The sequence below is a fragment of the Massilia sp. genome (assembly GCF_032106685.1).
Classification (GTDB): domain Bacteria; phylum Pseudomonadota; class Gammaproteobacteria; order Burkholderiales; family Burkholderiaceae_D; genus Telluria.
Genome location: NZ_DAMCPG010000002.1, coordinates 1 through 113,049, shown reverse-complemented (window position 1 = coordinate 113,049; position 113,049 = coordinate 1). Strand labels below are relative to the sequence as shown.

107 protein-coding genes, 4 tRNA genes and 1 pseudogene (1 of these 112 only partly in view) are annotated in these 113,049 nt (G+C 65.9%); 87 read left to right on the top strand and 25 right to left on the bottom strand.

All coding sequences use genetic code 11. The features are described from left to right. On the bottom strand, positions 1–221 hold the 5' portion of the coding sequence (locus RT688_RS02380; RefSeq protein ID WP_313703244.1) for an ATP-binding protein. The gene continues 2,434 nt to the left of window position 1, outside the view; only the first 221 of its 2,655 coding nucleotides appear in the window; the start codon lies at positions 219–221; its stop codon lies beyond the left edge, outside the window. 127 nt (positions 222–348) lie between these two features. Then, on the bottom strand, positions 349–1,038 hold the full coding sequence (locus tag RT688_RS02375) for a Bax inhibitor-1/YccA family protein (RefSeq protein WP_313703243.1): 690 nt from the start codon (positions 1,036–1,038) through the stop codon (positions 349–351). A gap of 308 nt (positions 1,039–1,346) precedes the next feature. Here RT688_RS02375 and ndk point away from each other — a divergent pair, with 308 nt between their 5' ends. The 21 genes from ndk to RT688_RS02270 all read left to right on the top strand — a co-directional run bounded on the left by ndk (position 1,347) and on the right by RT688_RS02270 (position 23,468). Next, complete coding sequence (ndk, locus tag RT688_RS02370; RefSeq protein ID WP_224942622.1) at positions 1,347–1,772, top strand: nucleoside-diphosphate kinase; 426 nt, start codon at positions 1,347–1,349, stop codon at positions 1,770–1,772. Positions 1,773–1,901: 129 nt separating this feature from the next. Then, on the top strand, positions 1,902–3,071 hold the full coding sequence (gene rlmN / locus RT688_RS02365; protein WP_313703242.1) for a 23S rRNA (adenine(2503)-C(2))-methyltransferase RlmN: 1,170 nt from the start codon (positions 1,902–1,904) through the stop codon (positions 3,069–3,071). After that, positions 3,068–3,877, top strand: a complete 810-nt coding sequence (pilW, locus tag RT688_RS02360) for a type IV pilus biogenesis/stability protein PilW (protein WP_313703241.1) — start codon at positions 3,068–3,070, stop codon at positions 3,875–3,877. The genes rlmN and pilW overlap by 4 nt, the downstream gene beginning before the upstream one ends. A 7-nt stretch (positions 3,878–3,884) precedes the next feature. Continuing rightward, positions 3,885–4,880 (top strand): RodZ domain-containing protein, encoded by a 996-nt coding sequence (locus tag RT688_RS02355; RefSeq protein ID WP_313703240.1) that lies wholly within the window; start codon positions 3,885–3,887, stop codon positions 4,878–4,880. A 53-nt stretch (positions 4,881–4,933) separates the two neighbouring features. Then, on the top strand, positions 4,934–6,196 hold the full coding sequence (gene ispG, locus RT688_RS02350) for a flavodoxin-dependent (E)-4-hydroxy-3-methylbut-2-enyl-diphosphate synthase (RefSeq protein WP_313703239.1): 1,263 nt from the start codon (positions 4,934–4,936) through the stop codon (positions 6,194–6,196). Between the two features lie 157 nt (positions 6,197–6,353). After that, positions 6,354–7,664 (top strand): histidine--tRNA ligase, encoded by a 1,311-nt coding sequence (gene hisS / locus RT688_RS02345; protein ID WP_313703238.1) that lies wholly within the window; start codon positions 6,354–6,356, stop codon positions 7,662–7,664. 51 nt (positions 7,665–7,715) lie between these two features. Beyond that, positions 7,716–8,372 (top strand): tetratricopeptide repeat protein, encoded by a 657-nt coding sequence (locus tag RT688_RS02340; protein ID WP_313703237.1) that lies wholly within the window; start codon positions 7,716–7,718, stop codon positions 8,370–8,372. 85 nt (positions 8,373–8,457) lie between these two features. After that, entirely contained in the window at positions 8,458–9,612 is a 1,155-nt protein-coding gene (gene bamB / locus RT688_RS02335; protein WP_313703236.1) for an outer membrane protein assembly factor BamB, read from the top strand. 9 nt (positions 9,613–9,621) lie between these two features. Further along, the gene (gene der / locus RT688_RS02330) at positions 9,622–10,965 is read left to right on the top strand and encodes a ribosome biogenesis GTPase Der (protein ID WP_313703235.1); all 1,344 of its coding nucleotides are present in this window, start codon (positions 9,622–9,624) and stop codon (positions 10,963–10,965) included. 189 nt (positions 10,966–11,154) lie between these two features. Beyond that, positions 11,155–11,391 (top strand): RNA chaperone Hfq, encoded by a 237-nt coding sequence (gene hfq, locus RT688_RS02325; protein WP_026354376.1) that lies wholly within the window; start codon positions 11,155–11,157, stop codon positions 11,389–11,391. 29 nt (positions 11,392–11,420) lie between these two features. Beyond that, complete coding sequence (hflX, locus tag RT688_RS02320; RefSeq protein ID WP_313703355.1) at positions 11,421–12,635, top strand: GTPase HflX; 1,215 nt, start codon at positions 11,421–11,423, stop codon at positions 12,633–12,635. Positions 12,636–12,641: 6 nt separating this feature from the next. Continuing rightward, on the top strand, positions 12,642–13,934 hold the full coding sequence (hflK, locus tag RT688_RS02315) for an FtsH protease activity modulator HflK (protein ID WP_313703234.1): 1,293 nt from the start codon (positions 12,642–12,644) through the stop codon (positions 13,932–13,934). Next, complete coding sequence (hflC, locus tag RT688_RS02310) at positions 13,934–14,803, top strand: protease modulator HflC (protein ID WP_313703233.1); 870 nt, start codon at positions 13,934–13,936, stop codon at positions 14,801–14,803. Before hflK ends, hflC begins: the two co-directional genes overlap by 1 nt. A gap of 349 nt (positions 14,804–15,152) precedes the next feature. Continuing rightward, positions 15,153–16,307: an ATP phosphoribosyltransferase regulatory subunit gene (locus RT688_RS02305; protein ID WP_313703232.1), complete on the top strand. Its 1,155-nt coding sequence runs from the start codon at positions 15,153–15,155 to the stop codon at positions 16,305–16,307. Positions 16,308–16,310: 3 nt separating this feature from the next. Next, on the top strand, positions 16,311–17,627 hold the full coding sequence (locus RT688_RS02300) for an adenylosuccinate synthase (RefSeq protein WP_313703231.1): 1,317 nt from the start codon (positions 16,311–16,313) through the stop codon (positions 17,625–17,627). Positions 17,628–17,660: 33 nt separating this feature from the next. Continuing rightward, positions 17,661–18,200 carry a phosphoribosyltransferase gene (locus RT688_RS02295; protein ID WP_312549750.1) on the top strand — a complete coding sequence of 180 codons (540 nt, stop codon included), beginning with the start codon at positions 17,661–17,663 and terminating at the stop codon, positions 18,198–18,200. A 171-nt stretch (positions 18,201–18,371) separates the two neighbouring features. Next, positions 18,372–18,968: a MarC family protein gene (locus tag RT688_RS02290; RefSeq protein WP_313703230.1), complete on the top strand. Its 597-nt coding sequence runs from the start codon at positions 18,372–18,374 to the stop codon at positions 18,966–18,968. A 1-nt stretch (position 18,969) separates the two neighbouring features. Continuing rightward, positions 18,970–21,021 (top strand): ATP-binding protein, encoded by a 2,052-nt coding sequence (locus RT688_RS02285; protein WP_313703229.1) that lies wholly within the window; start codon positions 18,970–18,972, stop codon positions 21,019–21,021. A gap of 120 nt (positions 21,022–21,141) precedes the next feature. Beyond that, positions 21,142–21,585, top strand: a complete 444-nt coding sequence (locus RT688_RS02280; RefSeq protein ID WP_313703228.1) for an FKBP-type peptidyl-prolyl cis-trans isomerase — start codon at positions 21,142–21,144, stop codon at positions 21,583–21,585. 194 nt (positions 21,586–21,779) lie between these two features. Further along, positions 21,780–22,865 (top strand): trypsin-like serine protease, encoded by a 1,086-nt coding sequence (locus RT688_RS02275; RefSeq protein ID WP_313703227.1) that lies wholly within the window; start codon positions 21,780–21,782, stop codon positions 22,863–22,865. 141 nt (positions 22,866–23,006) lie between these two features. After that, a complete protein-coding gene (locus RT688_RS02270) occupies positions 23,007–23,468 on the top strand; it encodes an RES family NAD+ phosphorylase (RefSeq protein ID WP_313703226.1) in 462 nt (153 codons plus the stop codon). 181 nt (positions 23,469–23,649) lie between these two features. Here the strand turns inward: RT688_RS02270 and uvrB are convergent, their stop codons facing one another. Then, positions 23,650–25,755 carry an excinuclease ABC subunit UvrB gene (gene uvrB / locus RT688_RS02265; RefSeq protein ID WP_313703225.1) on the bottom strand — a complete coding sequence of 702 codons (2,106 nt, stop codon included), beginning with the start codon at positions 25,753–25,755 and terminating at the stop codon, positions 23,650–23,652. 115 nt (positions 25,756–25,870) lie between these two features. On the opposite strand from uvrB, the gene RT688_RS02260 reads away from it, so the two are divergent. From RT688_RS02260 to RT688_RS02245, 4 genes and pseudogenes are all read left to right on the top strand, one after another. Further along, a complete protein-coding gene (locus RT688_RS02260; RefSeq protein WP_313703224.1) occupies positions 25,871–27,082 on the top strand; it encodes an amino acid aminotransferase in 1,212 nt (403 codons plus the stop codon). Positions 27,083–27,133: 51 nt separating this feature from the next. Next, positions 27,134–27,209 (top strand) — tRNA-Asn (locus RT688_RS02255). Positions 27,210–27,427: 218 nt separating this feature from the next. After that, positions 27,428–27,503 (top strand) — tRNA-Asn (locus tag RT688_RS02250). A gap of 157 nt (positions 27,504–27,660) precedes the next feature. Beyond that, positions 27,661–27,756: pseudogene (locus RT688_RS02245) on the top strand (NAD(+)--rifampin ADP-ribosyltransferase); the annotation flags it as partial. Here the strand turns inward: RT688_RS02245 and RT688_RS02240 are convergent. From RT688_RS02240 to purT, 5 genes are all read right to left on the bottom strand, one after another. After that, positions 27,747–28,337, bottom strand: coding sequence for a TetR family transcriptional regulator (locus tag RT688_RS02240; RefSeq protein ID WP_313703223.1), 591 nt, complete (start codon positions 28,335–28,337; stop codon positions 27,747–27,749). The pseudogene RT688_RS02245 and the gene RT688_RS02240 sit on opposite strands and share 10 nt — an antisense overlap. Beyond that, a complete protein-coding gene (locus RT688_RS02235; protein ID WP_313703222.1) occupies positions 28,334–28,870 on the bottom strand; it encodes a dihydrofolate reductase family protein in 537 nt (178 codons plus the stop codon). Before RT688_RS02235 ends, RT688_RS02240 begins: the two co-directional genes overlap by 4 nt. 110 nt (positions 28,871–28,980) lie before the next feature. Continuing rightward, entirely contained in the window at positions 28,981–30,123 is a 1,143-nt protein-coding gene (locus tag RT688_RS02230) for a PepSY-associated TM helix domain-containing protein (RefSeq protein WP_313703221.1), read from the bottom strand. A 24-nt stretch (positions 30,124–30,147) separates the two neighbouring features. Further along, positions 30,148–32,271: a TonB-dependent siderophore receptor gene (locus RT688_RS02225; protein ID WP_313703220.1), complete on the bottom strand. Its 2,124-nt coding sequence runs from the start codon at positions 32,269–32,271 to the stop codon at positions 30,148–30,150. A gap of 145 nt (positions 32,272–32,416) precedes the next feature. Then, positions 32,417–33,631, bottom strand: coding sequence for a formate-dependent phosphoribosylglycinamide formyltransferase (gene purT / locus RT688_RS02220; RefSeq protein ID WP_313703219.1), 1,215 nt, complete (start codon positions 33,629–33,631; stop codon positions 32,417–32,419). A 139-nt stretch (positions 33,632–33,770) separates the two neighbouring features. Between purT and RT688_RS02215 the strand changes: the two genes are divergently transcribed. Both RT688_RS02215 and RT688_RS02210 read left to right on the top strand, forming a co-directional pair. Then, a tRNA-Asn gene (locus tag RT688_RS02215) sits at positions 33,771–33,846 on the top strand. Positions 33,847–33,990: 144 nt separating this feature from the next. Beyond that, entirely contained in the window at positions 33,991–35,085 is a 1,095-nt protein-coding gene (locus tag RT688_RS02210; protein ID WP_313703218.1) for a tartrate dehydrogenase, read from the top strand. A 328-nt stretch (positions 35,086–35,413) separates the two neighbouring features. On the opposite strand, the gene RT688_RS02205 is transcribed toward RT688_RS02210, so the two are convergent. Both RT688_RS02205 and RT688_RS02200 read right to left on the bottom strand, forming a co-directional pair. Beyond that, positions 35,414–36,952: an amidase gene (locus RT688_RS02205; RefSeq protein WP_313703217.1), complete on the bottom strand. Its 1,539-nt coding sequence runs from the start codon at positions 36,950–36,952 to the stop codon at positions 35,414–35,416. Positions 36,953–37,032: 80 nt separating this feature from the next. Further along, positions 37,033–37,323 (bottom strand): hypothetical protein, encoded by a 291-nt coding sequence (locus tag RT688_RS02200; RefSeq protein WP_313703216.1) that lies wholly within the window; start codon positions 37,321–37,323, stop codon positions 37,033–37,035. 183 nt (positions 37,324–37,506) lie between these two features. Between RT688_RS02200 and RT688_RS02195 the strand changes: the two genes are divergently transcribed. Beyond that, positions 37,507–39,141 carry a response regulator gene (locus tag RT688_RS02195; RefSeq protein ID WP_313703215.1) on the top strand — a complete coding sequence of 545 codons (1,635 nt, stop codon included), beginning with the start codon at positions 37,507–37,509 and terminating at the stop codon, positions 39,139–39,141. A gap of 120 nt (positions 39,142–39,261) precedes the next feature. Here the strand turns inward: RT688_RS02195 and RT688_RS02190 are convergent, their stop codons facing one another. Together RT688_RS02190 and RT688_RS02185 are read right to left on the bottom strand one after the other, a co-directional pair. Next, on the bottom strand, positions 39,262–39,717 hold the full coding sequence (locus tag RT688_RS02190; protein ID WP_313703214.1) for a response regulator: 456 nt from the start codon (positions 39,715–39,717) through the stop codon (positions 39,262–39,264). Positions 39,718–39,732: 15 nt separating this feature from the next. Then, complete coding sequence (locus tag RT688_RS02185) at positions 39,733–41,979, bottom strand: ATP-binding protein (protein WP_313703213.1); 2,247 nt, start codon at positions 41,977–41,979, stop codon at positions 39,733–39,735. A gap of 250 nt (positions 41,980–42,229) precedes the next feature. On the opposite strand from RT688_RS02185, the gene RT688_RS02180 reads away from it, so the two are divergent. Beyond that, complete coding sequence (locus RT688_RS02180) at positions 42,230–44,134, top strand: PAS domain S-box protein (protein WP_313703212.1); 1,905 nt, start codon at positions 42,230–42,232, stop codon at positions 44,132–44,134. 206 nt (positions 44,135–44,340) lie between these two features. Here the strand turns inward: RT688_RS02180 and RT688_RS02175 are convergent, their stop codons facing one another. After that, entirely contained in the window at positions 44,341–45,525 is a 1,185-nt protein-coding gene (locus RT688_RS02175; RefSeq protein WP_313703211.1) for a hypothetical protein, read from the bottom strand. Between the two features lie 155 nt (positions 45,526–45,680). Next, on the bottom strand, positions 45,681–46,964 hold the full coding sequence (locus RT688_RS02170; protein WP_313703210.1) for a prolyl oligopeptidase family serine peptidase: 1,284 nt from the start codon (positions 46,962–46,964) through the stop codon (positions 45,681–45,683). Positions 46,965–47,290: 326 nt separating this feature from the next. Between RT688_RS02170 and RT688_RS02165 the strand changes: the two genes are divergently transcribed. The 5 genes from RT688_RS02165 to lpxD all read left to right on the top strand — a co-directional run bounded on the left by RT688_RS02165 (position 47,291) and on the right by lpxD (position 53,302). After that, positions 47,291–49,573: an ATP-binding protein gene (locus RT688_RS02165; RefSeq protein ID WP_313703209.1), complete on the top strand. Its 2,283-nt coding sequence runs from the start codon at positions 47,291–47,293 to the stop codon at positions 49,571–49,573. A 95-nt stretch (positions 49,574–49,668) separates the two neighbouring features. Continuing rightward, entirely contained in the window at positions 49,669–50,244 is a 576-nt protein-coding gene (locus RT688_RS02160) for an NAD(P)H-dependent oxidoreductase (RefSeq protein ID WP_313703208.1), read from the top strand. 53 nt (positions 50,245–50,297) lie between these two features. Beyond that, positions 50,298–50,906, top strand: a complete 609-nt coding sequence (locus tag RT688_RS02155) for a tRNA-uridine aminocarboxypropyltransferase (RefSeq protein ID WP_313703207.1) — start codon at positions 50,298–50,300, stop codon at positions 50,904–50,906. Positions 50,907–50,946: 40 nt separating this feature from the next. Beyond that, positions 50,947–52,122, top strand: a complete 1,176-nt coding sequence (locus RT688_RS02150) for a PA0069 family radical SAM protein (protein ID WP_313703206.1) — start codon at positions 50,947–50,949, stop codon at positions 52,120–52,122. 130 nt (positions 52,123–52,252) lie between these two features. Further along, a complete protein-coding gene (gene lpxD / locus RT688_RS02145; protein WP_313703205.1) occupies positions 52,253–53,302 on the top strand; it encodes a UDP-3-O-(3-hydroxymyristoyl)glucosamine N-acyltransferase in 1,050 nt (349 codons plus the stop codon). Positions 53,303–53,461: 159 nt separating this feature from the next. Here the strand turns inward: lpxD and RT688_RS02140 are convergent, their stop codons facing one another. Next, positions 53,462–54,031, bottom strand: a complete 570-nt coding sequence (locus RT688_RS02140; RefSeq protein ID WP_313703204.1) for a gamma-glutamylcyclotransferase — start codon at positions 54,029–54,031, stop codon at positions 53,462–53,464. Between the two features lie 73 nt (positions 54,032–54,104). Further along, complete coding sequence (locus RT688_RS02135; protein ID WP_313703203.1) at positions 54,105–55,019, bottom strand: LysR family transcriptional regulator; 915 nt, start codon at positions 55,017–55,019, stop codon at positions 54,105–54,107. A 104-nt stretch (positions 55,020–55,123) separates the two neighbouring features. Here RT688_RS02135 and RT688_RS02130 point away from each other — a divergent pair, with 104 nt between their 5' ends. Together RT688_RS02130 and maiA are read left to right on the top strand one after the other, a co-directional pair. Further along, a complete protein-coding gene (locus RT688_RS02130) occupies positions 55,124–56,149 on the top strand; it encodes a fumarylacetoacetate hydrolase family protein (protein ID WP_313703202.1) in 1,026 nt (341 codons plus the stop codon). Further along, positions 56,146–56,790: a maleylacetoacetate isomerase gene (gene maiA, locus RT688_RS02125; protein WP_313703201.1), complete on the top strand. Its 645-nt coding sequence runs from the start codon at positions 56,146–56,148 to the stop codon at positions 56,788–56,790. Before RT688_RS02130 ends, maiA begins: the two co-directional genes overlap by 4 nt. A gap of 183 nt (positions 56,791–56,973) precedes the next feature. On the opposite strand, the gene RT688_RS02120 is transcribed toward maiA, so the two are convergent. Beyond that, entirely contained in the window at positions 56,974–57,417 is a 444-nt protein-coding gene (locus RT688_RS02120) for a CBS domain-containing protein (RefSeq protein WP_313703200.1), read from the bottom strand. Between the two features lie 166 nt (positions 57,418–57,583). On the opposite strand from RT688_RS02120, the gene RT688_RS02115 reads away from it, so the two are divergent. The 14 genes from RT688_RS02115 to RT688_RS02050 all read left to right on the top strand — a co-directional run bounded on the left by RT688_RS02115 (position 57,584) and on the right by RT688_RS02050 (position 68,920). Continuing rightward, positions 57,584–58,354 carry a uracil-DNA glycosylase gene (locus RT688_RS02115; RefSeq protein ID WP_313703199.1) on the top strand — a complete coding sequence of 257 codons (771 nt, stop codon included), beginning with the start codon at positions 57,584–57,586 and terminating at the stop codon, positions 58,352–58,354. 373 nt (positions 58,355–58,727) lie between these two features. After that, positions 58,728–59,207, top strand: coding sequence for a Fe-S cluster assembly transcriptional regulator IscR (gene iscR, locus RT688_RS02110; RefSeq protein ID WP_312550526.1), 480 nt, complete (start codon positions 58,728–58,730; stop codon positions 59,205–59,207). Positions 59,208–59,231: 24 nt separating this feature from the next. Then, the gene (locus RT688_RS02105) at positions 59,232–60,488 is read left to right on the top strand and encodes an IscS subfamily cysteine desulfurase (RefSeq protein ID WP_313703198.1); all 1,257 of its coding nucleotides are present in this window, start codon (positions 59,232–59,234) and stop codon (positions 60,486–60,488) included. Between the two features lie 24 nt (positions 60,489–60,512). Beyond that, on the top strand, positions 60,513–60,899 hold the full coding sequence (gene iscU, locus RT688_RS02100) for a Fe-S cluster assembly scaffold IscU (RefSeq protein ID WP_313703197.1): 387 nt from the start codon (positions 60,513–60,515) through the stop codon (positions 60,897–60,899). Positions 60,900–60,924: 25 nt separating this feature from the next. Further along, on the top strand, positions 60,925–61,248 hold the full coding sequence (gene iscA, locus RT688_RS02095; RefSeq protein WP_313703196.1) for an iron-sulfur cluster assembly protein IscA: 324 nt from the start codon (positions 60,925–60,927) through the stop codon (positions 61,246–61,248). Positions 61,249–61,269: 21 nt separating this feature from the next. Further along, the gene (gene hscB / locus RT688_RS02090) at positions 61,270–61,785 is read left to right on the top strand and encodes a Fe-S protein assembly co-chaperone HscB (RefSeq protein ID WP_313703195.1); all 516 of its coding nucleotides are present in this window, start codon (positions 61,270–61,272) and stop codon (positions 61,783–61,785) included. A gap of 272 nt (positions 61,786–62,057) precedes the next feature. Beyond that, a complete protein-coding gene (gene hscA, locus RT688_RS02085; protein ID WP_313703194.1) occupies positions 62,058–63,947 on the top strand; it encodes a Fe-S protein assembly chaperone HscA in 1,890 nt (629 codons plus the stop codon). A 158-nt stretch (positions 63,948–64,105) separates the two neighbouring features. Then, the gene (fdx, locus tag RT688_RS02080; RefSeq protein WP_313703193.1) at positions 64,106–64,447 is read left to right on the top strand and encodes an ISC system 2Fe-2S type ferredoxin; all 342 of its coding nucleotides are present in this window, start codon (positions 64,106–64,108) and stop codon (positions 64,445–64,447) included. 10 nt (positions 64,448–64,457) lie between these two features. Further along, the gene (iscX, locus tag RT688_RS02075; RefSeq protein ID WP_313703192.1) at positions 64,458–64,652 is read left to right on the top strand and encodes a Fe-S cluster assembly protein IscX; all 195 of its coding nucleotides are present in this window, start codon (positions 64,458–64,460) and stop codon (positions 64,650–64,652) included. Further along, positions 64,639–65,553: an SAM-dependent methyltransferase gene (locus RT688_RS02070; RefSeq protein ID WP_313703191.1), complete on the top strand. Its 915-nt coding sequence runs from the start codon at positions 64,639–64,641 to the stop codon at positions 65,551–65,553. Before iscX ends, RT688_RS02070 begins: the two co-directional genes overlap by 14 nt. Positions 65,554–65,558: 5 nt before the next feature. After that, positions 65,559–66,587 (top strand): low-specificity L-threonine aldolase, encoded by a 1,029-nt coding sequence (gene ltaE / locus RT688_RS02065; protein ID WP_313703190.1) that lies wholly within the window; start codon positions 65,559–65,561, stop codon positions 66,585–66,587. Next, entirely contained in the window at positions 66,587–67,318 is a 732-nt protein-coding gene (locus RT688_RS02060; protein WP_313703189.1) for a S4 domain-containing protein, read from the top strand. Before ltaE ends, RT688_RS02060 begins: the two co-directional genes overlap by 1 nt. Before the next feature lie 115 nt (positions 67,319–67,433). Continuing rightward, positions 67,434–68,315, top strand: coding sequence for a YdcF family protein (locus tag RT688_RS02055; protein WP_313703188.1), 882 nt, complete (start codon positions 67,434–67,436; stop codon positions 68,313–68,315). A gap of 338 nt (positions 68,316–68,653) precedes the next feature. Next, positions 68,654–68,920: a hypothetical protein gene (locus RT688_RS02050; protein WP_313703187.1), complete on the top strand. Its 267-nt coding sequence runs from the start codon at positions 68,654–68,656 to the stop codon at positions 68,918–68,920. 6 nt (positions 68,921–68,926) lie between these two features. On the opposite strand, the gene RT688_RS02045 is transcribed toward RT688_RS02050, so the two are convergent. Genes RT688_RS02045 through RT688_RS02030 form a run of 4 tightly spaced genes read right to left on the bottom strand, consistent with a single transcriptional unit; the run spans position 68,927 to position 71,247 of the window. Next, a complete protein-coding gene (locus RT688_RS02045) occupies positions 68,927–69,469 on the bottom strand; it encodes an RDD family protein (RefSeq protein WP_313703186.1) in 543 nt (180 codons plus the stop codon). Further along, positions 69,456–70,274 (bottom strand): DUF3106 domain-containing protein, encoded by an 819-nt coding sequence (locus RT688_RS02040; RefSeq protein ID WP_313703185.1) that lies wholly within the window; start codon positions 70,272–70,274, stop codon positions 69,456–69,458. The genes RT688_RS02045 and RT688_RS02040 overlap by 14 nt, the downstream gene beginning before the upstream one ends. Next, a complete protein-coding gene (locus tag RT688_RS02035; RefSeq protein WP_313703184.1) occupies positions 70,271–70,681 on the bottom strand; it encodes a DUF3619 family protein in 411 nt (136 codons plus the stop codon). The genes RT688_RS02040 and RT688_RS02035 overlap by 4 nt, the downstream gene beginning before the upstream one ends. Further along, positions 70,678–71,247 carry an RNA polymerase sigma factor gene (locus RT688_RS02030; protein WP_313703354.1) on the bottom strand — a complete coding sequence of 190 codons (570 nt, stop codon included), beginning with the start codon at positions 71,245–71,247 and terminating at the stop codon, positions 70,678–70,680. Before RT688_RS02030 ends, RT688_RS02035 begins: the two co-directional genes overlap by 4 nt. Positions 71,248–71,472: 225 nt before the next feature. On the opposite strand from RT688_RS02030, the gene RT688_RS02025 reads away from it, so the two are divergent. The 10 genes from RT688_RS02025 to pssA all read left to right on the top strand — a co-directional run bounded on the left by RT688_RS02025 (position 71,473) and on the right by pssA (position 82,283). Beyond that, the gene (locus tag RT688_RS02025) at positions 71,473–72,348 is read left to right on the top strand and encodes a TauD/TfdA family dioxygenase (protein ID WP_313703183.1); all 876 of its coding nucleotides are present in this window, start codon (positions 71,473–71,475) and stop codon (positions 72,346–72,348) included. 27 nt (positions 72,349–72,375) lie between these two features. Beyond that, a complete protein-coding gene (locus RT688_RS02020) occupies positions 72,376–73,380 on the top strand; it encodes an ABC transporter substrate-binding protein (RefSeq protein WP_313703182.1) in 1,005 nt (334 codons plus the stop codon). 1 nt (position 73,381) lies between these two features. Then, positions 73,382–74,236 (top strand): ABC transporter ATP-binding protein, encoded by an 855-nt coding sequence (locus RT688_RS02015; RefSeq protein ID WP_313703181.1) that lies wholly within the window; start codon positions 73,382–73,384, stop codon positions 74,234–74,236. After that, positions 74,233–75,126 (top strand): ABC transporter permease, encoded by an 894-nt coding sequence (locus tag RT688_RS02010; protein WP_313703180.1) that lies wholly within the window; start codon positions 74,233–74,235, stop codon positions 75,124–75,126. The genes RT688_RS02015 and RT688_RS02010 overlap by 4 nt, the downstream gene beginning before the upstream one ends. Before the next feature lie 590 nt (positions 75,127–75,716). Next, entirely contained in the window at positions 75,717–77,450 is a 1,734-nt protein-coding gene (locus tag RT688_RS02005) for an acetolactate synthase 3 catalytic subunit (RefSeq protein WP_313703179.1), read from the top strand. Beyond that, positions 77,451–77,942, top strand: a complete 492-nt coding sequence (ilvN, locus tag RT688_RS02000; RefSeq protein ID WP_312550821.1) for an acetolactate synthase small subunit — start codon at positions 77,451–77,453, stop codon at positions 77,940–77,942. Between the two features lie 144 nt (positions 77,943–78,086). Continuing rightward, positions 78,087–79,103 (top strand): ketol-acid reductoisomerase, encoded by a 1,017-nt coding sequence (ilvC, locus tag RT688_RS01995; RefSeq protein ID WP_313703178.1) that lies wholly within the window; start codon positions 78,087–78,089, stop codon positions 79,101–79,103. A gap of 410 nt (positions 79,104–79,513) precedes the next feature. Then, positions 79,514–80,233, top strand: a complete 720-nt coding sequence (locus RT688_RS01990; protein ID WP_313703177.1) for an SIMPL domain-containing protein — start codon at positions 79,514–79,516, stop codon at positions 80,231–80,233. Positions 80,234–80,523: 290 nt separating this feature from the next. Continuing rightward, positions 80,524–81,306: an SIMPL domain-containing protein gene (locus tag RT688_RS01985; protein WP_313703176.1), complete on the top strand. Its 783-nt coding sequence runs from the start codon at positions 80,524–80,526 to the stop codon at positions 81,304–81,306. Positions 81,307–81,422: 116 nt separating this feature from the next. After that, positions 81,423–82,283: a CDP-diacylglycerol--serine O-phosphatidyltransferase gene (gene pssA / locus RT688_RS01980; protein ID WP_313703175.1), complete on the top strand. Its 861-nt coding sequence runs from the start codon at positions 81,423–81,425 to the stop codon at positions 82,281–82,283. A 48-nt stretch (positions 82,284–82,331) separates the two neighbouring features. On the opposite strand, the gene RT688_RS01975 is transcribed toward pssA, so the two are convergent. Beyond that, on the bottom strand, positions 82,332–82,799 hold the full coding sequence (locus RT688_RS01975; RefSeq protein WP_409521868.1) for a hypothetical protein: 468 nt from the start codon (positions 82,797–82,799) through the stop codon (positions 82,332–82,334). A 222-nt stretch (positions 82,800–83,021) separates the two neighbouring features. Between RT688_RS01975 and rpsO the strand changes: the two genes are divergently transcribed. From rpsO to RT688_RS01935, 8 genes are all read left to right on the top strand, one after another. After that, positions 83,022–83,291, top strand: coding sequence for a 30S ribosomal protein S15 (gene rpsO / locus RT688_RS01970; protein ID WP_313703174.1), 270 nt, complete (start codon positions 83,022–83,024; stop codon positions 83,289–83,291). Between the two features lie 197 nt (positions 83,292–83,488). Beyond that, positions 83,489–85,591: a polyribonucleotide nucleotidyltransferase gene (pnp, locus tag RT688_RS01965; protein WP_313703173.1), complete on the top strand. Its 2,103-nt coding sequence runs from the start codon at positions 83,489–83,491 to the stop codon at positions 85,589–85,591. 486 nt (positions 85,592–86,077) lie between these two features. Continuing rightward, entirely contained in the window at positions 86,078–86,941 is an 864-nt protein-coding gene (locus tag RT688_RS01960; protein ID WP_313703172.1) for an STAS domain-containing protein, read from the top strand. Between the two features lie 4 nt (positions 86,942–86,945). Next, a complete protein-coding gene (locus RT688_RS01955) occupies positions 86,946–87,305 on the top strand; it encodes an STAS domain-containing protein (protein ID WP_305823080.1) in 360 nt (119 codons plus the stop codon). Further along, complete coding sequence (locus RT688_RS01950; protein ID WP_313703171.1) at positions 87,302–87,763, top strand: anti-sigma regulatory factor; 462 nt, start codon at positions 87,302–87,304, stop codon at positions 87,761–87,763. The genes RT688_RS01955 and RT688_RS01950 overlap by 4 nt, the downstream gene beginning before the upstream one ends. After that, a complete protein-coding gene (locus RT688_RS01945) occupies positions 87,751–88,782 on the top strand; it encodes an ATP-binding protein/SpoIIE family protein phosphatase (protein WP_313703170.1) in 1,032 nt (343 codons plus the stop codon). Before RT688_RS01950 ends, RT688_RS01945 begins: the two co-directional genes overlap by 13 nt. Then, positions 88,779–90,110: an ATP-binding protein gene (locus RT688_RS01940; protein WP_313703169.1), complete on the top strand. Its 1,332-nt coding sequence runs from the start codon at positions 88,779–88,781 to the stop codon at positions 90,108–90,110. Before RT688_RS01945 ends, RT688_RS01940 begins: the two co-directional genes overlap by 4 nt. Next, on the top strand, positions 90,107–91,996 hold the full coding sequence (locus RT688_RS01935) for a response regulator (RefSeq protein WP_313703168.1): 1,890 nt from the start codon (positions 90,107–90,109) through the stop codon (positions 91,994–91,996). Before RT688_RS01940 ends, RT688_RS01935 begins: the two co-directional genes overlap by 4 nt. 166 nt (positions 91,997–92,162) lie before the next feature. Here the strand turns inward: RT688_RS01935 and RT688_RS01930 are convergent, their stop codons facing one another. Together RT688_RS01930 and RT688_RS01925 are read right to left on the bottom strand one after the other, a co-directional pair. Further along, positions 92,163–93,581, bottom strand: coding sequence for a pitrilysin family protein (locus RT688_RS01930; protein WP_313703167.1), 1,419 nt, complete (start codon positions 93,579–93,581; stop codon positions 92,163–92,165). Positions 93,582–93,592: 11 nt separating this feature from the next. Then, complete coding sequence (locus RT688_RS01925) at positions 93,593–94,984, bottom strand: pitrilysin family protein (protein WP_313703166.1); 1,392 nt, start codon at positions 94,982–94,984, stop codon at positions 93,593–93,595. Between the two features lie 354 nt (positions 94,985–95,338). On the opposite strand from RT688_RS01925, the gene RT688_RS01920 reads away from it, so the two are divergent. The 3 genes from RT688_RS01920 to RT688_RS01910 all read left to right on the top strand — a co-directional run bounded on the left by RT688_RS01920 (position 95,339) and on the right by RT688_RS01910 (position 97,173). Continuing rightward, on the top strand, positions 95,339–96,106 hold the full coding sequence (locus RT688_RS01920; RefSeq protein WP_313703165.1) for a GIN domain-containing protein: 768 nt from the start codon (positions 95,339–95,341) through the stop codon (positions 96,104–96,106). A 175-nt stretch (positions 96,107–96,281) separates the two neighbouring features. Beyond that, a complete protein-coding gene (locus RT688_RS01915; protein ID WP_313703164.1) occupies positions 96,282–96,890 on the top strand; it encodes a tetratricopeptide repeat protein in 609 nt (202 codons plus the stop codon). A gap of 16 nt (positions 96,891–96,906) precedes the next feature. Beyond that, positions 96,907–97,173, top strand: coding sequence for a hypothetical protein (locus tag RT688_RS01910; RefSeq protein WP_313703163.1), 267 nt, complete (start codon positions 96,907–96,909; stop codon positions 97,171–97,173). Between the two features lie 11 nt (positions 97,174–97,184). Here the strand turns inward: RT688_RS01910 and RT688_RS01905 are convergent, their stop codons facing one another. After that, positions 97,185–98,546 (bottom strand): SGNH/GDSL hydrolase family protein, encoded by a 1,362-nt coding sequence (locus tag RT688_RS01905; RefSeq protein WP_313703162.1) that lies wholly within the window; start codon positions 98,544–98,546, stop codon positions 97,185–97,187. A 268-nt stretch (positions 98,547–98,814) separates the two neighbouring features. Here RT688_RS01905 and RT688_RS01900 point away from each other — a divergent pair, with 268 nt between their 5' ends. From RT688_RS01900 to nuoL, 16 genes are all read left to right on the top strand, one after another. After that, positions 98,815–99,795 (top strand): NAD(P)H-quinone oxidoreductase, encoded by a 981-nt coding sequence (locus RT688_RS01900; protein WP_313703161.1) that lies wholly within the window; start codon positions 98,815–98,817, stop codon positions 99,793–99,795. 287 nt (positions 99,796–100,082) lie between these two features. Further along, the gene (gene tpiA, locus RT688_RS01895) at positions 100,083–100,832 is read left to right on the top strand and encodes a triose-phosphate isomerase (protein ID WP_313703160.1); all 750 of its coding nucleotides are present in this window, start codon (positions 100,083–100,085) and stop codon (positions 100,830–100,832) included. A gap of 39 nt (positions 100,833–100,871) precedes the next feature. After that, on the top strand, positions 100,872–101,333 hold the full coding sequence (secG, locus tag RT688_RS01890) for a preprotein translocase subunit SecG (RefSeq protein ID WP_313703159.1): 462 nt from the start codon (positions 100,872–100,874) through the stop codon (positions 101,331–101,333). Between the two features lie 288 nt (positions 101,334–101,621). Next, positions 101,622–101,706 (top strand) — tRNA-Leu (locus RT688_RS01885). A 193-nt stretch (positions 101,707–101,899) separates the two neighbouring features. Continuing rightward, on the top strand, positions 101,900–102,259 hold the full coding sequence (locus tag RT688_RS01880; protein WP_312549978.1) for an NADH-quinone oxidoreductase subunit A: 360 nt from the start codon (positions 101,900–101,902) through the stop codon (positions 102,257–102,259). A gap of 3 nt (positions 102,260–102,262) precedes the next feature. Beyond that, positions 102,263–102,739, top strand: coding sequence for a NuoB/complex I 20 kDa subunit family protein (locus RT688_RS01875; protein ID WP_020654624.1), 477 nt, complete (start codon positions 102,263–102,265; stop codon positions 102,737–102,739). Positions 102,740–102,755: 16 nt separating this feature from the next. Further along, positions 102,756–103,349: an NADH-quinone oxidoreductase subunit C gene (locus RT688_RS01870; RefSeq protein ID WP_313703158.1), complete on the top strand. Its 594-nt coding sequence runs from the start codon at positions 102,756–102,758 to the stop codon at positions 103,347–103,349. Continuing rightward, positions 103,349–104,602 carry an NADH-quinone oxidoreductase subunit D gene (locus RT688_RS01865; RefSeq protein ID WP_313703157.1) on the top strand — a complete coding sequence of 418 codons (1,254 nt, stop codon included), beginning with the start codon at positions 103,349–103,351 and terminating at the stop codon, positions 104,600–104,602. The genes RT688_RS01870 and RT688_RS01865 overlap by 1 nt, the downstream gene beginning before the upstream one ends. Positions 104,603–104,623: 21 nt before the next feature. Next, complete coding sequence (nuoE, locus tag RT688_RS01860) at positions 104,624–105,103, top strand: NADH-quinone oxidoreductase subunit NuoE (protein ID WP_313703156.1); 480 nt, start codon at positions 104,624–104,626, stop codon at positions 105,101–105,103. After that, positions 105,100–106,395 (top strand): NADH-quinone oxidoreductase subunit NuoF, encoded by a 1,296-nt coding sequence (gene nuoF, locus RT688_RS01855; protein ID WP_313703155.1) that lies wholly within the window; start codon positions 105,100–105,102, stop codon positions 106,393–106,395. The genes nuoE and nuoF overlap by 4 nt, the downstream gene beginning before the upstream one ends. Positions 106,396–106,415: 20 nt before the next feature. After that, the gene (nuoG, locus tag RT688_RS01850) at positions 106,416–108,758 is read left to right on the top strand and encodes an NADH-quinone oxidoreductase subunit NuoG (RefSeq protein ID WP_313703154.1); all 2,343 of its coding nucleotides are present in this window, start codon (positions 106,416–106,418) and stop codon (positions 108,756–108,758) included. After that, positions 108,758–109,843, top strand: coding sequence for an NADH-quinone oxidoreductase subunit NuoH (gene nuoH / locus RT688_RS01845; protein ID WP_313703153.1), 1,086 nt, complete (start codon positions 108,758–108,760; stop codon positions 109,841–109,843). Before nuoG ends, nuoH begins: the two co-directional genes overlap by 1 nt. 14 nt (positions 109,844–109,857) lie before the next feature. Beyond that, positions 109,858–110,346, top strand: a complete 489-nt coding sequence (gene nuoI / locus RT688_RS01840) for an NADH-quinone oxidoreductase subunit NuoI (protein WP_313703152.1) — start codon at positions 109,858–109,860, stop codon at positions 110,344–110,346. A 21-nt stretch (positions 110,347–110,367) separates the two neighbouring features. Then, on the top strand, positions 110,368–111,033 hold the full coding sequence (locus tag RT688_RS01835; protein WP_313703151.1) for an NADH-quinone oxidoreductase subunit J: 666 nt from the start codon (positions 110,368–110,370) through the stop codon (positions 111,031–111,033). After that, on the top strand, positions 111,030–111,338 hold the full coding sequence (nuoK, locus tag RT688_RS01830; RefSeq protein ID WP_312549994.1) for an NADH-quinone oxidoreductase subunit NuoK: 309 nt from the start codon (positions 111,030–111,032) through the stop codon (positions 111,336–111,338). Before RT688_RS01835 ends, nuoK begins: the two co-directional genes overlap by 4 nt. Positions 111,339–111,373: 35 nt before the next feature. Continuing rightward, positions 111,374–113,049, top strand: a 1,676-nt coding sequence (nuoL, locus tag RT688_RS01825) for an NADH-quinone oxidoreductase subunit L (protein ID WP_313703150.1), incomplete at its 3' end; no start/stop codon positions are given.

Below are 113,049 nucleotides of genomic sequence, written 5' to 3'. Positions count from 1 at the left end.
AGTTCGACGTAGGCGTGGTTGTAGAGCAGCGCCAGTTCCGGTCCCCAGGCGATGAACATCGGGAAGCGCGAGTCGAGGATCATGCCGACCGAGCTGCGCAGCACCGGACCCCAGGTGTCGGGGTGGCCGGCGGAGCTGCGCGACCAGTCGCGCGAGGCGTAACCGACGCGAATGGCGCTAGCGCTGGCGAGCAGGTCGAAGGGGCGAGGTGCTGCTTGCATGCATTGTTACGCGAGAAGAAAACCCGATGATACGTTGAATCTGCTGCGCATAACCATGCGGAAGTATTTTTATCCGCCAGGCATAAAAAAGCCGACCCGCAGGTCGGCTTTCGTGATGCTGTTGCGCTTAGTCGCGGTCGCCGCCGGCGAAGCCCAGCAGGGCCAGCAGGTTGCTGAAGATGTTGTAGACGTCGAGGTAGATCGCGAGGGCGGCGCTGACGTAGTTGGTTTCGCCGCCGTTCACGATGCGCTGCACGTCGTACAGGATGAAGGCCGAGAAGATACCGATCGCCAGGACCGAGAACACGATGGTCAGCGCCGGGATCTGCAGGAAGATGTTGGCCACGCCGGCCAGCAGCAGCACGATCACGCCGGCGAACAGCCAGCTGCCCATGGCCGAGAAGTCGCGCTTGCTGGTGGTGGCGATGCTTGCCATCACGGCCAGCACGACGGCGGTGCCGCCGAAGGCGGTCATGATCAGCTGGCCGCCGTTGCTGTAGCCCAGGGTGTGGCGCAGCAGCGGGGTGAGCATCAGGCCCATGAAGAAGGTGAAGCCCAGCAGCACGGCCACGCCGACGGCGGAGTGCTTGGTCTTCTCGATGGCGAACATGAAGCCGAAGGCAACCGCCAGGAAGATGACGAAGCCCATGCCGCCGCTGAGCATCGGCAGCTGCATCGACACGCCGATGAAGGCGCCCAGCACGGTCGGGACCATGGACAGCGCAAGCAGCCAGAAGGTGTTGCGCAGGACCTTATTGCGCGCGACCTGGCCTACGGCCACGTCGTAAGCGGGTTGCTTTTGCAGGATGGGGTTCATGTTGCCTCCGGTTGGATGATTAATATTCCACTCAAGCATAGCATGGCGTACGTACCGCAAGTTCCAGTCTTAAGCCAAGCATAAGTCAGGACCCGCAAGATGACGCCGCAATTTCATGCCTAGAGTCAATGTCTGTCGCCCTGCTTGCGAATCGATGCTGCATTGACAAGGCGGATTTCGGGCGCCACTGTAACACTTTGCGGCTTGCGGTCGCAATATCGGCTATATGGGGCGAGGTATGGTAAAATCGAGGGTTGATTGAGTTCTCAACTTCTCGATTTAAACCTTTCTTTTTATTGGAGTTTTACATGGCAATCGAACGCACCCTGTCGATCATCAAACCAGATGCAGTTGCAAAAAACGTGATCGGCCAAATCTACAGCCGCTTCGAAGGCGCTGGCCTGAAGATCGTTGCCGCTCGCATGACCCAGCTGTCGCAAGCTGAAGCCGAAGGCTTCTACGCCGTGCACGCTGCCCGTCCTTTCTTCAAGGACCTGGTCAACTTCATGATCTCGGGCCCGGTCATGATCCAGGTGCTCGAAGGCGAAGGCGCCATCCTGAAGAACCGCGACCTGATGGGTGCAACCGATCCGAAGAAAGCTGACGCCGGCACCATCCGCGCCGATTTCGCCGATTCGATCGACGCCAACGCCGTGCACGGTTCGGACGCCGCCGAAACCGCCGCCGTGGAAATCGCTTACTTCTTCCCGGCACTGAACGTCTACTCGCGTTAATTGGTCAGGGGGAGCGCAGTCCGGGCGCGCCCCGGTCGACTTTCCCCGGACTAATTCAAATGAGTAAACCGCTTGACTTCGGCCGATGGTCGCAGGCAAGCGGGCTCTGTAATACATAGGAATATTGCCATGACGACTCTCACCAACCTGCTGGACTTTGATCCCGCGCAACTTGTCGCTTACTGCGCCGAATTGGGTGAGAAACCGTTCCGCGCCAAGCAACTGCAACGCTGGATCCACCAGTTCGGTGCGTCGGACTTCGACGACATGACGGATCTCGCCAAGTCGCTGCGCGAAAAACTGAAAACCCGCGCCGAGATCCGCGCGCCGGGCATCATCAGCGACCATACCTCCAGCGACGGCACCCGCAAGTGGCTGGTCGACGTCGGCAACGGCAACGCCGTGGAAACCGTGTTCATCCCGGAAGAAAACCGCGGCACGCTGTGCATCTCGACCCAGGCCGGCTGCGCCGTCAACTGCCGCTTCTGCTCGACCGGCAAGCAGGGCTTCAACCGCAACCTGACGGTCGCCGAGATCATCGGCCAGCTGTGGATGGCCGAGTTCGAGCTGCGCCGCACGAAGGGCATCGAGCCCGGCCCGAAGGGCGAACGCCAGATCACCAACGTGGTCATGATGGGCATGGGTGAGCCGCTGCTGAACTACGAGCCGACCGTCACCGCGCTCAAGCTCATGCTCGACGATAACGCCTACGGCCTGTCGCGCCGCCGCGTGACCCTGTCGACCTCGGGCGTGGTGCCGAACATCGACAAGCTGTCGCAGGACGTGCCGGTGGCGCTGGCCGTGTCGCTGCACGCGTCGAACGACGCCCTGCGCGACATCCTGGTCCCGTTGAACAAAAAATATCCGCTGCGCGAGCTGATGGCCGCCTGCAAGCGCTACCTCGAGTTCGCGCCGCGCGACTTCATCACCTTCGAATACTGCATGCTCGACGGCTTCAACGACAGCGACGAGCACGCGCGCGAACTGATCGCGCTGGTGAACGACCCGACCGTCGGCGTGAACTGCAAGTTCAACCTGATCCCGTTCAACCCGTTCCCGGAATCGGGCCTGACCCGTTCGAAGAACCCGCGCATCAAGGCCTTCGCCGAAGTGCTCATGAACGCTGGCATCGTGACCACCGTGCGCAAGACGCGCGGCGACGACATCGACGCCGCCTGCGGCCAATTGGCGGGCGAGGTCAAGGACCGCACCCGTGTCGCCGAGCGCATGGAAAAGATGGCCGAGTACCAGAAGAAGTTCGGCGCCGACTTCGGCCGCATCGTGGAGATCCCTTCTTGAACGCGGCGGGTCGGACACTGGCAAACCGTCTTGCGGCCGCGCTTGCGCTGGCCGTGCTGGCCGCCTGCGCCAGCCCCGGCAACGCGCCGGCCGAGCTGAAGACCGTGTCCGACCAGACCGCGGCCGAGAAGCGCGCCGCGATCCGCCTGCAACTGGCGGTCGAGTACTACCAGCAGGGCAAGTACGACATTGCCCTCGACGAAATCAAGAAGGCCATCGCCGCCGACCCCGGCTACGCCGACGCCTACGGCGTGCGCGCGCTGATCTATACCGCGATGGGGCAGCTGCCGCTGGCCGAAGAGAACTACCAGCATGCGCTGCGCCTGGCGCCGCGCAATCCCGAGCTGGCCAACAACTACGGGTCCTTCCTGTGCCAGAGCGTGAATCGCCCAGGCGAGGCATTGCGCCAGTTCGAGTCGGCGCTGAAGAATCCGGCCTACCGGACGCCGGTGAGCGCCCTGGCGAATGCCGGGCTGTGCAGCCTGAAGATCCGCCAATTCGACGCGGCCGAGCGCTATCTGCTCGACGCTTTGCGTTACAACCCCGACCTGCCGGCCACGAGCGCCGGCCTGGCACGGGTGTACTACGAGCGGCGCGACTACCAGCGCGCCGGATTTTTCATACACCGCCTGACGGAGGTGTCGAAGCTCGACACCCTGTCCGCCGACGCCTTGTGGCTGGCCATCCGGGTCCAGCGCAAGCTGGGCGACCGCTCGATGGAGGCCAGCCTGTTGGCGCAGCTGCGGCGGCGCTTCCCCGGCTCGCCCGAATTCGCGGCGTACGAGCGCGGGGCATTCGATGAGTGAGACGACAATGACTTCAGAGCGCGCAGACCAAAGCGCCACGCCCGACAACCACCCCCAGCACGGCCATCCCGGCGCGACCCTGGCGGCCCAGCGCGAAGCGCTGGGCTGGTCGGTCGAGCAGGTGGCCGAGCAGCTCAAGCTGGCGGTGCGCCAGGTGGTGGCGATCGAGGCGGGCGACTATGCCTCGCTGCCCAGTCCCGCGGTGACGCGCGGCTTCGTGCGCGCTTACGCCAAGATCCTCAAGCTCGACGCCGCCCCGCTGGTGGCAATGATCAAGATGGACGAGCCGGCCCCGGTGGAAAGCGGCCCGGCCGTGCGCCGCGAACGCCCGACCTCGTTCTCGCACTCGCGCTTCCCGACCCACGGCAAGCGGTCAAGCCTGCCGCTGCGCTGGATCGCGGCCGCCGTGGTGGTGGCCGCCGCAGCCGGCGCCGCCTGGCATTTCGGCCTGATCGCGCTGCCGGGCGGCGACGCGCCGGAGGGCAACGACGTCATCACCACCGTGCCTGCCGACAGCGTCGGCGCCGGCGCGACGGACGGCGCCACCACCACCCATAATCCGACCGTGCCGCTGATCTCGGTGCCGGCGCCGGGCGGTGCAGCCGCGCCGGCCGCGCCGGCCGGGCAGGGCCCGGCGGTCACGCCGGGCGCCGTCGCGCCCAACGCGGCGCCGAACACCGCGCCAGGCGCCACCCCGGCCGCCAACGCGCCCGTCGCGAATGCGCCGGCCGCGGTCGTCACCGCCACCCCGGCCGCGCCGGCCGGCGCCAACACCCTGGTGCTGAACGTGCGCGAGGATTCGTGGATCGAAGTGCGTCCGCAGGGCGGCAAGGCCCTGATCTCGCGCCTGGTCAAAGCCGGCAGCACCGAGACCTTCGACGTGCCGGGCACGGCGACCCTGGTAGTCGGCAACCCGAAAGGCGTCACGGCCACGCTGCGCGGCGCCGCCGTCGAGCTGCCGCAACTGCCGGGCAAGACGATCTCGCGCGTGACGATCAAGTAACGAACAGACAAGCGATCAAACCAGCCGCACCTGCAAAGAATCGAAAGCCTAGAATGACTTCAACGAACCTGCCCATTCCATTCGGTCCGATGGCGCGCCGCGCCAGCCGCCGCGTGCTGGTCCAGCACGGCGCGCGCAAGGTCTGGATCGGCGGCGACGCCCCGGTCGTCGTGCAGTCGATGACCAACACCGACACCGCCGACGTGATCGGCACCGCGATCCAGATCAAGGAGCTGGCCCGCGCCGGCTCCGAGATGGTGCGCCTGACCGTCAACAACCCGGAAGCCGCGGCGGCCGTGCCGCTCATCCGCGAGCAGCTCGACCGCATGGAAATCGATGTGCCGCTGGTCGGCGACTTCCATTACAACGGCCACCTGCTGCTGCGCGACTTTCCCGAGTGCGCGCAGGCGCTGTCGAAGTACCGCATCAATCCCGGCAACGTGGGGCAGGGCGCCAAGCGCGACTCCCAGTTCGCCCAGATGATCGAAGTGGCGATGAAGTACGACAAGCCGGTGCGCATCGGCGTCAACTGGGGCAGCCTGGACCAGTCGCTGCTGGCGCGCATCATGGACGAGAACGCCGCGCGCGCGAATCCGTACAGCGCCCAGGCCGTGATGTACGAGGCGCTGATCACCTCGGCGATCGAGAACGCGGTCAAGGCCGAGGAGATCGGCCTGGCCAGGGACAAGATCATCCTGTCGTGCAAGGTGTCGGCGGTGCAGGACCTGATCGCGGTCTACCGCGAACTGGCGCGCCGCTGCGACTATCCGCTGCACCTGGGCCTGACCGAGGCCGGCATGGGCAGCAAGGGCATCGTCGCCTCCACCGCGGCCTTGTCGGTGCTGCTGCAGGAAGGCATCGGCGACACCATCCGCGTCTCGCTGACGCCGGAACCGGGCGGCGACCGCACCAAGGAGGTCGTGGTGTCGCAGGAAATCCTGCAGACCATGGGCCTGCGCAAGTTCACCCCGATGGTGATCGCCTGCCCGGGCTGCGGCCGTACCACTTCGACCGTGTTCCAGGAACTGGCGGACAATATCCAGACCTTCCTGCGCGAGCAGATGCCGGAGTGGAAGAAGCTGTATCCGGGCGTGGAAGCGATGAACGTGGCCGTGATGGGCTGCATCGTCAACGGTCCGGGCGAGTCGAAGCACGCCAACATCGGCATCAGCCTGCCCGGCACCGGCGAATCGCCGGCCGCGCCGGTGTTCGTCGATGGGCAGAAGTTCGCCACGCTGCGCGGCGAGCGGATCGTCGAGGAGTTCCAGAGCATTGTTCTGGAATACGTGAAGAAGAATTACAGTAAGGCGGCGTAGGGTGGGTTCTCGAACCCACCGCTCGTACCGTTGCGTACCGTAGCGCGGAACGACGCCCGATTGACCGAATGCCGTACCGGTGGGTTCAAGAACCCACCCTACAGAACCGAAGAACGCAAACATGTCCAAGCCAGAAAAAATCAATGCCATAAAAGGCATGAACGACATCCTCCCGGCCGATGCGCCGCTGTGGGAGCTGTTCGAGAACACCGCCGAAACGATCCTCAAAAGCTACGGCTACCAGAAGATCGTCACCCCCATCGTCGAGGAAACCCGCCTGTTCGCGCGCGCGATCGGCGCCGTGACCGACATCGTCGAGAAGGAAATGTATTCCTTCGAGGATTCGATGAACGGCGACCAGCTGACCCTGCGCCCGGAAGGCACGGCCGGCGTGGTGCGCGCGGTGATCGAGCATAACCTCGTCTACGAAGGCCCGAAGCGCCTGTGGTACAAGGGCCCGATGTTCCGCCACGAGCGTCCGCAGCGCGGCCGTTACCGCCAGTTCTTCCAGTTCGGCGCCGAAGCCGTGGGCTTTGCCGGTCCGGACATCGACGCCGAACTGATCATGCTGTGCCGCCGCCTGTGGGACGACCTGGGCCTTTCGAACGTGCGCCTGGAACTGAACTCGATCGGCAACGCCGAGGAGCGCAACCGCCACCGCGCCGACCTGATCGCCTACTTCGAGCAGCACATGGACGTGCTCGACGCCGAAGCCAAGCGCCGCCTGCACAGCAACCCGCTGCGCATCCTGGACACCAAGAACCCGGCCATGCAGGAGATGGTGAACGGCGCGCCGCAGCTGTTGTCGTATCTGGGCGAGGAATCGCTGGCCCACTTCAACGGCCTCAAGAAGCTGCTCGACCGTAACAACGTCCAGTACACCGTCAACCCGCGCCTGGTGCGCGGCCTCGATTACTACAACCGCACCGTGTTCGAGTGGGTCACCGACGAGCTGGGCTCGCAGGGCACGATCTGCGCCGGCGGCCGCTACGACCCGCTGATCGAGACTTTCGGCGGCAAGAACACGCCGGGCGTCGGTTTCGCGATGGGCATCGAGCGCATCGTCGAGCTGATGAAAGGCCTGGGCGAGCCGGCGCAACCGAGCCAGTGCGACGTCTACATGGTGCACCAGGGCGAGGAAGCCCAGATGCAGGCTTTCATCCTGGCCGAGCGTTTCCGCGATGCCGGCCTGGATGTTGTGCTACATTGCGCAACGCCGAGCGGCGCGGGCAGCTTCAAGAGCCAGATGAAGAAGGCCGACGCCAGCGGCGCCGCGTTCGCGGTCATCCTCGGCGACGACGAGGTCGCCAACAGCGTGGCGGCGGTGAAGTCGCTCCGCGCAGTTGAGGGCCAGTCCGGCGAGCAGCAGCAGGCCAGCGTGCCCTTCGACGCGGTGGTCGACCACGTGGTCGACGCCATCATCGGCGCGCACGACCATGACCACGACCACGTGCATTACCATCCGTAAAAGAAGCAGAAGCACTGAAGTCCCGACCCATCGATAACTATTAGACGAACCATGGCATACGACCTCGAAGAACAAGAACAGATTGCCTCCTTCAAGGCTTTCTGGTCCAAGTACGGCAACCTGATCACCTGGGTGCTGATCATTGCGCTCGGCTCCTTCGCCGCCTATAACTTCTGGAACCAGCACGTGCGCAAGCAGTCGGTGGAAGCGTCGGCGCTGTACGACGAACTGACCGACGCCGTGACCGCGAACGACAACGCCAAGGCCCAGCGCATCGCGTCCGACATCCAGGACAAGTTCAAGCGCACCGCCTATGCCCAGATGAGCGCCCTGGGCGCGGCCAAGACCGCCTTCGAGGCGAACGACCTGAAGACCGCCAAGACCCAGCTGCAGTACGTGATCGACAACGGCGACGACGAATACCAGTCGGTCGCCAAGCTGCGCCTGGCCGGCGTGCTGCTGGACGAGAAGAACTATGACGGCGCCATGAAGCTGCTGGACGGTAAGTTCCTGCCGCAGTTCGCCGCCGAAGTGCAGGACCGCAAGGGCGACGTGCTGGTCGCGCAGAACAAGATTGCCGACGCCCGCAACGCCTACGTGGCCGCGCTGGCCGCCATGGGTCCGAAGCATCCGGGCAGCCAGCTGGTGCGCATCAAGCTCGAAGCGATCGGCGGCAGCGCCCCGGCCGAGACCAAGGCTGCTGCGTAATTTGCTTTCAAAGTAGCCCGCGCACCGCCGCCGAGGCGGGCGCGGGCTTTGCGTCCTCTACAGACTAAGAACAAGGCTAAAGAAAATGCGTATTACCCGTAAGCTGGTTGGTGTCGGTGTCCTGGCCCTGATGACGGGCTGCTCGACCTTGAGTTCGCTCAACCCGTTCTCCTCGAAGGACAAGACCAACGAGCCGGCCAAGCTGGAAGAATTGAAGGCGACCATGGCCGTGCGTACCGCGTGGAAGCTCGATATCGGCAAGGCCCGGGGCTACCAGTTCTCGCCTGCGCTGGCCGGCAACACCCTGGTCGTGGCCAGCGCCGACGGCGAGATCGCCCGCGTCGAAGCGCTCGACGGCCGTCCGATGTGGCGCATCAAGGCCGGTTCGAACCTGACCGCCGGCGTCGGCACCGACGGCAACGTGATCGTCGTCGGCGGCGCCAAGGGCGTCCTGATGGCCTTCGACATGGATGGCAAGGCGCTGTGGAAATCGCAGCTGTCGAGCGAAATCCTGTCCAGCCCGGCCGTGGGCGAAGGCGTCGTCGTGGCGCGCTCGATCGACAACCGCATCGTCGGCTTCGACGCCAAAACCGGCGAGAAGAAGTGGACCGTGCAGCGCCAGTCGCCGCCGCTGACCCTGCGCAGCGCGCCGGGCATGGTGGTGCACGACCGCGACGTGATCGTCGCCCAGCCCGCCGGCAAGCTGACCTCCTTCCTGCTCGCCACCGGCGCGCCGCGCTGGGAAGTCGAAGTGGGCGTGGCGCGCGGCGCCACCGAACTGGAACGCGTCACCGACATCGGCGGCGCGCCCGCGATCTTCGAATCCGACGTCTGCGCCGTGTCCTTCCAGGGACGCGTCGCCTGCTACGAGCTGGCATCGGGCTCGCCGCGCTGGCACCGCGACCTGTCCTCGGAAGTGGGCGTGGCCGTCGACCAGCGCTTCGTTTTCGCCGCCGACGACAAGGGCGCGCTGCACGCGTTCGCCCGCGACACCGGCACCAGCGTCTGGAAGAACGACAAGCTGGCCTTCCGCGGCCTGTCGACCCCGCTGTCCTACGGCCGCGCGGTCGCGGTCGGCGACTACCAGGGTTACATCCACTTCCTGTCGCGCGAAGACGGCGTCTTCCTGGCGCGCGCGTCGCTCGACGGCAGCGCCATCAGCGGCACGCCGCTGGTGGCCGGATCGAACCTGATTTTTCAAACACAAAATGGAACTGTGGCCGCCATCGCGGTCGAATAGAATAAATACATGAAGCCGGTAATTGCACTCGTTGGTCGCCCGAACGTCGGAAAGTCGACCCTATTCAACCGCCTGACCCGTTCGCGCGACGCGCTGGTGGCCGACCTCCCTGGCCTGACGCGCGACCGCCACTACGGCGAAGGGCGCATCGGCGAGCGTCCGTTCCTGGTCATCGATACCGGCGGTTTCGAGCCGGTCGCGAAGGACGGGATCATGCACGAGATGGCGCTGCAGACGAAGCAGGCGGTGGCGGAAGCCGACATCGTCGTCTTCATCGTCGACGGCCGCCAGGGCCTGACCCCGCACGACAAGACCATTACCGACTTCCTGCGCAAGTCCGGCCGCAAGGTCATGCTCGTCATTAACAAGTCCGAGGGCATGAAGTACACCTCGGTCACCGCCGAGTTCTACGAGCTGGGCATGGGCGATCCCTACGTCATCTCGGCCGCCCACGGCGACGGCGTGCACGACCTGGTCAACGAGGCGCTCGACCTGGCTTTTGCCCAGCGTCCGGAAGACGAAGAGGAGCTCGAGCCGGCCGACCGCGGCGTGAAGATCGCCCTGGTCGGCCGTCCGAACGTCGGCAAGTCGACCCTGATCAACACCCTGGTCGGCGAGCAGCGCGTGATCGCCTTCGACATGCCGGGCACCACCCGCGACTCGATCGAGGTCCCGTTCGAGCGCGACGGCAAGCACTACACCCTGATCGACACGGCCGGTATCCGCCGCCGCGGCAAGGTGTTCGAGGCGATCGAGAAGTTTTCGGTCGTCAAGACCCTGCAATCGGTGTCGGAAGCGAACGTGGTCGTGCTGATGCTCGACGCCCAGCAGGACATCTCGGAGCAGGACGCCCACATCGCCGGCTTCATCCTGGAGTCGGGCAGGGCGCTGGTGGTGGCGGTCAACAAGTGGGACGGCCTCACTTCCGACCAGCGCGACCAGGTCAAGATGGACATCGACCGCAAGCTCGACTTCCTCGGCTTCGCCGAACTGAAGTTCATCTCGGCGCTGAAGGGCACCGGCATCAAGCAGCTGATGACCGCGGTCGACGCGGCCTATGCGGCGGCCACGGCCAACCTGTCGACGCCGCGCCTGACGCGCGCGCTGCAGGAAGCGATCGAGAAGCAGGAGCCGAAGCGCAAGGGCAGCACCCGTCCGAAGATGCGCTATGCCCACCAGGGCGGCCAGAATCCGCCGGTCATCGTCATCCACGGCAATGCCCTGGAAGGCGTCACCGAGCCCTATAAACGTTACCTGGAAAAGCACTTCCGCGACACGTTCAGCCTGGTCGGCACGCCCCTGCGGATCGAACTGCGCAGCGGAAAGAACCCGTTTGCCAAGGAACAAAAATAAAGGGGACGGGAATTCGGCTACGTATGGGCCTGTTTAATAAATCCTTAAGTCTAGCAGTACGACAAAAAGCATTAAAACAGGTTACAGTAACCGCAGGCCATCATTCGCAAAGCTGAATCTTGCCCCGTGCACTTGAAAAGGAGGCATTAGCCTCCAATTTTTAAACTACAACAACATTACGGAGCTGTTATGAGCAATAAAGGGCAACTGTTACAAGACCCATTCCTCAATGCCTTGCGCAAAGAGCATGTACCCGTCTCGATCTACCTCGTCAACGGGATCAAACTGCAGGGCCACATCGAGTCCTTCGACCAGTACGTCGTCCTGCTCCGCAATACCGTGACCCAAATGGTGTACAAGCATGCCATTTCCACCGTCGTGCCGGCCCGCGCCGTCAATCTCAACCTCGATTCCGAAGCTGAGTAAGGCCGATGGCTGACGCCCCCGGCACTCCCATGCTGCGCGCCGCGCTGGTCGGCGTCGATTTTGGCGCCGTCGATTTCGGCGCCAGTCTCGAAGAACTGGCCTTGCTGGCGCGCTCCGCCGGCGCGGAGCCGATCACCACGATCACCGCGAAACGCGCCAGCCCCGATCCCGCGTATTTCGTCGGCAGCGGCAAGGCCGACGAAATCGCCCAGGCAGCCACCGTCGACCACGTCGACATCGTCATCTTCAACCACGCGCTCTCGCCCGCGCAGCAGCGTAACCTCGAACGCCGGCTGAACCGCCGCGTCATCGACCGCACCAGCCTGATCCTCGACATCTTCGCCCAGCGCGCCAAGAGCCACGAGGGCAAGCTGCAGGTGGAACTGGCCCAGTTGCAGCACCTGGCCACGCGCCTGATCCGCGGCTGGACCCACCTCGAACGCCAGAAGGGCGGTATCGGCCTGCGCGGCCCCGGCGAAACCCAGCTCGAGACCGACCGCCGCCTGATCGGCGAGCGCGTCAAGGCATTGCGCGCCCGCCTGACCAAGCTGCGCAAGCAGCACGAGACCCAGCGCCGCGCGCGCAACCGCAACGCCACGTTCTCGGTGTCGCTGGTCGGCTACACCAACGCCGGCAAGTCGACCCTGTTCAATACGCTGACCAAGGCCGGCGTCTACGTCGCCAACCAGCTGTTCGCGACCCTGGACACCACCAGCCGCCGGCTCTACCTGAACGACGAGGTCGGCAGCGTGGTGATCTCCGACACCGTCGGGTTCGTCCGCGAGCTGCCGCACCAGCTGGTCGCCGCCTTCCGCGCCACGCTCGAGGAAACCATCCACGCCGACCTGCTGCTGCACGTGGTCGACGGTTCCTCGGACGTGCGCATGGAGCAGATCGAGCAGGTCAACGACGTCCTGCGCGAAATCGGCGCCGACCATATTCCCCAGATCCTTGTATGGAACAAGATTGATGCGGCCGACCTCCAGCCGGGGGTCGAACGTGATGAATATGATAAAATCAGCCGCGTTTTTATCAGCGCCCGCAGCGGCGCCGGCCTCGATCTGCTGCGCGATGCGATCGTCGAGGCAGCCTCGCAGGGAGCCGCGCAGGAAGCCGCATTCGAGGCTACTTCCGCGCCAGGCCTGAGCCCTGAAAACGAAGAGCAGGACGATGCCGCGCCGGATTTCTCCCCGGAGAATGCCGGCGAAAGTATTCCAACCTCCACCCATCTCGGGCCCCACTAAAAGCCTATGTTCGTTTCCTTACTTAAACGGTTCGGCCTCAAATTGTCGCTGAACGATCCACGTTGGGGCCATCGCCCCGACGGTGACCACAAGGCCCAGGAGGGCCGCCGTCCGGGTGAAGGTCCACCCGACCTCGATCAAATGTGGCGCGACTTCAATGCGCGCCTGAACCGCCTGTTCGGCAGCCGCGGCAACAACGGCGGCGACGCTGGCGGCCCCTACCGCGGCGAAGGGCGCGGCGCCGGCATCACCGCCACGGTGATCGGCTTCATCATCGCCCTGATCTGGCTCGCCAGCGGCGCCTTCATCGTCCAGGAGGGCCAGGTCGGCGTCGTCACCACCTTCGGCCGCCTGTCGCATACCACCGGCGCCGGCTTCAACTGGCGCTGGCCGGCCCCGATCCAGGCCCACGAGACCGTGAACGTCTCGCAGGTCCGCACCGCCGAGATCGGCTACCGCGACAACGTGCGCAACAAGCAGCCCAACGAATCGCTGATGCTCACCGACGACGAGAACATCATCGACATCCAGTTCGCCGTCCAGTACACCCTGAAGGATCCGGTGGCCTGGGTCTTCAACAATCGCGAGCAGGACGCCACGGTGCAGCAGGTCGCCGAGACCGCGATCCGCGAAGTGGTCGGCAAGAGCAAGATGGACTTCGTGCTCTACGAGGGCCGCGAAAAGGTCGCCGTCGACGTCCACAACATGATGCAGCAGATCGTCGACCGCTACGCGCTGGGCGTCCTGATCACCAACGTGACGATGCAGAACGTGCAGCCGCCGGAGCAGGTGCAGAACGCCTTCGACGACGCCGTCAAGGCCGGCCAGGACCGCGCCCGCGCCCGCAACGAGGGCGAAGCCTACGCCAACCAGGTGATCCCGCAAGCCCGCGGCGCCGCCTTCCGCCTGCAGCAGGACGCCGAAGCCTACCGCTCGATGGTGGTCGAGAACGCCACCGGTAACGCGGCCCGCTTCAACCAGGTCGTGGTCGAATACGCCAAGGCCCCGGCCGTGACGCGCGACCGCATGTACCTCGACACCATGCAGCAGATCTTCAGCAACACCAGCAAGGTGATGGTCGACGCCAAGTCCGGCTCGAACCTGCTGTACCTGCCGCTCGATAAACTGATTGCCCAGGTTTCCGCGAACAGCGCCGCCGTCGGCAGCGCCCACTCCGGCCCGGTGACGGCACCGCAGCAGGACGCGGCATCGTCGGCGGAAGTAACCAAAGCCCTGGATGCGGTGCGTCAGCGCGACAGCCGCAGCCGCGATACCTCACGTGACCGGGAGACCCGTTGATGAACCGCCTCGTAACTTTCGTCGTGGCGGGCTTTATTGCCCTGATGTTGCTGTCCTCGACCGTCTTCGTGGTCGACCAGCGCCGCTTCGCCATCGTCTTCGCCCTGGGCGAGGTGCGCGAGGTGATCGCCGAGCCGGGCCTGCACTTCAAGCTGCCGCCGCCGTTCCAGAACGTGATCTATCTCGACAAGCGCATCCTGACCCTGGATACGCCGGACGCCGACCGCTTCATCACGTCCGAGAAGAAGAACATCCTGGTCGACGCTTTCGTCAAGTGGCGCATCGTCGAGCCGCGCCTGTACTACGTCAGCTTCAGCGGCGACGAGCGCGCCGCGCGCAACCGCATGTCGCAGATCGTCAAGGCGGCCCTGAACGACGAGATCACCAAGCGCACCGTGCGCGATGTGATCTCCGGCGAACGCGGCCGCGTGATGGATGCCGTGCGCGACAAGGTCGTGGCCGAGGCCAAGCAGATCGGTGTCGGCATCGTCGACGTGCGCCTCAAGCGCGTCGACTACATCGACCAGATCAACGACTCGGTCTACGACCGCATGCGCGCCGAGCGGGTGCGCGTGGCGAACGAACTGCGTTCGACCGGCGCCGCCGAATCCGAAAAGATCCGCGCCGACGCCGACCGCCAGCGCACCGTGATCCTGGCCGAGGCCTTCCGCGAAGCCGAGAAGGTCAAGGGCGAGGGGGACGCCAAGGCTTCCGCGATCTATGCCGAGGCCTTCGGCAAGAATCCGGAGTTCTACAAGTTCTACCGCTCGCTCGAAGCCTACCGCGCCAGCTTCAAGGACCAGGGCGACGTGATGGTGATCGACACGAACTCGGAGTTCTTCAAGTACTTCAAGAATCCGGGTAAATAAATCGGTACAGCCGCTTCCAGCAGAAACGCCGCGTAACCCGCGGCGTTTTTTTTGTTGCGGCCGTCATGGAACGTAGAAGCGCTCGACAAGCCAACGTAACGCATGCGTCACGCGTGGGCACGGCGTGCCCACCCTACGAAAAACAATGATGCCGGCGTTTCCGATTCGCTCCGTGAATGGCATATACAACCGATCTCCAGTCGCCATTTGGCAACTTGCCAAGCCCATCCGGCATCATCGGCCGCCTGTCCCGTTTCATTTTCGGGTAAAATTGCCGATTCGGCGCTGACTTCGCATTGCACGAGCGCGCCACATTGCCTCATCTTTAACAATTCATTCGCTGTTGCCCATGCCGAACTGGCTTTTGCCTGAGAATATCGCCGACGTCTTGCCGTCCGAAGCGCGCAAGATCGAAGATCTGCGCCGCCTGATGCTCGACACCTTCCGTCTGTACGGCTACGAGCTGGTGATGCCGCCGATGCTCGAGTACGTCGAGTCGCTGCTCGCCGGCGCCGGCCAGGACACCGACCTGCGCACCTTCAAGCTGATCGACCAGCTCTCCGGCCGCCTGCTCGGCCTGCGCGCCGACATGACGACCCAGGTCGCGCGCATCGACGCGCACCTGCTGAACCGTAATTCGATTACCCGACTCTGCTATGCCGGCAGCGTCCTGCATACCCGTCCTTCGGGCCTGCACGCGACCCGCGAGCCGATCCAGATCGGCGCCGAGATCTACGGCCACGCCGGCCTCGAAGCCGACGCCGAGATCCAGGAGCTGGCATTGGGCTCGGTCGCGCTGGCCGGCTTTACCGACGTGCGCCTCGACATGTCCCACGTTGGCGTGCTGCGCGCGCTGCTGGCCGAAGACCAGGCCGCGCACCGCGACGAGGCCCGCATCACCGCGCTGCTGCGCGCCAAGGACGTGCCGGGCCTGGAGGAAATCACCCGCGATTACGCGCCGGCGACGCGCGCCGCGCTGCTCGCGCTGCCGAACCTGTACGGCGACGTCGAGGTGCTGGCGAAGGCGAAGGACGTGCTGCCGGCGCTGCCCGGCGTCACCCGCGCGCTGGCCGAACTGGCCGCGCTGGCGGCCGGCGCCATCGGCCGCGCGCAGGTGGCGATCGACCTGGCCGACCTGCGCGGCTACCAGTACGAAAGCGGCGCCATGTTCGCGCTCTACGTGCCCGGCCTGCCGAACGCGGTGGCGCGCGGCGGCCGCTACGACCACGTGGGCGAAGCCTTCGGCCGCGCGCGTCCCGCAACCGGCTTCTCGCTCGACCTGCGCGAGCTGGCGCGCCTGTTGCCGACGGCCGAGCGCAAGCATTCGATCCGCGCCCCCTGGGGCAATGCGCCCGAGCTGCGCGAAAAAATCGCTGACCTGCGCAAGGCAGGCGAAGTCGTGATCCAGTCCATGCCGGGTCACGACAATGTTCAGGACGAGTTCGAGTGCGACCGCGTGCTCGTCCTCGAAGATGGAAATTGGATTCTCAAAAACTTAGGTTAAGTGATGTCAAATACTAACGTGGCAAAGAACGTCGTTGTCATCGGCACCCAGTGGGGCGATGAGGGCAAGGGTAAGATCGTCGACTGGCTGACCGACCACGCAGCCGGCGTCGTTCGCTTCCAGGGTGGCCATAACGCCGGCCATACGCTGGTCATCAAGGGCCAGAAAACCGCGCTGCAGCTGATCCCCTCGGGCATCATGCGCGAAGGCGTGGCCTGCTACATCGGCAACGGCGTCGTCGTCTCCGTCCCGGACGTGATGCGCGAGATCGACAAGCTGCAGGCGGCCGGCGTCGAAGTGGCTTCGCGCCTGAAGATCTCGGAAGCCTGCCCGGTCATCCTGCCGTACCACGTCGCCATCGACAAGGCGCGCGAAGCCAAGCGCGGCGAGAACAAGATCGGCACCACCGGCAAGGGCATCGGCCCGGCCTACGAGGACAAGGTCGCGCGCCGCGCGATCCGCATCGCCGACATGCTCAACGAAGAGCGTTTCGCCGAGAAGCTCAAGGAAAACCTCGAGTACCACAACTTCGTCCTGGTGAACTACCTGGGCGGCGAAGCGATCGACTTCCAGAAGACGTTCGACGACGCGATGGCCCTGGTGCCGCGCCTGCGCCCGATGGTCGGCGACGTTTCGTCCGCCCTGTACGCCGCGCATAAAGCCGGCGGCAGCCTGCTGTTCGAAGGCGCGCAGGGCTCGCTGCTCGACGTCGACCACGGCACCTATCCGTTCGTCACCTCGTCGAACTGCGTGGCCGGCAACGCCGCCGCCGGCGCCGGCGTCGGTCCGGGCATGCTGCACTACATCATGGGCATCACCAAGGCCTACACGACGCGCGTCGGCTCGGGTCCGTTCCCGGCCGAACTGCCGACCGACCAGGGCGTCGGCGAGCACCTGTCGCGCGTGGGCCACGAGTTCGGCACCGTCACCGGCCGCGCCCGCCGCTGCGGCTGGTTCGACGCCGCGCTGCTGCGCCGCTCGGTCCAGATCAACGGCGTCACCGGCATGTGCCTGACCAAGCTCGACGTGCTCGACGGCCTGGAAAGCCTGAAGCTGTGCACCGGCTACAAAATCGACGGCCGCGACGTCGACATCTTCCCGGTCGGCGCCGAGGAAGCCGCGCTGTGCCAGCCGGTCTACGAAGAGATGCCGGGCTGGTCCGAGTCGACGGTCGGCGCCAAGTCGATGGAAGAGCTGCCGGCCAACGCCCGCGCCTACATCAAGCGCATCGAAGAACTGGTCGGCATCCCGATCGACATGGTGTCGACCGGCCCGGACCGCGAAGAAACGATCGTGCTGCGTCACCCGTTCGCTGCCTGAGCAACAACATACAAGAACATAGGAATTACCTGAATGAACACTCCTGCATCCACCGACAAGGACCTCTGGGTTTCGTGGGACGAGTACAACCGCCTGGTCGAGCGCCTGGCCCTGAAGGTTTATGAATCGAACTGGAAGTTCGACATGGTGCTGTGCCTGGCGCGCGGCGGCGTGCGCCCGGGCGACGCGATCTCGCGCATCTTCGACGTGCCGCTGGCGATCCTGTCGACCAGCTCCTACCGCGAAGAAGCCGGCACCAAGCAGGGCAACCTCGACATCGCCAAGTACATGACGATGACCAAGGGTCCGCTGCAAGGCAAGATCCTGCTGGTCGACGACCTGGCCGATTCGGGCGTCACCCTGCAGAAAGTGCGCGAGCACCTGACCGAGAACTACCCGGACGTCACCGAGGTGCGCTCGGCCGTCCTCTGGGTCAAGGGCACCTCGGCCTTCAAGCCGGACTACCACATGGAAGACCTGCCGCACAATCCGTGGATCCACCAGCCGTTCGAGGACTACGACGGCCTGCGTCCGCACCAGCTGTCGGCGTGGCTGAAGAAGTTCGAGCAGTAATCGCAGGGAAGGGCGGCCGCCGGGCCGTCATCCGCCGCGGCAAGAGGCCAGTGCGTTCACGCGCCTGGCCTTTTTTCTTTACGTACGTCATACAGGCAACAGCCCCCGTGCAAATCGGTTAAGATTGCCGCGAATGCCTGAATCGTCGGGAACCCAAGAACAAGAACACCCATGACCCAAAGCTTTTTCCAGACCTTCATCCTCCTGATCCTCGTCACTGACCCATTCGGCAACGTTCCCTTGTTTGCTGCCGCCCTCAAAGAAACACCGCTGCACCGCCGCCCGCGCATCGTCGTGCGCGAATGCGCGATTGCGTTCCTGCTGCTGTTGATCTTCATGTTCTTCGGGCAGCACTTCCTGGCGGCCCTGCACTTGAGTCCGGTTGCGCTGCGCATCGGCGGCGCCGTGATCCTCCTGATCATCGCGATCCGCATGATCTTCCCGCACCCGGACGGCGTGCTCGGGCGCAGCGAAGGCGGCGAACCTTTCATCGTGCCGCTGGCGATCCCGGCGCTGGCCGGCCCGTCGGCGTTGGCCACCGTGCTGCTCTTCAGCGCGGAAAGCGTGTCCGAGACCCTGGTCCACGTGGCCGCGCTGGCGGCCGTCGGCGTGGTCTGGCTGGCGGTGTTCCTCAGTGCCGAGCGCCTGCAGCAAAAGCTCGGCCCGCAGGTGATGACGGCCTTCGAGCGCCTGATGGGCCTGATCCTGACCGCGATGTCGGTCGAGATGCTGCTGGGCGGCATCCGCGAATTTGTCCAGACACTGTGATATGAGCGAACTGCGCCCCGGGACAACGGCCCCGCCCGACCAGGATGGCGCGCCCGACGCGGGTGCGCTGATGTTCCTTAGCGGCGGCGGCAAGGTCGGCGCGATGATGCGCGCCCACGACTGGTCGCAGTCGCCGCTCGGCCATCCGTCGGGCTGGCCGCAGGCGCTGCGCACGGTCGTGGCGCTGATGCTGAACTCGAAGTTCCCGATGTTCGTGGCCTGGGGCGAAAAGCTCGGGTTCCTGTACAACGATCCCTACGCCGAGATCCTGGGCGAGAAGCACCCGGCCTCGCTCGGTGCGCCGTTCAAGGCGATCTGGGGCGAGATCTGGGACGACATCTGGCCCATCGTCGAGCGCGCGCTGCAGGGCGAGGGCACCTATTGGGAAAAGCTGCCGCTGCTGATGAACCGCCATGGCTTCGACGAGCAGACCTGGTTCACCTTCTCGTATTCGCCCGTGCGCGACGACAATGGCGTGGTGGACGGCATGTACTGCGCCTGCGTCGAGGTCACCGGCCAGGTGCTGGCCGAGCGCTACCGGCAGCAGGAGAACGAGCGCCTGATGACGCTGTTCGAGCAGGCGCCCGGCATCATCGCCGTGCTGCGCGGGCCTCAACATGTGTTTGAGATTGCAAACAAAAGTTATAAAGAGGTGGTCGGGCGCGGCAACGTGGTCGGCAAGACCGCGCGCGAAGTCCTGCCCGAGGTCGAAGGGCAGGGCTTCTTCGAGCTGCTCGACGAGGTCTACAGGACCGGCAAGCCTTTCGTCGGCCATGCCCTGCCGCTGAAGCTGGCGCGCGAACCGGGCGCGCCGCTCGAACAGCGCTATCTCGACTTCATCTACCAGCCGATCCGCGATCCCTCGGGCCAGGTGGTCGGCATTTTCGTGGAAGGCAGCGACGTCACGCTGCGCAAGCAGATCGAGGACGAGCTGCGCGCGGCGAACCGCCAGAAGGACCAGTTCCTGGCCATGCTGGCGCACGAGCTGCGCAACCCGCTGGCGCCGATCACGACCGCCGCCCACCTGCTGAAACTCGGCCAGCTCGACGCCAAGGCCGTGCGCAACGCCAGCGAGATCATCGCGCGCCAGGCCGAGCACATGACCGACCTCGTCAACGACCTGCTGGACGTCTCGCGCGTCACGCGCGGCCTGGTCACGCTCGAGAAGGAAGAGCTGGACGTGAACGCGGTGGTGGCCGGCGCGGTCGAGCAGGTGCGCCCGCTGATCGAGTCCAAGCGCCACGCGCTGACCATGGAGCTGTCGGGCGAGCCGGTGCACGTGCTGGGCGACCGTACGCGCCTGGTGCAGGTGCTGTCGAACATCCTGAACAACGCCGCCAAGTACACGCCGCCGGGCGGCCGGATCGCGTTGAGCGTCGCGGCCCATGGCGACCGCGTGACGGTGACGGTGGCCGACAACGGCATCGGCATCGAGCCTGACGTGCTGCCGTACATTTTCGAGCTGTTCACCCAGGCCGAGCGCACCCCGGACCGCTCGCAGGGTGGCCTGGGCATCGGTCTTGCGCTGGTGAAGAGCCTGGTCACCCTGCACGGCGGCACGGTCGACGCCCGCGCCGCGCCCGGGCGCGGCAGCGAGTTCGAGATCTGCCTGCCGCGCCTGGACGCGCTGTCCGGCGAGGCCGCCGCGCAGGATGCGGAGGCGGCCGAGGCCGGGCAGCAGCCGCTGCGGGTGCTGGTGGTCGACGACAACCAGGACGCCGCGCAGATGCTGGCGACGGTGCTGGAAGTGCAGGGCCATGCGGTTGCGGTCGAATACGATGGCCATGGCGCCTTGCAGCGCGCGCGCCGCGAGCGGCCCGAGGTCATGCTGCTCGACATCGGCCTGCCCGATACCGACGGCTACGCGCTGGCGCGCCAGTTGCGCGCGCTTCCCGAGCTGGACGGCACGGTGCTGGTGGCGCTGACCGGCTACGGCCAGCCGGAAGACCGCCGCCAGGCCCAGGAAGCCGGCTTCGATCATCACCTCGTCAAGCCCGCCGACCTTGGCCAGGTGTCGGAAATTCTTGCATCGGTCCAGCAGGCCAGACGCTGAGCTTGTGCGAAAGCGCCGAGTAGGGAATACTGCCCGCACAGCGAACTGATGCCAAATGGCAATCAGCTTCGACTGCGATCGGCCGTACAACGTGCTTCATTCCTTACGAAGGCAACCACCATGAAATTCACCGTATCCACCATCGGCCTGGCCCTGGCCTTTGCAGTCGGCGGCGCCTCGGCGGCGCCGGCCGCCACCGCCCCGGCCGCCACCGCCGCGCCCGTCAAGCAGCTGCAGACGATCGATACCGTCGTCGGCAAGGGCAAGCAGGCCGCCGCCGGCAACACCGTCACCGTCAAGTACACCGGCTGGCTGTACGCGCCGCAGGCGCCGAAGGGCCGCGGCCCCCAGTTCGACACCTCGGTCGGCGGCGCGCCGTTCACCTTCCCGCTCGGCATGGGCGCGGTCATCAAGGGCTGGGACCAGGGCGTCGCCGGCATGAAGGTGGGCGGCAAGCGCACCCTGATCATTCCCGCGGAACTGGGCTACGGCTCGCGCGGCGTGGGTCCGATTCCGCCGAACGCCAACCTGATCTTCGACGTCGAGCTGGTCGACGTGAAATAAGGTCAGGCAAGATATGTAGACGACACCCAATGTTGGGTGTCGGAAATTCTTACAATGAAAGCATCTTTTCCGAGCGTTAAGTAGCTAACATATTGAAACCATGCATTATTTTCCTTCTGGCACAGTTTCTGCTAATCAGGGTGTACACGGTGTGGGACGTCCGTGAAAGATTAGTCAACTAAAAGGAAAACAAAATGCTGAATCTGTCGTTGAAGAAAATCGCAGGTAGTGTTGTCGCCGCTGGCGTCGTATTTGGCATGGGTTCGGCCCACGCAGGCTCGATCGCCTCGGCACCGGGCTCGGTCGTCACCCCGGCCATCACGTCCGGCGCGCTGCCGGATACCCCGGGCGCACACGTCGATCCGAACACCCCGGCATCGAAGTTCTCGGGCGTGGTCAGCATCAACGTCCGCTACGACGGCCAGTCCTTCATCTGCTCCGGCGCCCTGGTGGGCAAGCGCCAGGTGGTCTCGGCCGGTCACTGCGTCGACACCAACGGCAACGGTTCCTACGTCGACCTGAAGAAGCCAGGCAGCGACGTGCGCGTGGTCTTCAACAGCAACGGCACCTACAACGCCATCATCAACGCCAGCAGCTTCGCCGTGCACAAGGATTACCAGGGCTTCAACAACTGCTCGGACGGCACCAAGGGTTGCGTGAACGACGACGTCGCCGTCATCACCCTGTCCGAAGATGCACCGGCCAGCGCCAAGATCTACAAGGTCGCCGTGAATCCGATCAACGTCGGCACCCACATCACCATGGCCGGCTACGGCACCTCGGGCGATGGCGTCAACGGCTACTACGTTTCCCCTGCGTTCAACGTCAAGCGCACCGGCGAAAACTACGTCGACCTGATCGACCTCGACGACGAGCAAGGCTACGAAGCCGGCAACCAGGAAGTCTTCTACGCCGACTTCGACGGCGGCGGCCGCGACACCTTCTGCGACTTCTTCGGCGTCTGCACCCCGGTGCTGCCGAACGACCGCGAATCGGGCATCGGCGGCGGCGACTCGGGCGGCCCATCCTTCGTCGAAATGTACGGCGAACTGATGCTGGTTGCGAACAACACCTTCAGCGGCCGCTTCACCTCGCTGGGCTACAAGGAAGGCACCTTCGGCACCTACTTCGGCGGCATGATCATGGGCGGCTACAAGGACTTCCTGTACACCGCGACCGGCGGCAACGTCACCCTGGTTCCGGAACCGACCAGCATCGCCCTGCTGGGCCTGGGCGCCCTGATGCTGGGTGGCGCAGCACGCCGCCGCAAGCAGAAGTAATCCTGTCCGGCCTGGTCCGGATATCAAACAAAAGCGGCCTGCGGGCCGCTTTTGTTTTTGGGGCACCTCTTCAAGCCGTGCGCGGCGGCGCCGGGCCCTCGTTGTATGCTGAACCCATCACTTGGCCAAGCGACACTACCCATGAGAACCTGGAGAATCGCAATCGAAAAAGCCGCCCTCGACCGCAGTTGCGCCGGCGCGCGCGCGAGCGGCGGCCACTGGCACAGCGAGGGCGTGCCCGCCCTGTACGCGGCGATGACGGTGGAGCTCGCCGTGCTGGAAAAGTTCGTCCACACCGAGGAGGTCGACGAGGAGCCGCTGGTGCTGGTCGCGATCGAGCTGCCGGACGATCCCGGGCTCGGCCTGGACGTGAAGACCGAGGAGCTGCCCGAGGGCTGGGATGCGCTCGACGACGGCGGCAGCGCCACCGCCTTCGGCACGGCTTTGCTCAAGAAACGCGAACACCTCTACATGCGCGTGCCGTCGGTGATCGTGGGGGAGGGCGTGAATCTCGTGATCAATCCGGCGCATCATGCGTATGACCAGGTGAAGCTGAGCATAGCGCGCAGCTTCAGTTTTGATCCCAGGATGTTCAAGCGGTAGGGGCAGGTTTCAGGCCGCGTGTCAGGCGGCGATGAGACGTCGTGGGTTCAAGAACCCACCCTACGAAACCCGATGCTGGCGTAGGGTGGGTTCTTGAACCCACGCAATCTGACGCGTTGAAAATCGGCGAAACGGTCAGCACCAAAAAACGGCGCCATCGGCGCCGTCCTGCTCTGTCGATCTACTTGCCCAGCATCGACACCACATTGTCCGCCCCCGGCGCCCCGAAGGCCTGCTGCTTGAGCACATGCAGCTGGTCGCGCACCTGGGCCGCCTTTTCGAACTCGAGGTTCTTGGCGTGGTCGACCATGAGCTTTTCGAGGCGCTTGATTTCCTTCGAAATCTGCTTCTCGCTCATGCCCTCGACCTTCGCCGCCGCTTCCGCCTCGGCCAGTCCGGTCGCGCCCTCGGCCATGGCCTTCTGCGCGGCATTGCTGTAGACGCCGTCGATCATCTCCTTGATCTTCTTCTGCACGCCCTTCGGGGTGATGCCGTTGGCTTCGTTGAAGGCGATCTGCTTGGCGCGGCGGCGTTCGGTTTCGTCGATCGCGCGGCGCATCGAGTCGGTGATGTGGTCGGCGTACAGGATCGCCACGCCGTTCAGGTTGCGCGCGGCGCGGCCGATGGTCTGGATCAGCGAACGCTCGGAACGGAGAAAACCTTCCTTGTCGGCGTCCAGGATCGCCACCAGCGAGACCTCCGGCAAGTCCAGGCCCTCGCGCAGCAGGTTAATGCCGATCAGGACGTCGAAGGTGCCCAGGCGCAGGTCGCGCAGGATCTCGACGCGCTCCACCGTTTCGATGTCGCTGTGCAGGTAGCGCACCTTGATGCCGTGGTCCGACAGGTATTCGGTGAGCTGCTCGGCCATGCGCTTGGTCAGCGTGGTCACCAGCACCCGCTCGTCTTTCTTGATGCGGTCGTTGATCTCGCTCATCAGGTCGTCGACCTGCGACAGGGCAGGGCGTACGATGACCTGCGGGTCGACCAGGCCGGTCGGACGCACCACCTGCTCGACCACGTTGTCGGCATGCGAATTCTCATAGTCGGCCGGCGTTGCGGAGACGAAGATGGTCTGGCGCATCTTGCCCTCGAACTCCTCGAACTTCAGCGGCCGGTTGTCCAGCGCCGAGGGCAGGCGGAAGCCGTAGTCGACCAGGTTGGTCTTGCGCGAGCGGTCGCCGTTGTACATGGCGGACAGCTGGCCGACCAGCACGTGCGACTCGTCCATGAACATCAACGCGTCCTTCGGCAGGTAGTCGACCAGGGTCGGCGGCGGTTCGCCCGGCATCGCGCCCGACAGGTGGCGCGAGTAGTTCTCGATGCCCTTGGTGAAGCCGATCTCGGCCATCATCTCGAGGTCGAAGCGGGTGCGCTGCTCCAGCCGCTGTTCCTCGATCAGCTTGTTCTCCTTGCGGAAATACTCGAGGCGGTCGCGCAGCTCGGCCTTGATCGACTCGACCGCGCGCAGGACGGTCGAGCGCGGTGTCACGTAGTGCGAGCCCGGATACACCGTGAAGCGCGGGATCTTCTGGCGCACGCGGCCCGTCAGCGGGTCGAACAGCTGGAGCGACTCGATCTCGTCGTCGAACATCTCGACGCGGATCGCCAGCTCGGCGTGCTCGGCCGGGAAGATGTCGATGGTGTCGCCGCGCACGCGGAAGGTGCCGCGGCCGAAGTCCATCTCGTTGCGCGAGTACTGCATCTGGATCAGGCGCGCGATGATGTCGCGCTGGGCCACCTTGTCCTTGTGGCGCAGCGTCAGGATCATCTTGTGGTATTCGTTCGGATTACCGATACCGTAGATGGCCGACACGGTGGCGACGATGACGACGTCGCGCCGCTCCATCAGCGACTTGGTGCACGACAGGCGCATCTGCTCGATGTGCTCGTTGATCGACGAGTCCTTCTCGATGAACAGGTCGCGCTGCGGCACGTAGGCTTCCGGCTGGTAATAGTCGTAGTAGGAGACGAAGTACTCGACCGCGTTCTGCGGGAAGAACTCGCGGAACTCCGCGTACAGCTGGGCCGCCAGGGTCTTGTTCGGCGCGAACACGATCGCGGGCCGGCCGGCCTTGGCGATGACGTTGGCCATCGTATAGGTCTTGCCGGAACCGGTCACCCCGAGCAGGGTCTGGTACATCAGGCCGTCCTCGATGCCCTCGACCAGGCCGTCGATCGCGGTCGGCTGGTCGCCTGCCGGCGGGAAGGGCTGGTGCAGCTTGAAAGGCGAGTTGGGATAGGTGATCACCGTCGGTTCCGGACCGGTTGCGAGAGATACATCAGCCATGCTGTCAGACCTTTGCTAAAATGGGGTTCCGCCTGCGGCACTGCAACATGATTTTCGTTGCTGCACCGCTGACTCTTCAACTGCTGCGAACCCACCGACAATTCAGTTTATCACGATGACTTCTTCAGCCTCCGCCAGCCTCTTCGGCGCCATCGACATGGCCCCGCGCGACCCTATCCTGGGCATCACCGAAGCATTCAACGCCGACACCAATCCGGCCAAGATCAACCTGGGCGTCGGTGTCTACTATGACGACAATGGCAAGGTGCCGCTGCTGCAATGCGTGCAGAAAGCGGAAGCGAAGCTGATGGAGCAGCCGGCGCCGCGCACCTACCTGCCGATCGACGGCCTGGCAGCGTACGACAAGGCTGTGCAGGAACTCGTATTTGGGGCCGGCAGCGCCGTAATTCAAGAGAAGCGCGCGATCACCGTGCAGGCCCTGGGCGGCACCGGCGCGCTGAAACTCGGCGCCGATTTCCTCAAGCGTTTCTCGCCCGAGTCGGAAGTCTTCATCAGCGACCCGAGCTGGGAAAACCACCGCGCCCTGTTCGAGAGCGCCGGTTTCATCGTCAACAACTACACCTATTACGATCCGGCCACCCACGGCGTGAACTTCGAGGGCATGCTGGCCTCGCTGAACAAGATGCCGCAGGGTTCGATCGTGGTGCTGCACGCCTGCTGCCACAACCCGACCGGCGCCGACCTCACGCAAGAGCAGTGGGGCCAGGTGATCGCCGCCGTGCAGCAGAATGGCCTGGTTCCCTTCCTCGACATGGCCTACCAGGGCTTCGGCTCGGGCATCGCGGAAGACGGCGCCGTGGTGCGCCGCTTCGTCGACGCCGGCGGCCCGCTGCTGGTCTCGAATTCGTTCTCGAAATCCTTCTCGCTGTATGGCGAGCGCGTCGGTGCGCTGTCGGTGGTGGCCTCGAACGCCGAGGAAGCGGCGCGCCTGCTGTCGCAGCTGAAGCGCGTGGTGCGCACCAACTACTCGAACCCGCCTATCCACGGCGGCAAGGTGGTCGCGACCGTCCTGTCGACCCCGGAACTGCGCCAGATGTGGGAAGACGAGCTGGCCGGCATGCGCGTGCGCATCAAGGAAATGCGCGAGGCGCTGGTGCAGAAACTCGCCGAGAAAGCCCCGGGCCGCGACTTCGCCTTCGTTCGTGAACAGGTCGGCATGTTCTCGTATTCGGGCCTGACGAAGGAGCAGGTCGGCAAGCTGCGCGAGCAGTCGATCTACGCGGTCGACACCGGCCGCATCTGCGTTGCCGCGCTGAACTCGAAAAACATCGATCTCGTCGTTGACGCGATCGCCAAAGTCCTCTAAAATCTTGGCTCTTCGAACTTGAACGCAAGTTCAAGCGAAGAGCAAGACAATTCCCTGATAGCTCAGTCGGTAGAGCGACGGACTGTTAATCCGCAGGTCCCTGGTTCGAGTCCAGGTCGGGGAGCCAGAATTTAAAAAGGAGTGTCGAGAAATCGGCGCTCCTTTTTTGTTTTGCGCGTCCGGTTTGCAATGAACCAGGCCAGCGGTCGCGACCGTAGGGTGGGCACCCCGTGCCCACGCGTTACGCACTAGCAGCTACCGAGTAGGTCCACCGCGTTGCCTACATGAATTCTCGTGCAGCCCTTTGCGTAATGCTGCCGAGCAGTTATAATTCGCTTCATCAATTCCCTGATAGCTCAGTCGGTAGAGCGACGGACTGTTAATCCGCAGGTCCCTGGTTCGAGTCCAGGTCGGGGAGCCAGAATTCAGAAGTAGTAAAAGCCGCGAAAAAGCCACGTTCATCAACGTGGCTTTTTTGTTTTGGAGCCGCGCCGAGCGTACCGGGCCCGACTGCACTCTGCATTCGTCCAGAATCGACGAGGCGTGGATGAGCACGCAGGAATGGCATGGCGGGAATCGCAGGGCGCGGCCATATCTATCTCGTCGAGCCAACGGGCAGTTTCGAGGACGCCCCCAACCTGACGAACAAGCGCTTTCCCGGCAATCAGACCAAGTATCGAGGACTAGCGGCCCTCGGCGTGCTCTCCGGCAGGCTCTCCAGCAGGCGATCCAGCGCCTGGCGATACCGTTCCCGCATCGTGCCGGCCAGCGCCCGGTCACCCCGTGCGGCCTGGAAGGCCAGGGCATTGCCGTGCGCATGGTCGACCAGGGTTTCCAGCCATAGCAGGGGATCGACGGTGAGCCGCTCCAGCAGGGAGCGCAGGCGGTCCGTGATCGCGCGCGTCGTGCCGGCGAACGCGGCCGGTTCGGCGAAGATGGCCAGGGTCAGTTGCGGATAATCCGCGACCAGGCCGTGATACCGAAGCAGAAGCTCGCGGATGCCCGCAAGCGGATCGTCCGCGTCCTCCCCGGCCGCCAGCACGCCGGCGTAGACCCGGTCCGCTATCGCGCGCAACAGGGCGGCATGGTCGCCGACGTGATGGTAAAGGCTCATCGGCGTCACCTCCAGCCGGGCGGCCAGTGCGCGCATCGAAAAGCCCGCGCCGCCTGCCTCCAGCAGGCGCAGGGCGGCGTCCAGGACCTGTTCGCGCGTGATGCCCTTGCCGCGCGCCGGGCGCCCACGCGGCTTGTTCATGCCTGCAGGCGATAGGTCGTTTGCACGAGGCCGGAGGGAAAGCTGCGGCTGGAAACGAGCGACAAGCTCCTGTCGCCCGGCAGTTCTCCGAACAGCGGGCGGCCGGCGCCGATCAGCACGGGCACCGTGGTGATGACCATGTCCTCGATCAGTCCGGCGCGCAGGAAGGATTGCACGACGCGGCCGCCGTCCACGTACGCGCGGCGCACACCTTCGCGCTCCATGGCTCGCATCGCTTCGGCTGGGGCGAGATCGGCGAAGCGCACCTTGCCTTGCAGCCTGGCGGGCACCGGCGTGCCGGCAAGGCGCGTCGACAGCACCAGCACCGGGCGGTCGTAAGGCCAGGTCTCGAAGGTGGCCACCTGTTCGTAGCTGCCCCTGCCCATCACGATCATGTCCTTGTCGGCGATGAAGTCGTCGTAACCATGGTCTTCCGCGGGGTCGTCGCGGGAGAGCAGCCAGTCGATGCCGCCGTCGGGACGTGCGATATAGCCATCCAGGCTGATGGCAATGAAAACATGTCCGGTAATCATCTCAACCACCTCCCTCATTTATTTATACGCCGTATATTTTAAACGAAGGATCGGCTGGCGTGTACATGCCCAGGAGACCGGCGCGTGGGCCCGGCGGGCCAGGACCTGTTTCAGTTCGCCGACGCCGCCAGCTGCCTGTCGCGCAGACCGGCCAGCTTCTGCTCGGCCGTCACATGGCGCCGCTTCCACCACAGCACCAGTCCGCTCCACAGCACCCAGATGCTCAGCAGGTCGAGCGCGGTCCACAGCAGCTTGAGCGCCAGGCCGCCGTAGTCGCCGAAGTGCAGCGGCTGCGACAGCATCAGGGTCGACACATACCAGGGCATGTCGCCGGTCGCCACCACCTCGGCGCTTGCGGCGTCGACCATCACGATCTTCAGCAGCTTCGAAGTCACGTCGGTATTGCCCTGCATGAAGGCCATGAAATGGCGCGGCGTGGCGAAGTCGTTGCCCGGCCAGGCCATGAAGCTGAGCGACATCGCAGGTTGCGCCGCCTGCGCCGCCGCCAGCGCCGCGCCGGCCGAGACCGGTCCCGTCGCCGGCGGCAGGTGCTTGTAGGACGCGGCCAGCGCCTGCAGCTCGGTCGCCTGCCACTGGCCGAAGATCGGGCGGTTCAGCGCGTTGATGGTGCCGGTCACGCCCACCACCAGCAGCCACACCAGGGTGACGATGCCCAGCAGGTTGTGGGTGTCCAGCCATTTCAGGCGCGCCGCGCGTTCGCGCCGTACGGTGCCGAAGGGCAGCTTCTTCATGTAGGGCCCGTAGACGTAGATGCCCGAGACGATCGAGGCCGCCAGCAGCAGGCCCATGAAGCCCAGGAAGAGGGTGCCGGGCAGGTCGGCGTACATGTCGGTATGCAGGCGCAGCATCACGTCCATGAAGCCCTTGCCGAGCGGGTATTCGCTGAGAAAACGGCCGGTGCGCGCGTCGTAGGTGTAGAAGGCGGTCAGGCTAGGGGAATCGACGCGGTCGGCCATGCGCACGTAGAGCAGTTCGGGCTCGTCGGCTTCGGCGACCAGGAACTGCGGCACGTCCTGCGGCCGGCGGCGCTGGGCGTCGGCGACGATGGCGTCGACGTCGTCGCGCGCATCATGACCGGACGCCAGGCGCGGCGCGTCGACGCTGTTGCCGAGCGCATGGTTGATTTCGTGCGAAAAGATCAGCGGCAGGCCGGTCACGCACAGCATCAGCAGGAACAGGGTGGAGACCAGGCTGGTCCATTTGTGGACGGCATACCAGGCGCGGAAACTCATGGCGGCTCCGGAAGGGTGAGTGCGTCAGAAACTGGCATGCAGGCTCAGCTCGACGCTGCGCTCGGCGCCCATCCAGCAGTTGTTGCTGTCGTGGCAGGCGCCGACGTAGCGCTTGTCGCCGAGGTTGCTCACCGTCAGGCCCAGGCGCCAGGTGTCGTCGATGCGGTACATCGCCGCGGCGTCGACCAGGGTGGTGGACGGCACGGTGGCGGTATTTGCCGCATCCATCTGGCTCTTGCCGATGTAGCGCAGGCCCGCCGACAGGTCGAGCCTGGGCGTGGCGTACCAGTTCACCCAGAGGGCCGCCTGCTTCTCGGCCACCCACACCGGCGTGGTGCCGACCAGCGAGGTGTCGAGTTCGTTCTCGGTGACGTCCATGTCGAAGCGCGTCAGCGCCAGCATGAAGTCGAGGTTCTCCAGCACGCCCTGGCGCCAGGACAGCTCCACGCCCTTCGACTGCACCTCGCCGGTCTGGGTGTAGCGGTTGAAGGTCGGCGTATTGACGACCATGTTCTGCTTGCGGATGTCGAACCATGCCGCCGTCACCTGGGTCAGCTTGTCCGGCGAGACGTATTTCACCCCGGTCTCGAGCTGCTTCGCCGTGGTGGGCTTGAAGGCCTCGCCCGTCAGCGAATCGACGCCCGGCGTCGGCTCGAATGAGCTCGACCAGTTGATGTAAGGGGCCAAGCCGTTGTCCAGCTTGTAGATCGCGGCGAGGCGGCCGCTGGTCTTGCGCTGGTCGATGCGGGTCGTGCTGGTGGACGGTGAGCCGGCGTAGCTGGCGCCGTTGGCGTCGGTGCTCTTGTAGTGGTCGCGGCGCAGGCCGGCGATGATGGTCAGCGGGCCCCAGGCCAGTTCGTCCTGCAGGTAGAGGCCGAGCTGCGATTGATCGATGCGGTGGCGCTCGGTGTAATAGTCGAAGGGCAGGGTGGCGGCGTCGAACAGGCGGTGGTTCGGGTTGCCGAGGTCGATCGAGGGCGTGCCGGTGCCGAGGGTGTCGCCGTACTCCACATCCGAGTCCATCTTCTGGTATTCCAGGCCGGCGAGGATGCTGTGCTTGATCTCGCCCGTGCGCGCCTTGAAGGCGAGCTGGTTGTCGACCACGTAGCCGTCCTGGCGTTCGTCGGTGAAGTAGGCCGAACGCGCCAGGGTGCGCTCGTCGGCTGCGAGGCCGCTGTTGTAGCTGTTGCGCTGGAAGCCGTCGGCTTTCGTGTAGCGGAAGTTCTGCAGGAACTTCACGGCATCGTTGAAGCGGTGCTCGAACTTCCAGCCGCCCATCGTCACTTCGCGTTCCATGCCGGACCAGTTGGCGTCGCCGGCAAAGGCATCGGCATCGAGCTTGCCGTAGGGCGCGGCGTAGAGCGTGCCGAGCGCAGGCAGCGGGGTCGAGGGCACCAGCGCCGGATCGCGCTGGTGATACAGGTTCAGGTTCAGGCGCGTGTCGGCGCCGATGCGCCAGGTCAGCGAAGGCGCGACCAGGCGGCGCTCCTCGCGCGTGGTGGCCTGCTGGCCGTCGCGCTCGCGCGCCAGCGCAAGGATGCGGTAGTCGACGTCGGGGCTCAGGGCGCCGGTGCTGTCGATCGCCAGTTCGCGCAGGTCGTTGCTGCCGATGCGCGCGCGGACCTCGGTTTCCTGCTTCGAGCGCGGCTGCTTGGCGGTCTGGTTTACCATGCCGCCCGGCGGCGCCGAGCCGTACAGCACCGAGGTCGGGCCCTTCAGGATCTCGATGCTGTCGGTGGCCCAGGCGTCGACCTGCGGCACCAGGTTCCACAGGCCGTTGTACTGCAGCGGCAGGCCGTCGTAGTAGTTGCGGTAGCTTTCGAAGCCGCGGATCGTGTACTGGTCGAAGATGCTCACCGTCGCGCGGCTCTCGGCCGTCACGCCGGGCACGTAGCGCAGCGCCTCGTTGACGCTGTCGGCCTGGCGCGCGGCCAGCAGCTCGGCGTCGTAGACCTCGTAGCTCATCGGCGCATCCATCGGCTTCAGGTCGGACTTGGTGCCGGTGGTGCGGTAGCCGGTGCCGCTCACCTTCACCTGCTGGATGGTGTCGGACGCTGGTTGCTGTTCCTCGGCGCCGGCCATGCCGGAGCAGGCGATGGCGACGGAAAGGGCGAGGGGGCGCAAGGCGCCGTGTGAACGGTTTTTCATCTTGTTATTGATCAATGCGAATGATAATGAGAACGATTATCAATACGTGGCGCATGAAAGTCAACCAGACTTCTCGTCATCTGGTGGCCGGACGTAAAAAAAGGCGCCTTGCGGCGCCTCGTGTGGAACGAAGCCAGTTGCGGGCTTAACGCGCTCCGCTTACCGGCCTGACCTTGCCCGCCGCCGCGCGCGCCCGTTCACGCGCGGTCTCGACGTCATCCGCACCGGCCAAGGCGACACCCATGCGGCGGCGCGCGAAGGACTCGGGCTTGCCGAACAGGCGGATGTCCGCGCCCGGCACGCGCAGCGCCTCGGCCACGCCTTCGAAGGCGATGCCGGCTTCGTCGAGCTGGCCGTAGATCACGGCCGACGCCCCCGGCGTGCGCAGCGCGGTGCTCACCGGCAGGCCGAGCACGGCCTTGGCGTGCAGCTCGAATTCGCTCTGCGGCTGCGTGATCATGGTCACCATGCCGGTATCGTGCGGGCGCGGGCTCACTTCCGAGAACCAGACCATGTCGCCCTTCACGAACAGCTCGACGCCGAACACGCCCAGGCCGCCGAGATTGCCCGTCACCTTTTGCGCGATCTCGCGCGAACGTTCGAGGGCGAGCGCGCTCATCGGATGCGGCTGCCAGGATTCGACGTAGTCGCCCTGCACCTGTTTGTGGCCGATCGGATCGCAAAAAACCGTCTCGACCTGGCCATCCGCGCCGAGGGAGCGCACGGTGAGCAGGGTGATCTCGTAGTCGAAGTCGATGAAGCCTTCCGCGATCACGCGGCCGCTGTCGACGCGGCCGCCGGCGGCCGCGTACTCCCAGGCGGCGCGCACGTCGGCGGCGCCGTCGAGCTTCGACTGGCCCTTGCCGGACGAGGACATCACCGGCTTGACGACGCAGGGGAAACCCACCGCCGCGCAGGCCTGTTCCAGTTCGGCCAGGCTGCTGGCGAAGCGGTAGGGCGAGGTCGGCAGGCCGAGTTCCTCGGCCGCCAGGCGGCGGATGCCTTCGCGGTTCATGGTCAGCTGGGCCGCGCGCGCGGTCGGGATGCAGGTGATGCTGCCCGCCGCTTCCAGCTCGGCCAGCTTGTCGGTGGCGATCGCCTCGATCTCGGGAATGACGAGGTCGGGCTGTTCCTGCTCGATCAGCGCGGCCAGGGCTTTGCCGTCGGTCATGTCGATCACGTGGGCGCGGTGCGCGACCTGGTGGCCGGGCGCGTTCGGATAGCGGTCGACCGCCACCACTTCGACGCCGAGGCGCTGCAGCGCGATGATGACCTCCTTGCCGAGTTCGCCGGAGCCGAGCAGCATCACGCGGGTGGCGGAAGCGGAGAGGGGAGTGCCGAGTATGCGGGGAGTAGTCATGGTCGTGATTGAAGTGTGTTGAAGCCGTGCGGCCAGGGTGGCGAGACTATAGCAAAGCGGGGGCGCGGCGGGTGCGGGACGGGATTTTTCGCGAGATACTGGCTAAAACGGAAACGGCCGGCTATAATATTGCCTCAATTCCCTGATAGCTCAGTCGGTAGAGCGACGGACTGTTAATCCGCAGGTCCCTGGTTCGAGTCCAGGTCGGGGAGCCAGAATATGAGGAGGCCGCATCGCAAGATGCGGCCTTTTTCGTTTACGTGTCCGGTCGGCAAAGCTGTACGCGTCCGGGCCGCCTCGCCCGGCGTCATGCGGCAAAGACTGCTACGATCATCCTTTCTACCGAAGGAAAGCACCACATGACACGCAGTTTCAAGATCGCCGCGATCGCCGGCGACGGTATCGGCAAGGAAGTCCTGCCGGAAGGCCTGAAAGTCCTCGAGACGGCCGCGAAGCGCTTCGGTCTCGCGCTCGAGTTCACCCGGTTCGAATGGGCCAGCTGCGACTATTATCTGAAGACCGGCGAGATGATGCCGCCCGACTGGAAGCAGCAGCTGGCGGGCATGGACGCGATTTATTTCGGCGCGGTCGGCTGGCCGGCCACGGTGCCGGACCACATCTCGCTCTGGGGTTCGCTGCTGAAATTCCGGCGCGAGTTCGACCAGTACATCAACCTGCGCCCGGTGCGCCTGTTCGAGGGCGTGCCTTGCCCGCTGGCCAACCGCAAGCCGGGCGACATCGATTTCTACGTGGTGCGCGAGAACACCGAGGGCGAGTACACGAACCTGGGCGGCATCATGTTCCCCGGCACCGAGCGCGAAGTGGTGATCCAGGAATCGGTGTTCAGCCGCCATGGCGCCGACCGCGTGCTGAAGTACGCCTTCGAGCTGGCGCGCTCGCGCGAGCGCAAGCACCTGACGGTGGCGACCAAGTCGAACGGCATCGCGATCAGCATGCCCTGGTGGGACGGCCGCGCCGACGCCGTCGGCGCCGGCTATCCGGAAGTCACGGTCGACAAGCAGCACATCGACATCCTCACGGCGCGCTTCGTGCTGCAGCCGCAGCGCTTCGACGTGGTGGTGGCCTCCAACCTGTTCGGCGACATCCTGTCGGACCTGGGACCGGCCTGCACCGGCACGATCGGTCTGGCGCCATCGGGCAACCTGAATCCGGAGCGCAGCTTCCCTTCGCTGTTCGAACCGGTGCACGGCTCGGCGCCGGACATCGCGGGGAAGGGTATCGCCAACCCGATCGCGATGATCTGGTCGGGCGCGATGATGCTGGGCTTCCTGGCCGAGGCGCCGGATGCCCCGGCCGGGCTGCGCGAAGCGCACGACGCCATCGTCGGCGCGATCGAAGAGGTGCTGCGCACCGGGCCGCGCACCGGGGACCTGGGCGGGGCGGCGACGACGGTGGAAGTGGGAGATGCGATCGCGGCGCTGATCGGTTCGTAGGGTGGGTCCTTGAACCCACGCCGTACGGCGCCCGAAACAAGAAGGCCGATGATCTCGCAATGGCGCGATGATCATCGGCCTTTTTCATAGTCATGCGTTTCGATATTCACGCGTGGTACGGCGTGGGTTCGAGAACCCACCCTACGACCCCTGATGTGACGCTTTTGTAGGGTAGGCACCTGCGCCCACGCGGTCTCACCAGTTGAACATTGCCGGCTCATCCGACAAGCGGTCGCGATTGAGTGAGCCAGGGAAGGACGGCAGCGCAATTGGATTGCCACCGCCGTACCGCGTGGACACAGGTGTCCACCCTACGAAAACCGGATGTTTACACGTCGGTGGTCGCGAGAGCCTTTCCGGCCTGCTCCAATCCTTCCCGCGCCAGCGGCGACAATTTGTCGAACCACGGCGCTGCCTGTTCCAGCTGGTGCGCCAGCTGCAACAGCCGGTCCTCGGCCCCGAACCTGCCGACGAACTGCACCCCCAGCGGCAGGCCGTCCGCGGTCCAGTGCAGCGGCACCGACATCGCCGGCGTGCCGGTCAGGTTGGCCAGTTGGGTGAAGGGCACGAAGCGCAGGCTGTCGCGGGCGATGCGGTTCACCGTGCCTTCCAACAGCCCGAGCCGGGCCAGGAGGCCCAGCAGGCCGCTGCGCTGCAGCAGGTCGAGCACGAACTGCTCGGCGGCCGGCGGATCGCCTTCGCCATGGCGCAGCGGCGGGGCGGCCAGCGTCGGCGTGAGCAGCATGTCGTAGCGCGCGTGGAAGCGCGCCAGGCCGCGTCCGAATTCGTTCCACTTCGCCAGCTGGGCCGTCAGGCGCGCGCCCGACACGGCGCCGCCCAGCGTCGCCAGCAGGCGGCTCATCAGCTCGACGTCGCCTGTCCTGGCGCCGAGCGCCCGGCCGCGCGCGACCATCGCCGGCACCTGGCCGAAATAGATGTGCAGGAAGCTCTCGGCCAGCGCCATGCCGTCGACCTGCGGCGCGGCTTCCTCGACCTCGTGCCCGAGCCCGCGCAGCAGCCGCGCCGTGCGGTGCACCGCGGCCACCGCTTCCGGATGGACCTCGGTGCCGATCGGCGAGGCGGTGGAAAAGCCGATGCGCAGCTTGCCGGGATCGCGCCGCATCAGGTCGGCGTAGGAGCCGGGCGGCGGCGCGATGTCGAACGGGTCGCCCGGTTCCGCGCCCTGCAGGATGTCGAGCGCCAGCGCCGAATCGCGCACGCTGCGCGAAAGCACGCCTTCGCTGGAAGCGCCGAACCAGACTTCGCCGATCGCCGGGCCTGACGATACGCGCCCGCGCGAGGGGCGCAGCGCGAACAGGCCGCAGCAGGCGGCCGGGATGCGGAGCGAGCCGCCGCCGTCGTTGCCGGCCGCCATGGGAACGATGCCGGCCGCCACCGCGGCAGCCGCGCCGCCGCTGGAGCCGCCCGGGGTGCGGCCCAGGTCCCAGGGATTGCTGCTGCGGCCGTACAGCCGCGGGTCGGTGACGGCCTTCAGGGCGAACTCGGGCAGGTTGGTCTTGCCGAACACGACCAGGCCGGCGTCCAGGTAGCGCCGCACCACGGCCGCGTGTTCGGCCGGCACGTAGCCGAGCATGGCGCGGCTGCCGAAGCTGGTCGGCACGCCGGCATAGTCCTGCACGCCGTCCTTGATCAGGAAGGGCACGCCGGCGAGCGCGCCGCCGATGGCGCGGTCAAGCCGGGCGCGCGCCTGGGATTCCAGCAGGAGGCAGACGGCGTTGATGCGGCCGTGGACGGCGGCGTTGCGCTCCAGCGCGAGGGCCAGCAGTTCGGATGCCGCCACGTCGCCGCGGGCGACGCGCCGGGCCAGCGCGGTGGCGTCGTGTTGCAGGTATTCGGCGAAATCCATGGGCAGTCCTGTATTGGTAGGAATGTCCAGCATGAAACAAATTCGTCAAATTTGTCAAGTCGACAACGCGCAAAAACTTTTTACTTGCGTTTCTTCGCGTTCGTAGTAAAAGTGCGGGTATAGAACTCAGGCGGCTTTTTCGCCACCCAGTCGATGAAGGCGCGGATCTCTTCGTGGCTGCGCAGCGCTTCCCAGGTGTGATACGTGCGCAGCAGTTCGCGCTCGGTCAAGGCGGAGTGGATCTTGCGATGGCAGATCTTATGGATAGGGAACTGTTCCTTGCCCTTGAAGGTCTTCGGCACGAGGTGGTGGCGGTCGATATTGACCGTGCCGAGTTCGCGTCCGCACAGGGGGCATACCGGATCACTCATGCATTCCTCGCCGCTCGAAAACTTCATCCAACCCATATGATGGCGCCGCTGGGAGGCACAAGTAGCCCTCCCGCACAATTGTCAAATTTGATGAGCTCGTTGTTGCACATTGGTGTAGAATTAATGCTTCCCAATAAGCAATTATAAGAACGGGGTTCCTGACAGCAGATAAGGTGTAGTGCGATGATCGAAGACGAAACCAGCCGCTGTTCCATCCTCTTGATCGACGACGAGCCTTTCTCCCAGCAGATCATCGAGCATGGACTGCGCACCTGCGTGAAGCACGTCCTGCGCTACGAGTCCAGCCCGAAGCGCGCGGCGGAACTGGCGCTCGAGATCGGCGCCACCGTGGTGCTGGTCGACCTGCGCATGCCCGACCTCGACGGCTTCGAGGTGACGCGCCTGCTGCGCGCCAACCGCGACACCGAACACATTCCCGTCATCCTGCTGTCTTCCGAAGACGATCCGGAGATCAAGGCGCGCGCGTTTGCCTCCGGCGCCAACGACTACATGGTCAAGTGGCCCGACCCGCGCGAGCTGGTTGCGCGCGTGCAGTACCACAGCGCCGCCTGCATCGCGCGGCGCGAGCGCGACCAGGCCTTCGTCTCGCTGCGCCGCAGCCAGGAAGAGCTGGCCGCCAGCCAGTCGGCCCTGCACCAGGCCCAGAAGATGGAAGCGATCGGCCAGCTCACCGGCGGCGTCGCCCACGACTTCAACAACGTCCTGCAGATCATCGGCGGCAACCTGCAACTGCTCAAGCTGGTGGGCGGCCTGAACGACGCCGCCCGCGCCCGCGTCGAGATGGCGCTGGCCGGCGTCGAGCGCGGCGCCAAGCTGTCCTCGCACCTGCTGGCCTTTGCGCGGCGCCAGCCGCTGCAGGCGGTGGTGCTCAATCCGGGCCACCTGCTGCGCGAGATGGACGACATGATGCGCCGCGTGCTCGGCCCGAGTGCGCGCATCGTCACCGAGATCGATCCGTCGCTGGGCAGTACCCTGGCCGACCCCAACCAGCTCAACAACGTGCTGCTGAACCTGGCCATCAACGCGCGCGACGCGATGGACGGCAGCGGCACGCTCACCATCCGCGCCGCCAACGTCGACGCCGCCGACGCGCCGGCCGAGGTGCCGCCCGGCGACTACGTGATGATCGAGATCGCCGACACCGGCAAGGGCATGCCGCCCGAAGTGCTGCAGCGCGCTTTCGAACCCTTCTTCACGACCAAGCCGGTCGGGCAGGGGACCGGGCTCGGCCTGTCGATGGCCTACGGCTTCGTCAAGCAGTCCGGCGGCGAGATCCTGCTGCGCAGCCAGGCCGGCATGGGCACCAGCGTGTGCATCTACCTCCCGCGCAGCCAGGTCGAGGCGGCGGCGCCGGAACCGGCCGTGGACACGCCGCTGTGCGGCGGCCTGGAGACCATCCTGGTGGTGGAGGACGAGGCCGATGTGCGCACCTCGACCTGCGCAATCCTGTCGGCGCTCGGCTACGAGGTGCTGGAAGCGCCGGACGCCGCCAGCGCGGTGGAGATGATCGAGAGCGGACGCCACATCGACCTGGTGTTCACCGACGTGATCATGCCGGGGCCGGTGAGCAGCCTGCAGCTGGGCGAAGTGCTGCGCCGGTGCCTGCCGCAGGCACAGATCCTGTACACGTCGGGGTATGCGGAAGGCGTGCTGGCGCACGAAGGGAAGCTCAACCCGACGGTGCACCTGTTGCAGAAACCCTATCATCCGGATGCGCTGAGCGCGCGCATCCGTCACCTGCTGCGGCGCAACCGCAAGGCGCCGAAGGCCACCGGCCATTCGCCGGCGCGGGCTTAGGGTCTATCTGATTGAATGCAGTTCACGCGTGGGTACGGGGCGCCCACCCTACGCGTCGCGGCAACAATTGTGTTCCCGCTCCTCGGCGTTCGGTCAGTTACACCCTGGGGTGTCCGAAGCTCAGCTCGGCCGCACGTAGCGCTGCGAGCCCGGCGGCGGTTCGTTCAGCACCGCCCAGAAGATCCCGAGATCGGCGATCGCGCGCACGAATTCCTTGAAGTCGACCGGCTTGACGACGTAGGCGTTCACGCCCAGTTCGTAGCTGCGCACCAGGTCCTGCTCTTCCTTCGAGGAGGTCAGCATCACCACCGGCATGCTTTTCAGAAAGGGGGTGCTCCTGATCTTGTCGAGCACTTCCAGGCCGTCGATCTTCGGCAGCTTCAGGTCGAGCAGGGTGACGGCGGGATTGCCTTTGACACGCTCCGCGAACTCGCCGCGGCGCATCAGGTAGTCGAGCGCCTCGGCGCCATCGCGCACGACCACGACCTCGTTGGCGAGCTGGCTTTTCGCCAGTGCCACCAGGGTCAGTTCGAGGTCGTGGGGATTGTCTTCGACCAGCAGGATCGGTTTTAGCATGATGGTGTGTGGCTCTTAAGGTAATGCGAGTTTGCGCGGGATGCTGAACGAGAAGGTGGCGCCCTGGCCCTGGGTCGATTCGGCCCAGGCGCGTCCGCCGTGGCGCTCGACGATGCGGCGCACGTTGGCCAGGCCGATGCCGGTGCCCTGGAAGTCTTCCATGCGGTGCAGGCGCTGGAATACGCCGAACAGCTTGTGCACGTAATCCATGTTGAAGCCGGCGCCGTTGTCGGCGACGTGGAATACGGTGTCGCTTGCATCCTGCTCGGCCCAGACGCGGATCACGGCCGGGTCGCGCTGGCTGGTGAACTTGACCGCGTTCGAGAGCAGGTTGGACACCGCCAGGTGCAGGAAGGTCGGGTCGGCCACAACGCGCGGCAGCGGCGCGATGTCCCATTCGATGTGACGTCCCTGCAGGTCCATGGCCATCTTGTCGATGCAGGAGTCGACCAGGTGCGACATGTCGACCTCGACCGGGCGCAGGGCGGCGCGGCCCATCTGCGAAAAGCTCAGCAGGTCGTCGACCAGCTTGCCGGCCAGGCGCGCCGATTCCTTGATGTTGGTGAGGAAGCGCTGGCGCAGCTTGCCGTCCTCGCTGCCGCTCGATTCGAGCAGCAGGTCGGAAAAGCCGACGATGTGGCGCAGCGGCGCGCGCAGGTCGTGCGAGACCGAGTACGAGAAGGCTTCTAGCTCCTTGTTGGCGCGGCCCAGTTCCTCGGCCAGTTCGGCCATCTGCTCGGCGCGCTCGAGTGCGATGCCGAGCAGGGCGCTGCGGAATTCGCCGGTCAGTTCGATCTCGGCCACGTGCCAGGGCAGGCTGATGCCGTGGATTTCCTCGCGCCAGGCGGCAAAGCTGGTGCGCGGGCTCAGCTGGGTCGGCGCCTCCGGCGCGGCGTCCTTCTCGCGCGGGTTGCCGGCCCATTCGATGGTATGCACCAGTTCGGGGCGGAACCACAGCAGGTAATGCTTGTGCACGCGCGAGATCGGCATCGCCAGCAGGCCGCTGGCATTGCGCGTGAGCGCGGCGCCGCCGCGATAGTGCACCGACAGCGCGTCGGTGTGGAAGACCTCGTCGCCGTGGCCCTGCTGTTCGAGCCAGGCGACGATGCCGGTGATGGCTTGCTCGTCCGGCGTGTCGCCGTAGGTCAGCACGCGCTCGTCGGCAACGATGGCGACGCCGCCGGCGCGCGCGAAGCGCAGCAGTTCCGGGAACACGACGCGCATGTTGTCGATGATGTCGGCGCCCTTGGTCAGGTTGCCCAGCATGGCCACCATCATGCGCCGCACTTCGAGGCGGAACTGCAGTTCGGCGGCGTCCTCGCGCGACTCGATGCACAGCGACAGGACCTGGCCCAGCTGCTCGCAGGCGGTGCGCTTCTCGAATTCCAGCGGGGCCGGCTCGGCGTTGTGGCAGGAAATCAGTCCCCACAGCTTGCCCTTCACCACCAGCGACACCGACATCGAAGCCAGCGTGCCCATGTTGCGCATGTACTGCAGGTGCACCGGCGAGACGCTGCGCAGGGCGGCGAACGACAGGTCGTTCGGCTTGCCGGTGACCGGATTGAGCGGCGGCACGATCGCGGCCGGCACGTAGTTGGCGTTGTGGATCAGGCGGATGTGCTGCAGCGTGTACAGGTCGCGCGCCTGGGACGGCACATCCGAGGCCGGGAAGCGCTGCCCCATGTAGGAGTCGTAGTCGTCTTCCTTCGATTCGGCCATCACGTGGCCGTGGCCGTCGCGGTCGAAATGGTAGACCATCACGCGTCCGTAACCGGTCACCATGCGAACGTGGTGCGCGGCCAGCGCGGCCAGCGTCTCGACCGATGCCGCTTCGTTGACGTTCAGGAGGAAGTCGCCGAGCAGGGGATACAATTCGCGGAAACCGGCCGGCGCGTCGCGTTCGACGGCTTCGAACTCGACGATGATGACGCTGTCCCAGGCGTGGGCCAGCACGTCGAAGTGATTGCCGTTGCCGGTCGTGATGGTGCCGAGATAGAAGGGGCGGTTGCCGAGCCTGGCGCCGTCGAGCGATGGCGCCAGGCGGGAGGCGGCGGCCTCGCCGATGACTTCGGCCAGCGGGCGCTCACTGACGGCGCCGGCATCGACGCCAAGCCAGCGCGACAGGTTGGCGCTCGCCTGCAGGACGGCCAGTTGCGGCGACAATGTCAGCAGGAACCCATGGGGCTGGATGCTGCCGGGTGTGCGGATGGGTTCCTTGTCGCAGCTGGACAGGTCGAGCGGTGCGGATTGGGCGTTAAGCATGATGCGCGAGCTGGGCACGGCGGGTGACGAAACCGCTATTCTAGCGTGAAAGGCAAGCCTGTATGTAAGGCAATGGCCTATCCATACGCGCTAACGCGACAATGGAACGGATAGTTATCTTTTCCAGTCGAATCGTGCTTGACGCTTTGCAGCGCCTCCCAGGCATGGATCGTCCGCGCGTGTGGCAGGAAGAACAATATTCGGTTTATGATTAAGTGTTTCCGATCATTGCAGGCGCCGCCCACCGCCCATGAACAAGAGAATTCACGTCAAGCAGGACCTGACCGAAGAGCAGCGCTTCCAATACCTGATTTCCGGTATCCGGGACTATGCGATCTACATGCTCGATCCGGAAGGCCACGTCAGCAGCTGGAACAGCGGCGCGCGCCGCTTCAAGGGGTACGAGGCGCCCGAGATCCTGGGGGAACACTTCTCGCGTTTCTACACGCCCGAGGACCGCGCCAGCGGCCTGCCGGCGCGTGCCCTGGCCACCGCGCTGGCGGAAGGCAAGTACGAAGCCGAAGGCTGGCGCGTGCGCCAGGACGGCACGCGTTTCTGGGCCAGCGTCATCATCGACCCGATCCACGACGAGCACGGCAACCTGCTCGGCTACGCCAAGATCACGCGCGACATTACGGAACGCAAGAAAGCCCAGGACGCGCTGCGCGCCAGCGAGGAGCGCTTCCGCCTACTGGTGCAGGGCGTGTCCGACTATGCGATCTTCATGCTCTCGCCGGAAGGCGTGGTCAGCAACTGGAACAGCGGCGCCGAACGGATCAAGGGCTACTCCGAACAGGAGATCGTCGGCCGGCACTTTTCCAGCTTCTACACGCCCGAGGACCGCGAAAGCGGCCTGCCGGCGCGCGCGCTCGGCACGGCGGTCAAGGACGGGCGCTACGAGGCCGAAGGCTGGCGCATGCGCAAGGACGGCACGCGCTTCTGGGCCCACGTCATCATCGACGCCATCCACGACGAGGAGGGCGAGCTGATCGGCTTTGCCAAGGTCACGCGCGACCTGACCGAGAAGAAGGCGGCGGCCGACGCCCTGGCCGAGGCCAACGCGGCGCTGTTCCAGGCGCAGAAGATGGAATCGATCGGCCAGCTCACCGGCGGCATCGCCCACGATTTCAACAACCTGCTGTCGGTGCTGGCCAGCGGCCTCGAGGTGCTGACCCTGCGCGGCAGCGGCGGCGACGCCAAGACCCTCGACAGCATGCGCCGCGCGATCGACCGCGGCGCCACGCTCACCCAGCAGCTGCTCGCCTTCGCGCGCCAGCAGCCCCTGCAGCCGGAAACCCACAGCGTCAACCGCCTGGTCTCCGGCTTCGAGTCGGTGCTGCGGCGCGCGGTGAACGCCGCGATCGACTTCGAGGTGCATCTCGCGCCCGAGATCCGCGCCACCGTCATCGACAGCGCGCGCTTCGAGTCGGCGCTGCTGAACCTGGTGGTGAATGCGCGCGACGCGATGCCCGAGGGCGGGCGCCTGTGCATCGCGACCGAAAACGTGGAGCTGGCCGAGCGCGAAGTCAACGGCCTGGCGCCGGGGCGCTACGTCAAGGTGACGGTGACCGACACCGGCACCGGCATGTCGCCCGAGACCGCGGAGCGCGCCTTCGAGCCCTTCTACACCACCAAGGAAGTGGGCAAGGGCACGGGCCTCGGGCTGTCCCAGGTCTACGGCTTCATCAAGCAATCCGGCGGCGAGGTGAAGATCCGCACCGCGCCGGGCGAAGGCACCGCGATCGCGATCTACCTGCCGGCCGCGCCCGGCCAGGACCTGCCGGCCCAGCAGGAGATCACGGAGACGGTGCTGATCGTCGAGGACGAGCCGGACCTGATGGACGTCGCCTCGGCGCTCTACATCAGCATGGGCTACCAGGTCCTGACCGCTTCCAGCGGCCAGGAAGCGCTGGCCCTCCTGCAAAGCCGCGACATCGACATCCTGTTCACCGACGTCATCATGCCGCACGGGATGAACGGGGTCGAATTGGCGGCCCATACGCGCGAGCATTATCCCGACGTGAAGATCATCCTGGCCTCGGGTTATCCGCTGCCGGCCCTGAAGCTCGAGCACGCCAACCTGAACGACTTCGCCTTCGTCAACAAACCCTATCGCCTGTCCGACCTGGCGCGCGCGCTGCGCTCGGCGGCATGAGGCGTCTGCGCAGCGGTCGTAGTCGTCCGCTGCGCGACGCGGTGCGTTTGTTCAAGCGTTCGACCGCGTGGACACGGGTGTCCACCCTACAATGGCAACAGCCACCGTGAAGTTCGCAGGCCCGGCTTTTCGTAGGGTGGACACCTGTGTCCACGCGGTACGGCGGTTGATCCGAGCCCACGCTTGCGCTGCGAAGCGCCGAGCAATCACAACCCAAAAATGATATCGCTGATCCGTTCGTAGATCGGATCCGCCGACGGCCCCTTGTTCGGCCAGTTCAGGATATCGAAGTGGTCGTACCCGCGGTAATTCCCGAGGAAATTCCAGGTCCCGCGCAGCGGCGTGCCGTCGAAGTCGCGCACCGGGTGGCCGGCGGGCGCGCGCATGCTGGCCGTGTTCACGACGCCGTCGTTGGCGAACCATTCGCTGTCGATGCGCACCCGCCCCGGCGCGCTTTGCGTGTAGCCGCCCATGCCGTGCTGGTGCACCGACGGCACGATCCATTCGCCGGCGTAGGTCTTGAAGTAGGGGATCATGTCGACGCGCGGATACTGGTGGTTCGCGCTCTGGATTGGGGCGATCGCGCGGTCGGTGCCGTTGCAGCACCAGGCGCCGGCCTCGGTCGCCAGCGTGCCGATCGAAAAGTAGTACACGTGGGGCGAGGTGCGCGCCCACAGGTTGAAGTCGCGCGCGCCGTCGGGCGCCAATTCCCAGCGCTGGAAGTCGGCCTCGATCAGGTCGCGCAGCGGCGAGCGCAGCTGGGGCAGGATGTCGAGCACGGCGTCGCGCAGCGTGGTGCCGTTGTGCGGCGCCGAGAGCGTGGTCACGCTGCGCACCCAGCCGATCCTGCCGCCCTGGTAGAGCTCGCCGTCGCCCTCGCCGGGCGCGCCGTGTTCGAGCAGTTCGACCAGGGCGCGGATCGTGGTGCCGCCCTGGCTGTGGCCGATGAAGTGGATCGGGTGTCCGGCGTCCCAGGCCGGATACAGCGCCAGCGGGTAGCCCTGCGGGTTGTTGGCGGGATCGGCCGCCCAGCATTTCCCGAAGGGCTTCTGTTCCTGCCCCGGCAGCGGGGTGCGCGAATGGTTCAGGCCATAGTCGACGCAGCCGCCCTTGATTTGCGCATAGAGTTCGGCGGCGCGGTCCCAGTTCGAACTGATCGCGCCGACGGTGGCAGTGAACACGGTGCGCGGACCCTTGTAGAGCCGCAGGTGGCCGGCGATGTCGTGATAACCGCCCCAGTACAGGTAGCCGCTGGTGGGAAACGCTTCGGGGCCGAAGCCGAGGAAGCCGTGCACCAGCACCACCGGATCGTTGTTGGCGGCGCGCGCCGGGCCGGCCGGCAGCAGGGCCAGCGCCAGCATGGCGAAGAGGATCCGGGTGAAGCACCGCATGAATGGCTCCGAAGGGTGGTTTGCGCCATTTTCCGGGCTCGGCCGCGGGACGGGTTTGCGCCAGGTCGTGGGTGCGGCGTGTAAACGAATCCGGCGCACCACAAGGGTGCGCCGTCGGCTTGACTGTACTACACCGGAAGGAAATAAACCGCGAATTATTCCGCCGGCGCCACCGCGGCCTGGGCTGCCGGTTGGGCCGCCGGCACCGTGCTGCCGACCGCGCCCGGCGCGTTCGGGTCGGCCGGGGCGGCGATCGAGGCCGTCATCGTTGCCTTCTCGGCGGCGTCGACGCGTTCGCCGTTCCACACCACGTAGTCGTCCACCGAATACAGCTTGCAGGGCTCGCTGCTCTTGGCCGAGCAGGTCGCCAGGGCGCGCGCTTCCGGCGCCTCGCCTTCCTCGGCCCAGGTCCAGGCGCCGCTCGGCGACACGGCGAAGGCGCGCGGCGTCATCTTGGTCAGGTAGTCGGCGTAGGCGCGGCGTCCGTTCTCCGACAGGAAGGGCACGGCCTCGACGTCGTCGAGTTGGGCGTAATTGGTGCGCGCCGGGGTCGGCGGCGGCGGCACGTTGTAGACGACTTCGGTCGGCATGCCGATCTGCTGCAGGAAGCGCATGGTATCGGCCAGCCAGATCTTTTCGCCGTCGCGGCTGGCCAGCATGCCGTGGGCGTCGCGCTTGAACGAGGGGAACTCGACCAGGCGCGCCTTGCCGCCGGCCTGCTGGAAGGCTTCGTGCATGCGGTTCGCCAGGTCCGGGCCGAACAGGGAGTCGTTCTCGCCGTACATCCACAGGCTCGGGATCTTGTTGTTCGCGCCATACTCGGCGAAGGCCGAGACCAGGGCCGAGCGCCAGCCGCAGCCGGCGCTGTCGTCGCGCAGGCCGCCGGCGAAGTTGATCAGGCCGCGCACGCCGCGCAGCTGCTCGGTGCCGAGCGCCATCGTGGCCAGGCCGCCGTAGGACTGGCCGGCGACGATCACGTGGTCGGCGTCGACCCAGCTCTGGGTGCGGGCGTACGCGAGCGCCGAACGGATGTCCTCGGCCTGCAGGTAGCCGTTGGCGGTCATGTCGCAGCCGCGGTCGCGGTAGTGGCCGGTCGAGTTGGCGAAGCCCTGGCGCATCGGCACCATCACGGCATAGCCGCGCTTCACGAAAGCGGCGGCCATGTAGTAGAAGCGGTCGCGCGGCTGGGCGCTCGGGCTGCCCGGGTCCTTGCCGTGGTTGATGACGAGCAGGGGGAAGGGGCCGGGGCCGTTCGGACGGAACACGGTCGTCTCGAGCATGGCGCGGCCGTCGCGGCCGGCCGGCACCTGAACGACCCGTTCGTTCATGCGGTAGTCGAGCTGGAGCTCCTGTTCGATCGCCAGGCCGGGCAACATGGCGAGGCTGGCGAGGAGGGCGGTGGCGATGCGGCGGACTGCTGCTGGGCGAACTTGGAACATGGGCGACTCTGGAAAGTGTCTGCCGGTGCGACAGATTGCTTGGCGGAATAAATTGATTCTAGGCAGGCTGATGGCCTAGGGCAATATCCGATTGGGCAATTCCAGAGCTAAATTTTCGTGTGTGGCAAAGATGCTTACATACATCAATAGCGAACGTTTACAAGCTTGCGCAAAGAGCAAGGAAAAGCATGAACAGGAGAATAAGGTTGCCTCTTGTATAATCGCCTCGTGAGCCGGCGCGCGACTGGCTTCTCGTTGCCGGGCAGGCGCCCGGCGGTTTCATCGTCGTTCGATGCTGCATGCCGTCCCAGGAGGACCCGACCACAATGCGTTTCCGGAACCGGCTGCTGATCCTTGTCGTTACTCTCCTGGTGCCTTCGTTCATCGGCGCCGCCCTCGCGGTTGCCTATGTCTACGCGGAACAACAAAAGGACCAGGAGCGCAACATTGCCGAGACCGGCCGCGCGTTTGCCCTGCTGATCGACAACGAGATGCGCCACCATGAAGGCATCCTGCGCACGCTGGCGGCCTCGCCCGCGCTGGCCGGCGGCGACCGTGCCGAGTTCTACGAGCACGCGCGCCGCGCGGCCGAGGGCGCCGACGCGGTGGCGATCCTGTACGACCTGGACGGCAAGGCCTTGCTCAACACGAATCGTCCGTTCGGAACGCCCCTGAGCGGGCGCGACCCCTCGAATTTGCCGGCGCTGATGCAGCGCCTGGGCACGGACCAGACCCTGATCTCGGACGTGTTCCTCGCGCCGCGGCTGCAGCGCTACGACTTCATGATGCAGGTGCCGGTCGTGGTCGAGGGCAAGACCCGCTACCACCTCGTGCTGGGCATGCACGTCGGCATCCTGCAGCGCCTGGTGCAGCGCCAGCAGTTCCCGGCCGCCTGGAGCGTCAACGTCACCGACCGCAACGGCCGCATCGCGGCGCGCTCGCGCGACCCCGGGCATTACGTCGGCACCCTGCTGCGCGAGCAGACCCGGCGCCGCCTGGCCGCCATGACGCACGAGATCTTCTTCGATAGCAAGACCCTGGACGGCGTGCCCGTGCGCTCGCTCGCGAGCATCGTGCCGAACTCGCAATGGAAGGTCCTGCTCAGCATTCCGAGCACCGAGGTCCGGCGCGTGCCGCTGGAAGCCGCGGCGCTGCTGGCGGCGATGATGGCGCTGCTGCTGGTGCTGGCGGTGGCGGCCGGGCGCTGGTTCGCCCGCCGCGCGGTGGCGCCGATCGAATACCTGGGCCGTTGCGCCGACCGCCTGGCCGACGGCGAGGAGATCCCGTATCGCCCGCACGGGCTGGAGGAAGTCGATACCGTTGCCTGGCGCATGGTCGAGGCCAGCAAGCAGATCCGCCGCTCGAAGCGCGAGCTCGAGCATCGCGTCAACGAAGCGATCCTGGCGACCGAACAGGCGCAGGGCGCGCTGCTGCGCGGCCAGAAGCTCGAGTCGCTGGGCCGGCTGACGGCGGGCATCGCGCACGAGTTCAACAACCTGCTGCAGACCCTGACCACGGCGCTGCAACTGGCGGCGATGCAGGCCAGGGAGCCGAACCTGCAGCGCCTGATCGAGACCTGCAAGCGCACGGTCGCGCGCGCCACCACGCTCACCGGCCAGCTCGGCTCTTTCGGCCGGGTGCAGGAGGGCCGGCTGGTGACGGTCGACGCCAACGCCCAGCTTGCCAGCGCCCTGACCCTGATCCGCGGCGCGGTCGGCGACAAGGTGGCGATCGAGACCGCTTTCGAGCCCGGCCTGTGGCCGGTCACGGTCGAGCCGCTGCAGTTCGACCTGGCGCTGCTGAACCTCGCGATCAACGCGCGCGACGCCATGCCGGCCGGAGGCAAGCTGCGCATCGCGGCGCGCAAGGCCGCGCATGCGGCGCCGCCGGGCCTGGCGCAGGGCGACTATCTGCACCTGACGGTGTCCGACGAGGGCGTGGGCATGACGCCGGAAATCCTGGCGCGCGCCCTCGATCCCTTCTTCACCACCAAGCCGACGGGGCAGGGCACCGGCCTGGGATTGGCCCAGGCCTATGCCTTCGCCAACCAGGCCCAGGGCACGCTGACCCTGCACAGCACGCCCGGCAAGGGAACCCGCGTGCACATCTACCTGCCGCGCGCACACGGCCCGGCGGCGGATACGCCACCGGATACGCCACCGGCCGGCGCGCCGGAAACCGCGTCGGAAACCGCGTCGGAACCCGCGCCGGGAACCGCGCCGGCCGGCTTGCCGGACGCCGCCGCGCCCAGCGCCGGCGCCACCGTCCTCTTCGTCGAGGACGATGCGCTGGTACGCGAGGCGGTGGGCGAAGCCTTGCGCGCCGCCGGCTTCGACGTGCGCATCGCCGTCAACGGCGAGGAAGCCCGGGCGCTGCTCGAGCGCGGCGCGGCCGTGGACATCGTGTTTTCCGACATCGTCATGCCAGGCAGCGTCAGCGGCATCGACCTGGCGGCGCTCGTGCGCGAACGCTGGCCCGCCCTGCCGGTCGTGCTCGCCACAGGCTATACCGATCGCCGCGTCTCGATCCCCGGCGTGAATATCCTCGCCAAGCCCTACGACCTCGAACAAGTGATCGGCCTGCTGGGACGCCTCACCGGCCGCCGCTGACCGGCTTTTTTGCGGTTCCGCAACGCGGCGCACCCGTAGCGGGCGACTCACTAGAATGGGCGCGGGACTGTTCCCGCACACGCGAGGAGGCGATCATGATCAAGGTGGCGGTTATCGTTGGCAGCACCCGTCCCGGGCGCAAGGCGCTGGACGTGGCGCGCTGGGTGATGGAGACGGCGGACAAGCGCAGCGATGCGCACTACGAGCTGGTCGACATCGAGGATTTCAAGCTGCCCCTGCTCGACGAGCCGGTGCCGCCTTCGATGGGCCAGTACTCGCAGCCGCACACCCTCGCCTGGGCGGCGAAGATCGCCGGGTTCGACGGCTTCGTCTTCGTCACGCCCGAGTACAACCACGGCACCTCGGGCGCGCTGAAGAACGCGATCGACTTCCTGTACAAGGAATGGAACAACAAGGCCGCGGGCTTCGTCGGCTACGGCAGCGCCGGCGGCGCCCGCGCCATCGAGAGCCTGCGCCTGGTGATGGGCGAATTGATGGTGGCCGACGTGCGCGCCCAGGTGATGCTGTCGCTGTTTACCGACTTCGAGAATTTCGCCACCTTCAAGCCGGCCGCCCACCAGGCCAAGTCGGTCGACGCCATGCTCGACCAGGTGGTGGCCTGGAGCGGGGCGCTGGCGGCGCTGCGCAAGCAGGCGGGCCAGGCTTCCTAGCCAGGGCGAGTTAGTCCGGGCTGCTACAATCGGCGCCTTTTGCCCGTACGCCGATGAGCCAGCCCCCAAGTTCCCGCCGCGCCACCTGCGCCGCCTGCCTGCGCGCGCAATCGGCCTGCATCTGCCGCTGGGTGCGCCCGGTGGCGTCGCCGGCCGGCTTGCTGATCCTGCAGCACCCGCTCGAAGTGGCCAACGCCAAGAACAGCGCGCGCCTGCTGCACCTGAGCGTGGCCGGCAGCGTGCTGGAAGTGGGGGAGGCGTTCGAGCCGGCACGCCTCGACGCGCTGCTGCATGCGGACGGGCGCGTCCCCGTGCTGCTCTATCCGGACACGCCCGATGCTCCGGCGCCGGCGTCCCTGCCCATGCCGGAAAGCGTCCGCCTGGTCGTGCTCGACGCGACGTGGCGTAAAAGCCGCAAGATGCTGTACCTGAACCCGGCCTTGCGGCAGCTGCCGCGCCTGGCGCTGCGCGACATGCCGGCCTCGCACTACCGCATCCGAAAGGCGCATGCGCCCGACCAGTTGTCCACCCTGGAGGCCAGCGCCCACGCCCTGGGCCAGCTTGTTGGCGATGGCGCGCCTTTCGCCCCCTTGTTCGCGGCCTTCGACGGTTTCGTCGAACAACAGGCCGCTTTCGTGCCGCGCTTGAATTGCAGCGCATAGCGGCGTACCATACTGTATAAATATACAGTACAGGTGCCGCATGGCTGATCGCGAACGAACAATTGACCGGGAATACAGCGCCGAGCAGATCGTGCTCGCGCCTGCGCTCGCCGCCACCAAGGGGCGCGGTGCTGTTTCCAACATCCAGGGCCGCTACGAAGTCAACGGCCGCGAGCGCTTCGACGACGGCTGGGCCGTTGCCGAAAGCGGCGAGGCGGCGGCGCCTTTCAAGACCGTCGTCACCGACGAGGTGGCGAAATCCATCCTCTCGCGCAACAGCTCGCCGGACATCCCCTTCAACGTCTCGCTCAATCCCTACCGCGGCTGCGAGCACGGCTGCATCTACTGTTTCGCGCGGCCATCCCACAGCTACCTTGGGCTCTCGCCGGGGCTGGACTTCGAAAGCCGCATCTTCGCCAAGGTGAACGCGGCCGAGCTGCTGCGCCGCGAACTGGCCAGCCCGTCCTACAAGCCCGAGCACATCGCCATCGGCGTCAACACAGACGCCTATCAGCCCTGCGAGCGCGAGCGCCGCATCACGCGCGAAGTGCTCGAAGTGCTGCACGAATGCCGGCACCCGGTCGGGCTGGTCACCAAGTCCTCGCTGATCGAGCGCGACATCGACCTGCTGGCGCCGATGGCGGCGAACGCCCAGGCCTGCGCGGCGATTACCCTCACCACGCTCGACTCGGAAATCTCGCGCACCCTCGAGCCGCGCGCACCCACGCCGGCGCGGCGCCTGCGCACCATCCGCACCCTGACCGACGCCGGCATCCCGGTCAGCGTCAGCGTGGCGCCGATCATCCCTTTCGTTACCGAACCGGAAATCGAGAGGATCCTTGAGGCGGCGCGCGACGCCGGCGCGGTCAGCGCCCATTACGTGGTGCTGCGCCTGCCTTGGGAAGTAAACCCGCTGTTCCAGGAGTGGCTGGAGGCGCACTTCCCCGAGCGCGCCCAGCGCGTGATGAACCGCGTGCGCGACCTGCGCGGCGGCAAGGATTACGACAGCGACTTCGGGCGCCGCATGCACGGCGAGGGCGTCTGGGCCGACCTGATCCGCCAGCGCTTCGACAAGACCGTCGAACGGCTCGGCCTGGGCGCATTGCGCGGGCGCTTCGAGCGGCTCGACACGGCGCAGTTCCGACGGCCGCTGGTGGTGCCTGCGTCGAACGGCAAGCAGAAGGGCAAGGCGAGCGCCCAGTTGGACCTGTTCTGAATTTGTAGTGCTCCACCCTTGATCCAGGTTAGCGTACCTTGCCGTTGCTGGAACCGCTCTCCAGGCCTCCCTGTCCAAATGGACATACCGACAGTGCCTTGCGAGGAGAGCCGCGATGAGAGGGGAGAGCATGGGAATCCGACTAGCCGAGCTGGTCGAGCGTTTCGGCGGCCAACTGGATGGCGACGCCGGCATCGAAGTCACGGCCATCGCACCCCTGGACCGTGCCGGCGCTTCCGACGTCAGTTTTCTCAGCAACAGCAAGCTGCGCACCCTGGCCGCGCAGAGCCACGCGGCGGCGCTGGTGCTGTCGCCCGCCGATGCACCGGAAGTCGCGGCCGCCTACGAGGGCGCGCGCATCGTCACGCCGAATCCCTATGCCTGGTTCGCGCGCGCGGCGCAATTCTTCGTGTCCAGGCGCGAAGCGCCTCCGGCCCCGGGCGTGCATCCGACGGCCCTGGTGCACGAGACCGCGCAGGTCGACCCGACGGCCCATGTCGGCGCCTACGTCACGGTCGAGGCGGGGGCCGTCATCAAGGCCGGCGTGGTGATCGGTCCCGGCTGCTATGTCGGGCGCGAGGCGGTGCTGGGCGAGGGCACGCGGCTCTTCCCCAACGTCACCTTCCATGCGCGCTGCATCATGGGCGCGCGCGGGATCGTCCACTCCGGCGCCGTGATCGGCGGCGACGGCTTCGGTTTCGCGGTCGACGGCGGCGCCTACATCAAGATTCCCCAGACCGGGCGCGTGGTCATGGGCGACGACGTCGACATCGGCTGCAACACCACGGTCGACCGCGGCGCGCTGGACGACACCGTGATCGAGGACGGCGTCAAGCTCGACAACCAGATCCAGATCGGCCACAACTGCCACATCGGCGCCCACACGGCCATGGCCGGCTGCGTCGGCGTGGCCGGCAGCGCCAACATCGGCAAGCATTGCACCTTCGGTGGCGCGGCCATGATCAACGGCCACATCGAGATCGTCGACAACGTCCACATCACCGGTGCGACCATGGTGCCGAACTCGATCAGGGAGCCCGGGCGCTATACCGGCTATGTGCCTGCTTCCAGGAACGCGGAATGGGAACGCAACGCCGTGCTTGCACGCAACCTGACCACGATGCGCGAGAAGATCCGCGCGCTCGAGAAGGCCGTCAAGGCGCTGACCGCACAGAAGTGACTACGTGGAAGAAGCGCTGCGTACCAAACCCGTGGAACGTCGCAAGAGCGAGGCCGCTGTGCGGTGCGGCTGGATCGGCGGCGCGCCGTCCGGGAACGCTGATCGGCGGCGCGCCTTCCGCCAGCGCGACCCGATGCGCAGGCGTCTCGCAGCCACAGCTCAGTGCTCCGCCAGCTCCACCAGGTGGCGCTCGATCTCGAACACGTGCGGATCATCCTTGCCCAGTTCGCGCAGGGCCCTGGCCAGTTCCAGCAAGTATTCGCTGTTCGGGCCGCTCGGTCCGCGCGACTCGGCGATCTGGCGGGCGATGGCGCGCTCGCTGGCCGGGCCGAGGAAGGCCGCGTTCTCATGCGTTGCGATGTAGACCAGGCCCTCGGCGCTGCTGCCGTCCTCGAAGCCGATCTCGGTCGCCAGGCGCAGGTAGCCGTTCTTTTCGCGGTGGTCGAGGTGGGCGAATTCCTCGGGCGTGACGAGGTAGGCCATGCCGTGGCAGACCGCGCCCGGCTCGGGCACCAGGGTGACCACCCGCCCCGGCGCGGTTTCCGTGCCGCGGTGGTCGTGCGAGCCTTGCCAGAAGCGGCGGCTCCAGCCGGTGATGTGCGCCGGTCGGCGTTCGAGGAAGGGGAAGTCGGCCTTGTAGATCAGCGAGCCGTAGCCGAACAGCCAGACACTGGCGTGGCCGTTGAACCTGTCCATGCGCTGGTTGATGGCGATGGTGTTGTGGGACATGATGCGGTGCAGGGAAGGGGAGAAAGCGATCGCTCGATTCTAGCGCAGCTGCCTGATGGCGGCAGGCAAGGGTTCAAGCGCCGTCCACGCGCCGACGTTTTGACGCAACATAGGGAAACAGGAAGTCGATGAAGCTTTCCGCCGCCGGCGACAGCGAACGCCCGGCGCGCGTGTAGACGAAGAAGCGGCGCGTGAGCCTGGGCTCTTCGAGCGGACGCATGTGCAGCCGGTAGAGCCGCGCCAGCGGTTCGGCGTAGGGCAGGCAGACCGTGACGCCGAGGCCAGCGCTGACCATCGCCAGCGCCGTGGTCATGAAGTTCACCTCGTTCGCCGGCTTCAGGGGCAGTTCGCGCAGCAGTGCGTGCATGTCGGCCAGCAGGCGTTCGGTGAACTGGCCCTGCAGGGCGATGAAGGGGAAACGCGTGACGTCCTGCCAGGTGACACGTTCGGCTGCCTCCAGCGCATGGCCGGGTGGGAATACCAGCGCGAAGGGCATCTCGAACAATTCCCGCGCTTCCAGTTGCGGCGTCGGCTCGCGTTCGGGACCGATGCCGATGTCCGACTCTCCCGACAGCACGCGCGCGATCACGCTGTCGACCTCGCTGTCGGCCAGGCGCACCTCGATGTCCGGCAGGCCGGCGCGGTAGCTTGCAATCGCTTCCGGCAGCAGTGTGCAGCACATCAGTTGCGGCGCGGCAATGCGAACAATGCCTTTTCGGAGCTGCGTGTGGTCCGCGACGTTCGCCAGCGCACCGTCGAGATCGTCGATCATCTGGCTAAATAGCGGATACAGTTCGCGGCCGATGTCGGTCAGGGTGATCCTGCGGGTCGAACGGTCGACCACGCGCGCCCCCAGGGTCTGCTCGAGTTCCTTGATCAAACCGGACAGGGCCGACTGCGTGACGTGCAGGCTTTGCGCCGCCAGCGTAAAGTTACCGGTCTTGGCGACCGCCACGAAGGCACGCATCTGGCGCAGGGTAGGATTCATAAGATAATCCGATAAATGAGTCGGAAAATATTGATTGTATGATAGTCCGTTTTCATCTTTAATGGCGGCAACAACGCAACAACGCAACAACAAAGGAAAACGCCATGAAACTCGCCACCCTCAAGAGCGGCGGCCGCGACGGCACCCTGGTCGTCGTCAGCCGCGACCTCGTTACCTGCCAGCCGGTCCCGACGATCGCGCGCACCCTGCAGTGCGCGCTCGACGACTGGGACCAGGTCGCGCCGCGCCTGCAGGCCGTCTACGACCAGCTCAACGCCGGGACCGCCGACCGGGCCGAGTCCTTCATCGAATCCGAATGCCATTCGCCGCTGCCGCGCGCCTACCAGTGGTGCGACGGCTCGGCCTACATCAACCACGTCGAGCTGGTGCGCAAGGCGCGCAACGCCGAGGTGCCGGCCTCGTTCTACACCGACCCGCTGATGTACCAGGGCGGCTCGGACCGCTTCATCGGTCCCTGCGACTCGATCGCCGTCATGTCGGAAGACTGGGGCGTGGACCTGGAAGCGGAAGTGGCGGTCGTGACCGGCGACGTGCCGATGGGCGCCAGCCTCGAACAGGCCGCGAGCGCGATCCGCCTGGTCATGCTGGTCAACGACGTCTCGCTGCGCAACCTGATTCCGAACGAACTGGCCAAGGGCTTCGGCTTCTACCAGTCGAAGCCGGCCAGCGCCTTCTCGCCGGTGGCGGTCACGCCGGACGAGCTGGGCGACGCCTGGCATGACAGCAAGCTGCACCTGCCGCTGCTGGTCACCCTGAACGACCAGCTGTTCGGCAAGCCGAACGCCGGCGAAGACATGACCTTCAGCTTCGCCCAGCTGGTTGCCCACGCGGCAAAAACGCGCGAGCTGGGCGCGGGCAGCATCGTCGGTTCGGGCACGGTCTCGAACAAGCAGGGCAGCCTGCACGGATCGAGCATCGCCAACGGCGGCGTCGGCTACTGCTGCCTGGCCGAGGTGCGGATGTACGAAACCATCGAACACGGTGCGCCGAAGACGCCGTTCCTGCGCTTCGGCGACAGCGTGCGCATCGAGATGCTGGACGTTACCGGCGCGAGCATTTTCGGCGCCATCGATCACGAAGTCGCGCATTACCACGGGAGGAAGGAATGAAGCTCTACACCTATTTCCGCAGCTCGGCAGCCTACCGGGTGCGGATCGCCCTGAACCTCAAGGGCCTGACCTACGACGCGGTGCCGGTGCACCTGCTCAAGGACGGCGGCCAGCAGCGCCAGGAGGAATACCGCAAGATCAACCCGAGCGGCCTGGTGCCGGCCTTCCAGGACGAGCGCATCACCCTGACCCAGTCGATGGCGATCATCGAATACCTCGACGAGCGCTTCCCGGCCGTGCCCCTGATGCCGCACGACGCCCCGGGCCGCGCCCGCGTGCGCGAGCTGGCCCAGATCATCGCCTGCGACATCCACCCGCTGAACAACCTGCGCGTGCTGCGCCACCTGGTGCACGAACTGAAGCTGAGCGAGGAAGCCAAGACCGAATGGATCCAGCACTGGATCCGCGAAGGCCTCGCTGGCCTGGAAGCTCACCTCGCGCGCGACCCGGCGGCCGGCCCGTTCTGCCACGGCGGCTCGCCGACCATGGCCGACTGCTTCCTGGTGCCCCAGGTGTTCAACGCCCAGCGCTTCGGGATCGACGTCAAGGCCTACCCGAACATCGCGCGCATCGACGCCCACTGCGCCGAACTGCCGGCCTTCGCCGCCGCCCACCCGTCGAAGCAGCCCGACGCGGAATAAGCATCAGGGGCGGATGCAAGAACATCCGTCCGTAACGCTTCCGTAGGGTGGGCAGCTCCACCCGGAACGGCCGATCATCCGCCAGGCATGCGCTGCCCACGCGGCGACCGCCGGCACCCGCGCAGCCACGCCTCGCGCCGCTACCCACCGGCACGCTGCCCACGCACCGTTCCCGCAAGTTCCTCAATGCCGGGTCGACCGATCCGGCTCCGACGGCGTCGAGATCTCGTCCAGCGTCCGGTCGATCTGGGCCGAATGCCTGGTCGCCATGTCGCCCAGCGAGACGATGCCGACGACCTGCCGCGAGTCCTCGTCGATCACCGGCACGCGGCGGATCTGCACGTCGCCCATCTGGCCCAGCACGTCGTCGACGGTCTGGCGCGTGGTGCAGGTGCGCACGTCGGTGCTCATCACGTCGCCGACGCGGGTGGAACCCGGCGCCTGGCCGGCCGCCACCGACCGCACCGCGATGTCGCGGTCGGTGATCATGCCGACCAGCCTGCCGCCGTCGAGCACGGGAATCGCGCCCACGTTCAGCTCATCCATCATCTGCGCGGCGCGCTGCACCGTTTCCTGGGGCGAAATGGTTTCCACGTCGCGCGTCATCACATCCTGGATCGTTTGCATGGGTGAACTCCTTGTCGAGGGTGGGCGGAAGCTCCGCGCAAGGCATGGATCATGCCGCGAATCGCGCAAGGGGCACGCCAGATTGAAGCGCGGAATCGTCCGTCCTGCGCGGCCTCGTCCCATCCTTGCCTGCGCTACAATCCGCTTCTTTTCTCGCCGCCACGCCATGACCGACACGACCATTCCCGCCGCCATCCTCGCCGCTTTGGACCTCGCCGATCCCTCCTGGCGGCCGCACCTGCTGCGCGGCCTGGAAGCGGTCGCGCGCGCCAACCCCGGCTACCTGCCGGCGCTGGCGGTCGACACCTATCTGCCGACGGAAAACCGCCTGTTCGCGGCCTTCGCCCAGCCTTTGGCCCGGGTGCGCTACGTGCTGGTGGGCGAGGGGCCTTACCCGCGCGCCGAGAGCGCGACCGGCGTGTGTTTCATGGATGGCGCCGTGGGCGAGCTGTGGAGCGAGAGCGGGCTGTCGAAACCGGTCAACCGCGCGACGTCGCTGCGCAACTTCATGAAGATGCTGCTGGTGGCGGACGGGCAATTGCAGCTTGAGGCAACGGGCGGCGCGGCGATGGCGCCGGTGGCCGCCGAGGCGCTCGCGAACGGGGCGATCCGCACCCTGACCGAGTTGCAGTGCAACCTCGAAGACGAGGGCTTCCTGTTGTTGAATGCGTCGCTGGTATTCCGTTCGCACGTCAAGCCGGCGATCGATGCGCGCGCCTGGCTGCCTTTCCTGCAGGTGGTGCTGGCGGTGCTGGCCGAGCGGCCCGTGCCGCCGACGCTGGTGCTGTGGGGGAAGATCGCGGAGGAGTTGCGCAAGTTGCCGGAGACGGCGAAATTTCCGCAGGCGGTGGCGGAGCATCCGTATAACCTGAGCTTCATCGGGCACCAGGGGATGCAGGAATTGTTCGGGCCGATGAAGCTGTTGCACAAGCGCTGAGGCGGGTGGCGGTGCGGGCGCGGCTGTTCGCAGAGTTGCGATCACCGCGTGGGCAGCGCGGGCGATGCGGATGAGCCGCTCGCTGCGGTGGAGCTGCCCACCCTACGGGTGCGGATAAACGTAGGGTGGACGGCTTCGCCGTCCACGCGTTGATCGTTGCCTGATGCTCCGTCGTGAACGCTCCGGCATCCACTGGTAACACTGCCGAAACCACCCGACCGGTTTTGGGGGCCTCCGAGACAAGCCCCCCGGAATTTGCTATACTTGACTAAATCGTTCAACTAATCCGGTTTTTAACCGTCGGCATCCACAAGATGCGCAGGCGATGTGATTAGTGAACAAGAGCAATATTTTAACATTAACCGGGGTTGTGATGCGTCTGACCACCAAAGGCCGTTTTGCTGTTACCGCGATGATCGATCTTGCCATGCGTCAAGGCAATGGTCCCGTCACGCTGTCGGGCATCAGCCAGCGCCAGGCCATTTCGCTGTCCTATCTGGAGCAGCTGTTCGGCAAGCTGCGCCGCCACGAGATCGTCGAGTCGATCCGCGGCCCGGGCGGCGGTTACAGCCTGGCTCGCCCGGCCGAAAAAGTGACGGTGGCCGACATCATCATCGCGGTCGACGAGCCGCTCGATGCGACCCAGTGCGGCGGCAAGGAAAACTGCCATGGCGCCGACGCCGCCAGCGGCACCCGTTGCATGACCCATGAGCTGTGGACCACGCTCAACGCCAAGATGGTCGACTACCTGGACTCGGTTTCCCTGCAAGACCTGGTCGACCAGCAAAAGCAGAAAGAACAAAACGTCGTGGTGGTGCACCGCACCGCCGCTGCCACCGTTGGACAAAACTGAAGCAAAGCAAACTGGAGTGAACAGATGAACGCGCCTTTGGACAAAAAAATCGAGCAGAGCTTCGTGACTGCGCCGCATTTCCCGATCTACATGGATTACTCGGCAACCACCCCGATCGATCCTCGCGTTGCCGACAAGATGATTCCTTACCTGCGCGAGCAGTTCGGTAATCCGGCTTCGCGCAGCCATATGTACGGCTGGAGCGCGGAAGCGGCGGTCGAGGAAGCGCGCGCCCACGTGGCGGCCCTGGTCGGCGCCGATCCGCGCGAGATCATCTGGACCTCGGGCGCGACCGAGTCGAACAACCTGGCCCTGAAGGGCGCCGCCAACTTCTATAAAACGAAGGGCAAGCACATCATCACCGTCAAGACCGAGCACAAGGCGGTGCTGGACACCGTGCGCGAACTCGAGCGCCAGGGTTTCGAGGCGACCTACCTCGAGCCGCAGGACAATGGCCTGATTACCATCGCCCAGCTGGAAGCGGCGATCCGTCCGGACACCATCCTGGTCTCGGTGATGCTGGTGAATAACGAGATCGGCGTGATCCAGCCGATCGACGCCATCGGCGAACTTTGCCGCTCGAAGGGCATCATCTTCCATTGCGACGCCGCGCAGGCGACCGGCAAGGTCGAGATCGACCTGGAAAAGACCAAGTGCGACCTGATGACCTTCACCGCGCACAAGACCTATGGCCCGAAAGGCGTGGGCGCCCTGTACGTGCGCCGCAAGCCGCGCGTGCGCCTGGAAGCGCAGATGCACGGCGGCGGCCACGAGCGCGGCCTGCGTTCGGGCACGCTGCCGACCCACCAGATCGTGGGCATGGGCGAAGCCTTCCGCATCGCCAAGGAAGAAATGAACAGCGAGCTGGAACGCGTGAAGGCGCTGCGCGACCGCCTGGCGAAGGGCCTGATGGAGATCGAAGAGGTCTACGTCAACGGCGACATGGAACACCGCGTGCCGCACAACCTGAACGTCTCGTTCAACTACGTCGAGGGCGAGTCGCTGATCATGGCGATCAAGGACATCGCCGTGTCTTCGGGCTCGGCCTGCACCTCGGCCTCGCTGGAGCCGTCCTACGTGCTGCGCGCCCTGGGCCGCAGCGACGAACTGGCGCACAGCTCGATCCGCTTCACCATCGGCCGCTTCACGACCGAGGAAGACATCGATTTCGCCGTCAACCTGCTGAAGGCCAAGGTCGGCAAACTGCGCGAACTGTCGCCGCTGTGGGACATGTTCAAGGAAGGGATCGACCTCAACTCGATCCAATGGGCAGCCCACTAATTACCGAATTCAAGGAGCATCAACATGGCATATTCCGATAAAGTACTGGACCACTACGAAAACCCGCGCAACGTCGGCGCCTTCGGCAAGGACGACGAGTCGGTCGGCACCGGCATGGTCGGCGCCCCGGCCTGCGGCGACGTGATGAAGCTGCAGATCAAGGTCAACGAGCAGGGCCTGATCGAGGACGCGAAGTTCAAGACCTACGGCTGCGGTTCGGCGATCGCGTCGAGCTCGCTGGTGACCGAATGGGTCAAGGGCAAGACCCTGGACCAGGCGCTGGCCATCAAGAACACCCAGATCGCGGAAGAACTGGCGCTGCCGCCGGTGAAGATCCACTGCTCGATCCTGGCCGAAGACGCGATCAAGGCCGCCGTCGCGGACTACAAGACCAAGCACCCGACCGCATAAGTAGAACCCAAGCTGGAGGAACCACATGGCAATCACACTCACCGAAAAAGCTGCGAAGCACGTGAACCGCTACCTCGAGCGCCGGGGCAAGGGGATCGGCCTGCGCTTCGGTGTGCGCACGACCGGCTGCTCCGGCCTGGCCTACAAGCTCGAGTACGTCGACGAAATGGCGGACGAGGACAACGTCTTCGAGTCGCACGGCGTGAAGGTCTTCGTCGACCCGAAGAGCCTGCCCTACATCGACGGCACCGAGCTCGATTTCGCCCGCGAGGGCCTGAACGAGGGCTTCCGCTTCAACAACCCGAACGTCAAGGACAATTGCGGTTGCGGCGAAAGCTTCCGTATTTAAGCGCGCAGTCGGAGCTGAACCTTGCAGAACCACTTTGAGCTCTTCGGGCTGCCGGCCCGCTTCGAGGTCGACATGGACGCCCTGGACGCGGCCTACCGCGAGGTCCAGGGCCGCGTCCATCCGGACCGCTTCGTGAACGCCACCGGCGCCGAGCAGCGCGTCGCGATGCAGTGGGCGACCCGCGCCAACGAGGCTTACCAGACGCTGCGTAATCCGCAGAAGCGCGCCCAGTACCTGTGCGAACTGAACGGCGTCGACCTGCAGACCGAATCGAACACGGCGATGCCGATGGCCTTCCTGATGCAGCAGATGGAATGGCGCGAAGCGCTGGGCGACGCCCGCGCCGCCAAGGACGCCGAGGCGCTGGACGAGCTCGACGCCCAGGTGCGCGGCGAGCGCAAGACCATGCTGGCCCAGGTCGGCCAGGAGCTCGACGCGGGGAACTACCAGAAGGCGGCCGAAAGCGTGCGCGCGCTGATGTTCCTCGATAAATTCGGCGACGAGGTACAGTATGCGTTCGAGGCGCTGGAGAGCTAGGGCGGCGCAGCGGTAAGCCGGAAGGACGTAGGGTGGACGGGTCTCCCGTCCACGCGTTCAACCAGCGTATGAAGGCGTAGGGTGGGCGCCCCCATGCCCACCAGATGCCAGCGTCGCGTTGGCTCATCGTTCCGGTGGGCACGGGGCGCCCACCCTACGATAACGCCTCCGTCCGTTGAACGCGTGGACGGCGAAGCCGTCCACCCTACGGGTCAAGCGCCAATGCCGCTGGCTGGACCGGCACCCCAAGAACAACAACCAGGTAACACACAATGGCACTTTTGCAGATTTCCGAACCCGGCATGTCGACCGCACCGCACCAGCACCGGCTGGCGGTGGGCATCGACCTGGGCACCACCAACTCGCTCGTGGCGACCGTGCGTAGCGGCAGCCCCGAAGTGCTCAGCGACGAAGAGGGCCGCGCGCTGCTGCCGTCCATCGTGCGTTACCTGCCGAACGGCCATGCCCACATCGGCCACAAGGCGCGCGCCCACCAGACCACCGATCCGAAGAACACCGTCGTCTCGGTCAAGCGCTTCATGGGCCGCGGGCTGAAGGACATCGCCCACGCCGAGAACCTGCCGTACGATTTCGTGGATGCTCCCGGCATGGTCCAGATCAATACGGTCGCCGGCGTGAAGAGCCCGGTCGAGACCTCGGCCCAGATCCTGGCCACGCTGCGCCAGCGCGCCGAAGATTCGCTCGGCGACGAACTGGTCGGCGCCGTCATCACCGTGCCCGCCTACTTCGACGACGCCCAGCGCCAGGCGACCAAGGACGCGGCCCAGTTGGCCGGCCTGAACGTGCTGCGCCTGCTGTCGGAGCCGACCGCCGCCGCGATCGCCTACGGGCTCGATCACGCCAAGGAAGGCGTCTATGCGATCTACGACCTGGGCGGCGGCACCTTCGACATCTCGATCCTGAAGCTGTCCAAGGGCGTCTTCGAAGTGCTGGCCACCGGCGGCGACTCGGCCCTGGGCGGCGACGACTTCGACCACCGCCTGTTCTGCTGGATCAACGAGCAGGCCAAGCTGGCGCCGCTGTCCGACGAGGACACCGCGACCCTGATGGTCAAGGCGCGCCAGGCCAAGGAACTGCTGTCGACCAACGACGAGACCACCATCGACGCCATCCTGAAGTCGGGCGAACTGGTCCATGTGACGATCACTGCCGCCACCTTCGCCGAGATCACCAAGCACCTGGTCGCGAAGACCATGAACGCGATCCGCAAGGCCATGCGCGACGCCAACGTCGCGGTCGAGGACGTCGACGGCGTGGTGATGGTCGGCGGCGCCACGCGCATGCCGACCGTGCGCCGCGCGGTCGGGGACTTCTTCCACACCATCCCGCACGCCAACATCGACCCGGACAAGGTGGTCGCCCTGGGCGCCGCGATCCAGGCCAACCTCCTGGCCGGCAACCGCGCCGAAGGCGACGACTGGCTGCTGCTCGACGTGACCCCGCTGTCGCTGGGCATCGAGACCATGGGCGGCCTGGTCGAGAAGATCATCCCGCGCAACTCGACCATCCCTTGCGCCCGCGCCCAGGAATTCACCACCTTCAAGGACGGTCAAACGGCCCTGGCGGTGCACGTGGTGCAGGGCGAACGCGAGCTGGTCGCGGACTGCCGTTCGCTGGCGCGTTTCGAGCTGCGCGGCATCCCGCCGATGGCGGCCGGCGCGGCGCGCATCCGCGTCACGTACCAGGTCGATGCGGACGGGCTGCTGTCGGTCTCGGCGCGCGAGACGCGCTCGGGCGTGGAAGCCTCGATCACGGTCAAGCCTTCCTACGGCCTGGGCGACGACGAGGTCGCGCGCATGCTGCAGGACTCGTACAGCTCGGCCCAGGTCGACATGCAGATGCGCGCGCTGCGCGAAGAGCAGGTCGAGGCCGAGCGCATCCTGCTGGCCACGCAGTCGGCGCTCGATACCGATGCCGAGCTGCTGGATGCGGACGAGCAGGCAGCGGTGGCGAAGCTGGTGCAGGGCGTGCGCGACGCGATTCAAGCGTCGAACGACGCCGCGCTCGAACCGGGCGCGCGCCAGAACGCGCTGCACGACGCGGTGCAGGCGCTGGCCCACGGCACCGAGGATTTCGCCGCGCGGCGCATGGACAAGAGCGTGCGCAGCGCCCTGGCCGGCAAGTCGCTGGACGAGGTCTGACAAGTTTCGTAGGGTGGGCGCCCCGTGCCCACGCGTGACCGTTGCGTCATGTTGGCACGAAAATCAAGTCAACAATGTTCACGGTTTACGCGTGGGCACGGGGCGCCCACCCTGCGCCCGTCGCCAGAACGATATAAACAATTTACGAGGTAACCCAAGTGCCACAAATCGTCATCCTGCCCCACCCGACGTTCTGCCCCGACGGCGCCGTCCTGGAAGCGCCAAGCGGCAAGTCCGTCTGCGACGTGCTGCTCGAGAACGACATCGAGATCGAACACGCCTGCGACCGCGTCTGCGCCTGCACCACCTGCCACGTAATCGTGCGCGAAGGCTTCGACTCGCTGAACGAGCCGGAAGAAAAAGAAGAAGACATGCTCGACAAGGCCTGGGGCCTGGAGCCGAACTCGCGCCTGTCCTGCCAGGCGATCGTCGCCGAGGAAGACCTGGTCGTCGAGATCCCGAAGTACACCATCAACCACGCGGCTGAGAAGAGCCACTGACAGGACCGCCATGAAGTGGACCGACGTATCGGCAATCGCCGAAGCGCTCTACGAAAAATACCCGGACGTTGACCCGACGGCCGTGCGTTTCGTCGACCTGCACAACTGGGTCGTCGGCCTCGACGGCTTCGACGACGACCGCACCCGCGGCGGCGAGCGCGTACTGGAAGCCATTCAGGCGGCATGGATCGATGAAGCACGCTAAGCAAACCAATCAAAAAGCGCCGGCAGCGCCCGAGCTGCCCGCGGAAGTCCGTCCCGGCCAGTCGATCGAGCTGCTCAAGGAACTGCACATCCTCACGCGCGACGGCAAGCTGAACCAGGATAGCCGCCGCAAGCTGAAGCAGGTCTACCACCTGTACAACTTCATCGAGCCGCTGCTCAATGACGTACGCTCGGAGAAGAACGGCGTCTCGCTGGTCGACCATGGCGCAGGCAAGTCCTACCTCGGCTTCATCCTGTACGACCTGTTCTTCAAGGGCCTGGACGACGCCTCGCACATCTACGGCATCGAGACGCGCGAAGAGCTGGTCGCCAAGTCGGCCGAACTGGCGGCGCGCCTCGGTTTTACCAACATGTCCTTCCTGCCGCTGTCGGTGGCCGAGTCGACCACCTCGGATAAGCTGCCGCCGACGGTCGACATCGTCACCGCGCTCCACGCCTGCAACACGGCGACCGACGACGCCATCGACTTCGCGCTGAAGAAGAAGGCCAAGCACATGGTGCTGGTGCCGTGCTGCCAGGCCGAGGTCGCGTCGGTGCTGCGCAAGAACAAGGGCCGGGACCTGAAAAGCCCGCTCACCGAAATCTGGCGCCACCCGATCCACACCCGGGAATTCGGGAGCCAGGTCACGAACGTGCTGCGCTGCCTGCAGCTGGAAGCGCACGGCTACCAGGTCACCGTGACCGAACTGGTGGGCTGGGAGCACTCGATGAAGAACGAGCTGATCGTCGCCACCTACAAGAACCTGCCGCGCCGCCGTCCGTCCGAGCGTTTGCAGGAAGTGCTGGCCACGCTGGGACTCGAAGAGATGGGCCAGCGTTTCTACACCTCGCAAGCGGAGTCCGCCGAGGCAGGTTCCGAAGCCGTATCAACCCAAGACTGAGACCCATGAGCGAACAACACTGGATCGACCTGCGCAGCGACACCGTCACCCAACCCTCGCAGGCCATGCGCGCCGCGATGGCTGCCGCCGAGGTCGGCGACGACGTCTATGGCGACGACCCGACCGTCAACCGCCTGCAGGACTACGCCGCTGATTTGTTCGGCTACGAAGCCGGCCTGTTCGCGCCGAGCGGCACCCAGACCAACCTGATCGCGCTGATGACCCATTGCGGCCGCGGCGACGAGTACCTGGTCGGCCAGGAAGCGCACACCTACAAGTACGAAGGCGGCGGCGCCGCGGTGCTGGGCTCGATCCAGCCGCAGCCGATCGCCAACCAGCCGGACGGCTCGATTCTGCTTTCCGACATCGAGGCCTACATCAAGCCCGACGACATGCACTTCGCGCGCACCCGCCTGCTGGCGCTGGAAAACACCATCGGCGGCCGCGTGCTGGGGCAGGACTACGTGGCGGCCGCCACCGCGCTGGCGCATGCGAAAGGCCTCGCCACCCACCTCGACGGCGCGCGCGTCTGCAACGCCGCCGTCAAGCAGGGCGTCACCCTGCGCGAGGTGGTGAAGGGCTTCGACACGGTGTCGGTCTGCCTGTCCAAGGGCCTGGGCGCGCCGGTCGGCTCGGTGCTGCTCGGACCAAAAAGCTTCATCGAGCAGGGCAAGCGCTGGCGCAAGATGCTGGGCGGCGGCATGCGCCAGGCCGGCGTGATCGCGGCCGCCGCGCACTACGCGCTCGAACACAACGTGCAGCGCCTCGCCGAAGACCACGAGAACGCCGCCACGCTGGCGCGCGGCCTGGGCGAGATCGACGCGCTCTGCGTGTCGGAGCCGCAGACCAACATCTTCTGGCTCGACGTGCCGGCCGCGGCCTGCGAGCCGCTGCGCAAGGCGCTGGCGGAGCAGGGCATCCGCGCCACCGTCGGTGCGCGCATGCGCCTGGTGACCCACCTCGACGTGTCGGTTGCCGACGTCGAGCGCACGGTTGCCGCCTTCAAATCCTTCTTCAAAGACTGGCGCGCCTGATGACCGACGAAGCAATCCGCCTGGCCAAGCGCGTGGCCGAACTGGTGTCGTGCTCGCGCGCGGAGGCCGAACGCTACATCGCCGGCGGCTGGGTCGGCGTCGATGGCGTCGTGGCCGAGGATCCGGCCACGCGCGTGACACCGGCCCAGCAGGTCGTCCTGCTGCCGGGGGCGAAGGCCGAGGAGCCGGCGCCCGTCACCATCCTGCTGCACAAGCCGTCCGGCATGAACGCCGGCGTCGGCGTGCGCGGCGCGAACGCGCTCGACTGCGTCACGGCGGAATCGCTGGTTGCCACCCACGGTGCGCCGCGCTTCCTCAAGCGCCACCTGGCGCGCCTGACCCTGTGCACGCCGCTGGAAACCGACGCGACCGGCCTGGTCGTCTATACCCAGGACTTCCGCGTGGCGCGCAAGCTGGTCGACGACGCGAGCCGGGTCGAGTACGAATACGTGGCCGAGGTTGACGGCGGCATCCATGATGGCGGCCTGGCCCTGCTGAACCACGGCCTGCGCTTCGACGGCCGGCCGCTCGCGCCGATGAAGGTCAGCTGGCAGAGCGAAGGGCGGCTGCGCTTCGCCGCCAAGGGCGTCAAGCCCGGCCAGATCGAGCACATGTGCGCCGAAGTCGGGCTGACGCTGACCGACCTGAAGCGGTTGCGCGTGGGCCGCATCCCGATGGCCGGGCTGCTCGAGGGGCAGTGGCGCTACCTGGCCGAGTACGAACGATTCTGAGCCCGTTCCGGCGCAATGGAAAGTGGGGCGGCGCCATGCCGCCCCCGTCCACCGATGTGCTGGCGGCAGGCCGACTTGAGCGATAATCCTTGTCGTTCATTCAATTTCGCACCGCATGAGCCTGCAACCCGTCCTCGATCTGGTCAACCTGGTCCCGCGTGACCTGATCCTTCCGCCCGCCAATCTGTTCCTGGTGATCGTCGCCGGCCTGCTGCTCTGGCGCCGCTGGCCGCGGCTGGGCCGCATCGTCGCCGGCACCGGCCTGGCGGCGCTGTTCCTCGTCTCCAGCACCGCGGGCGCGCGCTTCTTCGTCGCGCCGCTGGAAGCGATGACCACGCCGCTCGCTGCGCCCGAACAGGCCGGCGCCGAGGCGATCGTGGTGCTCGCCTCGGGGCGGCTACGCCACGCCCCCGAATACGGCGGCCTCGACATTCCCGACTACGTCGCCCTCGGACGGGTGCGCTATGCGGCCCACCTGCAGCGGCGCACCGGCCTGCCGATCCTGGTCAGCGGCGGCAACGGCGCCAGCGGCATCGACCCCGCGCCGGATGACCGCGCCTATTCGAAAGCCCATGCCATGGCCGCCGCGCTGCGCGAGGACTTCGGCGTGCCTGTGAGATGGATCGAGCCGCGCTCGCGCGACACCGGCGAAAACGCGGCCTACAGCGCCGCCATGCTGCGCGCCGACGGCATCAAGCGCATCCTGCTCGTGACCGACGCGATGCACATGCCGCGCTCCTGCGCCGCCTTCGAGCGCGCGGGCATGGACGTGGTCGCCGCGCCGACCATGTTCTTCGGCCGGCAGTCGCAAGGTGCCGGCGCCTGGGTGCCCAGTCCGGAAGGCGTGCGCCGCGCACGCTATGCGATGTACGAACTGCTCGGCCTGGCCTGGTACCGGCTGCGCTCGGCGGGCGCGGAGCCGGGCGCGACCGGCGTGCCTGCGGATGCGCCGGCTGGCTCGCAGGCATCCATCCGCGCGAAGTGTTACAAGGGATGAGGCTTGGCGAGGATGCTGCGTCGTGGAGGACGACGGTGCGGCCGCGCGATCGCGGCCGGCTCGCGCGGGTCGTCAGCGTATCCACCGGCCGAACGCGTGGGCTCGGGAGCGCACCCTACGGTTTCCTATCGGCTTCTCCAGAAATCCCGGCTCGCACTTTGATCTGGCTCAGTGCCTAGCGCAAAAGAAATGGACGCGTGTCAGCGGATGAATTAACGTCGATCAATGCTGTAGAGCCTGTTCTTCCTGTCGACATTGATGCCTGGCTCGGCTGCGCGAAGGGTGGTCTGTTTCAACCTGAGCGGTCGGCGTGGCATTTGAAGCGAGCGGAACCGAGAATGAAAACGCAATGCAAAGCTGCGTCGTTTTGCCTGCTGGTGGCGGCGGTCGTCCTCGCCTTCCAGCGCGAGCCCGGCGCCCTGCTGGCGGGCGCGATCGCGCTGCAGTTGTATGCGCTGACCCAATGGCAGGCCAACTGGTACGAGCGCATCGCACTGCGGTCCTGGAGCCGGGTGCTCAGGCGCCGCTACGAAACCTCGCTGGCGGGCGTCCTGTGCGCGATGGCGAGCATCGTGCTCCTGGTCGCTTACTTCGCCCTGGCTTGAACGAGTTTATTTCTTCGGCAACGCAATCAAGCGCGTCCCCGCGATCCGGTCGTGCAGGAACTGCCGGTCCTTGTCGAGGAAAGCCGTCAGCGCCCAGGCCGCCAGGCCGATCGCCAGGGTGATCGCCCATTCCTTCAGATGGTGCAGGTCGAGCAGGGCGCCGACCGCGAGGGCGGGAGCGAACCAGCCCCAGGCCAGCAGGTAGCGGATCGCGGCATTCCTGAAAGGCACCTTGGCGCAGCCGACCTTGACCACCTTGATGCGCCAGGTCTTCATCGCCAGGGTGAAACCGCTGCCGCTCCAGGCGTGGATGAAATAGGCGGCCGTCACCAGGAACAGGAAAATCATCAGGCCGGCGCGGTAGGGGGCTTCCTGGCGGTTGCCGGTGGCGAAAATGAACATGAAGACGGCCAGCGCCTCGACGGCGGTGAGGAGGAAGGCCTCGTAGACCATCGCGATCAGGCGGCGCTTGACGGTCGGCGTGCCGATCGAGGCAGGCGCGGCGGGAGCTGCTGCGGGAGATGCCGTGGAAGAGTCAGCCGTTTGCATTCGATATCCCTGGCGTGGCCGTGGGTTGGGCGCCGGTGGCGGGCGCCGTCGGGGCGGGTTCGACCGGCGCGACCGGCGCCGCGGAAGCCGGCGCGGCCGGGGCGGCGCCGGGAGCAGCGCCGGGCGGCATCCCGGGTGCGGCCGGAGCCGGGGCCGGCTGGGTGATCGCCGGCGTGTTCGGCAGCGCGCCCGGCGGATGCAGCGAGATGCAGGAGGCGCCGCGGCGCGTGGTGCCGGCCGGGCAGGGCGTGGGGGCCACGATCGTCGGCTCCGAGGGTACCGCCGCCGGGGCCTGGCTCTTGCGCCTGGCGGCCTGCTCCAGGCGCCGCTTCTGCGCGTCCGGCAACTGCTTGTAGCTTTCCCAGGTGGCGGCCTTCTCGCCCGGCGCCAGCTTGCGCACCTTGCTGTAGTTCTCGCGCGCGAGACTGCGTTCTTCCGGCGTCAGGCGGATCCACTGGCGCATGCGGTCGTGCACGCGCCGTTGCTCTTCCGGATTCATCGAGGCGAAGCGGCGCGACATCTCGAGCCATTTGCGCTTGCGCACGCCATCCATCGCGTCCCACTCGGGCTGCAGCGGCGCGAGTGCGAGCTGCTGGGCGTGCGTGAGATCGCGCCAGAGCGGCTTGTCGAGGTTCCTGGCGCCCGCGGCGCCGGCTTGTGCGGAGGTCGCGACGGCGGGGGCGAGTCCGGAATCCGGATCGCCGATGCCCCAATGCTGAGAAATGGCCCAGGCCGCCAGTCCGGCCACCACCACCGCCGCGACTGCGAGCCAGGCGCGGCGGGGTTTGGAATCGCGTTTCGTCATTGGTGGCGCTGTTGCGACTCCAGGTAGGCGTTGAAACCTTGGTCGAGATAGGCGGTCAGCGGCAGCTCGTCGGCCAGGACGGCGGCGTCGAGCTCGGCCAGTTCGGCGATCTGCTGCTGTTGTTGGTACTGGTAGACGCCGCCCAGGCCGATGACCAGCGCCAGCATCGGTACCGCGACGGCGAGACGTCCCAGGCCGGCGCCGGAGAACAGGGTGTCGACATCGAACCAGCTGCGGCGCCAGTCCCGCTTCGCCGGCGCGACGGCCGGCGCATCGGCCTTCTTGCGCGACAGCGCCAGGGCGCGCGCGGCGGCCAGGCGCTCGGTGGTGGAAGCGGGCAGCGCGTCGAGGTTCTCGTTCAGGGCGTGGCGCACCTTGTACGCCAGGTTGATGTCGTCGGTATTCATAATTTAATTCCCTTGGCCCGCAGGGCATCGGCAAGCGCGTGCGTCGCGCGCGAACAATGCGTTTTGACGCTGCCCTCGGAACAGCCCATCGCTTCAGCCGTTTCGGCCACGTCCATATCCTGCCAGTAACGCATAAGGAAGGCTTCGCGTTGACGCGCCGGGAGTTTTTGTATTTCCGCTTCGATCAGGCGCAAAGTCTGGGCCCGTTCGACCTGGTCCAGGCTCGACTCCGCCGCCGCCGAACCTTCCTCCGCCTCATACGAGGCGAGTATATCAAAGTCGTCATCCTCGTCGTCCTTCCGGCCGAAGCCCGAGAACAGGCTGACCCAGGTATTGCGGACCTTCTCGCGGCGGAAATAATCGAGGATGGTGTTCTGCAGGATGCGCTGGAACAGCATCGGCAGTTCGGCGACCGGCTTGTCGCCGTATTTTTCGGCGAGCTTGATCATCGCATCCTGCACGATGTCGAGCGCCGCCTCGTCCTTGCGCACCGCATACACGGCCTGCTTGAACGCGCGCCGTTCGACATTCTCGAGGAAGTCGTTGAGTTCTTTGTCTGTCGCCATGCGGATGAGAAGGGGGTGATGCGCTCCGGGTACGTTGCCCGTGCTTATTGGAAAACTGACGAATCCTAGCAAAAAACCACCGGCCATGCACCGGAATTGCTCAGTTACGCCGCCGGGATGGTCGAGGCGGCATTCAAAAACTGCATGAGGATACGCGAAATGATTCGTTGTCGCCCCGCGAGACCGTGGCTAAGCTCAATCGCAAGATCACTCATCCAGACCGCCATGCCACTCGACACCGCCTCCCGCCAGGATTTCGACATCCGGCCCCTGAACGCGCCGCTCGGCGCCGAAGTCCTCGGCCTCGACCTCGCGCGCCCCCTGTCCACCGCCGACCTGGCGCGCGTGCACCGCGCCCATCTCGACCACCACGTGCTGGTCTTCCGCGACACCCGCATCACGCCGGCCCAGCAGGTCGAGTTCAGCCGCCGCTTCGGCGAACTGCAGATCCACGTGCTGCGCCAGTTCCAGCTGGCTGGCCATCCGGAGGTGCTGGTGATCTCGAACATCCGCGAGAACGGCGCGCCGATCGGCCTGGGCGACGCCGGCCACCTGTGGCATTCCGACCTGTCGTACAAGGCCGTGCCGAGCCTGGGCTCGATGCTGCACGCCCAGGAGCTCCCGAGCGACGGCGGCGACACGCTGTTCGCCAACCAGCACCTGGCCTGGGACACGCTCCCGGGCTGGCTCAGGCGCGAAGTCGAGCACGCCCAGGCCGAGCACAGCTACCTGGCGCGCTACGACGACCTGCGCAAGCTCAATCCCTGGCGGCCCGCGCTGACCCAGGCCCAGATCGACGAGGTGGTGCCGGTGCGCCACCCGGTGGTGCGCACCCATCCGGAAACCGGGCGCCGCGCGCTGTTTGTCAGCGAACACTTCACGACGCGCATCGTCGGCATTCCGGAGGACCGTAGCCGCGCACTGCTGGCCGCGCTGTTCGCGCACAGCGTGAAGCCGGAATTCATCTACCGCCACCAATGGCGCCCGCACGACATGGTGTTCTGGGATAACCGCTCGCTGCTGCACCTGGCGGCCGGTTGCCCGCCCGGCCAGCGCCGCAAGCTGTACCGCACGACGATCGCGGGCGACGTCCCGTTTTAACCCGAGCGTTCCGAACCAGGAGAACCCATGTTCCGTTTTCGTAAAATCGGCGCCGGCCTGGCCGCGCTCGCCCTGGCCGCCGCCGTGCCGGCCCATGCCGAAGGCAAGATCCGCATCGCCGGGCAGTTCGGCGTGGTCTACCTGCTGCTGAACGTCGCCCAGGACCAGAAACTCATCGAGAAGCACGGCAGGAAGCAGGGCATCGACATCGACGTCGACTGGATCAGGCTCTCGGGCGGCGCGGCCACCAACGACGCGCTGCTGTCGAATTCGGTCGACGTGGTCGGCGCCGGCCTGGGGCCGCTGTTCACCGTCTGGGACCGCACCGCCGGCAAGCAGAACGTGCGCGCCGTGGCCTCGCTCGGCAACTTCCCGTATTACCTGGTCAGCACCAATCCCGCGGTCAGGTCGATCGCCGATTTCGGTCCGAAGGACCGCATCGCGCTGCCGGCGGTGACGGTCTCGGTGCAGGCGCGCATCCTGCAGATGGCCGCCGCGAAGCAGTGGGGCGCGGGCCAGTTCCGCAAGCTCGACCCGCTGACCCAGGCCGTGCCGCACCCGGACGCCACCGCCGCCGTCATCGCCGGCAAGACCGAGATCAACGCCCACTTCGGCAATCCGCCTTTCCAGGACCAGGAACTGGCCGGCAACCCGAACGCGAAGGTCGTGCTCGATTCCTACGAGGTGCTGGGCGGTCCGAGCTCGGCCACCGTGCTGTACGCCACCGAGAAGTGGGTCAAGGAGAATCCGAAGACCTACCGCGCCTTCCTCGACGCCCTGGTCGAGGCCGCGCAGCTCGCCTCCAGCAACCCGGAGGCCGCCGCCGACGCCTACCTGCGCGTGAACAGGAACAGCATCGATCGCGCGCTGCTGGTGAAGGTGCTGAAGGATCCGAAGGTGCAGTTCAAGGTGGCGCCGCAGAACACCCTGGGCCTGGCGCAGTTCCTGCACCAGGTCGGCGCGATCCGCAACAAGCCGGCGAGCTGGCGCGATTACTTCTTCGCGCACCCTGCGCTCGCTTCGGGGAGCTGACATGAAGACACCCATCCTGCAGGTCGTGCCGAACGGGCCGCCTTCGCATGGCGCATTGCTGCGCGCCGAGCACCTCGTCATCGACTACGCCACCGAGCGCGGCCTGGTGCGCGCCCTCGATGACGTCAGCTTCGAGGTGCACCGCGGCGACCGCTTCGTGCTGCTCGGGCCTTCGGGCTGCGGCAAGTCGACCCTGTTGAAGGCGGTGGCCGGTTTCGTCGCCCCGCGCGCGGGCAGCCTGCGCCTGGGCGGCAAGCCGGTGACCGGGCCGGGGCTGGACCGCATCGTCGTGTTCCAGGAGTTCGACCAGCTACCGCCGTGGAAGACGGTGGAGGCGAACGTGATGTTCCCGATGCTGGCCGGCGGCGTCGGGAAAAAGGACGCCCGCGAACGCGCCCGCCACTGGCTCGGCAAGGTCGGGCTGGCGCGCTTCGGCGACGCCTATCCGCACGCGCTCTCGGGCGGCATGAAGGCGCGCGTGGCGATCGCAAGGGCGCTGGCCATGCAGCCCGAGATCCTGCTGATGGACGAACCCTTCGCCGCGCTCGACGCGCTCACCCGGCGCAAGATGCAGGAAGAACTGCAGGCGCTGTGGGAAGAGATCGGCTTCACCATGCTGTTCGTGACCCATTCGATCGAGGAAGCGCTGGTGGTCGGCAACCGCATCCTGCTGCTCAGCCCGCATCCGGGCCGCGTGCGCGCGGAACTCAACAGCCACCAGTTCGACCTGGGCAGCGCCGGCAGCCCTGAATTCCAGGCCGCGAACGAACGCATCCACCGGCTGCTGTTCGGCGAAGCCGCCCTTGCCGCGCCGAGCATTCCTTCCACCGTTCCCGGCTACGCCGCCCATCCATGACAGCATTTCGCGAACCACCCATCCGTCCCGAGTACGAACTCGCCCTGGCCGCGCCCAGCCCGGGCGCTGCCCCGTTGGGCGCATCGACGCAGGCCAAGGCCGGTCCGCGCGGGTTTGCCTTCGGCGAGTTCGCCTGGTTGCGCAAGGCGGCCCTGCTGCTGGTGCTGGCCCTGCTCTGGGAAGCGCTGGCGCGCTGGTACGACAACGACCTGCTGCTGCCGACGGCGCTGGCGACGGGCGGGGCGCTGCTCGATGGGATTGTCACGGGCGAGCTGTTCGGCTACGTGGCCGTCTCGTTCGCCGTGCTGACCCAGGGCTACCTGGCCGGCATTCTCGGCGCCTTCCTGCTGACCTGGCTGGCGGTCTCGAACCGGCTCGGGCGCGAACTGATCGACACCCTGACTTCGATGTTCAATCCGCTGCCGGCGATCGCCTTGCTGCCGCTGGCCCTGCTGTGGTTCGGCCTGGGCAAGGGCAGCCTGGTCATGGTGCTGATGCATTCGGTGATGTGGCCCCTGACGCTGAACGCCTGCGCGGGTTTTCGCGCCGTGCCCGAGACCCTGCGCATGACCGGGCGCAACTACGGCTTGAAAGGCCTGCGCCTGGTGCTGCAGGTCCTGGTCCCGGCGGCGCTGCCGGCCATCCTGTCGGGCCTGAAGATCGCCTGGGCTTTCGCCTGGCGCACCCTGATCGCGGCCGAGCTGGTGTTCGGCACGACCTCGGGGCAGGGCGGGCTCGGCTGGTTCATCTTCCAGAGCCGCAACGAGCTGTTCACCGACAAGGTGTTCGCGGGGCTGGCGGCGGTGATCCTGATCGGGCTGGCGGTCGAGCATCTCGTGTTCCAGACGCTGGAGCGGGTGACCGTGCGGCGGTGGGGGATGCAGCGCTAGGCGTGCGGCACGCAACGGTGGGTTCGAGAACCCACCCTACGACGCGTGAGGTGGACTTTGGAGGGTGGACTCCCGAGTCCACGCGGTACAGCGGTCGCATATCGAAAACTCCGTAGGGTGGGTTCTCGAACCCACCATTCGTCACGCGCGTACATGCCAATACGCCCCCGCACCGCACCACGCCGGTGCACCGCCGAGCCCGCCAGAGCACCTCCCGCACCCCTTGAATCATTCCTTTCTTTTTATCTTGACCAAAATGGTGCAACGCAGTAAGGTGTTCCTTACGCTTTGCACCCCCGAAGCTTCATGGTCAGCCAGGCCGGCACACAAGGCCTTCCTGGGTTGACACGCTTTCATTTGTAGGCAGTTTGCTCCAACCCGCGCCACAAGCGCGAGAGATGCGTCGAGCCGCTACAGACACTCAGCCAAACGAGTTGCGTTTAGCGCCGTCATGAAGGGTATCTGCCGATGCCCGGATAGAACGTCGTGCGCGCAGAAAGAAGGGAAGCTGGAGCGCTGTGGGGCAAACCGCATTTCGTTAGGAACGAGCATCCGATCAATCTCCCTATGGGTCTTGAAAGGAACGATTCATGAATAACGAAGCCTCAGCCCCCACATTGACGGGTGCTGAAATCGTCGTCCGTTGTCTTGCCGAGGAGGGTGTCAAACACGTCTTCGGTTATCCCGGCGGCGCAGTCCTGTATATCTACGACGCCATCTTCAACCAGGACAAGTTCCAGCACGTCCTGGTCCGCCACGAACAGGCAGCCGTGCATGCGGCCGACGCCTATTCGCGCAGCTCCAACACCGTCGGCGTCGCCATCGTCACCTCGGGTCCGGGCGTGACCAATGCCGTCACCGGCCTCTCGACCGCCTACATGGATTCGATCCCGATGGTCGTCATCTCCGGCCAGGTGCCGAGCCATGCGATCGGGCAGGACGCCTTCCAGGAATGCGACACGGTCGGCATCACGCGTCCGGTGGTCAAGCATAACTTCCTGGTCAAGGACGTGCGCGAACTGGCCAGCACGATCAAGAAAGCCTTCTACATCGCCCGCACTGGCCGCCCCGGTCCCGTGCTGGTCGATATCCCGAAGGACATCACGGTCAACAAGTGCGCGTTCGAATACCCGCGCGAGATCGAGATGCGCTCGTACAAGCCGGTCGACAAGGGCCATGCCGGCCAGATCCGCAAGGCGGTCCAGCTGCTGGCCGGCGCCGAACGCCCGATGATCTACGCGGGCGGCGGCGTGATCCTGGCGAATGCCTCGCCCGAACTGAACCGCCTGGCCGACCGGCTCGGCGCGCCGATCACCAACACGCTGATGGGCCTGGGCGGCTCGCGCGCCAGCAGCGAGCATTTCGTCGGCATGCCCGGCATGCACGGCACCTACGAAGCGAACATGGCGATGCAGCACTGCGACGTCCTGATCGCCATCGGCGCCCGCTTCGACGACCGTGTGATCGGCAACCCCAAGCACTTCGCCAGCCACCCGCGCAAGATCATCCACATCGACATCGACCCGTCCTCGATTTCGAAACGGGTGAAGGTCGACATCCCCATCGTCGGCAACGTGAAGGACGTGCTGACCGAATTCCTGGCCCAGCTCGATGCCGCCGGCAGTATCCGCTCGAATCCCGACGCCCTGCGCGGCTGGTGGAAACAGATCGACGAATGGCGCGGGCGCGACTGCCTGAAGTACGAGGATTCCGATCTCGTCATCAAGCCGCAGTCGGTCATCGAGAAGCTGTGGAAGGTGACGAAAGGCGATGCCTTCGTCACCTCCGACGTCGGCCAGCACCAGATGTGGGCCGCCCAGTACTACCCCTTCGACAAGCCGCGCCGCTGGATCAATTCCGGCGGCCTGGGCACGATGGGCGTGGGCCTGCCCTACGCGATGGGCGTGCAGATGGCCAATCCGGACGCGACGGTCGCCTGCGTGACCGGCGAAGGTTCGATCCAGATGTGCATCCAGGAGCTTGCCACCTGCAAGCAGTACCGCCTGACGCCGAAGATCATCCTGCTCAACAACCGCTTCCTGGGCATGGTGCGCCAGTGGCAGCAGATCGACTACGGCTCGCGCTACTCCGAGTCCTACATGGATTCGCTGCCGGACTTCGAGAAGCTGGCCGAGGCCTATGGCCACGTCGGCATGCGCATCGAGAAGCCGGGCGACGTCGAGGGCGCGCTGGTCGAGGCCTTCGGCATGAAGGATCGCCTGGTGTTCATGAACTTCATCACCGACCAGGCCGAGAACGTCTGGCCGATGGTCAAGGCGGGCAAGGGCTTGTCCGAAATGCTGCTCGGATCGGAGGACCTCTAAATGAGACACATCATCTCGGTCCTGCTCGAGAACGAAGCAGGCGCACTCTCGCGCGTCGTCGGTCTGTTCTCGGCGCGCGGCTACAACATCGAGACCCTGACCGTGGCGCCGACCGAAGACGCGACGCTTTCGCGCATGACCATCGTCACCACGGGGTCGGACGACATCATCGAGCAGATCACCAAGCACCTGAACCGCCTGATCGAGGTGGTCAAGGTGGTCGACCTGAGCGAAGGCCAGCACATCGAGCGCGAGCTCATGCTGATCAAGGTTAGGGCCGTCGGCAAGGAGCGCGAGGAGATCAAGCGCACCGCCGACATCTTCCGCGGCCGCATCATCGACGTGACGGAGAAGACCTACACGATCGAACTGACCGGCGCCAAGAGCAAGCTCGACGCCTTCATCGACGCCATCGACCGCACGTCCATCCTCGAGACCGTCCGCACCGGCGGCTCCGGCATCGGCCGCGGCGAACGCATCCTGAAGGTATAAGCGCATCGCCGCCGCGTCCGGATTCGGCGACACGTAGGGTGGGCACTCCGTGCCCACGCGTAACGCTTGAACAGCCGCCTGCCTGACAAATGAACAGCCATTAACCTGGCACCAGCAAATTACTTAAAAATACAGGACAACACCATGAAAGTTTTCTACGATAAAGACTGCGACCTCTCCCTCATCAAAGGCAAGAACGTCGCCATCATCGGCTATGGCTCGCAAGGCCACGCCCACGCCCAGAACCTGTCCGAATCGGGCGTCAACGTCACCGTCGGCCTGCGCCGCGGCGGCGCATCCTGGAGCAAGGTCGAGCAGGCCGGCCTGAAGGTGGCCGAGGTCGACGAGGCGGTCAAGAACGCCGACGTGATCATGATCCTGCTGCCGGACGAGAACATCGCCCAGGTCTACAAGGAAAACGTCGAGCCGAACGCGAAGCAGGGCGCGGTGCTCGCCTTCGCCCACGGTTTCAACGTCCACTACGGCCAGGTCGTGCCGCGCGCCGACCTCGACGTCATCATGGTCGCGCCGAAGGCCCCGGGCCACACCGTGCGCGGCACCTACCGCCAGGGCGGCGGCGTGCCGCACCTGGTCGCGGTCTACCAGGACAAGTCGGGCGCGGCGCGCGACATCGCGCTGTCCTATGCGATGGCGAATGGCGGCGGCCGCGCCGGCATCATCGAGACCAATTTCCGCGAAGAGACCGAGACCGACCTGTTCGGCGAGCAGGCCGTGCTGTGCGGCGGCACCGTCGAGCTGATCAAGGCCGGCTTCGAGACCCTGGTGGAAGCCGGCTACGCGCCGGAAATGGCCTACTTCGAGTGCCTGCACGAACTGAAGCTGATCGTCGACCTGATCTACGAAGGCGGCATCGCCAACATGAACTACTCGATCTCGAACAACGCGGAATACGGCGAGTACGTGACCGGCCCGAAAGTCGTCACCTCGGCGACGAAAGAGGCGATGAAGCAGTGCCTGAAGGATATCCAGACCGGCGAATACGCGAAGAGCTTCATCCTCGAGAACAAGGCCGGCGCCCCGACCCTGATCTCGCGCCGCCGCCTGACCTCGGAGCACCAGATCGAGGAAGTCGGCGCCAAGCTGCGCGCGATGATGCCGTGGATCGCCAAGAACAAGCTGGTGGACCAGTCGAAGAACTGATTCGCTTGCTTGACATGTCGAGCGGGCACCATGCTCGCTCGACCTTGAAGACCCGTAGGGTGGGCGCCCCGTGCCCACGCGTGACGGGCGTCTCCTCGCACCTGCGGCGGCGCGATGTCGCTCGCACGGCATGCCCCGGATGCAAAACGCGGCATCACGTTCGTGGCCTGTGCGAGGTTCGCGAGCGACGATTCGCCGCCATCGGTGAACGCACGCGTCCGTAACGCGTGGGCACGGCGTGCCCACCCTACGATATCACCTGCGATTTCTCCCATATCCCGCTCGATAAATTTCTGGAAAGAATCACAAAAAAAGTTGCAATATCGGTAAGCTATCGATCATGCGCATTCGCATGACTAATAAAAGGAGAACCGATGTTCCGTCCTAGCCTCTTTCCGCTTGCCGCCCTAGTGCTGGCTACGCATGTCCCTGTTGGCGCCCAGACCGCCCCGTCGACTTCCGGCACCCTGATCGTCGTGCCGGCCACTGGTGAAGTACGCGCTCTCAACGACCAGGTAACGGTCATCTTCGTCGTCGAGGAGCACGACAAGGACAAAAGGGCCGCCGCCGCCCGCGTGAACCGCAAGATGAAGGAGGGGATGGGAATCGTGCGCCTGGCCGATCCGAAGGCCGAACTCAAGACTAAGGCCTATACGACCTACGCGATCTACCCGGAACGGCCGGATACGCCGCGTCCTGCGAGCCGCAGGCAGGCGCCCGAGGCGCCGATCGGCTGGCGCGTCAGTCAGACGCTCGAGCTGAAAACGATGAACCTGGCCGACTTGCCGAAGACGGTCGCGGCGGGACAGAAGGTGATGGAGGTCGACGGCCTCCACTTCGGCCTGAGCCCGGCGCTCCTGAAACGCCTGGACGATCAGCGGATCGCGGAGACCTACCGCAACCTGAACGAGCGCATCGTCTCGATCGCCCGCGCCATGGGGCGCGAGCCGGGCGAGGCGGTGATCGACACCGTCGATTTCGAAGGCTCGGGTAACTACGCCCCACTGCAAAGGGTCGAGGTCACGGGTTCGCGCATCCGGCCCGAAGACATGGACGTGCCTGAGCCCAGCTTCGAGCCGGGCGAGACCACGCTGCAGATGCGCCTGGTCGGGAAGCTCAGGTTCAGGTAACAGGCGAGGAGCCGGGGTTCCGTATTTGCTTCCGGATGGGCGGCAAGCGCTGTGCTGGCGCTGCCGCTTGTTTGCTTTACGGGACACGTGCGAGCGCAGGCGCGTCAAACTGATCCCCGCCCGCACCACTTCCTTTCCGGCTTTCCGTCTCCCACGACGACGCGACAATTCGAGACAGCTGTTACCGTTTAGTTCAGTTGCAACTTTCCATTACAAAATCACGATAGAACTCATCGCCCCTGTATCGTATAACTGACCCTCGCATTTGTTATACATATTGGAGAACAACAATGAGTCTTTCGAAATCCCTCGTCGCCGCTGCCCTGGTGCTGGCGTTCCAGGCGCACGCCCAGGCCCAGGCCCCGATGCCGGCCACCGCCGCGCCCGCCACCAGCGGCACCCTTGTCGTCGTCCCCGCCTATGGCGAAGTCAAGCATGCCAACGACCAGGCCGTCATGACCTTCGCCGTCGAGGAACACGACAAGGACAAGGCCGCCGCCGCCGCGCGCGTCAACCGCAAGATGAAGGAAGGCACCGAGATCGTGCGCCGCGCCGATCCGCAGGCCGAGCTCAAGACCATGGGCTACTACACCTATCCCGTGTATCCGGAAGTGCCGCCGATGCCGCAGCCGGCCAGCCGCACCGCCACCAAGCCGGTGCCGATCGCCTGGCGCGTCGGCCAGTACCTGGAAGTCAAGACCAAGAACCTGGATGCGCTGCCGAAGACTGCCGCCGCGGCCCAGAAGGTCCTGCAGATCAATGGCGTGAATTTCGGCCTGAGCCCGGAACTGGAAAAGCGCCTGGACGACCAGCGCATCACTGCGACCTACCGCAACCTGAACGAACGCATCGTCTCGATCGCCCGCGCCATGGGCCGCCAGCCGTCCGACGCCGTGATCGATACGGTCGACCTCGAGGGTTCCGGCAACTACGCGCAGGAGCAGGCGCGCCCGGCGGCGATGATGATGTCGCGCGCCAAGCAGGACATGGCCGACGAGATGCCCGAGCCGAGCTTCGAGCCGGGCGAGACCACCCTGCAGATGCGTCTGGTTGGCAAGGTGAAGTTCAAGTAAGAAAGTTTCGGGGCCGCCAGGGCGGCTCCATTCGTATCCGTTCGCTAACATGCCGTCCTCGCCTCTATAATGCGGGGAACGGCGCTTTGTTTGCGCGCACTTGAATACGGATCACTATGCCAGCCTTCCCACGACGCAAAAAAAACGGAGGGGCGCCACGCGCGCCACGATTCTCCCGCCTCAGGCGCTTCGGCCGCCGGGCCGAGGATAAACAGGGGCAGCGCGGCCGCGGCATCTACCTGCTGCCGAACGCCTTCACCACCGGGGCCCTGTTTTGCGGTTTCTATGCGATCGTGATGGCGATGAACCAGCGTTTCGACTACGCCTGCTGGGCGGTGTTCGTCGCCATGGTGCTCGACGGCCTGGACGGGCGCGTGGCGCGCCTGACGAATACCCAGTCCGAGTTCGGCGCCCAGTACGACTCGCTGTCGGACATGGTCTCCTTCGGCGCCGCGCCGGCCCTGGTCATCTACGAATGGTCGCTGCGCGGCCTCGGCAAGCTCGGCTGGATCGCGGCCTTTGTCTACTGCGCCGGCGCGGCTCTGCGCCTGGCCCGCTTCAACACCAACATCGAAGTGGTCGACAAGCGCTTCTTCCAGGGCTTGCCGAGCCCGGCGGCCGCGGCGCTGGTGGTCGGCTTCATCATGATGATGACCGATCCGGACATCAACATCAGCGCGCGCAAGGTCGACTGGGTGAGCTGGTGCATCGCCGTGTTCGCGGGCCTGACCATGGTCTCGAACGTGCCTTTCTACAGCTTCAAGGACGTCAATTTCCGCAAGTCGGTGCCCTTCATCGTCGTGTTCCTGATCGCGCTCGGCTTCGCCCTGGTGGCGATCGACCCGCCGAAGGTGCTGTGGCCGATCTTCGTGATCTACGGCCTGTCCGGCTATGCGGTGTTCGTCTGGCAGCGCGCCAAGGGCAAGAAGGTGTCGATCATCCCGACCGACGACGGTCCGCTCGACGAGCGGCGCTAATCCGCGTCCGCAGGCGGCGCGTGCACGGCGCGCCGCAGTCTCCTTCATCTACCAGGGAAAGCGGTCGCGCACCTCGAACATGGGATCGGGCCCGTTCTGCATCATGCGCACGACGCCGTTGGCGTCGAAATGCACGTGCATCAGCGAGTTCCACACGCCCGATTCCTTGTAGCGATAGGACCAGACCTCGTAGTCGTGCATGGCGATGCGCGAGGTTTCGGCCGGCCGGCCGATGGTGCGCAGCACGTCCGCCTTGGTGGCCTGGTCGATCCGGATGGTGGCGAACTTCTCGCCGGTCAGCACCTGCTCGTACGAAACCAGCCGTCCGTCCGGCCCGATGCGCGCCATCCAGGTGAACTGGCCCATCGGCCCGGTCGCGTACTCGAGCGCCTGGCCGCCATCGGGCAGGGGGTAGACATTGGTCGGCTGGCCGAGCCTGGCGGTGACCGATTCCACCGGGTCCCCGATGGCGGGTGCGCCGCGCATGAAGGCCGGGCCGGCGCAGCCGGCGAGCACGATTGCGGTCCAAATCGTTGCAATTCTTATCATTTTGTGCATCATGCACCTCGCGACAGGCGTGAAAAACCCTATGATGCCCCAGCTTTGGCGCAGCAAATGCTGGTGACGCCAATCGTTTTCGCATATACTGGCGGGTCTGTCCGCAAGGGCAGTTTTTTTGAACACTTAATCACGGTGCGCTGGGTTCCGACTCTTGCACCGCATGTGAAAGGTAACATCATGTCCGTAGAAAACATCAACAAAGCCGCGATCATCGCGGACAACGCACGTGGCCAGAACGACACCGGCTCGCCGGAAGTCCAGGTTGCACTGCTGACCGCACGCATCAACGAACTGAACGGCCACTTCAAGGCCCACCAGAAAGACCACCACTCGCGCCGCGGCCTGATCATGATGGTCAACCGTCGTAAGAGCCTGCTGGCTTACCTGAAGGCTAAAGACCTGAACCGTTACCGTGACCTGATCGCCAAACTCGGCCTGCGTAAGTAATTTTTGCGTCAGACGGTTTAGCAAGGAAATGCCTGCGCCAGTCTCCACTGACGCGGGCATTTTTTGTTTTAAGCGTTTTGTTGTTTCAGTTGTTTTGCAGTAAAGGCGGCGAGGCGACCAGCCTGTTTCCGAGGCCGTCCGCGGTGAGGTGAACGACAGCTCCTGAAAATCTGTCGGCAAATAGAAAGGGATTACCCATGTTTAACAAAGTTACGAAAACCTTCCAGTACGGCCAACACACGGTCACCCTGGAGACTGGTGAGATCGCTCGTCAGGCATCCGGCGCCGTCATGGTGTCGGTCGAAGACACCGTCGTGCTGGCTACCGTGGTCGCAAAAAAAGACGCGAAGCCGGGCCAGGACTTCTTCCCCCTGACCGTCGACTACATCGAGAAAACGTACGCTGCCGGTAAAATCCCGGGCGGTTTCTTCAAGCGCGAAGGCCGTCCATCCGAAAAAGAGACCCTGACCTCGCGCCTGATCGACCGTCCGATCCGCCCGCTGTTCCCGGAAGGCTACCTGAACGAAGTCCAGGTCATCATCCACGTGCTGTCGGTCAACCCTGAAATCGACCCGGACATCCCGTCGATGATCGGCGCCTCGGCTGCCCTGGCCGTGTCCGGCATCCCGTTCAGCGGCCCGATCGGCGCCGCCCGCGTCGGCTACGCCAATGGCCAGTACATCCTGAACCCGACCACTACGCAGCTGAAGACCTCGCAGATGGACCTGGTCGTGGCCGGTACCGAAACCGCCGTGCTGATGGTCGAATCCGAAGCCCAGCAACTGTCGGAAGAAATCATGCTGGGCGCGGTCGTCTACGGCCACGAGCAGATGAAGGCCGTCATCGACGCCATCCACGCGCTGGTCGAAGAAGGTGGCAAGCCGGAAGTCGAGTGGACCGCCCCGGCCAAGAACGAAACCCTGATCGCACAAGTGGCCCAGCTGGCCGACGCGAAGATCCGCGACGCCTACCAGACCCGCGAAAAGACCCTGCGCCAGCAAAAGCTGAAGTCGCTCTCTGGCGAAGTCATGGCCGACCTGGCCGCCCAGGGTGTCGAAGCCGATGCCGCCGAAGTCGGCAACATCCTGTTCGACATGGAAGCCAAGGTCGTGCGTTCGCAGATCCTGGAAGGCGAGCCGCGCATCGACGGCCGCGATACCCGCACCGTGCGTCCGATCGCGATCCGCACCAGCGTCCTGCCGCGTACCCACGGCTCGGCCCTGTTCACCCGCGGCGAAACCCAGGCGCTGGTCATCGCCACCCTCGGCACCGCGCGCGACAGCCAGAAGATCGACGCGCTGATGGGCGAGTACACCGACGACTTCATGATGCACTACAACATGCCTCCGTTCGCCACCGGCGAAACCGGCCGCGTGGGCACGCCGAAGCGCCGCGAAATCGGCCACGGCCGCCTGGCCAAGCGCGCGCTGGTCGCCGCGCTGCCGTCGCCGGAAGAGTTCTCGTACTCGGTGCGCCTGGTGTCGGAAATCACCGAATCGAACGGTTCCTCGTCGATGGCATCGGTCTGCGGCGGCTGCCTGGCGCTGATGGACGCGGGCGTGCCGATGAAGGCGCACGTCGCCGGCATCGCCATGGGCCTGATCAAGGAAGGCGGCAAGTTCGCCGTCCTGACCGACATCCTGGGTGACGAAGACCACCTGGGCGACATGGACTTCAAGGTCGCCGGCACCGCGCAGGGCATCACCGCGCTGCAGATGGACATCAAGATCCAGGGCATCACCAAGGAAATCATGCAGGTCGCGCTGGCGCAAGCCAAGGACGGCCGCCAGCACATCCTGGCCGAGATGCAGAAAGCGATGCCGACCACGAAGACCGAACTGTCGGACTTCGCACCGCGCCTGATCACCATCAAGATCAACCCGGAAAAGATCCGTGACGTGATCGGCAAGGGCGGCGCCGTCATCCGCGCGCTGACCGAAGAGACCGGCACCCAGATCGACATCACCGACGAAGGCGTGGTCACCATCGCCTCGGTCGACGCCGCCGCCGGCCAGGAAGCCAAGCGCCGCATCGAAGAGCTGACCGCCTCGGTCGAAGTGGGCAAGACCTACGACGGCACCGTGCTCAAGCTGCTGGACTTCGGCGCGATTGTTCAAGTGATGCCGGGCAAGGACGGCCTGCTGCACATCTCGCAGATCGCCAACGAGCGCGTCAACGCCGTGGCCGACTACCTGAAGGAAGGCCAGCAAGTGCGCGTGAAGGTCCTCGAGACCGACGAGCGCGGCCGCCTGAAGCTGTCGATGAAGGCTGCGGATCCGGTGGAAGCTGCTGCGCAGTAAGTCTTGCCTTAAGCGGTTCGCCGCTTGGAACGAAAACCGCCGGTGCGTGAGCCTGGCGGTTTTTTTATTGGGGTTTGTAGGGTGGACTCCCGAGTCCACGCGGTGCACCGCTTGATTCGCGGCGACATTGGCCGAAGCGCCGTGCATGACGAGTTGGCAGGGCTCGCGCGCAATGTTGTGGGTATGCATGTGTACGACCGCGTGGACTCGGGAGTCCACCCTACGGTGCTGCGGCCCCGTGATCGCTGTGGAGGGCAGCGCTTGAGCCGGGCGCTGGGCGACAAAACCGGCAGTGCGTGAGCCTGGCGGTTTTTTGTTACATCGACGTCCTGCTCCACGCCACGATTAGTATGCATACTCGACCCTACCGTGTCGTAGCGAATGGTTAATAGATGTTATAGTTGGTCATTTTTCCAATCTGGGGGTGTTGCGCCAGCGTCTCGCCCACAACCTGAAACATCCAAAACCGACCGAGGATACGAAGAGATGACCACGAAGGACAACGCCGCCCGCATCAGCCAGCTCATCCAGGAACACGAAGCCGAGATCGGCTCGCAATGGATCGCCCAGCTCGAGGCCCTGATCGTGCGCGGCACTGCCAGCTCGAAGCAGCAACTGCGTGACCACTGCCAGCAGTTCCTGGGCGCATTCGCGACCGCCACCCGTGGCGGCGAGCTGGAAAACATCGACCATCGTTCCTGGGACGAGGTGCGCGACCTGCTGGCCGAGATCTCGTCCACCCGCGCCAAGACCGGCTCGACCCCGAGCGAGACCGCGACCTTCGTGTTTTCGCTGAAGCAGCCGGTGTTCTCGCAACTGACCGCTGCCTTTGCCGGCGAGCCGGAGATCCTGGCCGCCGCCTCCTGGTCGATCAGCACGCTGCTCGACAAGCTCGGCCTGTACACCATCGAAGTGTTCCAGAAAGCCAAGGACCAGATCATCGTGCGCCAGCAGCAGGAGCTGCTGGAACTGTCGACCCCGGTCGTGAAGCTGTGGAACGGCATCCTGGCGTTGCCGCTGATCGGCACCCTGGATTCGGCCCGCACCCAGGTGGTGATGGAGAACATCCTGCAGAAGATCGTCGACACCGGCGCCGTCATCGCCATCATCGACATCACCGGCGTGCCGACCGTCGACACTCTGGTCGCCCAGCACCTGATGAAGACCATCGCCGCCGCGCGCCTGATGGGCGCCGACTGCATCATCAGCGGCATCCGCCCGCAGATCGCCCAGACCATCGTGCACCTGGGCGTGAACCTGGAGGACGTGATCACCAAGGCGACCCTGGCCGACGCCTTCGTCGTCGCGCTCGAGCGCACCGGCACCACCCTGGTCACCCAGAAGGCCTGAACCGATGGAACGTATTCCTATTCTCCGGATGGGCGACCTGCTCCTGGTCACCATCCAGGTCGACATGCACGACCGCCTTGCCATGACGCTGCAGGACGACCTGACCGAGCGCATCGTCAGCGACGGCGCCAAAGGCGTCCTGATCGACATCTCGGCGCTCGACCTGGTCGATTCCTTCATCGGGCGTATGATCAGCAACACCGCGGCAATGGCGCGCGTGCTCGACGCCCAGACCGTGGTGGTCGGCATGCAGCCTGCCGTCGCCATCACCCTGGTCGAGCTGGGCCTGACCCTGCATGGCGTGAAGACCGCGCTGAACGTCGAAAAGGGCATGGCCCTGCTCGGAAAGAACCTGAATAGATGAACGCTGCAACCGCAGTTGAATTCGATACGGAGCTACTGGACCGCAACCGCCAGCTGCGCACCGACCGCACGACCTTTCCGCTGCGCGGCGACGAGGACGTGGTCGGCCTGCGCAAGCACGTGCGCGAGCGGGCGGTGGCGATCGGCCTGTCGCTGGTCGACCAGACCAAGCTCGTCACCGCCGCGAGCGAACTCGGACGCAACACCATCAAGTATGGCGGCGGCGGCGAAGTCCATCTCGACAAGCTGGTCGATGGCTTCCGCAACGGCATCGGCCTGCTGTTCGTCGACAACGGGCCCGGCATTGCCGACCTCGAGCTGGCGCTGCGCGACGGCTACACGACCGGCGGCGGCCTCGGACTGGGACTGGGCGGCTCGAAGCGCCTGGTCGACGAGTTCGACATCGATACCCGGCCTGGCGAAGGCACCGCGGTGCTGGCGGTGAAATGGAAACGCTGATCAGTTCCCTCGATACCCAGCTGGCGTTCGCGATCACCCACGCCAGCGACATCGCGGCCGCGCGCCGCGCCGGGCAGCACCTCGCCACCGAGCTCGGCTTCGACGAGACGCGCGCCGGCCAGCTGGCGCTGATCGTCACCGAGGCCGGCACCAACCTGCTCAAGCATGCGGGCGAGGGCACCATCTACGTGAACGTGTCGCAGTCCGAAGGCGTGCCCGGCATCGACGTGCTGGCGGTCGACGACGGCCCCGGCATCCATGACCTCGACGCCTGCCTGCGCGACGGCATGTCCACCGCCGGCACCGCGGGCACCGGCCTGGGCGCCCTGAGGCGCCTGGCCGACGAGTTCGACGTCTGGTCGCGTCCCGACAAAGGCGCGCTGTTCTTCATGCGCCTGTGGCGGGACGCCCCGGCGCCGGCCCTGTGCCGGGTCGAGGTGGGGGCGCTGACGGTGCCGCTGGCGGGCGAGGATGCCTGCGGCGACGGCTGGGGCGTCGCCTGCGACGGCGCGGGCGCCACGCTGCTGGCGGCCGATGGCCTCGGCCACGGACCGGAAGCGGCGGCCGCCGCGAATGCCGCCATCCAGGCGCTGCAGCGCCTGCCCGATTCGGAACCGGCGCGCCTGGTCGACGCCGCCCACCAGTCGCTGCGCATCACGCGCGGGGCGGCGCTGGCCGCCGCCCGCATCGACTTCGATGCGGGCGTGCTGCGCTTTGCCGGCATCGGCAACATCAATGCCTGCGTGATCGACGGCGACGGGCGCCGCGCGCTGGTGTCGCACAACGGCATCGTCGGCCACAACATGCGCAAGGTGCAGGAGTTTTCCGTGCCTTGCCCGCCGGGGGCGCTGTGCATCATGCACTCGGACGGCATCCAGACCCAGTGGGACCTGGACCGGTACCCCGGCCTGCTGGCGCACAGCCCGGCGTTGATCGCGGCGGTGCTGATGCGCGACTACATCCGGCGCCGCGACGACGCGATGGTGCTGGTGGTGCGCAGAAGAGCGGGGCGCGCATGAACGGGCGCATCCTCAACGTCGCGCTGGAATCGGACCAGGACGTGGTGCTGGTGCGCCAGCGCGCGCGCCAGGTGTCGAGCCTGCTCGGCTTTTCGAAGCAGGACCAGGTGCGCATCGCCACCGCGGTGTCGGAAGTGGCGCGCGCCGCCGCCGGGGCCGGCGGACGCGCCGTGTTCGCGCTGGCCGACCTGCGCGGACGCCAGCATCTCGAGGTCAGCGTCGCCGCCGGCAGCCCCGGCCAGGCCAACGCCGAGGCCGACCCGGCGATCGTCACCGCGCACCGCCTGATGGACGGCTGCGAGATCGCCGACGGCCCGCAGGGCATGACGGTCGTGATGCGCAAGGCCCTGCCGCCGCAGCCGCCGCTGGGCGCCTCGCGCCTGGCCCAGATCGGCGCCGAACTGGCGGCCATGCCGGCCCAGAACACCTACCAGGAAGTGCAGCAGCAGAACCGCGAACTGGTCGAAACCCTGGCCGAACTGCGCGAACGCCAGGAAGACCTGCTCTCGCTCACCCGCGAGCTCGAGGACACCAACCGCGGCATCGTCGCGCTGTACGCCGAGATCGAGGACAAGGCCGAGCGCCTGCGCCTCGCCGACGAGATGAAGTCGCGCTTCCTGTCGAACACCAGCCACGAACTGCGCACGCCGCTGTCCTCGATTCGCGCCCTGGCCAAGCTGCTGCTCGACCGCATGGACGGCGACCTGACGCCGGAGCAGGAGCGCCAGGTGCGCTTCATCGAAACCGCCGCCAGCAACCTGTCGGAACTGGTGAACGACCTGCTCGACCTGGCCAAGATCGAGGCCGGCAAGGTCGAGACCCACCTGGCGCCGGTGGTGGTGGAAAACCTGTTCCGCGCCCTCAAGGGCATGCTGCGTCCGCTGGTGACCTCCGACCGCGTGGAACTGGTGTTCGACAACGGCGGCATCGAGGCGCCTTTCGATTCGGACGAGGGCAAGATCTCCCAGATCCTGCGCAACTTCATCTCGAACGCGCTCAAGTTCACCGAGCAGGGTTCGGTGCGCGTGAGCGCCAGCTACGACGCCGATACCGATACCATCACCTTTGCCGTGACCGACACCGGCATCGGCATCGCGCCCGACCACCTGCAACTGATCTTCGAAGAGTTCACCCAGGTCGAGCATCCGCTGCAGCGGCGCAGCAAGGGCACCGGCCTCGGCCTGCCGCTGTGCCGGCGCCTGGCCGACTTCCTCGGCGGGCGGGTCGACGTCACCAGCCGGCTCGGGATCGGCTCGACCTTTTCGCTGACGCTGCCGCGCCAGTATCCATTTCCGCAGTCCGACAGCGCCGACCATACCGAATCATGACCGCGAACCAGACCCTCATCCTCAACGTTGACGACAACGACGGCGCCCGCTACGCCAAGACCCGCATCCTGCAGAGCGCCGGTTTCCGGGTGATGGAAGCGGCCAACGGCACCGATGCCCTGGCGATGGTGCGCGAAGAAGACCCGGCGCTGGTGCTGCTCGACGTCAAGCTGCCCGACATCAACGGCATCGAGGTATGCCGCCGCATCAAGTCCGATCCGGACACCAACTGCGTGCTGGTGCTGCAGACTTCGGCCGCGCTGACCGGCCGCGCCGACAAGATCCGCGGCCTGGAGGGCGGCGCCGACAACTACCTGGCCGCGCCGATCGAGGCCGACGAGCTGGTCGCCAACGTCAACGCGTTGCTGCGCATGCGCCAGACCCAGGACGACCTGCGCGAGAGCGAGGAGCGATTTCGCCAGCTGACCGACAACATCGAGGACGTGTTCTGGATGTTCTCGGCGCCCGACGGCGTGCTGGCCTATGTCAGCCCGGCCTACGCCAAGATCTGGGGCCGCAGCACGGAGTCGCTGCGCCGCAACCACCTGAGCTGGCTCGACGGCGTGCATCCGGACGACCGCGCCCGCCTGCAGGGCCGCTGGGCGGCGCTGGCGACCGAGCCGCATTACGAAGACGAGTTCCGCGTGGTGCTGGCCGACGGCGCCACGCGCTGGGTGCGCGACCGCCTGTTCGCGGTGCGCAACGCGCGCGGCGAGGTCTACCGCGTGGCGCGCGTCACCAGCGACATCAGCGCGCGCAAGGAGATGGAAGCGCTGCTGCGCGCGGCCGACGCCAACAAGAACCAGTTCCTGGCCACGCTGGCCCACGAGCTGCGCAATCCCCTGAGCCCGATCCGCAACGCCGCGGCCCTGCTCGGCGTGACCGGCGCCAACGCGGCCGAGCGCCAGAACCGCGCGCGCGAAGTCATCCTGCGCCAGGTCGACCATCTCGCGCACCTGGTCGACGACCTGCTCGACGTCGCCCGTATCTCGGAAGGCAAGATCGTGCTGCGCCGCGAGGAGGTCAACCTCGGCGCCGTGATCGCCCAGGCGATCGAGACCGCCGGCCCGCTGATCGCCGCGCGCGAACACCACCTCGAGATCAGCCAGCCCGAGCGCCAGGTCTGGGTCGCGGGCGACCCGGTGCGCCTGGCCCAGTCGATGGGCAACCTGCTGCACAACGCCGCCAAGTTCACGCCCAAGGGCGGCCGCATCCGCCTGGCTGTCACGCTCGACGGCGAGACCGTGCGCATCGCCGTGATCGACAACGGCATCGGCATCGCCGAGGACAACCTGCCGCGCATCTTCGGCATGTTCGCCCAGGCCGCCGTGCCGCCCGACCGCGCGCCGGAAGGCCTGGGCATCGGCCTGTCGCTGGTATCGCGCCTGCTCGAGATGCACGGCGGCCAGCTGCACGCCGAAAGCCCCGGCATCGGCATGGGGAGCACTTTCACGGTCGAGCTGCCGGTGCTGCGCGTGACCGGGGCGGAAGAGAGCGCCTCCGCCCCCGAGGAAAGCACGGGCATCGCCGGCGGCCTGCGCGTGCTGCTGGTGGACGACAACATCGACGCCATGGAGATGATGGGCTTCCTGCTGGCCGAGATGGGCCACGAGGCCTGGACCACGCACGACGCCACCCAGATCGTGCCGCTGGCGCTGCAGCACCGGCCACAGGTGATCGTGCTCGACATCGGCCTGCCGGGCGCCGACGGCTACGAGCTGGCGCGCATGCTCAAGGCGCATCCCGAACTGAAGCACATCCGCCTGGTCGCCCACACCGGCTACGGTTCGCCGGAAGACCGCCGCAAGGCCCAGGAAGCCGGCTTCGACGCCCACCTGGTCAAGCCGGCCGAGCTGGAAGACCTGGAGAAGGCGCTGCGCGGCTAAGCGCACCGCAACGACTGTCATGAGTCGCGGGTAGGCGCCGGTACCACACCGCGTGGGCACCTGTGCCCACGCGGTCTTTCGTGTCCCGGCATAACCCGAACGCCACATGAAAAACGCCCGCACGAGGCGGGCGTTCGAACCGGACGAAATCGTCCGTATTGGCTCCTTACTTGTCGGTGACGGTGAACTCGCCGAACTGCTTGAGCTGCTCGCCCACCGCGGCCGGGTCGCCGACCACGACGATCGACTGCTTCTCCGGCGCGAAGTACTTCGCCGAGACCTCGCGCACCTGTTGCGGGGTGACCTTCTGGATCAGCGGGACGTACTGGCCGAGGAATTCCGGCGGCAGGCCGACCAGCCAGTTCTGGGCCAGGGTGGTGGCGACCGAGCGCTGCAGCTGGTTGCCGATCAGGTAGCCGCCGGCGACGTAGCGCTTGTTCATCGACATCTCGTCGGCCGGCACCGGCTCGGAGCCGATGCGCTTGTACTCCTTGAAGTACTCGTCCAGGGCCGCGCCGGTGACTTCGTTGCGCACGTCGGCGCCGCCGACGATGGCGCCGCCCGCGCGGCTCATGCGCGCGCCGGCCGAGGCGCCGTAGGTATAGCCCTTTTCCTCGCGCAAATTGATGTTCACGCGGCTCGAGAAGCCGCCGCCGAGGATGGTGCTGGCCAGGCGCAGCGGCACCTGGTCGGCGGCGCTGGCGGCAATCCCCGGGCCGCCGATGCGGATGGTCGACTGCACGCTGCCGGCGCGCGGCAGCAGGATGCGGGCCGGCTTGGCGCTGGCCGGGACCGGGGCGACGTCGGCCAGGGCCGGACCTTGCGCCTTCCAGTCGCCGAAGGCCGCCTGGGCCAGCTTCATCGCCTCGGCATCGCTGATACGCCCCGTGACGACCAGCAGCGCGCGGTCGGGGCGGAAGCGCTTCGCGTGTTCGGCGCGCAGCAGCTCCTGGCTGACCGAGTTGATCGCTTCCGCGGTCGGGTCGGTGTGGCCGTAGGGGTGATCGCCGTAGACGGCCGCGTTGATGGCGCGCTCGGCGCGGAAGCGCGGCGTGGTCTCGGACACGCGCAGCGCCTGCAGCGCATTGGCCTTGGCCAGTTCGACTTCCTTGGCCGGGAAGGACGGTGCGCGCGTGACTTCCGCCAGCAGCGACATCATCTCGCCGGCGTGCGAGGCCAGGGCGTTGGCCGAAACCACGATGCCGTCGGCCGCCGGGCCCGCGGCCACCGAGCCGCCCATGCCCTGGGCCGCTTCGGCGATCGCGCGCGAATCGCGTTTCGCGCTGCCTTCGTTGAGCATGCCGGCCAGGATGCTGGCGAAGCCCGGGTGGGCCTTGTCGTCGGCGGCATAGCCGGCGCCGCGCATGGCCAGCACGAAGTCGACGCGCGGCAGGCCCTGGCGCGGCACGACCCAGACGGTCATGCCGTTGGCCAGGGTCTTCTTGACGATTTGCGGCGTCGGGATCGGCTTGTCCTTGCCGTAGGCCGGCATCGGCAGCGATTTCGCGGAAGCGGTGGCATCGGCGGCAAAGGCTACAGGGGCGAATGCCATCGCGACGGCGAATGCGAGCATCAGTTTTTTCATCGATGCGCTCCTTATTTTTTATCGCCCGCAGCCGGTGCGGCCGGGGCTGCAGCCACTGCCGCTTTCGCGACGGGCTTGCGGTCAATGACGGTGCGGTTGTTCTTCACCAGGTAGGTGGCGGCGACGCGCTGCAGGTCGGCGGACGTTACGCCCTCGATCCAGCCGGGGATCTTGTTGACGACGTTGGCATCGCCCCACAGGGTCTGCAGCTTGGCCAGGGTGTCGGCGCGATTGATGAAGGACTCGAGCGAGTTGTTCCAGTCGGCCAGCATGCGGGTCTTGACGCGCTTGAGCGTCGCCTCGTCGACGCCGTCGGTGACGACTTTCGCGACTTCCTCGTCGATCGCGGCCAGCACGGCGTCGGCGTTGCTGGTCGGCTTGTAGAGCGCGAACACGGTCAGCAAGGTCGGGCCGTCGTAGGTCCACGGGTCGACCAGGCCGAACAGCGAATCGACGTTCAGCGCGATCTCGCGGCCCTTGACCAGGCCCTGGTACAGGCGCGAGGCGTCGCCGCCGGCCAGCAGTTCGGCCAGCACGGCCATCGGCGCCTGGTCGCGGCTGCCGCGTTCCGGGATCTTCCAGGCCGCCGCGATCGCCGGCACCTGGGCCAGCGCGTCGGTCTGCTCGATGCGCTTCTCGGTGTTGTTCATCGGCTCGGAGAAGTCGCCGCTCTTCGGCGTCGGGCGCGCCGCGATGGAACCGAAGTACTTCTGCGCCAGCGCGAAGCCCTGGGCCGGGGTCACGTCGCCCGAGATCGCCAGCACCGCGTTGTTCGGGCCGTAATAGTCGCGGTGGAAGGCGCGCACGTCGTCCAGGCTGGCGCCTTCGAGGTCCTCGAAGCTGCCGTAGCCGTCGTGGTTGTTTTCCCACTTCTGGAAGGCGTGCTGGCTGATGTCGATCCACATGAAGCCGCCGTAGGGCTGGTTCTTCACGTTCACACGGATCTCTTCCTTGACCACGTCCTGCTGGTTCTTCAGCGTCTTCTCGTTGAAGTCGAGGGTCTTCATGCGGTCCGCTTCCAGCCACAGGATCGGCTCCAGGGCCGACACCGGCGCGGTCTCGATGTAGTTGGTGAAGTCGGGCCGGGTCGAGCCGTTGTTGCGGCCGCCGCCGGCGGTGATGGTTTTATCGAACACGCCCTTCGGCGCGTTCGGCGTGCCCTGGAACATCAGGTGTTCGAACAGGTGCGCGAAGCCGGTGCGGTTGCGCGGCTCGAGGCGCATGCCGACGTGGTAGACGACCGAGACGCCGACGGTGGGCGAGCTGTGGTCTTCGGAGACGACCACGGTCATGCCGTTGTCGAGTTTTTTCACATGGACCGGCAGGTCCCACTTGTCGGACGTCGCCGCGAGGGCGGACATCGACAAGCCGAGCCCGGCCAGCAGGACGGGAAGTTGGCGCATGCGCATTGATGACCTCAATAAATGGCTGGAACAAAAAAGCGGCCGCGCCCTGGGACGCGGAGCAATCCATCTTAACGCAAAGACATGCCAAAAAGTAATTTTTTGCATATGCATGTGGGCGTAAAACAGCGCCCATCCTGCGGCCTGTCGGCGCATTCTGCGGTCTGTCGCATTCCATGCCGAACCGGCGGCAGCGGGCGCTATAGTGCGGTCATTGTCAGTCGTGCCAGATTGCTTGAGTACAAATTTTTACTGGAGCAAGGCGGGGCTTGCTGGTAGTGTTGCGGCTGCATGTCATTGTATTGACGAGGCGGCAACACAAGAAGACACTGGAAACGGATACGGAGTATGTTCATGCACAAGTTTTTCAAGTTCGCCCTCGCGCTGTTCGGCCTGCTGGCACTGGTGCGCCTGGCGGCGGCCGCGCCCGAGACGGCGGACGAAACCCGCGCCATCGACGCCCGCGTGGTGCGCGTCAAGCTCGACGGCCTGGTCGACCTGCGCATCCGCCAGGGCAGCCCGGCGGTGCTGGTGCTGCGCGGCGACCCGCGCTGGTTGGAGAAACTGACCACGATGCAAAGCGGCGACACGCTCCACATCGGCACCGAAGTGCGCGGCGTGCGCCTGCAGCGCTCCAGCGCGCTGCGCGCCGAACTGGTGCTGCCGCAGCTGCGCGAGGTGAGTTCGGAAAGCGTCGGCACGACCGAGATCACGGGCTTCTCCGGCGACGAGCTGGAGCTGTCGCTGGACGGCGCCGGCTCGATGACCGTGAACGCCAATTACCGCCTGATCAGCGCCAGCCTGGGCGGCGTCGGCAGCATGAAGCTGGCCGGCATGCAGAGCGAGGGCATCGAGCTCGACCTGCAGGGCGCCGGCTACGTGACCCTGGCCGGGCGCAGCAAGTGGCTCAAGGCCGAGCTGGCCGGACTGGGCGGGCTCGATGCCCAGCAGTTCACCGCCGAGAGCGTGACGCTGGAGCTGTCGGGCCTGGGCAACGCGACCGTGACGGCGCAGCAGAATGCGAACCTGAACCTGTCGGGCATGGGCTCGGTCACAGTCTACGGCAAGCCGCTCAACCGCAAGGTCAGTGTCGACGGGCTGGGCAAGGTGAGCTGGAAATAATGATGGTGGCGCCAGCGACGCGCCGCAACGGAACAAGGGTGGGCTACGAGCGCCTGACAAAACCTTCAGGGCAAGGCGCGTCGTCGAAGACAGTACGAGCGTACGGCGAGACGATGCAACGCAGCCATGGAGGTTTTGTCAGGCGCTCCAAGAGACCGGTACCACGCACGAGACAATGAAAAAATATACCGTAGCGATCCTGCTTGCGCTCGGCCTGCTCGGCCCGGCGCATGCGGGTTTTCCCGAGGGAGCAAGCGCCTACAACGCGCGCAACTATGCGCTGGCGATGAAGGAGATCGCGCCGCTGGCGCGCGCCGGCAATCCCGACGCCCAGCACCTGCTGGGCTTGATGTACTACATGGGCCGCGGCGTCGCCCGCGACTACAAGCAGGCCTTCGGCTGGCACCTGAAGGCGGCCCAGCAGGGCAAGGCCGACGCCCAATACGTGGTCGGCGCCATGTACTACACCGGCAACGCCGTGCCGCAGGACCAGAAGCACGCCGTCACCTGGTTCCGCAAGGCGGCCGAGCAGGGCCATGGCGAAGCCCAGCACGCGCTCGGGCTGATGTACCGCTACCACGTCGCCGGCGTGCCGGCCGACCCGGTGATCGCCTACATGCTGTACAACCTGGCGGCCGCCAGCGGCCACCAGAATGCCGTCAACCAGCGCGCGGCGATCGCCAGGACCATGACCCAGGAGCAGATCGAGGAGGCCCAGGCCTTGTCGCGGACCTGGAAGGTGGGCACAAGCTTGCCGACGCAATCGAAGACGGGGAGCAACTGAGCGATAGGGGCGGGACATGCGATTCAATATCTACGGCCGCTTCCGCTTGGAGGTACGGCGCGAGCAGGGCCGCTGGATGGCCTACCGGCTCACCTCGGGCACGCGCGTGCCCGAAGACGAACTCGTGATCCCGGCCGAGCTCGCGGAGGACGAACTGGCCATCTACCTCGACGACATCTTCCACGAACTGGCGGGGCCGGGGCAGTCCATCGAGGTGGTGGCTGCCGGCGCCCCTGCCGCGGCCACACCGCCAGCCAGGCCACCGGTGCAGCCGCAGGACTGATACAACCAGTCTCACTTCACCTTTTCCAATTTCAGCGGCGCCGCAGTCGCCGCTCCCAGCGCGCGGAACAGCGTCAGCGGCACGGCATTGCCCATCGCCTGGTAACCCAGGTCGCTCGGGTGCAGGTGGTCGCCGCTGTCGAAGGCCGGCAGGAAGCGGCTCGGATGGGCCGGGTCGCGGGTGGCGAGGTCGAAGTCGATCACGCCGTCGAACTCGTCGGTCGAGCGGATCCAGCTGTTCACTGCCTGGCGCACGACTTCCTTCTCGGGCGAGTAGTAGCCCGCGCCTTCGAAGGGCGTGAGCGTGGCGCCGAACACGGCGATGCCTTTCGCGTGGGCGCGCGCGATCACCTGGCGGTAGCCGGCGATCAGGTCCTCGGCCGTCACCGGGTTGGCCGGCGAGCTGTTGCCGATGTCGTTGATCCCGATGAGCAGGGTCATGTACGTGACGCCGGCGGTCGCGAGCACGTCGCGGTCGAAACGCTCCAGGATGCTGCGCCCGGCCAGCGGGTTCGTCGCGTCGGCCAGCAGGCGGTTGCCGCTGATGCCGCGGTTGACCACGCCCAGGCGGCCGTTCAGGCCCAGCACCGGATCGCGCACGGTCTGCAGGCGCCGCGCCAGCCAGTCGGGCCAGCGGTTGTTGGTGTCGACCGTGCTGCGGGTGCCGTCGGTGATCGAGTCCCCCAGGGTGACGATGGCCGGGCCGGCGCTGTCGACGTCGACCTCGGTCAGGAAGGGCCAGGCCGTGATGGTGCGCTGCACCGGCAGGGTGGCGGCGGCCGTGAAGTCGCCCGGCAGCGAGACGTAGTTGGTCTGCAGGCCGGTGTTGTGGATCGTGGCCGCTTCCACCGTGCCCGGCAGGTAGAGGCTGACGGCGAGGTCGCCCAGCGCCGGCACGTTCAGCTCGACCGGGTCGGACAGCACCGGCGCGCCGGGCGGGATCACGATCGCGGTGCGGCCGCTGAAGGTGAGCACGCGGTCGGTGCCGGGCGCGATGTCGGAGCCCGAGGCGCGCACGCCGATGCGGGCGGCGCCGATCCGCAGCGGGGTGCTGCCGAACTCGTTCGAGACGCGGATGCGCACGCGGTTGCCGCCGATGCTGGTGCGGACGATCAGGCGCAGGGTCTGGTCGGTGAAGACCTGGGCGGTGCCGGCTGCCGGCGGGCCGGCCGGGCCGGTGCCCCAGGTGCCGGTCCAGCGCTCGGTGGTCCAGTCCTGGGCGCCGGCCGGCGGGCCGGGCAGTGCCAGGGCGGTGGCGAGCAGCGCGCCGGCCAGCAGCATGCCGCGGCGCGGGCGATCGACGGGGAGTGCGTCGGAAAAGGTGGCCGCGGCACGTCGCAGCCAATCGGACAGGGAGGACGGAATCAGTTGCATGATCGTTCCTTTGCTTATTGGTGGAAACGGCTTGAATGCTTCAGCACGCGTCTTCCAATCTATGCGGCGCGCATGGGGGCGGCAAGGTGGCTACGGATGAGTTCGTTGTGCTAGCTCTAAAGTTCCCCAAAAAGCTCATGCATTAAAGAATTTGTTTGCGTTTGAGCACAAAAAACGGAGATACATTCGCCGCTGAGCAACAGATGAGGATGGGAACGCCGAATGCGGGCTTGCCGTACAATTGTCCTTTTCTCAAGAGGAGGCGGAAATGCGCGCAATCGAAATTACGCAACCGGGCAAGCCGGAGGTGCTGCGGCCGTGCGAGCGGCCGCTGCCGGAACTGAAGGCGGGCGAGGTGCTGATCCGCGTGCACGCGGCCGGCATCAACCGGCCCGACGTGCTGCAGCGCATGGGCCACTATCCGGTGCCGCCGGGGGCCTCCGACCTGCCGGGGCTGGAAGTGGCGGGCGAGATCGTCGACGGTGAGCTCGGCGACAGCGGCTTCAAGAAAGGCGACATGGTCTGCGCCCTGGTGCAGGGCGGCGGCTATGCCGAATACTGCGCGGCGCCGCTGGCGCAGTGCCTGCCGGTGCCGGCAGGCTTGAGCGCCGTCGAGGCGGCCTCGCTGCCGGAAACCTTCTTCACGGTCTGGACCAACGTGTTCGACCGCGCCGGTTTGTCGGACGGCGAAACCCTGCTGGTGCAGGGCGGCACCTCGGGCATCGGCGTCACCGCGATCCAGCTGGCCACGGCCCGCGGGCACCGGGTGTTCGCCACGGCAGGCAACGACGAGAAATGCCGGGCCTGCGAGGAACTCGGCGCCGAGCGCGGGATCAATTACCGGACCGAGGATTTCGTGGCGGTGGTAAAAGAGCTGACGGCCGGGAAGGGCGTCGACGTCGTCCTCGACATGGTCGCCGGCGACTACGTGGCGCGCGAGATCGACTGCCTGGCCGACGACGGCCGCATCGCCCTGATCGCGCTGCTCGGCGGCGCCAAGGCGAACGTCGACCTGGGGCAGGTGCTGCGCCGGCGCCTGAGCATCAGCGGCTCGACCCTGCGCCCGCGCCCGGTGGCCTTCAAGGGCGCGATCGCGCAGAAGCTGCGCGAGCAGGTGTGGCCGCTGTTTGCGCAGGGGAAGATCAAGCCGGTGATCTACAAGACCTTCCCGCTCGAGCAGGCGGCCGAGGCGCATGCGCTGATGGAGTCGAGCACGCACGTGGGGAAGATCGTGTTGCAGGTGGTTTGACCGCGGTGTCGTTTGGCGCTGCGGATGAGCAAATGCAGGTTGGACGCGTGGACGGGAAACCCGTCCACCCTACGGCCCTCCGAATCGAGCCGGCGTTCCGCGAGCCAGCGTAGGGTGGACGGCTATGCCGTCCACGCGTTCGACGAACAGCGCCGCAATCGCGCACCGGTCTTCGTCACTGAACCATACCGGTTTCATTGACGGCCTTTTAACACACCCGCTCAGCCATTGTTTGACCGCCCCCTGAACGGGGGCTAGAATAGCGGGTTATTTGACTGTGGGGTTTTATGCGTCCCAAACTCGTCGTAGGTAACTGGAAGATGAACGGCAGCCGCGCGGCCAACGCGTCGCTGCTCGCTGGAATTGTCGCCGGACTGGACAACGCAAACGCCACGTGCGCCGTGTGCGTGCCGGCTCCTTATCTGCAGCAATGCGCGGACACCCTGGCGGGCGGCAGGCTGGCCTGGGGCGCGCAGGACGTATCGGTCCACGCCAGCGGCGCCTACACGGGCGAAGTGGCGGCCTCGATGCTGCTTGACTTCGGCTGCAGCTACGTGATCGTCGGCCACTCGGAGCGGCGCGCCTACCATGGCGAGACCGACCAGGTCGTGGCGCAGAAAACCCTGGCCGCGCTGAACGCGGGCCTGACGCCGATCGTCTGCGTGGGTGAAACCCTCGAGCAGCGCGAAGCGGGTCAAACAAATGTTGTAGTTGGTCGACAATTGTCGGCCGTGCTGGAGCTGCTTGACGTCGACGCCGCCGCGCGTATCGTGGTCGCCTACGAGCCGGTATGGGCGATCGGCACCGGCAAGACCGCCACCCCGGCGATGGCGCAGGAAGTGCATGCCCAGCTGCGCAGCCAGCTGCGCGAGCGCAGCGCCGCGGCCGGCGAGCGCGTCGCCATCCTGTACGGCGGCAGCATGAAGCCGGACAACGCGGCCGAGCTGATGGCCCAGGGCGACATCGACGGCGGCCTGATCGGCGGCGCCGCACTGAAGGCGGCCGACTTCCTGGCGATCATCGGCGCCGCGGCCTAAAAGAATTTGCAACGTAGTTAAACTTGGAATGGAACTGTAATGAACGTGTTGTTCAATCTTGTTATTGTCGTGCAGGTCATCTCGGCCCTGGCCATCATCGGCCTGGTACTGCTGCAGCACGGTAAGGGCGCCGACATGGGCGCCGCTTTCGGCTCGGGTGCGTCGGGCAGCCTGTTCGGCGCCAGCGGTTCGTCGAACTTCCTGTCGAAGTCGACGGCCGTGGCCGCTGCGATCTTCTTCGCGTCGACCCTGGCCCTGGCCTACATGGGCAACACCCGCACCGTCGCCACCAGCGGCGGCGTGATGGAGCGCATGAACAACAACGCCGGCTCGGCCGTGCCGAACGCCACCACCCCGGCCGCACCGGTGAACGACGTTCCTGGCGCACCGGCTGGCGTGCCGGCCGCCCCGGCGGCTCCTGCAACGGCGCCGGCCGCCGACGTGCCGGCCGCTCCGGCCGCCGACGTCCCGGCAGCTCCGGCTCCGGCAGGCCAGAAGTAATCGTAGTATGCTTATGCGCGCGCCGGCTGGTGCGCGCGACGCGGTTGGCCAGGGTTGGCCGCGGGGCAGGGCCGGCAGCGGCTCCTGCCCATGAAGTGAAGGCCCTTGCGGCCTTGCAGTACCCCCGGCGGCGCCGAAAATTGCGGTCCAACGGGATTCTCGAACTGGCAATTTGTGTTTGGCTTCATGCAATGCAAAAAAGTTTGAGAAAAACCGGTTTTTTCCTTGCGCCACCTCAATTTGTGCATTGAAAGAAGGTGTTAAGGCAGGGTATAATACTGGTCTCCAGCCGACGTGGTGAAATTGGTAGACACGCTATCTTGAGGGGGTAGTGGCGCAAGCTGTGCGAGTTCGAGTCTCGCCGTCGGCACCAAGATACAAAAAAGCCAGCAAGGGCGATGAGCAACCGCTCTCCAGCCTGCGCTGGCTTTTTTACGAGGATCAGTCGTACGGTCCTGGTAGCAGGGCGAAGTATCGATGTGGGTACTTTACGGCCAGGATTGCGCGATACGGCGCTGCAGGCAATGCAGTGGTTTCATTAACCGATCGTTCAAATAGGCTTCATCGTGAACCTCGAAAATTACTTCCCCGTCCTTCTCTTCATCCTGATCGGCGTCGGTGTCGGCGTCGCACCCCAGGTGCTCGGCTACCTCCTCGGTCCGAACCGTCCCGACGCTGCCAAGCTCTCTCCTTACGAATGCGGCTTCGAAGCCTTCGAAGATGCCCGCATGAAGTTCGACGTTCGCTACTACCTGGTGGCGATCCTGTTTATTTTGTTTGATCTGGAAACGGCATTCTTCTTCCCATGGGGCGTCTCGATGCGCGAACTGGGCTGGACCGGGTTCATCACGATGATGGTGTTCATCGCCGAATTCGTCGTCGGTTTCTGGTACATCTGGAAGAAAGGTGCCCTTGATTGGGAATAAGCCATGGCTATTGAAGGCGTATTAAACGAAGGTTTCATTACCACCACAGCCGATAAGCTGATCAACTGGGCGCGCACGGGATCGATGTTCCCGATGACGTTTGGCCTGGCCTGCTGCGCGGTCGAGATGATGCATGTGGGCGCGGCCCGCTATGACCTCGACCGTTTCGGTATTGTGTTCCGCCCCTCGCCGCGTCAGTCCGACGTGATGATCGTCGCCGGCACGCTGTGCAACAAGATGGCGCCGGCGCTGCGCAAGGTGTACGACCAGATGGCCGAGCCGCGCTGGGTGATCTCGATGGGTTCCTGCGCCAACGGCGGCGGCTACTACCACTACTCGTACTCGGTGGTGCGCGGCTGCGACCGTATCGTGCCGGTCGACGTCTATGTCCCGGGTTGCCCGCCGACGGCTGAAGCCCTGCTGTACGGCATCATGCAGCTGCAGAACAAGATCAAGCGCACCAACACGATCGCGCGTTAACACTGCCGGATTCACCATGACGACAAAACTCGAAGTCCTCCAACTCGCCCTCGAAAAAGCACTGGGCGAGGGCGCCGCCATTTCGACGGCGCTCGGCGAAGTGACCGTGGTGGTCAAGGCCGCCGATTACCTGCGCTCGATGCAGATCCTGCGCGACGACCCGTCGCTGAAGTTCGAAGAACTGATCGACCTGTGCGGCGTCGACTATTCCCAGTACGGCGAAGGCACCTGGGACGGCCTGCGTTTCGCGGTCGTTTCGCACCTGCTGTCGATCGAACACAACTGGCGCGTGCGCGTGCGCGTGTTCTGCCCGGACGATGAGATGCCCCTGGTCGAATCGGTAACAGGCATCTGGCGCGGCGCCAACTGGTACGAGCGCGAAGCCTTCGACCTGTACGGCATCCTGTTCGACGGTCACGGCGACCTGCGCCGCATCCTGACCGACTATGGCTTCATCGGCCACCCGTTCCGCAAGGACTTCCCGATCTCGGGCTACGTCGAAATGCGCTACGACCCCGAACAGAAGCGCGTGATCTACCAACCCGTGACGATCGAGCCGCGTGAAAACATTCCGCGCGTGATCCGCGAAGAAACCTACGGGATGAAATAATGGCTGAGCTTAAGAATTACACCCTGAACTTTGGTCCGCAGCACCCGGCAGCGCACGGCGTGCTGCGTCTCGTGCTGGAACTGGACGGCGAAGTGATCCAGCGCGCCGACCCGCACATCGGCCTGCTGCACCGCGGCACCGAGAAGCTGGCGGAAACCCGCACCTACCTGCAGTCGGTTCCCTACATGGACCGCCTCGACTACGTGTCGATGATGTGCAACGAGCACGGCTACGTGCTGGCCATCGAGAAGCTGCTCGGCATCGAGGCGCCGATCCGCGCCCAGTACATCCGCGTCATGTTCGACGAGATCACGCGCCTCCTGAACCACCTGATGTGGCTCGGCGCGCACGCGCTCGACATCGGCGCCATGGGCCCCTTCCTGTACGCCTTCCGCGACCGCGAAGACCTGTTCGACGTCTACGAGGCGGTCTCGGGCGCGCGCATGCACGCGGCCTACTACCGTCCGGGCGGCGTCTACCGCGACCTGCCGGACACCATGCCGCAGCACAAGGAATCGATCATCCGCTCGAAGCAGGCGATCGCCAAGCTGAACGAAGACCGCCAGGGTTCGGTGCTCGACTTCATCGAGGCATTCACGGAGCGCTTCGACGGCTACGTCGACGAGTACGAAACCCTGCTGACCGACAACCGCATCTGGAAGCAGCGTACGGTCGGCATCGGCGTGGTCACGCCGGAAGCGGCGAAGGCCATGGGCTTTACCGGCGCCATGCTGCGCGGCTCGGGCATCGCCTGGGACCTGCGCAAGACCCAGCCCTACGCCGTCTACGACAAGCTCGACTTCGACATCCCGGTCGGCACCAACGGCGACTCCTACGACCGCTACCTGGTCCGCGTGGAAGAGATGCGCCAGTCGAACCGCATCATCAAGCAGTGCATCGCCTGGCTGCGCGTGAACCAGGGTCCGGTCATGGTCGACAACTACAAGGTCGTCCCGCCAAAGCGCGAAGACATGAAGTCGAACATGGAATCGCTGATCCACCACTTCAAGCTGTTCACCGAAGGCTTCCACGTGCCGGAAGGCGAAGCCTACGCCGCGGTCGAGCACCCGAAGGGCGAATTCGGCATCTACATCGTGTCCGACGGCGCCAACAAGCCGTACCGCCTGAAGATCCGCACGCCCGACTATGCCCACCTGCAGAGCCTGGACGAGATGGCCCGCGGCCACATGATCGCCGACGCCGTCACGATCATCGGTACGCAAGACATCGTTTTCGGCTCCATTGACCGATAAGTCCGAAAGGCAGAAAAGATTATGTTGTTATCTGAGCAGTGCTATAAAAAAATCGACCGCGAGCTGGCCAAGTACCCGGCCGACCAGCGCCAGAGCGCCGTGATGGCCTCGCTGGCCCACGCCCAGGTCGAACTGGGCTGGCTGTCGCCCGAAACCATGCAGGAAATCGCCGACTACATCGGCATGCCGGCCATCGCCGTGCAGGAAGTGGCGACCTTCTACAACATGTACAACACCCGTCCGGTGGGCAAGCACAAGATCACCGTGTGCACCAACCTGCCGTGCGCGCTGTCCGGCGGCGAGCGCGCCGCCAAGCACCTGAAAGACAAGCTCGGCGTCGAATTCCGCGGCACCACCGAAGACGGCCAATTCACCGTCCTCGAAGGCGAGTGCATGGGCGCGTGCGGCGACGCACCGGTCATGCTGGTGAATAACCACCGCATGTGCTCGTTCATGAGCAACGACAAGATCGACGCCCTCGTTGAGGAACTGAAGAAATGACCAGCCTGCACGACCGTCACATCAATCCGCTGATCCTGAAGGACCTGAACGGCGAGAACTGGCACCTGGAAGACTACGTCAAGCGCGGCGGCTACTCGGCCCTGCGTCGTATTCTGGAAGGCAAGATTGCGCCGGAACAGATCATCGCCGACCTGAAGACCTCGGGCCTGCGCGGCCGCGGCGGCGCCGGTTTCCCGACCGGCCTGAAGTGGAGCTTCATGCCGCGCCAGTACCCGGGCCAGAAATACCTCGTCTGCAACACCGACGAAGGCGAGCCGGGCACGTTCAAGGACCGCGACATCATCCGCTACAACCCGCACGCGCTGATCGAAGGCATGGCCATCGGCGCCTACGCGATGGGCATCACCGTGGGCTACAACTACATCCACGGCGAGATCTTCCAGGAATACCTGCGCTTCGAAGAGGCGCTGGAAGAGGCGCGCGCCGCCGGCTTCCTGGGCGATAACATCATGGGTTCGGAGTTCAGCTTCCAGCTGCACGCCCACCACGGCTACGGCGCCTACATCTGCGGCGAAGAAACCGCGCTGCTGGAGTCGCTGGAGGGCAAGAAGGGCCAGCCGCGCTTCAAGCCGCCGTTCCCGGCCTCGTTCGGCCTGTACGGCAAGCCGACCACGATCAACAACACCGAGACCTTCGCGGCCGTCCCGTTCATCCTGAACATCGGCGCCGAGAACTACATGGGCCTGGGCAAGCCGAACAACGGCGGCACCAAGATCTTCTCGATCTCGGGCGACGTCGAGCGTCCGGGCAACTACGAGGTCCCGCTGGGCACCCCGTTCGCCAAGCTGATGGAGCTGGCCGGCGGCATGCGCGGCGGCAAGAAGATCAAGGCCGTGATCCCGGGCGGTTCGTCCGCGCCGGTGGTCCGCGGCGACGTCATGATGGACACCGACCTGGACTACGACTCGATCGCGAAAGCCGGTTCGATGCTCGGTTCGGGCGCCGTCATCGTCATGGACGAGACGCGCTGCATGGTCAAGTCGCTGCTGCGCCTGTCCTACTTCTACTACGAAGAATCCTGCGGCCAGTGCACGCCGTGCCGCGAAGGCACCGGCTGGATGTACCGCATGGTGCACCGTATCGAACACGGCCAGGGCCGTCCGGAAGACATGGACCTCTTGAACTCGGTCGCCGACAACATCCAGGGCCGCACCATCTGCGCGCTGGGCGATGCTGCCGCGATGCCGGTTCGCGCCATGATCAAGAACTTCCGCGAGGAATTCGAATATCACATCGAGCACAAGCACTGCCTCGTGCCCACTTACCTTTAAGCCAGGTCAGGTAACGACAAATGGTTGAAATTGAATTAGACGGCAAGAAAGTCGAAGTCGCACCAGGTTCCATGGTGATGGACGCCGCAAACAAACTCGGGACCTATATCCCGCACTTCTGCTATCACAAGAAACTGTCGATCGCAGCGAACTGCCGCATGTGCCTGGTCGAGGTCGAGAAGGCCCCGAAACCGCTGCCGGCCTGCGCCACCCCGGTTTCGCCGGGCATGATCGTGCGCACCCACAGCGACAAGGCCGTGCACGCGCAGAAGTCGGTCATGGAGTTCCTCTTGATTAACCACCCGCTCGACTGCCCGATCTGCGACCAGGGCGGCGAATGCCAGCTGCAGGACCTGGCCGTCGGTTACGGCAAGGGCAACTCGCGCTACCAGGAAGAAAAGCGCGTGGTGACCCCGAAGGAAGCCGGCCCGCTGATCTCGATGGAAGAGATGAGCCGCTGCATCCAGTGCACCCGTTGCGTACGCTTCGGCCAGGAAGTGGCCGGCGTCATGGAATTCGGCATGCTGGGCCGCGGCGAGCACTCGGAAATCACCACGTTCGTGGGCAAGACCGTCGACTCGGAAGTGTCGGGCAACATGATCGACCTGTGCCCGGTCGGCGCGCTGACCAGCAAGCCGTTCCGCTACTCGGCGCGTCCGTGGGAACTGCAGCGCCGCCGCTCGGTCTCGCCGCACGACTCGCTGGGCACCAACCTGATCGTCCAGGTCAAGGGCGGCAAGGTCATGCGCGTGCTGCCGCTGGAAAACGAAGCCATCAACGAATGCTGGCTGTCGGACAAGGACCGCTTCTCGTACGAAGCCCTCGACAACGCCGACCGCCTGATCAACCCGATGATCAAGCAGGGCGGCGAGTGGATCGAGACCGATTGGCAGACCGCGCTGGAATACGTGGCCCACGGCCTGCGTAACATCCGTCACGAGCACGGCGCGGACAGCATCGCCGCCGTCGGCACCGCCCACTCGACCGTCGAGGAACTGTACCTGCTGCAAAAGGCCATGCGCGGCTTCGGCGTCGAGAACGTCGACTTCCGCCTGCGCCAGGCCGACTTCGCCCTGGACGGCGCCGTCACCCCGTGGCTGGGCATGCCGATCGCCGAGCTGTCGAACCTGAAGCGCGCCTTCGTCATCGGTTCCTTCCTGCGCAAGGACCACCCGCTGGTCGCCACCCGCCTGCGTACCGCGGTGAAGGCCGGCGCCAAGCTGTCGATCTTGCACGCGACCGACGAGGACAACCTGATCCCGACCGCGAACAAGATGATCGCCGCGCCGGGCGACTGGCTGGCCGCGCTGTCGGAAATCGTCTCGGCCGTCGCCGCCGCCAAGGAAACCGCGGCCCCGGCCGGCTTCGAGAACGTCCAGGCCGGCGACGCCGCGAAAGCCATCGCCGCTTCGCTGGTCGCGGTCGGCGCCGAGCTGCCGGGCGCGATCCTGCTGGGTAACTCGGTCACCCACCATCCGGACGCATCGAAGATCCACGCTGCCGCCCAATGGATCGCCAACGCCACCGGCGCCAGGTTCGGCTACTTCGTCGAAGCGGCCAACACCGTCGGCGGCTACCTGGTGAACGCCGTCTCGGCCAAGGCTGCCGACCTGTTCAGCGTACCGAAGAAAGCTTATGTGCTGCTTAACGCCGAGCCGGAACTGGACGCCGCCAACCCGCAGCAAGCCCGCGCCGCCCTGAACGGCGCCGAGATGGTCGTCGCCATGTCGCCGTTCAAGCACGGCCTGGACTACGCCGACGTGCTGCTGCCGATCTCGCCGTTCAGCGAGACCGCCGGCACCTTCGTCAACTGCGAAGGCCGCGCACAGAGCTTCAACGGCACCGTGCGTCCGCTGGGCGAGACCCGTCCGGCCTGGAAGGTGCTGCGCGTGCTGGGCAACCTGCTGGGCGTGTCGGGCTTCGACTACGAGAACTCGGAATCGATCCGCGACGAAGCGCTGGGCAAGGGCGTGTTCGACCACGCCGCCAAGCTGAACAACGTGGCCAAGCTGGCGCCGAGCGCCGCCACGCGTTCGGAAGAGGCCGGTTCGCTGCAGCGCATCGCCGACGTGCCGATCTACTTCGCCGACGCCATCGCGCGCCGCTCCGAGCCGCTGCTGCGCACGGCCGACGCCAACGCGCCGCTGGTGCGCCTGCCGGCGGCACTGGCCGAGAAGCTGGGCGTGAAGGCCGGCGACGCGGTCAAGGTCACCCAGGGCATTGGGTCGGCCGTGCTGGTCGCCGACGTCGATGCACGCCTGCCGGCGAACGTCGTGCGCGTGGCCGCCGCTCATCCGGCAACCGCGACGCTGGGCGCAATGTTCGGCACCATCAACATTGAAAAAGCAGGGGAGGGCAAGTAATGGCAACGCCCGGTTTTATCGATAACATCTATGCCAGCGGCGACGCGCTGCTGGGACCGACCGCATGGACCCTGGTCTGGACCGTGGTCAAGATCCTGTGCGTGCTGCTGCCGCTGATGGGCCTGGTCGCCTACGCCACCCTGTGGGAACGCAAGCTGATCGGCTGGATCCACATCCGCCTCGGCCCGAACCGCGTCGGTCCGGGCGGCCTGCTGCAGCCGATCGCCGACGCGGTCAAGCTGCTGGTCAAGGAGATCGTGATCCCGACCCGCGCCACCACCAAGCTGTTCATCCTGGGCCCGATCATGACCATCATGCCGGCCCTGGCCGCCTGGTCGGTCGTGCCTTTCGGTCCGGAAGCGGCGCTGGCCAACGTCAACGCCGGCGTCCTGCTGCTGCTGGCGATCACCTCGATCGAGGTGTACGGCATCATCATCGCCGGCTGGGCCTCGAACTCGAAGTACGCCTTCATGGGCGCCATGCGCGCCTCGGCACAGATGATTTCCTATGAAATCCCGATGGGCTTCGTGCTGGTCGTGGTGCTGATGGTCTCGGGTTCGCTGAACTTCTCGGACATCGTGCTGGGCCAGGACCGCGGCATGTTCGCCGACATGGGCCTGAACTTCCTGTCGTGGAACTGGCTGCCGCTGCTGCCGCTGTTCTTCATCTACTTCATCTCGGGCCTGGCGGAGTGCAACCGTCACCCGTTCGACGTGGTGGAAGGCGAGTCGGAGATCGTCGCCGGCCACATGGTGGAATACTCGGGCATGTCCTACGCCATGTTCATGCTGGCCGAATACGCCAACATGATCCTGATCGGCACCCTGGCATCGATCATGTTCCTGGGCGGCTGGTACGCACCGTTCGCCTTCCTGGAATTCGGCGGCGCCTTCGGCGGCTTCTTCTGGCTGTTCGTGAAGATGTTCCTGATGGTCTCGGCGATGGTCTGGGTCCGCGGCACCTTCCCGCGCTACCGCTATGACCAGATCATGCGCCTGGGCTGGAAAGTGTTCATCCCGGTGACCCTGGTCTGGCTGGTGCTGGTTGCGACCATCATGCAGACGTCCTGGAATATTTGGAAGTAAGGAAGCGCATTCAAATGAACCGTATTAAAGAAATCTTCGGCAGCCTGATGCTGACCGAGCTGTTCAAGGGTCTGGCGCTGACCGGCAAATATGCCCTGTCGCGCAAGATCACCGTGCAGTACCCGGAAGAGAAGACGCCGATGTCGAACCGCTTCCGCGGCCTGCACGCGCTGCGCCGCTACCCGAACGGGGAAGAGCGCTGCATCGCCTGCAAGCTGTGCGAAGCGGTGTGCCCGGCCATGGCGATCACGATCGAGTCGGCGCAGCGCGAGGACGGCACCCGCCGAACCACGCGCTACGACATCGACCTGACCAAGTGCATCTTCTGCGGCTTCTGCGAAGAGTCCTGCCCGGTCGACTCGATCGTGGAAACCCACGTGCTGGAATACCACGGCGAGAAGCGCGGCGATCTCTATTACACCAAAGAGATGCTGCTGGCCGTGGGCGACCGCTACGAGGCCGACATCGCCGCCGCCCGCGCGGCCGACGCCAAGTACCGATAACAAGAAGAGGCCCGGTTAGTCATGGAATTTACAACTGTTTTGTTCTACGTGTTCGCGGCCATCATGGTGCTGTCCGCGCTGCGCGTCATCACCGCCAAGAACCCCGTGCACGCGGCGCTGTTCCTGGTGCTCGCGTTCTTCAACGCGGCCGGTATCTGGATGCTGCTGAAGGCCGAGTTCCTGGCCATCGTGCTGGTCCTGGTCTACGTCGGCGCCGTCATGGTGCTGTTCCTGTTCGTCGTCATGATGCTCGACATTAACATCGACCGCATGCGCGAAGGCTTCCTCGGCTACCTGCCGATGGCCCTGATCATCGGCGCCGTCATCGTGCTGGAAATGGCCGCCGTGCTGTGGAACGGCTACAGCGGCTTCGCCCAGAGCCCCGAGGCGGCCGCCATGAACATCGGCGGCACCCGCGAGCTGGGCCGCCTGATCTACACCCGCTACATCTACGGCTTCGAGATCGCGGCCGTGATCCTGCTGGTGGCGATCATCGCCGCCGTGGCGCTGACCCTGCGCAAGCGCAAGGACAGCAAGGCCATCGACCCGGGCGCCGCCGTCCGCGTCAAGCGCAACGACCGCCTGCGCGTCGTCAAGATGGATGCCGTGAACCAGCGCGCCATCGACGAAGCCGCCGTGGCCGCCGCCGCTGCCGCCGCAGCGCAGAACAAGGAGCAGAACTCGTGACTTTATCGCTTGCACACTACCTGGTCCTGGGCGCGATCCTTTTCGCGATCTCGATCATCGGTATTTTCCTGAACCGGAAGAACATCATCATCCTGCTGATGGCCATCGAACTGATGCTGCTGGCAGTGAACCTGAACTTCATCGCCTTCTCGCATTACCTGGGGGATGCGGCGGGGCAGATCTTCGTGTTCTTCATCCTGACCGTCGCGGCCGCCGAATCGGCGATCGGCCTGGCGATCCTGGTGGTCCTGTTCCGTAACCTGGACACGATCAATGTGGAAGACCTCGACAGCCTCAAGGGCTGATGGGTTCGGATAAACAATAACGATTAAGGTTCAACATGGCGGGGCAACTCTCTTCCTCAATGTTACTGGCGGTGCCCTTGGCGCCGCTCGCAGGCTCGGCGATTGCCGGCCTGCTCGGCACCAAGTTCCTTGGTAACGTGGTCGGCCGCAAGGTCTCCCACACCGCAACCATCCTGGGCGTGGCTGTAGCGCTGGTCATCTCGGTGATGACCCTGATGGCCGTCCTCGACGGCGCCAGCTTCAACCAGGACATCTACACCTGGATGACCGTCGGCTCGGTGAAACTGGCCGTCGGCTTCCAGATCGACGCGCTGTCGGCAATGATGATGTGCGTGGTGACCTCGGTGTCGCTGATGGTCCACATCTACACGATCGGCTACATGGCCGAGGACGAAGGCTACAACCGCTTCTTCTCGTACATCTCGCTGTTCACCTTCGCGATGCTGATGCTGGTCATGTCCAACAACTTCCTCCAGCTGTTCTTCGGCTGGGAAGCGGTAGGCCTGGTCTCGTACCTCCTGATCGGCTTCTGGTACACCCGTCCGACCGCGATCTTCGCCAACATGAAGGCCTTCCTGGTCAACCGCGTCGGCGACTTCGGCTTCATCCTCGGCATCGGCCTGCTGCTGGCCGCGTCGGGCTCGATGCAGTACACCGACGTCTTCGCGCAAGCGGACAAGCTGGCCGGCATGACCGTGCCGGGCATCGGCTGGCCGCTCCTGACCGCCGCCTGCATCTGCCTGTTCATCGGCGCGATGGGCAAGTCGGCGCAGTTCCCGCTGCACGTCTGGCTGCCTGACTCGATGGAAGGCCCGACCCCGATCTCGGCACTGATCCACGCCGCGACCATGGTTACCGCCGGCATCTTCATGGTGTCGCGCATGTCGCCGCTGTTCGAGCTGTCGGACGGCGCGCTGTCGTTCATCATCGTGATCGGTTCGATCACCGCGCTGTTCATGGGCTTCCTGGGCATCATCCAGAACGACATCAAGCGCGTCGTCGCTTACTCGACCCTGTCGCAGCTGGGCTACATGACCGTCGCCCTGGGCGCGTCGGCCTACTCGGTGGCCGTGTTCCACCTGATGACCCACGCCTTCTTCAAGGCGCTGCTGTTCCTCGGCGCCGGTTCGGTCATCATCGGCATGCACCACGACCAGGACATGCGCAACATGGGCGGCCTGCGCAAGTACATGCCGATCACCTGGATCACCTCGCTGCTGGGTTCGCTGGCCCTGATCGGTACCCCGTTCTTCTCGGGCTTCTACTCGAAGGACTCGATCATCGAGGCCGTGCACGCGACCAACATCCCGGGCGCAGGCTTCGCGAACTTCGCGGTGCTGGCCGGCGTGTTCATCACCGCCTTCTACTCGTTCCGCATGTACTTCCTGGTGTTCCATGGCGAATCGCGCTGGAACAAGCCGCAGCCGCATAGCCACGGCCACGACTCGGATGCGCACAACGAGGAAGACGCGCACGACGACCACGGCCACCACCATGGCCTGCAGCCGGGCGACAAGCCGCACGAGTCGCCATGGGTCGTGACCCTGCCGCTGGTCCTGCTGGCGATCCCGTCGGTCATCATCGGCTACCTGGCGATCGGTCCGATGCTGCACGGCGACTTCTTCAAGGACGTGATCTTCGTCGGCGAGAACCACACCGCGATGGAAACCCTGCGCGAAGAGTTCCACGGCGCCGCCGCGATGGCGATCCA

What these genes read in the sequence shown, in the direction of transcription:
- ilvC (WP_313703178.1), top strand. Translation starts at nt 78,087, where the DNA reads ATGAAAGTTTTCTACGATAAAGACTGCGACCTCTCCCTCATCAAAGGC.
- RT688_RS02050 (WP_313703187.1), top strand. Translation starts at nt 68,654, where the DNA reads ATGAAAACGCAATGCAAAGCTGCGTCGTTTTGCCTGCTGGTGGCGGCG.
- RT688_RS02010 (WP_313703180.1), top strand. Translation starts at nt 74,233, where the DNA reads ATGACAGCATTTCGCGAACCACCCATCCGTCCCGAGTACGAACTCGCC.
- RT688_RS02045 (WP_313703186.1), bottom strand. Translation starts at nt 69,469, where the DNA reads ATGCAAACGGCTGACTCTTCCACGGCATCTCCCGCAGCAGCTCCCGCC.
- RT688_RS02355 (WP_313703240.1), top strand. Translation starts at nt 3,885, where the DNA reads ATGACTTCAGAGCGCGCAGACCAAAGCGCCACGCCCGACAACCACCCC.
- RT688_RS01950 (WP_313703171.1), top strand. Translation starts at nt 87,302, where the DNA reads ATGAACGCTGCAACCGCAGTTGAATTCGATACGGAGCTACTGGACCGC.
- iscA (WP_313703196.1), top strand. Translation starts at nt 60,925, where the DNA reads ATGGCAATCACACTCACCGAAAAAGCTGCGAAGCACGTGAACCGCTAC.
- RT688_RS01935 (WP_313703168.1), top strand. Translation starts at nt 90,107, where the DNA reads ATGACCGCGAACCAGACCCTCATCCTCAACGTTGACGACAACGACGGC.
- RT688_RS01960 (WP_313703172.1), top strand. Translation starts at nt 86,078, where the DNA reads ATGACCACGAAGGACAACGCCGCCCGCATCAGCCAGCTCATCCAGGAA.
- secG (WP_313703159.1), top strand. Translation starts at nt 100,872, where the DNA reads ATGAACGTGTTGTTCAATCTTGTTATTGTCGTGCAGGTCATCTCGGCC.
- RT688_RS02180 (WP_313703212.1), top strand. Translation starts at nt 42,230, where the DNA reads ATGAACAAGAGAATTCACGTCAAGCAGGACCTGACCGAAGAGCAGCGC.
- lpxD (WP_313703205.1), top strand. Translation starts at nt 52,253, where the DNA reads ATGGGAATCCGACTAGCCGAGCTGGTCGAGCGTTTCGGCGGCCAACTG.
- RT688_RS02020 (WP_313703182.1), top strand. Translation starts at nt 72,376, where the DNA reads ATGTTCCGTTTTCGTAAAATCGGCGCCGGCCTGGCCGCGCTCGCCCTG.
- RT688_RS02190 (WP_313703214.1), bottom strand. Translation starts at nt 39,717, where the DNA reads ATGCTAAAACCGATCCTGCTGGTCGAAGACAATCCCCACGACCTCGAA.
- RT688_RS01905 (WP_313703162.1), bottom strand. Translation starts at nt 98,546, where the DNA reads ATGCAACTGATTCCGTCCTCCCTGTCCGATTGGCTGCGACGTGCCGCG.
- RT688_RS02280 (WP_313703228.1), top strand. Translation starts at nt 21,142, where the DNA reads ATGAAATTCACCGTATCCACCATCGGCCTGGCCCTGGCCTTTGCAGTC.
- maiA (WP_313703201.1), top strand. Translation starts at nt 56,146, where the DNA reads ATGAAGCTCTACACCTATTTCCGCAGCTCGGCAGCCTACCGGGTGCGG.
- RT688_RS01925 (WP_313703166.1), bottom strand. Translation starts at nt 94,984, where the DNA reads ATGCGCCAACTTCCCGTCCTGCTGGCCGGGCTCGGCTTGTCGATGTCC.
- nuoF (WP_313703155.1), top strand. Translation starts at nt 105,100, where the DNA reads ATGACCAGCCTGCACGACCGTCACATCAATCCGCTGATCCTGAAGGAC.
- RT688_RS02230 (WP_313703221.1), bottom strand. Translation starts at nt 30,123, where the DNA reads ATGAGTTTCCGCGCCTGGTATGCCGTCCACAAATGGACCAGCCTGGTC.
- RT688_RS02240 (WP_313703223.1), bottom strand. Translation starts at nt 28,337, where the DNA reads ATGAACAAGCCGCGTGGGCGCCCGGCGCGCGGCAAGGGCATCACGCGC.
- der (WP_313703235.1), top strand. Translation starts at nt 9,622, where the DNA reads ATGAAGCCGGTAATTGCACTCGTTGGTCGCCCGAACGTCGGAAAGTCG.
- RT688_RS02170 (WP_313703210.1), bottom strand. Translation starts at nt 46,964, where the DNA reads ATGTTCCAAGTTCGCCCAGCAGCAGTCCGCCGCATCGCCACCGCCCTC.
- RT688_RS02040 (WP_313703185.1), bottom strand. Translation starts at nt 70,274, where the DNA reads ATGACGAAACGCGATTCCAAACCCCGCCGCGCCTGGCTCGCAGTCGCG.
- hfq (WP_026354376.1), top strand. Translation starts at nt 11,155, where the DNA reads ATGAGCAATAAAGGGCAACTGTTACAAGACCCATTCCTCAATGCCTTG.
- hscA (WP_313703194.1), top strand. Translation starts at nt 62,058, where the DNA reads ATGGCACTTTTGCAGATTTCCGAACCCGGCATGTCGACCGCACCGCAC.
- RT688_RS02200 (WP_313703216.1), bottom strand. Translation starts at nt 37,323, where the DNA reads ATGAGTGATCCGGTATGCCCCCTGTGCGGACGCGAACTCGGCACGGTC.
- RT688_RS02120 (WP_313703200.1), bottom strand. Translation starts at nt 57,417, where the DNA reads ATGCAAACGATCCAGGATGTGATGACGCGCGACGTGGAAACCATTTCG.
- RT688_RS01875 (WP_020654624.1), top strand. Translation starts at nt 102,263, where the DNA reads ATGGCTATTGAAGGCGTATTAAACGAAGGTTTCATTACCACCACAGCC.
- ltaE (WP_313703190.1), top strand. Translation starts at nt 65,559, where the DNA reads ATGAGCGAACAACACTGGATCGACCTGCGCAGCGACACCGTCACCCAA.
- purT (WP_313703219.1), bottom strand. Translation starts at nt 33,631, where the DNA reads ATGACTACTCCCCGCATACTCGGCACTCCCCTCTCCGCTTCCGCCACC.
- RT688_RS01955 (WP_305823080.1), top strand. Translation starts at nt 86,946, where the DNA reads ATGGAACGTATTCCTATTCTCCGGATGGGCGACCTGCTCCTGGTCACC.
- RT688_RS01985 (WP_313703176.1), top strand. Translation starts at nt 80,524, where the DNA reads ATGAGTCTTTCGAAATCCCTCGTCGCCGCTGCCCTGGTGCTGGCGTTC.
- RT688_RS02340 (WP_313703237.1), top strand. Translation starts at nt 7,716, where the DNA reads ATGGCATACGACCTCGAAGAACAAGAACAGATTGCCTCCTTCAAGGCT.
- ilvN (WP_312550821.1), top strand. Translation starts at nt 77,451, where the DNA reads ATGAGACACATCATCTCGGTCCTGCTCGAGAACGAAGCAGGCGCACTC.
- iscR (WP_312550526.1), top strand. Translation starts at nt 58,728, where the DNA reads ATGCGTCTGACCACCAAAGGCCGTTTTGCTGTTACCGCGATGATCGAT.
- RT688_RS01835 (WP_313703151.1), top strand. Translation starts at nt 110,368, where the DNA reads ATGGAATTTACAACTGTTTTGTTCTACGTGTTCGCGGCCATCATGGTG.
- RT688_RS01945 (WP_313703170.1), top strand. Translation starts at nt 87,751, where the DNA reads ATGGAAACGCTGATCAGTTCCCTCGATACCCAGCTGGCGTTCGCGATC.
- RT688_RS02270 (WP_313703226.1), top strand. Translation starts at nt 23,007, where the DNA reads ATGAGAACCTGGAGAATCGCAATCGAAAAAGCCGCCCTCGACCGCAGT.
- RT688_RS01910 (WP_313703163.1), top strand. Translation starts at nt 96,907, where the DNA reads ATGCGATTCAATATCTACGGCCGCTTCCGCTTGGAGGTACGGCGCGAG.
- RT688_RS02305 (WP_313703232.1), top strand. Translation starts at nt 15,153, where the DNA reads ATGCCGAACTGGCTTTTGCCTGAGAATATCGCCGACGTCTTGCCGTCC.
- RT688_RS01920 (WP_313703165.1), top strand. Translation starts at nt 95,339, where the DNA reads ATGCACAAGTTTTTCAAGTTCGCCCTCGCGCTGTTCGGCCTGCTGGCA.
- ndk (WP_224942622.1), top strand. Translation starts at nt 1,347, where the DNA reads ATGGCAATCGAACGCACCCTGTCGATCATCAAACCAGATGCAGTTGCA.
- nuoG (WP_313703154.1), top strand. Translation starts at nt 106,416, where the DNA reads ATGGTTGAAATTGAATTAGACGGCAAGAAAGTCGAAGTCGCACCAGGT.
- RT688_RS01865 (WP_313703157.1), top strand. Translation starts at nt 103,349, where the DNA reads ATGGCTGAGCTTAAGAATTACACCCTGAACTTTGGTCCGCAGCACCCG.
- RT688_RS02135 (WP_313703203.1), bottom strand. Translation starts at nt 55,019, where the DNA reads ATGAATCCTACCCTGCGCCAGATGCGTGCCTTCGTGGCGGTCGCCAAG.
- rlmN (WP_313703242.1), top strand. Translation starts at nt 1,902, where the DNA reads ATGACGACTCTCACCAACCTGCTGGACTTTGATCCCGCGCAACTTGTC.
- RT688_RS02105 (WP_313703198.1), top strand. Translation starts at nt 59,232, where the DNA reads ATGAACGCGCCTTTGGACAAAAAAATCGAGCAGAGCTTCGTGACTGCG.
- RT688_RS01930 (WP_313703167.1), bottom strand. Translation starts at nt 93,581, where the DNA reads ATGAAAAAACTGATGCTCGCATTCGCCGTCGCGATGGCATTCGCCCCT.
- rpsO (WP_313703174.1), top strand. Translation starts at nt 83,022, where the DNA reads ATGTCCGTAGAAAACATCAACAAAGCCGCGATCATCGCGGACAACGCA.
- uvrB (WP_313703225.1), bottom strand. Translation starts at nt 25,755, where the DNA reads ATGGCTGATGTATCTCTCGCAACCGGTCCGGAACCGACGGTGATCACC.
- RT688_RS02025 (WP_313703183.1), top strand. Translation starts at nt 71,473, where the DNA reads ATGCCACTCGACACCGCCTCCCGCCAGGATTTCGACATCCGGCCCCTG.
- RT688_RS02060 (WP_313703189.1), top strand. Translation starts at nt 66,587, where the DNA reads ATGACCGACGAAGCAATCCGCCTGGCCAAGCGCGTGGCCGAACTGGTG.
- iscU (WP_313703197.1), top strand. Translation starts at nt 60,513, where the DNA reads ATGGCATATTCCGATAAAGTACTGGACCACTACGAAAACCCGCGCAAC.
- RT688_RS02115 (WP_313703199.1), top strand. Translation starts at nt 57,584, where the DNA reads ATGACCGACACGACCATTCCCGCCGCCATCCTCGCCGCTTTGGACCTC.
- RT688_RS01940 (WP_313703169.1), top strand. Translation starts at nt 88,779, where the DNA reads ATGAACGGGCGCATCCTCAACGTCGCGCTGGAATCGGACCAGGACGTG.
- RT688_RS02005 (WP_313703179.1), top strand. Translation starts at nt 75,717, where the DNA reads ATGAATAACGAAGCCTCAGCCCCCACATTGACGGGTGCTGAAATCGTC.
- RT688_RS02375 (WP_313703243.1), bottom strand. Translation starts at nt 1,038, where the DNA reads ATGAACCCCATCCTGCAAAAGCAACCCGCTTACGACGTGGCCGTAGGC.
- nuoH (WP_313703153.1), top strand. Translation starts at nt 108,758, where the DNA reads ATGGCAACGCCCGGTTTTATCGATAACATCTATGCCAGCGGCGACGCG.
- pnp (WP_313703173.1), top strand. Translation starts at nt 83,489, where the DNA reads ATGTTTAACAAAGTTACGAAAACCTTCCAGTACGGCCAACACACGGTC.
- RT688_RS02070 (WP_313703191.1), top strand. Translation starts at nt 64,639, where the DNA reads ATGAAGCACGCTAAGCAAACCAATCAAAAAGCGCCGGCAGCGCCCGAG.
- hisS (WP_313703238.1), top strand. Translation starts at nt 6,354, where the DNA reads ATGAACGACATCCTCCCGGCCGATGCGCCGCTGTGGGAGCTGTTCGAG.
- RT688_RS02285 (WP_313703229.1), top strand. Translation starts at nt 18,970, where the DNA reads ATGAGCGAACTGCGCCCCGGGACAACGGCCCCGCCCGACCAGGATGGC.
- RT688_RS02175 (WP_313703211.1), bottom strand. Translation starts at nt 45,525, where the DNA reads ATGCGGTGCTTCACCCGGATCCTCTTCGCCATGCTGGCGCTGGCCCTG.
- hflC (WP_313703233.1), top strand. Translation starts at nt 13,934, where the DNA reads ATGAACCGCCTCGTAACTTTCGTCGTGGCGGGCTTTATTGCCCTGATG.
- RT688_RS02290 (WP_313703230.1), top strand. Translation starts at nt 18,372, where the DNA reads ATGACCCAAAGCTTTTTCCAGACCTTCATCCTCCTGATCCTCGTCACT.
- RT688_RS02195 (WP_313703215.1), top strand. Translation starts at nt 37,507, where the DNA reads ATGATCGAAGACGAAACCAGCCGCTGTTCCATCCTCTTGATCGACGAC.
- bamB (WP_313703236.1), top strand. Translation starts at nt 8,458, where the DNA reads ATGCGTATTACCCGTAAGCTGGTTGGTGTCGGTGTCCTGGCCCTGATG.
- RT688_RS02030 (WP_313703354.1), bottom strand. Translation starts at nt 71,247, where the DNA reads ATGGCGACAGACAAAGAACTCAACGACTTCCTCGAGAATGTCGAACGG.
- hflX (WP_313703355.1), top strand. Translation starts at nt 11,421, where the DNA reads ATGCTGCGCGCCGCGCTGGTCGGCGTCGATTTTGGCGCCGTCGATTTC.
- tpiA (WP_313703160.1), top strand. Translation starts at nt 100,083, where the DNA reads ATGCGTCCCAAACTCGTCGTAGGTAACTGGAAGATGAACGGCAGCCGC.
- RT688_RS02055 (WP_313703188.1), top strand. Translation starts at nt 67,434, where the DNA reads ATGAGCCTGCAACCCGTCCTCGATCTGGTCAACCTGGTCCCGCGTGAC.
- ispG (WP_313703239.1), top strand. Translation starts at nt 4,934, where the DNA reads ATGACTTCAACGAACCTGCCCATTCCATTCGGTCCGATGGCGCGCCGC.
- RT688_RS02225 (WP_313703220.1), bottom strand. Translation starts at nt 32,271, where the DNA reads ATGAAAAACCGTTCACACGGCGCCTTGCGCCCCCTCGCCCTTTCCGTC.
- nuoI (WP_313703152.1), top strand. Translation starts at nt 109,858, where the DNA reads ATGAACCGTATTAAAGAAATCTTCGGCAGCCTGATGCTGACCGAGCTG.
- RT688_RS02300 (WP_313703231.1), top strand. Translation starts at nt 16,311, where the DNA reads ATGTCAAATACTAACGTGGCAAAGAACGTCGTTGTCATCGGCACCCAG.
- RT688_RS02150 (WP_313703206.1), top strand. Translation starts at nt 50,947, where the DNA reads ATGGCTGATCGCGAACGAACAATTGACCGGGAATACAGCGCCGAGCAG.
- RT688_RS01900 (WP_313703161.1), top strand. Translation starts at nt 98,815, where the DNA reads ATGCGCGCAATCGAAATTACGCAACCGGGCAAGCCGGAGGTGCTGCGG.
- RT688_RS02165 (WP_313703209.1), top strand. Translation starts at nt 47,291, where the DNA reads ATGCGTTTCCGGAACCGGCTGCTGATCCTTGTCGTTACTCTCCTGGTG.
- RT688_RS02235 (WP_313703222.1), bottom strand. Translation starts at nt 28,870, where the DNA reads ATGATTACCGGACATGTTTTCATTGCCATCAGCCTGGATGGCTATATC.
- pssA (WP_313703175.1), top strand. Translation starts at nt 81,423, where the DNA reads ATGCCAGCCTTCCCACGACGCAAAAAAAACGGAGGGGCGCCACGCGCG.
- RT688_RS02130 (WP_313703202.1), top strand. Translation starts at nt 55,124, where the DNA reads ATGAAACTCGCCACCCTCAAGAGCGGCGGCCGCGACGGCACCCTGGTC.
- RT688_RS02015 (WP_313703181.1), top strand. Translation starts at nt 73,382, where the DNA reads ATGAAGACACCCATCCTGCAGGTCGTGCCGAACGGGCCGCCTTCGCAT.
- RT688_RS02210 (WP_313703218.1), top strand. Translation starts at nt 33,991, where the DNA reads ATGACACGCAGTTTCAAGATCGCCGCGATCGCCGGCGACGGTATCGGC.
- RT688_RS02140 (WP_313703204.1), bottom strand. Translation starts at nt 54,031, where the DNA reads ATGTCCCACAACACCATCGCCATCAACCAGCGCATGGACAGGTTCAAC.
- iscX (WP_313703192.1), top strand. Translation starts at nt 64,458, where the DNA reads ATGAAGTGGACCGACGTATCGGCAATCGCCGAAGCGCTCTACGAAAAA.
- RT688_RS02295 (WP_312549750.1), top strand. Translation starts at nt 17,661, where the DNA reads ATGAACACTCCTGCATCCACCGACAAGGACCTCTGGGTTTCGTGGGAC.
- RT688_RS01915 (WP_313703164.1), top strand. Translation starts at nt 96,282, where the DNA reads ATGAAAAAATATACCGTAGCGATCCTGCTTGCGCTCGGCCTGCTCGGC.
- RT688_RS02035 (WP_313703184.1), bottom strand. Translation starts at nt 70,681, where the DNA reads ATGAATACCGACGACATCAACCTGGCGTACAAGGTGCGCCACGCCCTG.
- hflK (WP_313703234.1), top strand. Translation starts at nt 12,642, where the DNA reads ATGTTCGTTTCCTTACTTAAACGGTTCGGCCTCAAATTGTCGCTGAAC.
- RT688_RS01870 (WP_313703158.1), top strand. Translation starts at nt 102,756, where the DNA reads ATGACGACAAAACTCGAAGTCCTCCAACTCGCCCTCGAAAAAGCACTG.
- RT688_RS02275 (WP_313703227.1), top strand. Translation starts at nt 21,780, where the DNA reads ATGCTGAATCTGTCGTTGAAGAAAATCGCAGGTAGTGTTGTCGCCGCT.
- RT688_RS02185 (WP_313703213.1), bottom strand. Translation starts at nt 41,979, where the DNA reads ATGCTTAACGCCCAATCCGCACCGCTCGACCTGTCCAGCTGCGACAAG.
- RT688_RS02160 (WP_313703208.1), top strand. Translation starts at nt 49,669, where the DNA reads ATGATCAAGGTGGCGGTTATCGTTGGCAGCACCCGTCCCGGGCGCAAG.
- RT688_RS02260 (WP_313703224.1), top strand. Translation starts at nt 25,871, where the DNA reads ATGACTTCTTCAGCCTCCGCCAGCCTCTTCGGCGCCATCGACATGGCC.
- RT688_RS02155 (WP_313703207.1), top strand. Translation starts at nt 50,298, where the DNA reads ATGAGCCAGCCCCCAAGTTCCCGCCGCGCCACCTGCGCCGCCTGCCTG.
- nuoE (WP_313703156.1), top strand. Translation starts at nt 104,624, where the DNA reads ATGTTGTTATCTGAGCAGTGCTATAAAAAAATCGACCGCGAGCTGGCC.
- RT688_RS02205 (WP_313703217.1), bottom strand. Translation starts at nt 36,952, where the DNA reads ATGGATTTCGCCGAATACCTGCAACACGACGCCACCGCGCTGGCCCGG.